Origin of the sequence: Deinococcus malanensis, assembly GCF_014647655.1 — a bacterium.
GTDB lineage: Bacteria > Deinococcota > Deinococci > Deinococcales > Deinococcaceae > Deinococcus > Deinococcus malanensis.
On the sequence record NZ_BMPP01000013.1, the window covers coordinates 1 to 114,165 of the forward strand.

General features: G+C 63.1%; 102 protein-coding genes (1 of these 102 only partly in view). 49 read left to right on the forward strand and 53 right to left on the reverse strand.

Translation table 11 applies throughout. The features are described from left to right. The first annotated feature begins 1,063 nt into the window (after window positions 1–1,063). The 3 genes from IEY49_RS14505 to IEY49_RS14515 all read left to right on the forward strand — a co-directional run bounded on the left by IEY49_RS14505 (window position 1,064) and on the right by IEY49_RS14515 (window position 6,965). Window positions 1,064–3,433 carry an isoamylase gene (locus tag IEY49_RS14505; RefSeq protein ID WP_189010080.1) on the forward strand — a complete coding sequence of 790 codons (2,370 nt, stop codon included), beginning with the start codon at window positions 1,064–1,066 and terminating at the stop codon, window positions 3,431–3,433. 991 nt (window positions 3,434–4,424) lie between these two features. Next, the gene (locus tag IEY49_RS14510; protein WP_189010081.1) at window positions 4,425–5,798 is read left to right on the forward strand and encodes a replication initiator protein A; all 1,374 of its coding nucleotides are present in this window, start codon (window positions 4,425–4,427) and stop codon (window positions 5,796–5,798) included. A 702-nt stretch (window positions 5,799–6,500) separates the two neighbouring features. After that, complete coding sequence (locus tag IEY49_RS14515) at window positions 6,501–6,965, forward strand: MarR family winged helix-turn-helix transcriptional regulator (protein WP_189010083.1); 465 nt, start codon at window positions 6,501–6,503, stop codon at window positions 6,963–6,965. Window positions 6,966–7,197: 232 nt separating this feature from the next. Here the strand turns inward: IEY49_RS14515 and IEY49_RS14520 are convergent, their stop codons facing one another. From IEY49_RS14520 to IEY49_RS14540, 5 genes are all read right to left on the reverse strand, one after another. Further along, window positions 7,198–7,935 carry a PulJ/GspJ family protein gene (locus IEY49_RS14520; RefSeq protein WP_189010085.1) on the reverse strand — a complete coding sequence of 246 codons (738 nt, stop codon included), beginning with the start codon at window positions 7,933–7,935 and terminating at the stop codon, window positions 7,198–7,200. After that, complete coding sequence (locus IEY49_RS14525) at window positions 7,932–8,393, reverse strand: type IV pilus modification PilV family protein (protein ID WP_189010087.1); 462 nt, start codon at window positions 8,391–8,393, stop codon at window positions 7,932–7,934. Before IEY49_RS14525 ends, IEY49_RS14520 begins: the two co-directional genes overlap by 4 nt. Then, window positions 8,390–8,836: a pilus assembly FimT family protein gene (locus IEY49_RS14530; protein WP_189010089.1), complete on the reverse strand. Its 447-nt coding sequence runs from the start codon at window positions 8,834–8,836 to the stop codon at window positions 8,390–8,392. Before IEY49_RS14530 ends, IEY49_RS14525 begins: the two co-directional genes overlap by 4 nt. Then, entirely contained in the window at window positions 8,833–10,677 is a 1,845-nt protein-coding gene (locus IEY49_RS14535; RefSeq protein WP_189010091.1) for a pilus assembly PilX family protein, read from the reverse strand. Before IEY49_RS14535 ends, IEY49_RS14530 begins: the two co-directional genes overlap by 4 nt. Window positions 10,678–11,226: 549 nt before the next feature. Next, window positions 11,227–11,451: a MarR family transcriptional regulator gene (locus IEY49_RS14540; protein WP_189010093.1), complete on the reverse strand. Its 225-nt coding sequence runs from the start codon at window positions 11,449–11,451 to the stop codon at window positions 11,227–11,229. Between the two features lie 194 nt (window positions 11,452–11,645). On the opposite strand from IEY49_RS14540, the gene IEY49_RS14545 reads away from it, so the two are divergent. Beyond that, complete coding sequence (locus IEY49_RS14545) at window positions 11,646–12,059, forward strand: hypothetical protein (RefSeq protein WP_189010095.1); 414 nt, start codon at window positions 11,646–11,648, stop codon at window positions 12,057–12,059. A 683-nt stretch (window positions 12,060–12,742) separates the two neighbouring features. Here the strand turns inward: IEY49_RS14545 and IEY49_RS14550 are convergent. The 4 genes from IEY49_RS14550 to IEY49_RS14565 all read right to left on the reverse strand — a co-directional run bounded on the left by IEY49_RS14550 (window position 12,743) and on the right by IEY49_RS14565 (window position 16,889). Beyond that, window positions 12,743–13,627: a ParB/RepB/Spo0J family partition protein gene (locus IEY49_RS14550; protein WP_189010097.1), complete on the reverse strand. Its 885-nt coding sequence runs from the start codon at window positions 13,625–13,627 to the stop codon at window positions 12,743–12,745. Continuing rightward, a complete protein-coding gene (locus IEY49_RS14555; protein ID WP_189010099.1) occupies window positions 13,624–14,385 on the reverse strand; it encodes a ParA family protein in 762 nt (253 codons plus the stop codon). The genes IEY49_RS14550 and IEY49_RS14555 overlap by 4 nt, the downstream gene beginning before the upstream one ends. Before the next feature lie 202 nt (window positions 14,386–14,587). Continuing rightward, a complete protein-coding gene (locus tag IEY49_RS14560) occupies window positions 14,588–15,736 on the reverse strand; it encodes a diaminopropionate ammonia-lyase (protein WP_189010100.1) in 1,149 nt (382 codons plus the stop codon). Window positions 15,737–15,755: 19 nt separating this feature from the next. Then, the gene (locus IEY49_RS14565) at window positions 15,756–16,889 is read right to left on the reverse strand and encodes a M20/M25/M40 family metallo-hydrolase (protein ID WP_189010101.1); all 1,134 of its coding nucleotides are present in this window, start codon (window positions 16,887–16,889) and stop codon (window positions 15,756–15,758) included. A gap of 853 nt (window positions 16,890–17,742) precedes the next feature. On the opposite strand from IEY49_RS14565, the gene IEY49_RS14570 reads away from it, so the two are divergent. Together IEY49_RS14570 and IEY49_RS14575 are read left to right on the forward strand one after the other, a co-directional pair. Further along, a complete protein-coding gene (locus IEY49_RS14570; protein ID WP_189010102.1) occupies window positions 17,743–19,542 on the forward strand; it encodes a hypothetical protein in 1,800 nt (599 codons plus the stop codon). A gap of 91 nt (window positions 19,543–19,633) precedes the next feature. Next, complete coding sequence (locus IEY49_RS14575; protein ID WP_189010103.1) at window positions 19,634–19,966, forward strand: hypothetical protein; 333 nt, start codon at window positions 19,634–19,636, stop codon at window positions 19,964–19,966. Window positions 19,967–20,018: 52 nt separating this feature from the next. Here the strand turns inward: IEY49_RS14575 and IEY49_RS14580 are convergent, their stop codons facing one another. From IEY49_RS14580 to lexA, 5 genes are all read right to left on the reverse strand, one after another. Next, a complete protein-coding gene (locus IEY49_RS14580) occupies window positions 20,019–20,462 on the reverse strand; it encodes a hypothetical protein (protein ID WP_189010104.1) in 444 nt (147 codons plus the stop codon). Window positions 20,463–20,582: 120 nt separating this feature from the next. After that, complete coding sequence (gene dnaE, locus IEY49_RS14585; protein WP_189010105.1) at window positions 20,583–23,759, reverse strand: DNA polymerase III subunit alpha; 3,177 nt, start codon at window positions 23,757–23,759, stop codon at window positions 20,583–20,585. Next, the gene (locus IEY49_RS14590) at window positions 23,735–23,977 is read right to left on the reverse strand and encodes a DUF6504 family protein (RefSeq protein ID WP_189010106.1); all 243 of its coding nucleotides are present in this window, start codon (window positions 23,975–23,977) and stop codon (window positions 23,735–23,737) included. The genes dnaE and IEY49_RS14590 overlap by 25 nt, the downstream gene beginning before the upstream one ends. After that, window positions 23,974–25,248: a Y-family DNA polymerase gene (locus IEY49_RS14595; protein ID WP_189010108.1), complete on the reverse strand. Its 1,275-nt coding sequence runs from the start codon at window positions 25,246–25,248 to the stop codon at window positions 23,974–23,976. The genes IEY49_RS14590 and IEY49_RS14595 overlap by 4 nt, the downstream gene beginning before the upstream one ends. A gap of 2 nt (window positions 25,249–25,250) precedes the next feature. Next, window positions 25,251–25,886, reverse strand: coding sequence for a transcriptional repressor LexA (gene lexA, locus IEY49_RS14600; protein ID WP_189010110.1), 636 nt, complete (start codon window positions 25,884–25,886; stop codon window positions 25,251–25,253). 205 nt (window positions 25,887–26,091) lie between these two features. Here lexA and IEY49_RS14605 point away from each other — a divergent pair, with 205 nt between their 5' ends. After that, window positions 26,092–26,532: a response regulator gene (locus IEY49_RS14605; RefSeq protein WP_189010112.1), complete on the forward strand. Its 441-nt coding sequence runs from the start codon at window positions 26,092–26,094 to the stop codon at window positions 26,530–26,532. A gap of 137 nt (window positions 26,533–26,669) precedes the next feature. Here the strand turns inward: IEY49_RS14605 and IEY49_RS14610 are convergent, their stop codons facing one another. From IEY49_RS14610 to IEY49_RS14620, 3 genes are all read right to left on the reverse strand, one after another. Next, a complete protein-coding gene (locus tag IEY49_RS14610; protein WP_189010114.1) occupies window positions 26,670–27,716 on the reverse strand; it encodes a chemotaxis protein CheB in 1,047 nt (348 codons plus the stop codon). A gap of 243 nt (window positions 27,717–27,959) precedes the next feature. After that, window positions 27,960–28,373, reverse strand: coding sequence for a response regulator (locus IEY49_RS14615; protein ID WP_189010116.1), 414 nt, complete (start codon window positions 28,371–28,373; stop codon window positions 27,960–27,962). A gap of 508 nt (window positions 28,374–28,881) precedes the next feature. Beyond that, window positions 28,882–30,735 (reverse strand): winged helix-turn-helix domain-containing protein, encoded by a 1,854-nt coding sequence (locus IEY49_RS14620; RefSeq protein WP_189010117.1) that lies wholly within the window; start codon window positions 30,733–30,735, stop codon window positions 28,882–28,884. Between the two features lie 420 nt (window positions 30,736–31,155). On the opposite strand from IEY49_RS14620, the gene IEY49_RS14625 reads away from it, so the two are divergent. Beyond that, window positions 31,156–31,518: an HU family DNA-binding protein gene (locus IEY49_RS14625; RefSeq protein WP_189010119.1), complete on the forward strand. Its 363-nt coding sequence runs from the start codon at window positions 31,156–31,158 to the stop codon at window positions 31,516–31,518. A gap of 227 nt (window positions 31,519–31,745) precedes the next feature. On the opposite strand, the gene IEY49_RS14630 is transcribed toward IEY49_RS14625, so the two are convergent. The 3 genes from IEY49_RS14630 to IEY49_RS14640 form a co-directional block, all read right to left on the reverse strand. Continuing rightward, window positions 31,746–31,955 (reverse strand): hypothetical protein, encoded by a 210-nt coding sequence (locus IEY49_RS14630; RefSeq protein ID WP_189010121.1) that lies wholly within the window; start codon window positions 31,953–31,955, stop codon window positions 31,746–31,748. A gap of 100 nt (window positions 31,956–32,055) precedes the next feature. After that, complete coding sequence (locus IEY49_RS14635) at window positions 32,056–32,949, reverse strand: aldo/keto reductase (RefSeq protein WP_189010123.1); 894 nt, start codon at window positions 32,947–32,949, stop codon at window positions 32,056–32,058. A gap of 214 nt (window positions 32,950–33,163) precedes the next feature. Then, complete coding sequence (locus IEY49_RS14640; RefSeq protein WP_189010132.1) at window positions 33,164–34,189, reverse strand: TerC/Alx family metal homeostasis membrane protein; 1,026 nt, start codon at window positions 34,187–34,189, stop codon at window positions 33,164–33,166. Between the two features lie 368 nt (window positions 34,190–34,557). Here IEY49_RS14640 and chrA point away from each other — a divergent pair, with 368 nt between their 5' ends. Beyond that, window positions 34,558–35,952, forward strand: a complete 1,395-nt coding sequence (gene chrA / locus IEY49_RS14645; protein ID WP_189010134.1) for a chromate efflux transporter — start codon at window positions 34,558–34,560, stop codon at window positions 35,950–35,952. 116 nt (window positions 35,953–36,068) lie between these two features. Here the strand turns inward: chrA and IEY49_RS14650 are convergent, their stop codons facing one another. Beyond that, a complete protein-coding gene (locus tag IEY49_RS14650) occupies window positions 36,069–36,254 on the reverse strand; it encodes a hypothetical protein (RefSeq protein ID WP_189010136.1) in 186 nt (61 codons plus the stop codon). Between the two features lie 371 nt (window positions 36,255–36,625). Here IEY49_RS14650 and IEY49_RS14655 point away from each other — a divergent pair, with 371 nt between their 5' ends. After that, complete coding sequence (locus tag IEY49_RS14655; protein ID WP_189010138.1) at window positions 36,626–37,498, forward strand: DUF2382 domain-containing protein; 873 nt, start codon at window positions 36,626–36,628, stop codon at window positions 37,496–37,498. A 35-nt stretch (window positions 37,499–37,533) separates the two neighbouring features. Further along, the gene (locus IEY49_RS14660) at window positions 37,534–37,803 is read left to right on the forward strand and encodes a WGxxGxxG family protein (protein ID WP_189010140.1); all 270 of its coding nucleotides are present in this window, start codon (window positions 37,534–37,536) and stop codon (window positions 37,801–37,803) included. A 287-nt stretch (window positions 37,804–38,090) separates the two neighbouring features. Here IEY49_RS14660 and IEY49_RS14665 read toward each other — a convergent pair whose 3' ends face one another. Next, a complete protein-coding gene (locus IEY49_RS14665; protein WP_229780824.1) occupies window positions 38,091–39,410 on the reverse strand; it encodes an AI-2E family transporter in 1,320 nt (439 codons plus the stop codon). A 1,330-nt stretch (window positions 39,411–40,740) separates the two neighbouring features. On the opposite strand from IEY49_RS14665, the gene IEY49_RS14670 reads away from it, so the two are divergent. Continuing rightward, window positions 40,741–41,175 (forward strand): hypothetical protein, encoded by a 435-nt coding sequence (locus IEY49_RS14670; protein WP_229780825.1) that lies wholly within the window; start codon window positions 40,741–40,743, stop codon window positions 41,173–41,175. Window positions 41,176–41,469: 294 nt separating this feature from the next. On the opposite strand, the gene IEY49_RS14675 is transcribed toward IEY49_RS14670, so the two are convergent. Then, window positions 41,470–41,679 (reverse strand): hypothetical protein, encoded by a 210-nt coding sequence (locus IEY49_RS14675; RefSeq protein ID WP_189010144.1) that lies wholly within the window; start codon window positions 41,677–41,679, stop codon window positions 41,470–41,472. A 677-nt stretch (window positions 41,680–42,356) separates the two neighbouring features. On the opposite strand from IEY49_RS14675, the gene IEY49_RS14680 reads away from it, so the two are divergent. From IEY49_RS14680 to IEY49_RS14695, 4 genes are all read left to right on the forward strand, one after another. Beyond that, window positions 42,357–43,979: a bifunctional metallophosphatase/5'-nucleotidase gene (locus tag IEY49_RS14680; RefSeq protein ID WP_189010146.1), complete on the forward strand. Its 1,623-nt coding sequence runs from the start codon at window positions 42,357–42,359 to the stop codon at window positions 43,977–43,979. Window positions 43,980–44,074: 95 nt separating this feature from the next. Continuing rightward, window positions 44,075–44,299, forward strand: coding sequence for a hypothetical protein (locus tag IEY49_RS14685; RefSeq protein WP_189010148.1), 225 nt, complete (start codon window positions 44,075–44,077; stop codon window positions 44,297–44,299). Beyond that, on the forward strand, window positions 44,296–45,243 hold the full coding sequence (locus IEY49_RS14690) for an alpha/beta hydrolase family protein (RefSeq protein WP_189010150.1): 948 nt from the start codon (window positions 44,296–44,298) through the stop codon (window positions 45,241–45,243). Before IEY49_RS14685 ends, IEY49_RS14690 begins: the two co-directional genes overlap by 4 nt. Before the next feature lie 26 nt (window positions 45,244–45,269). Next, window positions 45,270–46,367: a M23 family metallopeptidase gene (locus IEY49_RS14695; protein ID WP_189010152.1), complete on the forward strand. Its 1,098-nt coding sequence runs from the start codon at window positions 45,270–45,272 to the stop codon at window positions 46,365–46,367. 59 nt (window positions 46,368–46,426) lie between these two features. Here IEY49_RS14695 and IEY49_RS14700 read toward each other — a convergent pair whose 3' ends face one another. Together IEY49_RS14700 and IEY49_RS14705 are read right to left on the reverse strand one after the other, a co-directional pair. Next, complete coding sequence (locus IEY49_RS14700; RefSeq protein ID WP_189010264.1) at window positions 46,427–46,690, reverse strand: metal-sensitive transcriptional regulator; 264 nt, start codon at window positions 46,688–46,690, stop codon at window positions 46,427–46,429. A gap of 61 nt (window positions 46,691–46,751) precedes the next feature. Next, the gene (locus IEY49_RS14705; protein ID WP_189010154.1) at window positions 46,752–46,955 is read right to left on the reverse strand and encodes a CopZ family metallochaperone; all 204 of its coding nucleotides are present in this window, start codon (window positions 46,953–46,955) and stop codon (window positions 46,752–46,754) included. A 141-nt stretch (window positions 46,956–47,096) separates the two neighbouring features. Between IEY49_RS14705 and IEY49_RS14710 the strand changes: the two genes are divergently transcribed. The 5 genes from IEY49_RS14710 (at window position 47,097) to IEY49_RS14730 (ending at window position 53,718) form a co-directional block, all read left to right on the forward strand. Beyond that, complete coding sequence (locus tag IEY49_RS14710; protein WP_189010155.1) at window positions 47,097–49,604, forward strand: heavy metal translocating P-type ATPase; 2,508 nt, start codon at window positions 47,097–47,099, stop codon at window positions 49,602–49,604. A 53-nt stretch (window positions 49,605–49,657) separates the two neighbouring features. After that, window positions 49,658–50,068, forward strand: coding sequence for a hypothetical protein (locus IEY49_RS14715; protein WP_189010157.1), 411 nt, complete (start codon window positions 49,658–49,660; stop codon window positions 50,066–50,068). A 379-nt stretch (window positions 50,069–50,447) separates the two neighbouring features. Then, a complete protein-coding gene (locus IEY49_RS14720) occupies window positions 50,448–51,323 on the forward strand; it encodes a WD40/YVTN/BNR-like repeat-containing protein (protein WP_189010159.1) in 876 nt (291 codons plus the stop codon). After that, a complete protein-coding gene (locus IEY49_RS14725; RefSeq protein WP_229780826.1) occupies window positions 51,311–52,168 on the forward strand; it encodes an urease accessory protein UreH domain-containing protein in 858 nt (285 codons plus the stop codon). The genes IEY49_RS14720 and IEY49_RS14725 overlap by 13 nt, the downstream gene beginning before the upstream one ends. A gap of 677 nt (window positions 52,169–52,845) precedes the next feature. Continuing rightward, the gene (locus tag IEY49_RS14730; protein WP_229780827.1) at window positions 52,846–53,718 is read left to right on the forward strand and encodes a hypothetical protein; all 873 of its coding nucleotides are present in this window, start codon (window positions 52,846–52,848) and stop codon (window positions 53,716–53,718) included. A gap of 268 nt (window positions 53,719–53,986) precedes the next feature. On the opposite strand, the gene IEY49_RS14735 is transcribed toward IEY49_RS14730, so the two are convergent. Both IEY49_RS14735 and IEY49_RS14740 read right to left on the reverse strand, forming a co-directional pair. Beyond that, window positions 53,987–55,753 (reverse strand): PKD domain-containing protein, encoded by a 1,767-nt coding sequence (locus tag IEY49_RS14735; protein ID WP_189010160.1) that lies wholly within the window; start codon window positions 55,751–55,753, stop codon window positions 53,987–53,989. Window positions 55,754–56,475: 722 nt separating this feature from the next. After that, window positions 56,476–56,745, reverse strand: coding sequence for a hypothetical protein (locus tag IEY49_RS14740; protein ID WP_189010162.1), 270 nt, complete (start codon window positions 56,743–56,745; stop codon window positions 56,476–56,478). 570 nt (window positions 56,746–57,315) lie between these two features. Here IEY49_RS14740 and IEY49_RS14745 point away from each other — a divergent pair. The 3 genes from IEY49_RS14745 (at window position 57,316) to IEY49_RS14755 (ending at window position 60,168) form a co-directional block, all read left to right on the forward strand. Then, window positions 57,316–57,483: a hypothetical protein gene (locus tag IEY49_RS14745; RefSeq protein WP_189010164.1), complete on the forward strand. Its 168-nt coding sequence runs from the start codon at window positions 57,316–57,318 to the stop codon at window positions 57,481–57,483. A 518-nt stretch (window positions 57,484–58,001) separates the two neighbouring features. Next, entirely contained in the window at window positions 58,002–59,531 is a 1,530-nt protein-coding gene (locus tag IEY49_RS14750) for a S10 family peptidase (protein ID WP_189010166.1), read from the forward strand. 205 nt (window positions 59,532–59,736) lie between these two features. Beyond that, window positions 59,737–60,168: a response regulator gene (locus IEY49_RS14755; protein ID WP_189010168.1), complete on the forward strand. Its 432-nt coding sequence runs from the start codon at window positions 59,737–59,739 to the stop codon at window positions 60,166–60,168. 102 nt (window positions 60,169–60,270) lie between these two features. Here the strand turns inward: IEY49_RS14755 and IEY49_RS14760 are convergent, their stop codons facing one another. Both IEY49_RS14760 and IEY49_RS14765 read right to left on the reverse strand, forming a co-directional pair. Further along, window positions 60,271–60,987, reverse strand: a complete 717-nt coding sequence (locus tag IEY49_RS14760; protein ID WP_189010170.1) for an HAD family hydrolase — start codon at window positions 60,985–60,987, stop codon at window positions 60,271–60,273. Between the two features lie 196 nt (window positions 60,988–61,183). Continuing rightward, window positions 61,184–61,345, reverse strand: coding sequence for a hypothetical protein (locus IEY49_RS14765; protein ID WP_189010172.1), 162 nt, complete (start codon window positions 61,343–61,345; stop codon window positions 61,184–61,186). A 93-nt stretch (window positions 61,346–61,438) separates the two neighbouring features. On the opposite strand from IEY49_RS14765, the gene IEY49_RS14770 reads away from it, so the two are divergent. Then, complete coding sequence (locus IEY49_RS14770) at window positions 61,439–61,612, forward strand: hypothetical protein (RefSeq protein WP_189010174.1); 174 nt, start codon at window positions 61,439–61,441, stop codon at window positions 61,610–61,612. A gap of 226 nt (window positions 61,613–61,838) precedes the next feature. On the opposite strand, the gene IEY49_RS14775 is transcribed toward IEY49_RS14770, so the two are convergent. Next, window positions 61,839–62,615, reverse strand: coding sequence for a hypothetical protein (locus tag IEY49_RS14775; protein ID WP_189010176.1), 777 nt, complete (start codon window positions 62,613–62,615; stop codon window positions 61,839–61,841). 80 nt (window positions 62,616–62,695) lie between these two features. Between IEY49_RS14775 and IEY49_RS14780 the strand changes: the two genes are divergently transcribed. Continuing rightward, window positions 62,696–63,028 carry a hypothetical protein gene (locus tag IEY49_RS14780; RefSeq protein WP_189010178.1) on the forward strand — a complete coding sequence of 111 codons (333 nt, stop codon included), beginning with the start codon at window positions 62,696–62,698 and terminating at the stop codon, window positions 63,026–63,028. 315 nt (window positions 63,029–63,343) lie between these two features. Here IEY49_RS14780 and IEY49_RS14785 read toward each other — a convergent pair whose 3' ends face one another. The 4 genes from IEY49_RS14785 to IEY49_RS14800 form a co-directional block, all read right to left on the reverse strand. Further along, window positions 63,344–64,732 carry a family 43 glycosylhydrolase gene (locus IEY49_RS14785; protein WP_189010180.1) on the reverse strand — a complete coding sequence of 463 codons (1,389 nt, stop codon included), beginning with the start codon at window positions 64,730–64,732 and terminating at the stop codon, window positions 63,344–63,346. A gap of 131 nt (window positions 64,733–64,863) precedes the next feature. After that, window positions 64,864–67,908 carry an alpha-mannosidase gene (locus IEY49_RS14790; RefSeq protein ID WP_189010182.1) on the reverse strand — a complete coding sequence of 1,015 codons (3,045 nt, stop codon included), beginning with the start codon at window positions 67,906–67,908 and terminating at the stop codon, window positions 64,864–64,866. A 403-nt stretch (window positions 67,909–68,311) separates the two neighbouring features. Next, window positions 68,312–68,998: an alpha/beta hydrolase gene (locus tag IEY49_RS14795; RefSeq protein WP_189010184.1), complete on the reverse strand. Its 687-nt coding sequence runs from the start codon at window positions 68,996–68,998 to the stop codon at window positions 68,312–68,314. 685 nt (window positions 68,999–69,683) lie between these two features. Further along, window positions 69,684–69,941, reverse strand: coding sequence for a hypothetical protein (locus IEY49_RS14800; RefSeq protein WP_189010186.1), 258 nt, complete (start codon window positions 69,939–69,941; stop codon window positions 69,684–69,686). Between the two features lie 440 nt (window positions 69,942–70,381). Between IEY49_RS14800 and IEY49_RS21685 the strand changes: the two genes are divergently transcribed. The 6 genes from IEY49_RS21685 to IEY49_RS14830 all read left to right on the forward strand — a co-directional run bounded on the left by IEY49_RS21685 (window position 70,382) and on the right by IEY49_RS14830 (window position 74,410). Then, entirely contained in the window at window positions 70,382–70,513 is a 132-nt protein-coding gene (locus IEY49_RS21685) for a hypothetical protein (protein WP_268239058.1), read from the forward strand. A 26-nt stretch (window positions 70,514–70,539) separates the two neighbouring features. Continuing rightward, on the forward strand, window positions 70,540–70,812 hold the full coding sequence (locus tag IEY49_RS14810) for a hypothetical protein (RefSeq protein WP_189010189.1): 273 nt from the start codon (window positions 70,540–70,542) through the stop codon (window positions 70,810–70,812). A gap of 128 nt (window positions 70,813–70,940) precedes the next feature. Next, a complete protein-coding gene (locus IEY49_RS14815; protein ID WP_189010190.1) occupies window positions 70,941–71,408 on the forward strand; it encodes a hypothetical protein in 468 nt (155 codons plus the stop codon). 412 nt (window positions 71,409–71,820) lie between these two features. Next, window positions 71,821–72,297, forward strand: a complete 477-nt coding sequence (locus IEY49_RS14820; protein ID WP_189010191.1) for a DUF6328 family protein — start codon at window positions 71,821–71,823, stop codon at window positions 72,295–72,297. Between the two features lie 170 nt (window positions 72,298–72,467). Next, complete coding sequence (locus IEY49_RS14825) at window positions 72,468–73,289, forward strand: SDR family NAD(P)-dependent oxidoreductase (RefSeq protein ID WP_189010192.1); 822 nt, start codon at window positions 72,468–72,470, stop codon at window positions 73,287–73,289. Then, window positions 73,286–74,410, forward strand: a complete 1,125-nt coding sequence (locus IEY49_RS14830) for an NAD(P)/FAD-dependent oxidoreductase (protein ID WP_229780828.1) — start codon at window positions 73,286–73,288, stop codon at window positions 74,408–74,410. Before IEY49_RS14825 ends, IEY49_RS14830 begins: the two co-directional genes overlap by 4 nt. Before the next feature lie 56 nt (window positions 74,411–74,466). On the opposite strand, the gene IEY49_RS14835 is transcribed toward IEY49_RS14830, so the two are convergent. Further along, window positions 74,467–74,796, reverse strand: coding sequence for a DHCW motif cupin fold protein (locus IEY49_RS14835; protein WP_189010193.1), 330 nt, complete (start codon window positions 74,794–74,796; stop codon window positions 74,467–74,469). A 45-nt stretch (window positions 74,797–74,841) separates the two neighbouring features. Continuing rightward, complete coding sequence (locus IEY49_RS14840) at window positions 74,842–75,591, reverse strand: spheroidene monooxygenase (RefSeq protein ID WP_189010194.1); 750 nt, start codon at window positions 75,589–75,591, stop codon at window positions 74,842–74,844. A 392-nt stretch (window positions 75,592–75,983) separates the two neighbouring features. Between IEY49_RS14840 and IEY49_RS14845 the strand changes: the two genes are divergently transcribed. Together IEY49_RS14845 and IEY49_RS14850 are read left to right on the forward strand one after the other, a co-directional pair. Further along, window positions 75,984–78,302, forward strand: coding sequence for a putative bifunctional diguanylate cyclase/phosphodiesterase (locus IEY49_RS14845; RefSeq protein WP_189010196.1), 2,319 nt, complete (start codon window positions 75,984–75,986; stop codon window positions 78,300–78,302). A gap of 147 nt (window positions 78,303–78,449) precedes the next feature. Beyond that, entirely contained in the window at window positions 78,450–78,659 is a 210-nt protein-coding gene (locus IEY49_RS14850) for a hypothetical protein (RefSeq protein ID WP_189010198.1), read from the forward strand. Between the two features lie 522 nt (window positions 78,660–79,181). Here IEY49_RS14850 and IEY49_RS21890 read toward each other — a convergent pair. From IEY49_RS21890 to IEY49_RS14865, 3 genes are all read right to left on the reverse strand, one after another. Next, complete coding sequence (locus IEY49_RS21890; protein ID WP_189010200.1) at window positions 79,182–79,406, reverse strand: double zinc ribbon domain-containing protein; 225 nt, start codon at window positions 79,404–79,406, stop codon at window positions 79,182–79,184. Window positions 79,407–79,507: 101 nt separating this feature from the next. Continuing rightward, a complete protein-coding gene (locus tag IEY49_RS14860) occupies window positions 79,508–82,648 on the reverse strand; it encodes an ATP-binding protein (RefSeq protein ID WP_189010201.1) in 3,141 nt (1,046 codons plus the stop codon). A 200-nt stretch (window positions 82,649–82,848) separates the two neighbouring features. Further along, a complete protein-coding gene (locus tag IEY49_RS14865; protein WP_189010202.1) occupies window positions 82,849–83,817 on the reverse strand; it encodes a type I phosphomannose isomerase catalytic subunit in 969 nt (322 codons plus the stop codon). A gap of 376 nt (window positions 83,818–84,193) precedes the next feature. Here IEY49_RS14865 and IEY49_RS14870 point away from each other — a divergent pair, with 376 nt between their 5' ends. From IEY49_RS14870 to IEY49_RS14880, 3 genes are all read left to right on the forward strand, one after another. Continuing rightward, window positions 84,194–84,445 (forward strand): dienelactone hydrolase family protein, encoded by a 252-nt coding sequence (locus IEY49_RS14870; protein WP_189010270.1) that lies wholly within the window; start codon window positions 84,194–84,196, stop codon window positions 84,443–84,445. Window positions 84,446–84,601: 156 nt separating this feature from the next. Further along, the gene (locus tag IEY49_RS14875) at window positions 84,602–85,705 is read left to right on the forward strand and encodes an EAL domain-containing protein (protein ID WP_229780829.1); all 1,104 of its coding nucleotides are present in this window, start codon (window positions 84,602–84,604) and stop codon (window positions 85,703–85,705) included. Then, complete coding sequence (locus IEY49_RS14880) at window positions 85,702–86,565, forward strand: GGDEF domain-containing protein (RefSeq protein ID WP_189010206.1); 864 nt, start codon at window positions 85,702–85,704, stop codon at window positions 86,563–86,565. The genes IEY49_RS14875 and IEY49_RS14880 overlap by 4 nt, the downstream gene beginning before the upstream one ends. A gap of 250 nt (window positions 86,566–86,815) precedes the next feature. Here the strand turns inward: IEY49_RS14880 and IEY49_RS14885 are convergent, their stop codons facing one another. Next, window positions 86,816–88,165 carry an RICIN domain-containing protein gene (locus IEY49_RS14885; protein ID WP_229780834.1) on the reverse strand — a complete coding sequence of 450 codons (1,350 nt, stop codon included), beginning with the start codon at window positions 88,163–88,165 and terminating at the stop codon, window positions 86,816–86,818. 642 nt (window positions 88,166–88,807) lie between these two features. Continuing rightward, entirely contained in the window at window positions 88,808–89,926 is a 1,119-nt protein-coding gene (locus IEY49_RS14890; protein WP_189010208.1) for an META domain-containing protein, read from the reverse strand. 452 nt (window positions 89,927–90,378) lie between these two features. Here IEY49_RS14890 and IEY49_RS14895 point away from each other — a divergent pair, with 452 nt between their 5' ends. Together IEY49_RS14895 and IEY49_RS21490 are read left to right on the forward strand one after the other, a co-directional pair. After that, window positions 90,379–91,578 carry a sensor histidine kinase gene (locus IEY49_RS14895; RefSeq protein ID WP_189010211.1) on the forward strand — a complete coding sequence of 400 codons (1,200 nt, stop codon included), beginning with the start codon at window positions 90,379–90,381 and terminating at the stop codon, window positions 91,576–91,578. A 602-nt stretch (window positions 91,579–92,180) separates the two neighbouring features. Further along, window positions 92,181–92,525: a GAF domain-containing protein gene (locus tag IEY49_RS21490; protein WP_229780830.1), complete on the forward strand. Its 345-nt coding sequence runs from the start codon at window positions 92,181–92,183 to the stop codon at window positions 92,523–92,525. Between the two features lie 281 nt (window positions 92,526–92,806). On the opposite strand, the gene IEY49_RS14905 is transcribed toward IEY49_RS21490, so the two are convergent. The 7 genes from IEY49_RS14905 to IEY49_RS14935 form a co-directional block, all read right to left on the reverse strand. Beyond that, complete coding sequence (locus IEY49_RS14905; protein WP_189010213.1) at window positions 92,807–94,009, reverse strand: 3-dehydroquinate synthase; 1,203 nt, start codon at window positions 94,007–94,009, stop codon at window positions 92,807–92,809. A 328-nt stretch (window positions 94,010–94,337) separates the two neighbouring features. Next, a complete protein-coding gene (locus tag IEY49_RS14910) occupies window positions 94,338–95,720 on the reverse strand; it encodes an alkaline phosphatase family protein (RefSeq protein ID WP_189010215.1) in 1,383 nt (460 codons plus the stop codon). A gap of 1 nt (window position 95,721) precedes the next feature. Continuing rightward, entirely contained in the window at window positions 95,722–96,606 is an 885-nt protein-coding gene (locus IEY49_RS14915) for a UbiA family prenyltransferase (RefSeq protein WP_189010216.1), read from the reverse strand. Continuing rightward, a complete protein-coding gene (gene eboE, locus IEY49_RS14920; RefSeq protein WP_189010219.1) occupies window positions 96,596–97,795 on the reverse strand; it encodes a metabolite traffic protein EboE in 1,200 nt (399 codons plus the stop codon). The genes IEY49_RS14915 and eboE overlap by 11 nt, the downstream gene beginning before the upstream one ends. A 2-nt stretch (window positions 97,796–97,797) precedes the next feature. Then, window positions 97,798–98,631 (reverse strand): TatD family hydrolase, encoded by an 834-nt coding sequence (locus tag IEY49_RS14925; RefSeq protein ID WP_189010221.1) that lies wholly within the window; start codon window positions 98,629–98,631, stop codon window positions 97,798–97,800. After that, complete coding sequence (locus tag IEY49_RS14930) at window positions 98,628–98,945, reverse strand: hypothetical protein (protein WP_189010223.1); 318 nt, start codon at window positions 98,943–98,945, stop codon at window positions 98,628–98,630. The genes IEY49_RS14925 and IEY49_RS14930 overlap by 4 nt, the downstream gene beginning before the upstream one ends. 411 nt (window positions 98,946–99,356) lie before the next feature. Further along, entirely contained in the window at window positions 99,357–100,103 is a 747-nt protein-coding gene (locus IEY49_RS14935) for an alpha/beta hydrolase (protein WP_189010225.1), read from the reverse strand. A gap of 219 nt (window positions 100,104–100,322) precedes the next feature. On the opposite strand from IEY49_RS14935, the gene IEY49_RS14940 reads away from it, so the two are divergent. Beyond that, window positions 100,323–100,463, forward strand: a complete 141-nt coding sequence (locus IEY49_RS14940) for a hypothetical protein (RefSeq protein WP_189010227.1) — start codon at window positions 100,323–100,325, stop codon at window positions 100,461–100,463. Between the two features lie 73 nt (window positions 100,464–100,536). Next, entirely contained in the window at window positions 100,537–101,088 is a 552-nt protein-coding gene (locus tag IEY49_RS14945; RefSeq protein ID WP_189010229.1) for a flavin reductase family protein, read from the forward strand. Window positions 101,089–101,155: 67 nt separating this feature from the next. On the opposite strand, the gene IEY49_RS14950 is transcribed toward IEY49_RS14945, so the two are convergent. Further along, on the reverse strand, window positions 101,156–101,758 hold the full coding sequence (locus IEY49_RS14950) for an alcohol dehydrogenase catalytic domain-containing protein (RefSeq protein ID WP_229780831.1): 603 nt from the start codon (window positions 101,756–101,758) through the stop codon (window positions 101,156–101,158). 77 nt (window positions 101,759–101,835) lie between these two features. Further along, window positions 101,836–102,270: a MarR family winged helix-turn-helix transcriptional regulator gene (locus IEY49_RS14955; RefSeq protein ID WP_189010233.1), complete on the reverse strand. Its 435-nt coding sequence runs from the start codon at window positions 102,268–102,270 to the stop codon at window positions 101,836–101,838. Window positions 102,271–102,503: 233 nt separating this feature from the next. Between IEY49_RS14955 and IEY49_RS14960 the strand changes: the two genes are divergently transcribed. From IEY49_RS14960 to IEY49_RS14970, 3 genes are all read left to right on the forward strand, one after another. Next, window positions 102,504–102,935 carry a MarR family winged helix-turn-helix transcriptional regulator gene (locus IEY49_RS14960; RefSeq protein ID WP_189010273.1) on the forward strand — a complete coding sequence of 144 codons (432 nt, stop codon included), beginning with the start codon at window positions 102,504–102,506 and terminating at the stop codon, window positions 102,933–102,935. Window positions 102,936–103,167: 232 nt separating this feature from the next. Next, on the forward strand, window positions 103,168–103,779 hold the full coding sequence (wrbA, locus tag IEY49_RS14965) for an NAD(P)H:quinone oxidoreductase (protein WP_189010235.1): 612 nt from the start codon (window positions 103,168–103,170) through the stop codon (window positions 103,777–103,779). Window positions 103,780–103,974: 195 nt separating this feature from the next. Next, a complete protein-coding gene (locus IEY49_RS14970; protein ID WP_189010238.1) occupies window positions 103,975–105,123 on the forward strand; it encodes an NAD(P)-binding domain-containing protein in 1,149 nt (382 codons plus the stop codon). Between the two features lie 74 nt (window positions 105,124–105,197). Here IEY49_RS14970 and IEY49_RS14975 read toward each other — a convergent pair whose 3' ends face one another. Beyond that, window positions 105,198–105,527 (reverse strand): MarR family winged helix-turn-helix transcriptional regulator, encoded by a 330-nt coding sequence (locus IEY49_RS14975; RefSeq protein WP_229780832.1) that lies wholly within the window; start codon window positions 105,525–105,527, stop codon window positions 105,198–105,200. 221 nt (window positions 105,528–105,748) lie between these two features. Between IEY49_RS14975 and IEY49_RS14980 the strand changes: the two genes are divergently transcribed. The 3 genes from IEY49_RS14980 to IEY49_RS14990 all read left to right on the forward strand — a co-directional run bounded on the left by IEY49_RS14980 (window position 105,749) and on the right by IEY49_RS14990 (window position 108,196). Beyond that, the gene (locus IEY49_RS14980; RefSeq protein ID WP_189010242.1) at window positions 105,749–106,795 is read left to right on the forward strand and encodes an Atu2307/SP_0267 family LLM class monooxygenase; all 1,047 of its coding nucleotides are present in this window, start codon (window positions 105,749–105,751) and stop codon (window positions 106,793–106,795) included. A gap of 353 nt (window positions 106,796–107,148) precedes the next feature. Beyond that, complete coding sequence (locus tag IEY49_RS14985; protein ID WP_189010244.1) at window positions 107,149–107,823, forward strand: YqhA family protein; 675 nt, start codon at window positions 107,149–107,151, stop codon at window positions 107,821–107,823. A 37-nt stretch (window positions 107,824–107,860) separates the two neighbouring features. Beyond that, on the forward strand, window positions 107,861–108,196 hold the full coding sequence (locus IEY49_RS14990) for a response regulator (RefSeq protein WP_189010279.1): 336 nt from the start codon (window positions 107,861–107,863) through the stop codon (window positions 108,194–108,196). Between the two features lie 353 nt (window positions 108,197–108,549). Here the strand turns inward: IEY49_RS14990 and IEY49_RS14995 are convergent, their stop codons facing one another. Then, a complete protein-coding gene (locus tag IEY49_RS14995) occupies window positions 108,550–110,340 on the reverse strand; it encodes a glycoside hydrolase family 15 protein (RefSeq protein ID WP_189010246.1) in 1,791 nt (596 codons plus the stop codon). 575 nt (window positions 110,341–110,915) lie between these two features. On the opposite strand from IEY49_RS14995, the gene IEY49_RS15000 reads away from it, so the two are divergent. Beyond that, window positions 110,916–112,334 carry a hemolysin family protein gene (locus tag IEY49_RS15000; RefSeq protein ID WP_308424669.1) on the forward strand — a complete coding sequence of 473 codons (1,419 nt, stop codon included), beginning with the start codon at window positions 110,916–110,918 and terminating at the stop codon, window positions 112,332–112,334. Then, window positions 112,334–113,662: a hemolysin family protein gene (locus IEY49_RS15005; RefSeq protein ID WP_189010248.1), complete on the forward strand. Its 1,329-nt coding sequence runs from the start codon at window positions 112,334–112,336 to the stop codon at window positions 113,660–113,662. Before IEY49_RS15000 ends, IEY49_RS15005 begins: the two co-directional genes overlap by 1 nt. A 40-nt stretch (window positions 113,663–113,702) precedes the next feature. Here IEY49_RS15005 and IEY49_RS15010 read toward each other — a convergent pair whose 3' ends face one another. Further along, a protein-coding gene (locus IEY49_RS15010; protein WP_189010250.1) for an MgtC/SapB family protein crosses the window boundary here: on the reverse strand, window positions 113,703–114,165 show its 3' portion. 14 nt of this gene lie beyond the right edge of the window; the window shows 463 of its 477 coding nt (coding positions 15–477); its start codon lies beyond the right edge, outside the window; it ends in the stop codon at window positions 113,703–113,705.

Here is a 114,165-nt window from a genome sequence, read left to right on the forward strand (position 1 = left end):
TGCCTCGCTTGCGCTTGGCTGTACCCATTGGGTACCTTCGGCCTCGCGGCCTTCACAAATCTGGAGATCACCGGGGTGGTGATCCGCTTGTACCTCCCTGTCGGGCGGCCCTTTGCTTCTCAAGCATCTTCCGTTGTCATGCTTCGCAGAGCTTGGAGGCTCCGTGCGCCGAAGGGGCGTTCCCCTCAAGCACAAAAAGAAGTTTACACGCTTCGGAATCTCTTGTCAACACCTCGAGCATGTGATCTTAGCCTCGTTCGCGCAGATTAGTGAGCTTGATTACGCTCAAGCTTTACTGCCTCCGCCAGTCGTCCGCACTTAAGCTGGAATCTCCGACCTCGGTACTTCCGCACTTCATCGCCAACTAACTTTGTGCATTTGACCTCTGCGGGACGTACCCGGGGTTCCGGAGCCTTGCGTAACTTCAACAACGTGGTAGGGCAAGAGAACATCCCGTTTCGCCCCGTCAATTTATAGACACTGCCTCGCTCTACAGCTCTGCATCACTGATTCCTGAGACAACGAAGCAGGCGACCCGCAGGCCGCCTTGGTAAATGAATTATAACGTCATATCCGCATAAAATCAACCTGGCAGTCCTAGTCGTTGGCCTGCGTGATTCCCGGCCGATACTTGGCGTCTAAGGGCCCCTTGAAACATCGGCCTTCAAAAGCCTCCGCGGACATCGAACTGTCCGAAAAACGGTGCAGGGGCGTGTCCGCCGCACACCCGACAGTTGGGGCGTGGGATGACAGCACCACAAACTGTTCTCCGTCGGGCGCTGTCCCTTCAACGTCGCAGGAGCCAATGTCAATGAAGGTGCACTGAGGCTCAAGGCGCCATAAAAGAGCAGGGAGCGAAGGCAACGCACACATGCTCTGCGCATGCAAATGTTTCCTATTGAGATCCAGCCTGAAGGTGTGCCATAGCCCCTGTCGGGTGACTTCACAGCTGTCCCGGTGCGTGCTAGACCGGATTGGAACCGCAACAACAGCTGGACGGACGATTGGGTCCGGACTTCATGTCGTGCCTGACCCGGCCTGACCTCAGGCAACAAGGAGATGCATGCGTCCCACCTTCCTGCTTGGCCTCGTGATCTTGACTGCCTGCGGTACCTCGCCACAACGCCCCACCACGGTCCTGGAAGGTGGTCTGGGTACCCTCGCTCTCAGTCCGACATCCCTTGGCGCGCGCTACACCGATTCCACTGGCACAGCAAGTGGCTCGACACATATCACCTTCCGGGTGACTTCCATCCGGGCATCGCGCGTCGAAGTGTACCTGTACGCTCAACGCGCCGGAGCCGATGAGAAGGTCCGCTATGTCCTGACAAAAAATTCCACCACCAGCGTCTGGTCGGTCACTGTGCCGGTAAGCACGCTGAGCACTACATATGGCATTACAGGTCCGGTGTATTACGGGTACCGTGCCTGGGGGCCTAACTGGCCCTACAGTTCCAGCTGGACCAAGGGGTCGACCGCCGGATTTGTCAGTGACGTGGATTCGACAGGCAACCGCTTCAACCCTAATAAACTTCTGATCGATCCATATGCGCTGGAACTCAGCCATGATCCTATCAGCCCGGTCAATGGGAACTACAGCAACGCCGTGTACGCGTCGGGAGGTACCCACCGTGCCAAGGACTCAGGGAAGGTTGCCCCCAAAGGCATCGTGCTGGCATCTGACAGCACCAGCGTGGGTGTCAAACCCACCCGTGCTCTGAAGGACGACGTGATCTATGAGGTTCATCTGCGCGGTCTGACCAAAGGTGACACCAGCGTGAATTGCGCTGGGACCTATGCAGGCGCGGCGGCACGTGCGGACGCCCTGAAGAGTCTGGGTATCACATCTGTTGAGTTTCTGCCGGTGCACGAAACGGACAATGACGCCAACGATGCGTCTGACACAGCCACGGGACGTTCTGCGACCAGCACGGCCGGAGACAACTACTGGGGCTACATGACTGTGAACTACTTTGCCCCGGACCGCCGGTACAGCTGCGACCAGAGCGCCGGTGGACCCACCAAGGAGTTCAAGGCCATGGTCAAGGCGTTTCATGACCGAGGTATCAAGGTCTTTATCGATGTGGTGTATAACCACACCGCCGAAGGTGGCACCTGGTCCGGCACAGACGCCTCGACCTCGACCATCTATTCCTGGCGCGGGCTCGACAATGTCTCGTACTACTCACTAACCTCCGACCGGCAGTTTTTCTGGGACAACACGGGCATTGGTGCCAACTACAACACTTTCAATTCCGTGGCCCAGAACCTGATCATCGATTCGCTGCGCTACTGGCGTACAGAACTGGGTGTCGACGGCTTCAGGTTCGATCTTGCGTCGGTACTGGGCAACACCTGCGAACACGGCTGTTTCAACTACGACAAACTGCATTCAGGGACTGCCCTGAATCGCGTCGTCCGGGACATCAGCCCCCGACCCGAGGGCGGCGGCACCGGCACAGACCTGATCGCCGAACCGTGGGCCATCGGAGGGAACTCATATCAGGTGGGCAATTTCCCGGCTGGCTGGTCGGAATGGAACGGGATCTACCGCGACACCCTGCGCAAGGACCAGAACGGGCTGGGGGTGGACACCGTCACGCCGGGCCAGATCGCCAGCCGACTGGCCGGGTCGAGCGACCTGTACGGTGATGACGGCCGCAGGCCATGGAACTCCGTGAACTTTATGGTCGCGCATGACGGCTTCACGCTCAGGGACCTGTATTCCTGCAACAGCAAAAACAATCTGCAAGCCTGGCCTTACGGGCCTTCGGACGGTGGGGAGGACCAAAACCACAGCTGGGATCAGGCAGGGATCCTGGCCGACCAGCGGAAAGCCGCCCGGAACGGTTTTGCGTTCCTGATGCTGAGCGCAGGCACGCCGATGTTCAACGGCGGTGACGAAACGCTGCGCTCGATACGCTGCAACAATAACGCCTACAACCTGGATTCCAGCGCCAACTGGCTCAGTACATCGTTGACCACTGAACAGACTGTTTTCAAAACCTATGTACAGAACATGATCGCCTTCAGAAGGCAGCATCCGGCACTGCGACCGGCCAATTTCTACTCGGCCTCCGACACCAACGGCAACGTGATGGAGCAGTTGCGGTGGTTCAAACCAGACGGAACCGTACCCGACAGCGCATACTTCAGCAGCGGTGACAACCACGCCCTGGCCTACAGAATCGACGGGACGGAGTTCAGTGATCCGTCAAGTGCGATCTACGTGGCTTACAACGGCTGGTCCGCGAACGTGGATTTTACCTTGCCCTGGCCAGGCGCTGGAAAGAGCTGGTACCGGGTTACCGACACCTGTCCCTGGGCAGAAGGGTCGGGCCAGGTCGACCTGAATGCTGCAGTCAACGTCGGCGGGGAATACGCACGGTACGGGCTCTGCGGACGCGGTGTGCTTGTGCTGGTTGCTCGCTGACCTTCTGATCATTGGGTGGAGGCCAATGAGTACGGGTGCGCCAGGGCCCTCATGTCCGTGATAAGCACATCCAGCTTTTAGGAAGGACAGCCAGTCGGAGGTATTTCCCCTGGATGTCCTTCTGGCTATGCGCGCTGCATGTGCCTAATGGAGAGCAGCTTGGATGCCCTGCCTGCGAGATCCCTGGCAGCGACGAACCTCTTGGTTTCGCTTTTCTGGGCAGTTCTGTCGGGCATGGTGTTGGATGCGAGCCCTGTTCTCTTCGAGGAGACGAGTGATCCTGTGCCGCATCTCTCCACCGTCGCAACCTCTTTTACTCCGTGCGCAGGACCTTTTCTATTTTTGCATCTTCGCGAAACGTCCCCAGAGATACCCGTGAGGATACGACCAGATCCCACTTCTCCCCCGCCAGAGTCCACCAGAATGAACAAATTCAGTTCCATCCTAGTAATGTCTTGCTTTCTTGTTCTGCCTGATGGATGGGGCCAGAAGCCAACCTGTAGAGAACTTCAATCCCACCAGAACGTTCCTTGAGAGTCAAAGCAGTTGCGTTCTGATCAGCCATCGAGAGTCAGCAGCTTTACGCCCGAAGGCTCGGAGAAAAAGTGGTTGCATGGCACCACTCGCCCGGAGAAAAAGCGGTTGCATCCGCCTGATTCTCCGGAGTAACACTGGTTGCATTCATTCCTTCCGTCCGGAGAAAAAGTGGTTGCATGGCACCACTCGCCCGGAGTAAAACCAGTTGCGTTCTCCACGAAAAACCAGTTGCGTTATGGAGTAAAACCAGTTGCATTCTTCCTCAGGTGAGCGTCAAACCAGTTGCATTCCTGGAGTAATACTGGTTGCATCCTCGGAGTAAAACCAGTTGCATTTCCATATTTCTCCTCGACGGAGCGGGTTAATTTCGGCTCTACCTGATGATGTCATCTTTCAGTTCTTTTCTTTTGTTTTTGATCAAAAAGAACTATCATCAGTCAGAACACCCTTCCTTATGACCAAGTCCTCACCGACCCCCCCGTCCGCGATCGATGACCTGAACGTGTCTCGTCTGAACCTGATTGTGGCGTTGGATAATGTCGATATTCAGGAATGGACAGTCATTGGCCCTGTGGAGGACCGTATCGTCCGGATCAGTTGCCAGGCAGGCTTGAGAAACCTGGTACCGCACGGGCTGGACAATGATGTTTCTGCTGCGCTGATCAACCTGTACCTGGAGCAGGGGACGCCGGAAGATGGAGTGGTCACGACGACGCTGACGGGGCTGCTCCGCATGTGTGGCTGGCCGAAAACCGGCTGGTATTACGACACGTTGCGGCAGAGCCTGGAGCGTTTGCACGACGCGAAGTACACCGTGTCTGGGGGGTGGCGCGATCACCCTAACCGCCGATGGACCCACGCAAGCTTCCGATTTATTGACCGCATGGAATACAGCACGCCTTCCGAGACGGGAACGTTCGACGCCCGGTCGGTCATCAGTCTGGTCCTGGCATCTGATATTCGATCCAGTGTCCGGAGCGGCTATGTCAAGCCGCTTGACACGTCCTTTATGGCGCAACTCAAACGGCCGCGCACCCGGGTCCTGTTCCGGATTCTGGATGCCGCGCGTTACGATCCGAACAACCCGGACGTCCGGCTCGACACGATCGAGCGCGGCGTCCTTGAGTGGGGCGATCAGTGCAAGATCAATACCGGCGGTCGCGCCTGGCTGGTGCTTAAGACGCTTGCAGCCTCTCACGAGGAACTGATCAAACGCGGTTACCTGCGGGAAGTTGTGATTACCGGTCGGGGAAAATCCCAGTGCATCCGCTACGAGTTTGTCAAGGACTACGTGCCGATGGACCCCGTGATTATCAACCGCTTCCGGCGATATGGGGTCGCGGACGGGGTCGCCAGGAAGTTATTCAAGGAACACGGTCGGGCGTTCCTGGCTGCTTCCATGGATCGCTTTGAGTGGCTGCTCGGTGCCGGCGTGCTGACGATCAAAAAATCGAAGGCGGCCGCCCTGCTGCACCTGATAGCGCATCCCGACGATTATCCTTACCCGCCGGCCAGTGGGAGCGAGGCGTCCCGGGCTGAAAAGGGGGGCAAGGCCCGAATGGACCTCCTGTTGGACGTTCCGGAAGTCGACCACGCGGCGCAGTTCAATGGTCTGAGTGCAGAGTTGGCCGCAGAGCGGCTGATTTCATACCTCAGTCCGCACTACCGCAAACTCCTGACAGTGACAGATCTTGATGCGTTAAGGGAAGCTGTGGCGAGTGGTCAGCTTGAGGCGAGTCACGTGGCGCGTGAGGGCATTGCTGCGGTCGCTCAGTTGAAGAGGCCAGAGTTCGTTGCAGAACTTCGCGCACAGCTCATCCCTGCGTAAACGAGAAAACAAGTGTATTGTCCACGGGACTGAACCTGTGCAAGTCAGGACTTAATGACATACTCCCGGGAAAGCACGGCAGAGTAAAACCAGTTGCGTTTCGCCGCTGATCGAGATTGCCCGTTCCATGCTGGACCAGCAATTCTGGCACCTTAAACCTCTGCCACGCTCTTGGGCACGCTTCTGCTCAAGGCCTGAACCCGGGTCGAGGAGAAGGGGGCGTGGTCTTCTGACCGTGGAGTAAAACCAGTTGCAAAAATCTGCAAGTGACCTGAATTGGTCTTCGTGCCCTTGAGATAGCCAATATTTTCACAGTGGTCACAAGATGGTGTCTCAGTCTGGATCGACAGAGGCCCCAGGGGCACCGTCCGCACTGTCTTTCCAGTACCTCATGCAGGCTGACGTGGACCAGAGTGCCTCGTCTGGGGCACCAGAGGCGTTCTAGAGCCGCTCGCGAATCTGGGGGATAAAGAGTCCGGTATTCCGCTGCTCCCCGCTGGAGGGCACTCCTGTGCTGTTCCAGGTGCCATCAAGAACCAGCAGATCGAGAGGTGTCTGTGGTATTGGGTGAAGTTGAGCAGGCCAGGTTTGTCACATGACATACAAGTCAGGTTTTTGTGATCATCTGTGAGGCAGTTGTCATGCCACTGACGGATAATTGGGCTGCGGCTGCGGAGCATCATCCTGGCCGGTGAGCCAACCATGACCCAGAACCAGCCTGAACCCACCCTGCCGGAAGTTACCCTCGACCTCGAAGATCAGCTGTGCTTCGACCTCTACGCCGCCGCACGACTGATCACCGGTGCCCACCGGCCGTTCCTGCTGCCTCTGAAGCTGACGTACCCCCAGTATGTGGTCATGCTCGTCCTGTGGGAGCGTGGCCCGCAGACCGTCACAGAACTGGGCGCGCGCCTTCACCTGGATTCCGGGACCTTGTCGCCGCTCCTTAAACGGCTCCAGAGCATTGGGTACATTGTGCGTTCAAAAAGCACGCGGGACGAGCGTGCCACCATCATCACCCTGAGTGCCGCCGGGGACAAGCTGCGGGAGCAGGCAGCGGGAGTACCACCGGCAGTCGCGTGCCAGGTCGGGCTGGGGCTGGAGGAAAAACATAGGCTCCAGGCGCAGCTTCGCGCGCTGATTGCCCGGTTGGGCAGCGAAAGCTAATCACCTCTACCTGTGGGTGTTCATGTCTTTCCACGTTGTTTGGGCGTACCGGGCACCCGGAACGGCCAGCAATCGACACATATCAAGTCGGGTGGGTGTAGGGCACCAAGCGTGCTGAACGCATCCGGAGATTATTGCCAGGGAAGGCGGCCTCTGCTCAGGGACGAGATCGTGGGCTCCCGCCTTTGACGGAGGGCCACTAGAGTTGTGTCCTGTGCTTGTCGCTGGCGGATCAGCGGCTGTTCCGGGTGGCGGCTGTCACGAACACCATGTTCGGGCTGGCATCAGCCGCTGGAATGCGGATGGTGCGTCCATAGACAACGCGTGCGCTGACAAGACTGAGGGTCACCCGGTTCGCCGTGACGCTCATGCCCGCAGAATCGATGTAATCGGCCACGAACCGGCCCTCTCCCCCGCTGAGCTCTGTAGGGGCGGGGCTGAGCTGGTCGATGCAGGTGCTGTAACGCATCAGCACAAAGGCGGTGCTGTCGTTTTTCGGGTCAGGGCCAGGGTTGCGCCAGTCTGTCAGCGGCAGGCTGGTGAGCTTGGCGCGCCGGACAAGGTAATACGCGACAAATTCGTAGGGGGTCGCTGCGGCCGGATGACGCCTCATGGTCCCGCAGGGCAGGTCCGGGTCGTTCTTGTCCACCGGCATGATCTGAGCAAAAAAGGACCCGTTGGGCTTCGTTTCCCAGGTGTTGGTGTTCGTCTCCGGATTGCTGACGGTCGCCGGGTAGGCGCTTTCCAACGTCAGGGTCTGGGCCGCGGGGTAGACATACTGGGCTTTGCGGACATCATCGGCCGCAATAGCGCCGCTGATCTGCAACTCACGAAGTTCCTGGGCGTAGTGGGTGCCGTCCGCGACCGAGCGGTTGCTTGAGGTGAAGATGTCGAACAACACCGTCAGCACAATGCCGCTGATGGCCATCACCACCAGGAGTTCAAGCAGCGTAAATCCCCGAGGGTTCATGGCCGGGCCACCTCCACACTGCCCACATAGGCCCCGCCAGAATCGGACGTGTACCGCAGGGTCACCCGCTTTAGCGGCACATCACCGTTGTAGGTTCCTGGCTCGCTTCCCTGACTGAACGTCACGGTGCCCGAAGTGGTGCCGGTCTGGACGTTGACGGTGGCCACCGACAGGTTCCAGGTGTGCCGGGGCAGCTCAGGAGGCTGCGACAGGTTGCCGTTGCGGTACTGCATGGCGCTCTGCCAGTCGGCATAAACCGTTTCCAGGTATGAGTTGACCGCCTGATTGACCGTAAGCGCCACCCGCGAATCCCGGTTCATCCTCATGGAGGAGGCCAGAATTTCAAACACGACCATCGTTATTCCGATAAAGGCCACCGCCACCAGGACCTCAATCAGGGTAAATCCAGCCACGTGGTTTGCTGGCGCAGTGGGCCGGGAGCCCTTCGGCCCCTTCATCGGACCACCAGCTTTCCCGTCACACCAATGATGTACACCGATCTGGTCTGGGATCCCTCGGTGATCTCGATGGCAGCAGGATTGGTGGGAAAGGTACCGTGAGGAGCTGACACCTTCAGTGGGCCGGCATCGCAGCTGGGACCCGTGCCTTCATCAGTCTTGATACAGGAAACCGCTGGATTGAGGGTCACACTGCTGATCGTGACGCTACCCTGGTGCACAGCCACCGTTTTGCTCCCGGAATCTACCGTGAAGGTCACATCACGCTTGGTCTCGCGGGCGATCATTTTTGCCCGGTTGAGGAGTTCGACGACTTCTGTCGCCGCGTGCCGCACGAGAACTCCGCGGCGGTACTCCAGCAGACTGGGCGCGCTGATGGCCGCCAGCACCCCGATGATCGCCAGCACCATCAGGAGTTCGATCAAGGTAAAGCCGCGTATCATGGCAGTTTCGTCTCCTTCCAGGACGCTGCGATCCGGCTGACATGCAATTGATGGGTATGGCTGTAGTCACTGAGCTGGTTGATGATTCTGGGGTCATACCGGATGTAGGCGTCGTGCTGGTCGCCTCCAGGGCAGGCGGTGCCACGCAGATCGGCGGCCATGGCCGGATTCGTGCTCTCGACCAGGACAGCGCCGTTGATGCACCCGTTGCCCTGTTTGAGCAGCTGATCGGCCATGACGTAGAGCAGGCCATTGAACTCGGTCTGGGTGCCGATATCGAACGAGGCCCCCTCATTGTTCACCACTACCACGGCCGGCTTGCTCGCCGGGCAGTTCAACGACACACTCTGCGAGGTGTTGGCCGGGCTCGTCACCCCTGGTGCATTGCCCACCCACACAACCCGCCCGCAGTAATACGACGGCGAGGCCGCCAGTTCTTCAAAAGACACATGTGTGGCCTGGGCATAGAACGCCTGCTTGGCACAGGACGATCCTGGATCGGGAACCGGACAGTTCCATCCCGGATTACTGAAGGTCCGGGAGAATAACGTGTCGGCCGTGAAGTTCGCGTGAGTCTCCCCGATGTACGGGACGGCGTTGGTGCCCTTGGTGATGGTGGCTTCCGAGCCGTCGGAGGTGACCACGCTTGGAATGATGCGCTGTAGCCGGCTGTACTGGCTCAGTGTGGGGCGCTTGGTGGTACAGAGCTGCGTGATGCTGGCGGCGCACGCCTCGCTGCTCTGCTCGATCTGGAAGGGGCCGCTCTGAACGTTCGCGGTATCCACGCCCCAGGCATAACCCTGCCATTGGCTCTCGGCGACGGCCTGCAGGTTCCAGCTGCTTTCGGAGATGCCCAGGCTGAGCAGGGCAGCCCGGCGCTCCTCCAGGCCGCGCAGGTAGCTGGCAGCCGAAACGCTGCTGCCATGAACCGTGAGTGCCGCGACGGCTGGAGGAGTCGTTTCCACAGCAGCCGCGTTCTGGGGCAGCACCGGGTCGACTCTGGTCAGGGAGCCAGGGGGAAACCGGCCGGCGACGCCCAGAGGTTGCAGCGACATCACCGATCCGGAGTTGGAGGTGATACCGAAAAACGATCCGTTGATCTCAACGTACTCCCCAGCGCTGTACCCCTTGAAATCCCCGGTCAGGCTGTAGCTGCCGTCTACCAGGGCACACTTACCTTTGTTGCTTCCGGTCTTCTCGGTGGTGCATGAAAAGGCGGTCGAGGCTGGAGGAAAGCCTGGCAGAACGTAGCCGCCGATGGGGTTGTTGCCGCGCAGCGTGACGTTACCTGTGGCCGTGAGCGCTCCCGGAACACTTCCGATCGGTGCGTCATATTTAGAAACGGAGACTGCGACCCGTTGCTCGAGGCGGGTAATCGAGCGGTCCCCTGTTCCGCTGCCAACGGAGGTCAGGATGAGCTCCTCATGATCGCAACTCGCGGGCGCGGGAACGGTGGCGCAATCCGGATCGGAGGTCAGCGTCACAGTGTACCGGCCGCTGTCCAGCGTGCTGCTCAGGCCCGGGGAGGCCAGCAGTGACGAAGTGGCAAAACCTGTAGCGACCGTGGCGATCGTCTCGATGGGTTCCTGTGTCCATGCCGTCCCACCCTCGCACTGGACGCTTTTATGGGACGGCGCATAGATGCAGGTGTCCAGGTAGGCTCGGGCACGACCGAGCCCTGCCTGAGCGGCGTGGAACGACTGGACATTGCGGCTTTCGACGGCGGTGGTGCGCCGGGTCGTCAGGGCACTGAGGCTCAGACTGATCACCGACAGCATGACGACAAACATGATGACCACGACGCTGATCAACACGAAGCCCCCCCGCGCTGCGCCGTTCATGGGTGATTCAACCAGACGGCAGAAGGGCGCCGGAGAGACAGGTCTGGCATGCAATGGTGGACCAACCTCGTACACATAGCTTCCTCCTGGGGACCGCCTTACCATTGGCTCCCCTGGTCTGAGGTGACCGGCTATGTCCAGGGGTCCACGCTTCCATCACCAGATTTTTTAGATACCGTTACAGCGCTTTTGTCTCCTCATGTGTTCGAGCCACAGAAGCGAACATGGCGAAGATATTGATAGGTTAATGTGATGCTTATTGTGCCGGTTATCTGGCGTGAATTTCTGAAACTCATTTCGTGGTCATCTGCTGACGCACAGCACATTGAAATAAGCCAGCTGGAGTTGGCAGCAGTACCAGCTTTTACTCATTAATGGGTCTGCGGTTTATCGCACGGTTACGCTGATAACACGAGCGGCTCTCCCATACCTAGAAAAGCCGACAATTTGTCCGGTGGCTGTAACTTTCCAGCCACCGGATCATATGGCTCCTGCTATAGCAGGCTCCCCAATCCAGGTAGGTTTCGCCGATGTGTTTTTGACTGATTTTCAGGAGGTCGAGATTCTCCATAAAGTGTCGCTGCCGCCGTAACCAGTCACGGCCTCGGAGGCGACCAGCCCCGCGCCCTGTAACTCCTCCAGCGCCCTGTCAACTTCCCCCCGATCACGCTGCAGCAGACCTGCGAGTTCGTCGGCACTGTGTGGCTTCTGGCCTTCCTGACGCAGGAACTCGAGGACCTGCTGGGCAACCGCAGACTGAAAAGAAGACGACATGCCACAGTCTGCATGCTGCTCGGGCTCGTTTGAGCATCTGGGCACTTTACCTTCCATCCACACAAAGCCCGGCTGCTGACCTGTGCGTCTCTTGTATTCAACCAGATCAAATCCCGAAATCTTGAGCGTACTCTTTGCCATCCCGGGTGAACTCCCATGGTATGCCCTCAGCCCGGAACGCGTAGGGTGGTGCCATGACCAGCCATGCCCCGGGGACAATTGATCACCAGAATCAGTTCGCGAACGCACTGAAGTCGCTCATGGTGCAGCATGGAATTGGCTCAGTGCGGCCCAGAGGACCGTCTGGCTTCCTCGGCCTGACCCTGGAGGGAAGGTTCGACACCCGAGACCTGGCTTTCAAATTCATGTCTCCCGAGGAGCATCAGGCGGCTGTTCGCGCGCTGGAACCGCAGACCTCGCTGCCGGAAATCGCTCAGGCACCTAAAGGTCCGCAGGATATGGAACAATTTGTCAGGGCGGTTGGCCCGCTTTTTGACGAGTACGGTGTGCTGAACCTAAAATTCACTTCCGGCGCTTTGCTAGGCTTCCGGAAGACCGGCCACACGGTAGATTTTGTGGTCGAAGGCATCACATTGACTCTCCGGTAGGTCCACATTGGTGCGTCGCCCCTACTGAGGGGGAGGTCAGCCAGCTCTCCCCTCCCCTATACAGTATCGGAGCCACCAATCGGTAAAGGCGTGGGGCCGCATCGGGGGTCGTCACACCGCAGGGGTCGTGATCAGCCTGTCCGCCGGCGGAACTGGAGGGGGGCAGTGCAGGCTTGTCCTGTTCTTTATAAGCCTGCGATGCGCGCAGCTGACCGGCTGCACCCGTCTGCCAGTTTCAGTCGTCACAGGATCTGTGCCTCGGGCGTCCAGACTAATGCGTAGCGGTAAGTTACCAGTGCAAAGAAAAATTATTAGGTATCTCTGTTCAGTGCAAGCCGGCCCTGGAGGATGAGTGGTAATTCTTGAATCTGACTCGCCTCAAACGGGAAGCCTGGTGTTTTGAACTCTGGAGGACCGCTCCGATGCAGAGAGGAAGTGTCTCTGATACTTGCCTTGCACTTCTTCTGGGTTACGGGATGGTTGCGAACTAACGTCCGACCAGCGCTTTGAACAGAAGTGCTCCGCAACCAGAAGCTTTTTCGTCCTTCTTTGGCGCCCCAGGCATATCGGCTTTGAGGAGAATCCCCTTCCGATGCAGCAGGTATGGATGAAGATGCCCCCTCAAACGACGAGCCGAGGGAAACACCCCGTTCTAAATCGTGTTCTTTCCGGGAAGAACTGCTCTAGTTCTCCAGCGCAGCGCGCACGTCGGCAGGCATCCTTGCGAGCCAGCGGTCCAGGGCCCGGCGCGTGTCCGGCGTCAGGCTTGCCAGAAACCGGCGGTCCGACAGCTTACGCCCCAGGGCATTTGCCGGGTCTGGCTGACTGACTTTAGGGCTCGTCACGCGGCTCAGCTCTGCCTGAAGCTGCTCACGGGTTGCGCCGTTTAACGCAAGACGCAACAGGGTTTTCTGGTGCACCTCGGGCGCTGAGACAATCACAGATGCCAGTGTGCGCGGCAGGCCCTGGCGCAGAGCGTCAACCACTGGAGCAGGCCAGTTCAGCACCCGCAACTTGTTTTTGGCAAACGCGGTCCAGCTTTCTCCAAGCGACTGAAACAACGTCTCCAAAATCGCGTGATCCTCTCCGGGCTTCTCACGGAGCAACTGCATCAGCCTGGCTCGCGCCGCTTCCCGGTCAGTCCCAAGGGTGACTGCCACGAGGCTGAGCTTTGCATCGACCTCGTCTATCACGTTGAGGTCCTGACGCTGCAAATTCTCCATCAGGCCGGCTGTAAGGGCCTGGCGGTCGTCCAGCTGCCGGATCAGTACCGGAACTTCCAGAAGCCCGGCCAGCTGTGCTGCGCGCCAGCGACGCTCACCTGCAACAATCTCGTGACCACCCGGGACAGGGCGGACCAGCAGAGGCTGAAGAATTCCCTCGGAACGAATGCTCTCGGCCAGTGCCTCAAGAGCCGGCTGATCAAATGTTCGCCGTGGCTGCTGGCTGCCGGGTTTCAGCGCCTGGACCGGAAGGCTTCTGGCAGCGGTGGTGGTCTGCATGGCTTGCGCTGTGGCCCCCAGCATGGCGTCAAGTCCGGCCGGCATGGCCGGGCGCTTGCGAGTCATGCACTCACCTGAAGGCCCAGGCTCTGAGCGACTTCTTCTGTCAGGCGCAGAACATCCCGGTGGGCGGGCGATCCCGGCCGGTATACGCCTACCGGCTCCCCGGCCATGGTGCTGTCGAGCCACACGGCGGCCCGTTCCGGGACGGGCTCGGCCAGCGGGCTCAGGTGCTGGCGAAGAAGGCCCAATACCTCCCGGTCGTGCGTACGACGGGCGTCATACATGGTCGGTACGTACAATCCCATGGCGAGCTCCGGTCTGAGCCGGCGGTATAGGTTGGTGGCTTTCTGGAGGCCCGGCAGCGCATTGAGGCCCTTGGTCCGGGTAGGAACCGGCACGATCAGCCGGTCAGCTGCCGCTGCACCCAGAATCGCAAGCTGTCCCACGCTGGGAGGACTGTCGATGAGGACCAGGTCATAGCGGTCGTGCACCGCGCGCAGCGCCTGCTGCAGAAACAGTTGCGAGCCGGGAACTCCCAGCATACCGGTTTCGGCCAGCGCCAGATCCACCTGTGAGGGAATCAGGTCAAGTCCGTGCGCGGTGACAGGCTGAGGAAGGTCCGCGCCCTCTGTAGCCACCTGATAGACTGTCTGTTCCATGTCAACGTCTCCCACTCCTAGCCAGGCGGTGAGGTTGGCCTGTGGGTCCAGATCCAACACCAGAACACGCTGTCCCTGGCGGGCCAGTTCATAGCCGACGTCACGGACAATGCTGGTCTTGCCGGCGCCACCTGCGTGGTTGAACACGGTCGCTGTGATCATTGCCCGCACGATACCGCGTTCTTCGAAATCATGTTCCCGTTCTTTCCGGAAAGAACAGCCTCTGCTGCCTGGGTGACATCTCGGAGTCAATGGGGCTCTGGTTCATGCCGGCGGGGTCAGGCATCCTGAAAGCGCAATGCGTTCCCTGGTGACGTGGCAGGTATCGGAACGGACCATGCTCTGCTCTTTACCCTTAGGACCTTCAGGAACCGGAAACGATGCGGGCGTATGCTTCCGGGTCTGTCGCCCCCTCGGTAGAGATGGCCAGAACCGTGCTTTGCGCTGTCACTCCCAGCCTCCGCCGGGTCACCGCAGCTTCCGGTCCCGTCAGCAGTTCCAGGAGGCCACCCACGCCGGCCGCGCCGCTCTCACCCGATTCCACGTCGTCCATAGCCAGCAGCCGCATAGCCTGTTCTGCCCGCTCGTCGTGAATCGCCACCGACGCACTCAGACCACCCTGCAACAGTGGCCACGCCAGGGGAGAGGTGTTCCCACAGTTCAACCCGGCCATGATTGACGTGTGAGGCCCAGGCACCTCCGTCAGCTGGCCTGCGGTCAGGGAACGCAGGACGCAGGCAGCGAGGGTGGGCTCTACCCCCACGACCTGTGATTTACCGCCTCGGGCCCGGTAATGACCGACCGCCGCGGCCGCCAGTGAACCAACACCCATCTGGACGGCGACCAGATCGGGCTGTCGTACTCCGTGTTCGACCAGTTGCGTGTCCGTCTCCTGAAAGATGGTGCTGTATCCGGCACTCACCCAGCCGGGTACCCGGGTGTAGCCGTCCCACGCCGTGTCACTGATCACCAGATGTGTGGCATCCGCGAGCCGTGCGGACGCTTCCACGGCGTCGTCGTAGGAGCCCTGCACCACCTGCACCTGCGCTCCTTCCTGCTCAATGGCCTGAACACGGGCGGTCACCATGTCGCCGGGCACCAGAATGTGGGCATCCAACCCCAGCCACCGGGCCATCCGGGCAACGGCGCGCCCATGATTCCCGTCAGTGGCGGCCACCAGGGTCAGGGGCCTGTAGGAGACGAGATGCGCCGCCTGTTCTTCCAGGGAAGAACAGCGAGCAAACGGGCCGAATCGTACATCCAGTTCCCGGTATGTTGCCCATGAGGCCCCCAGCATCTTGTAGGCCGGCAGACCGAGCCGGCTGGACTCATCCTTGACCCAGGCTTCAGCAACGCCCAGTGCTGCGGCCAGACGGGGTGCACGGACCAGGGGAGTAGGCATATACCCGGGCAGCTTGCGGTGAAAATCCAGCACATCGGGCTCGACCTGGACATCGAAGGTCTGTGCGCCTGGATTGAAGTAAAAGCGCGGCCTGTCCGTTTGAGGTGTCATGGCGTCTCCAGCAGGAAGGTCAGGCACAGAATGCCCGTAGGGTGGCGCTCAGGACGGCGCGGCAGTGCTGAACCGACTCCAGGTCCACCCATTCCTCGGTGGCATGCGCGCCGGCGCCGTGAGGCCCGAAGACCACAGTGGGAATTCCTGCGCCGGCAAGAAAGGCGGCGTCCATCCAGAAGGTTTGCCCGATGTGGTCTGGCGCTGTTCCCAGAATTTCTGAAGCCTGCTCGCGTAGCACCTGAACGATCTCGGCCTTATGCGAAATCCCGAAGGGTTCCCGCAAAAGCGTAATGCGATGCTCGGCGTGAAAGTCTGGGTCCAGCGCCAGTTCACCCAGAAGTTCGGCCCACTCCTGCTCGGCTCCTGCGCGCGTCTCCCCCGGCAGGGTCCGGCGTTCGACCTGAAGCGTGCAGCGTTCCGGATAACTGGAGAGTTCCTGTCCTCCCGTGATCAGCGAGGCATGTACAGAAGCGTGGCCCAGCAGGGGATGAGGTTCCCGCGCGTCGAGTTCGCGCTGAAGGCTTTCCAGGCGCCCCAGCACACGGCCCATGTGAGCGATGGCGTCCCTTCCCAGGTCCGGGCGCGAACCATGGGCAGCGCGCCCGTGGGTGGTGACCTCGTGCCAGATGAACCCCTTGTGCGCCACGCACAGCTGCAGACTGGTCGGTTCGGTGACGATGGCCGCGTCGGCCCTGACCGATTTCAACACGGATTGCATGCCCAGGCTGGCGTGCTCCTCATCGGCCACTGCCGCGAGAATGACGTCGCCGCGAAGGTGGGCGTCCCTGGCATCAAGCAGGGCAAACAGGCAGGCGGCGAGCCCGCCCTTCATGTCATAGGTGCCGCGGCCGTACATCCGGCCGTCACGAACGACCGGGTCGAGCGCCAGAGGCATGTGCTCGGTGCCCACCGTGTCGAGGTGCGCGTTGAGGAGCAGGGAACGGCCGCCGCCCGTCCCCCGGACCGTGGCAATCACACTCAGGCGCCCCGGGGCAGCCTCGTCAACTGTGGCTTCAATGCCATGATTGTGCAGCCACGTCGCGATAAACGTGGCCAGCTCAGCCTCGCCCGCTGCACCAGGCACCAGCGACGGGTTGATGGAGTCGATCCGCACCAGGGCGGCCAGCAGGTCCTGCAGAGACGAAGGCATCGGTAGCCCCATTCATATCACCCAGGGTGTAGGTGGGGAGGAGAGCAGCGTGGAGATACGATCACGCAGTCCTGCTCGTCCGGCTGGGTCACGCCTGTAAAAGGTCAGAAAAGCATCAGCCTGCGCCCCTCCTGGCCTCGCCGTGGGGTCAGGAGGGGCACCTTGGGCTGCTTGGATCATGGACCCAAGGGTGCGCGCCCCTGCGCGGCTGCTTACGCTGACATCTCAGCCCAGCTGCAGCCCCTTTTCGGGTCTTCCCGGGGCCCCCGGATTACAAGGTCGGCAGCGATGCTCCCGGCCCGGTTGGCGTGGCGAGCGCTTCACCCATTTCAGGGTGACAGCTGTTCCTTGAAGCGCCGAACCAGAAGAAGTGTCGGGCGCAGGCAGGGGAGAAGCTGACCAACATACACCAGGTCATCCTCCGCAGAGCGCAAGGCCCTGCATTCATCCACCGTCAGCTGTCGGGGCGGTCTGACCTCGTAGGCGTACTCGAGTGCGCGAGCGGCCTGTGACCACCGTTGTTCACGGGCACAGGTGAGGACGTGGAGATACGGCACGAGGTTGGGCATGGTGATTTTTCCTCATGAGGACGTCGGTACGGGATCGGATGCGCAACCTTCTGAGAAGTGGTCCGTCCGGACGGGAAACGCCTGAAACAGTGAACGATGTTTTTCCAGTGTGGGTTTTGAAGTGTTCACGTGGCGAATGTGTATGCGGGCAGACGGGGATCGGTGGCCAGGCGGCAGGGGTGGCCTGGGTTTTCAGCTGGAGTGAATTTTCAAGTCAGCTTCATACCGGAACAGACACTTACGGCACGCCCTCACGTTAATTGGCGATGGGTTACAGTTCGGTTATGGCATTACTGCGGGGGCTGGAGGCCCTGGAAGCCGGCCAGTTTACTCTTGTCTTAACGCAACTTCGGGGGCGCCTTGACCTGTCCGGTGAGGAACTGGCGATTCTTGGGCAGGCTGAACTGGCTCTGGGCCATTATCCGGAAGCGGAGCTCCATCTCCTGCGGCCTCACCTTGCCGGGGTGGCGCGTGCCACCGTCAGTTATGGCGCTGTCCTGCTTCAAACAGGGCGTGTGTCGGCCGCAAAGCTGCACCTTGAGGCGTCTGTGGATCGGCTTGATGCTCATTGGGAAGCAGAGATCCGCCATCTGCTGGCGGAAGTGCACCTGGCTGAGGGGGCCAACCTGACAGCTGCTGAGCAGGCCGAGGCCGCTGCGCGTCTTCTGCTGGCCCGTGATTACGAGCAGCGGGCTGCGACGCCCCTTGTGACCATGGCGATGGCCTGTGCACAGCAGGGTGAACTGTTTCGTGCAGAAGCGGCGCTGATGATCGCCCTGAACATCCTCCCCGACATTCCGGACCCGTCTGCTCGTGCCCTGGCTCTGGCAACGCTGGGCTGGGTTCAGGGAGTGTCGGGCCGCATGGAAATGGCGGCCCAGTCGCTTCAACTGTCCGGGCGCCTCAATGCCCTGGGACAGCAAAGTGAGGTTCAGCGCAAGATTGCCGCGATCCGTGCGGACCTGTGTGGCTGGCAGATGGACTGGGAAGGGGAACACCGCGCCGTGGACGAAATTGCAGTGTCCCTGCCGGCAGGGGGAAGCGGTCATCTGTGGTGGCCCTGGGTGCACCAGCGCCGCGCCCGCATGGCCGTCCGGGAGGGGCGCTGGTCAGATGCGTTCGAGAGCCTAGGGCGATCCGGTTCCAGCCTCGACGCCTCACTCACCCGTGGGCTGCTTTTTCTGGAAATGGGAGAGGTGGTGGAAGCCCGGCAGATTCTCAGTGCGGCCCTGAATGATGGTTCGTTTGCGACAGGTCCTGCAGCGGCCAGCCTTGCGGCGACCATCGCCCGGACCTATGGAAGCCAGGACGAAGCTGCTCCTCTTCTCCGCCGGGCATTGGAAGAGATCATTGCCACGCCGTTTCTGAGTGCAGCACAGGCGCCGCTGGCCATGATCGAATCGGTCCTCTCCGCGCCGGAGGGTCCCGTGTCCCCTGGCCTCAATGCGCGTCTGATGGCGGCGCGGCAGCACCTGCGGCCTCCGCTGCAACAGCCGGTCGTAAAAATCAGGACGCTCGGACGGCCTGAAGTGAGTCTGCGGGGCAAGGCCACCAAAGCCTCAGCGGCCCTCCTGGCGGCGCTGAAACTTGGCGGTGAACTCGACCGGGCCACCCTGCAGTTGCAGCTGTACCCGGACCGCAGCGCCAGCGCAGCCGAAAGTGCGGTCAAGCAGGACATCTTCCGGACACGCAAGGCGCTGGGAGCGGACAGCATCCTGAGCAGCGGTCCACATCACAACAAACACTACGCACTCGCTCCCTCGCTGAACTGGCAACTGGACGCGGAAGACGTACTTGTGGGCGCCATGCAGCTGGACGCTACCCGGGTGTTCAGTGAGCTGAACGGTCTCTTTCTGCCTCACCTCGATTCGGAGTGGCAGCGTGAAGTCCAGGGTCGCATCGATCGGGCGGTGGAGGCGATGGTGCCAGCGATTTTGACGGTTTATCAGAAAGAGGGCCTCAGGCTCAACATGCGTCACGTGGTCGCACAATTTGGGAAATGCTACCCGGATCATCCCCGTCTTCAGGAGTTCAACGAGCACGTCATCGAGGGACATGGGGAAGCGGGAGCGCTTGTGAGGTAGTCCCCGGGTAACCCGGAACGATGCTGGTACTCCGGGCGACCCTTCGTCATGAAGAACTGGCGGGCAAGAGGTAAGGCTGCCACAATGCCGCATGGATCTTGTGGCAGCAAAACAGACGGCGCAGCAGTTGGTCGACACCCTTTCCGTCCCTGCGGGCACCCGCCTGGAAGTGGACGTCGATATCAACCCCGATCGTCTCAACATTATTGCGACCAGGAATCAACGGGCCGGCGTGGTCATCGTGACCAAAGAAGCGTTGGCAGAGCACGGGCATCAGGCCCTGGGGGCTGCCATAGAGCGCCTGCGCATGGCCGTCATTGAAGGAGGCCTCCCGCTTCTGACAGGGGCGCCTGTTCAGCTGGGCATGCTGGATGCGCGCGGCTGGACCGACGGGAGGCCTTCCCCCTACACACCCCGTCCCTAAGATTTCCTTGCTGGCCGCGCGCTGTCACTGTTGTGTTGCCTGCGCAGGAGCCTCACTCCTCAGCGTCCATCAGTTCACCATTTACCTGCGCGACCCGCCGGTAGAGCGTGCCGGAGGTCACGGCCTCGCCAGTCGGACCCCCCTCAGCCAGTCGGGTCACCCTTTCGATGGTGTCCTTGAATCCGATGACCACCACCCAGCGCACCTGCTCCACCACGCACACCCAGGTCGACTTCACGAACTTCCCGGTATCAGTACGGACCTCGGCCGCGACCAGTTCCCAGAGGTCCGCGTCGAAGTGCTGGAGCTCCTCGGTGGGTACCCCCTCCCCGGCCAGACGTCGCCGAAGCTGAGCGGAAAAGAATTTCAGCTTCCTGGGGCCAGCCATGATGTACCGCACCCGGTCAAACAGCGTGGCCGGCCCCGTCTCAAGGTGAAAGGAGGCAGTGCTGACGTGCCTGGTCTGGCTCCTTTCAGGTGGCGGTCGGTCCGACATACCGCAGGCTTGCAGAGCATCTCACCGATCGTGAAAGGGCGACTTCACCCGGAGTTGGGAAATGGCGGGCCCGGGATGCGCTCCAACCTGCAGGAGCAGGAACCTCCGCCGGCTCCCCAGTTAGTCCGCCGCTTCCACCGTGGACTCGGCGTGACGCAGGGGCAACTCGCTCAGGCGCTGAACTTTGATGGTGACTGCCCGTTCCAGGCGCGTGACCTGACCCTGCACGATCAGTGCCCGCGCGTCTCGCAGGAGCACCCGGTGGGCTTCCCACAGGTCCGGGCTGATGATCGCCTGCACGCGAGCGGTACGGTCTTCGAGCACATAGAAGGCAAACCCCCTGGCTGTCGGTGGCCGCTGCTTCGCCACGATGACCCCGGCCGCCCAGGCCGTGTTGCCGTGCTTCAGCCCACCGAGCGCCTGGCACCCCAGATCCCTCAGCCGCGCGCGGTGCGCGTCCAGGGGATGGCGGCCCGTTTCGCTCAGTCCCTTGGTCTGCAGGTCCAGGGCCAGCTCTTCGGCCTCACTCATACCGGACAATTCGGGCGATTCGGTGTCCAGAGTCAGCAGGGCGCGGGTGCCGGCCTTCCGGGCATTCACCAGTGCGGTAAGCCTGAACAGGCCCTTTCTCCGGCTGGGCTCCACACTTTCCAGGGCGCCGGCCAGTACCAGGGTTTCGAAGAGGTCGCGTGACAGGTCCAGCCGGTCATACGCGTCTTCCAGACTGCGGAACTTTCCACCGGTGAGGCGTTCGTGCACGATCTCCCGCGCCTTGGCCTCGCTGACGCCCTCCACTGCCGTCAACGGTACCCGGATGGTCCGCAGGGTCTCGGCCCGGTAGCTCAGGCCACTGCGGTTGATACAGACAGAAGTGAGGGTCACGCCACGCCGCCGGCATTCCTGAGCGATGGTGCCCGGCGGCCACATTCCAGGAGCTTCGGTCAGAAAGGCGGCGAAGTACGCGGCCGGGTAGTGATGGCGCATGTAGGCACTGGCGTAACTGTGCTGCGCGAAGGCGTGCGCGTGCGACTCGGCAAACCCGTACCCGCGGAACATTGCGCACATCTCAAAGACTTCCTCGGCTTCCCACGGAAACGCGCCGCACGTCAGGGCCGCGCCCGCCATGAACTGCGCTTTCAGATCCGCGAGCTCCTGCTCGTCTTCGACCTTGCTCAACCGGGAGCGGAACTGGTCCGCGTCCGCCCAGCCATAGCCCGCGTAGTGCACCGCGATGCGCAGAATCTGCTCCTGAAACATCAGGGTGCCGTGGGTGGGCGCCAGGATGCTCTGCAACGGCTCCGGGCGTTCCGGAACCGGCTCCTCCCCCCGAGCACGCCGGACATAAGGATGCACGGTTCCCGACTGGATCGGACCCGGCCTGACCAGGGCGACCTGATGGGCCAGTTGCGTCATGGTCTTCGGTTGAAGGCGTGCACTCATCTGCACCTGCGCCGGAGACTCGATCTGAAACAGCCCCATGGTGTCCCCAGAAGAAATTTCCGCCCACACGCGAGGATCGTCCGGCAGCTCACCGTACGGCACCCATCCGTTCGTGAGCCGCAGCACCTCCTCCCGGGCGCGCTCCAGCGCCGCGAGCATCCGCAAGCCCAGCAGGTCCAGCTTGATCAGCCCCAGTTTCTCCACGTCGTCCTTGTCGAACGTCAGCATCCGGATGCCGCCGCTCGACCGGGTCAGCGGCGAATAGAAGGTCAGCGGGTCACTGCTCAGCACCACTCCACCGGAGTGCGGCGCAAGGTGGCGCACGAAACGTGGTTCGATGCGCTCCAGCAGACCCAGCAGCGCCTCCTTGACCGGCGCGTCACCGAGGACTTCCGTAAAGACTGTTTCTGCCTCCCTGGCCCGGTGCGGCCGCAGGTGCCCGTAATCCCGCCCCAGCGCCCGGGAAAGCCGGTCTCTGAGTTCCGGCGGAAGCCCGAGTGCCCGTCCCAGGTCCTGGATGGCGCTTTTCATGCGGTACGTGATGCGGTTGGCCACCATGGCTTCTCCCGCACCGGACAACCCCCAGCGTTCCTCCACCCACGAGAGCACCTGATCTCTGCGGGCACTGGCAATGTCGATGTCCACGTCCGGCATGCTGGTGCGGCCGGTATGCAGGAAGCGCTCGAACAGCAGGTTGTGCCGGATGGGGTCCGAGAGGGTGATGCCCAGCAGGTAACACAACACGGAGCCCGCCGCTGAGCCCCGGCCTGCTGCGAGAATGCCGTGCTCCCGGCAATAGTCGGTCACTTCCGCAGCCGTCAGGAAAAAGCCCGCCAGGTCCAGCTGCGCCACGGTGGCCAGTTCGTCCCTCAGGCGGGCCAGAGCAGCCTCCCGCCCGTCGGGTGCGTATTTCGAGGCCACCGCCTCGAAGGCTCGTTCTTCCAGTGCGCCTTGTGCCGTCTGAAAGGCTTTGAGCTTGGGTTCGGGGCTGCGCAGTCGTTTGGGCAGCAACTCGAAGGCGCACGTGTCCGCGAGCCGCTGTGCATTCAGCAGTCCGTCCGGAAATGGCAGCAGTCCGCCCCATTCCTCCGGAGTGCCCACATGCCGGGCGTCGTTGCGGGGCCGGTCCGGATGCGGGGTCTGCACGTCGGTGCCCAGCCGCGCGCAGGTCAGTGCGTCGAGCAGGCAGTACTCCGAGGCGTCTGCCATACAGACCTCCGGAGCGGCCACCACCGGCAGTTCCAGGTCGCGCGCCAGTCCGCGCAGGTAGTCCAGCCGCCGCCGTTCGTTCGGCGCGGCCCCATGGTACAGCTGCACGTACAGCTCGCAAGGAAAGGTGGCCCGCAGTGCCCGGAGGTACGAGGTTGCCCGCACGACCTCCCGCTGCTCGCCGAGAACGGTCGGAAATCCGGCGCGCCCGCCGGTCAGGCAGACGAGATGCTCCCGGGTCCGCCCACCAGCCTCCTGGAGAAGGACCAGAGGGAGCCCGCCAGGATGCTGGCCCCTGACAGCCGTGATCAGTTCGCAGAGGAGGGCGTACCCCTGGCGGTCACGTGCCAGGAGCACCAGCGGGAACGCCTCGAACCGCACGGACGAACGTGGCGGGGCAGGGAAGAGGACCGGCAGGGTCACGCCGACGATCGCCGTCAGCCCGGCCGCCCGGGCGGCCTCACCAAGCTCCACGACTCCAGCCACGCTGCACCAGTCCGCCAGTCCGACCGCCGTGTATCCGGCGTTCGCGGCCCGCTGCACCAGTCGTCCCGGGCTCACAGTGCTTCGTCCTTCACTGAAGTACGACTGGCACGCGAGCAGGACCCGCAGCGTGGGCACGGCTAGTCTTGCACCCTGGCCAGCCACCAGCGGCCCTCCTGTGTATCTTCGCGATGCAGCTCGGCAGTAAGGTTTCCTGCCTGCACGAGATAGCAGTCACGTGGCGCTTCCCCAAGCCACCAGCGGCCCCCCGAGCGCCACCAGTCCAGCACCGCCTGCACCGGGTACGCCTGTCCGTTCCAGCTCAGGCCGGTGGGGTGACCGCCCCGCACCTCCACGTCGACCTGCTGCTGCACCGCCCTCATGAACGTGCACCTTCAAAGAACGCCAGGATGCGGTCCACGGCCTTCTCCCGCGCCTGTGCCTGGCTGAACTGGGCACGGGGGGGCGTCCAGGCACGCTGCGGTGTCATGGGCGTCGGGCGCACTTCTCCGGTCTGCCAGTCCACCCATTCGTACATCGCGTCGGCGGTATACGCCCAGGGGTCCAGCCAGCGCACGCGGACGAGGGCATCCGGAAAGCGCCCCAGCACGTCCCGGGTGACGTCCAGGTCCGCCACCCCTGCCCACAGGCCTACCATCCGCGAGGGCTGCTGCAAACCACTGAGCTGCACGGTGAGCCGGTCGATGCCCAGCGGGAGGGCGCCGGTGTCCTCCAGGGTGAGGGTCGCCACCCGCGTGAGCCCGCCGCGGTCCAGCGGCCACTTCAGCTTGCGGGTGGCCGTCAGTGAGCCGCCCAGCGTCTCGCAGCGGATGGTCAGGTAGGCGGCCGTGCGGCCGCGCATTTCGGTGACCAGGCCCGGCAGAAGGTCCTGGAGGGCGGCGTCCGCCTCGGGGCCGTTCAGGAGAGGCGCGTCGGTGTCCAGGCTGGCTTCGAGGATCTGTCCGGGAACATACCTGGGAAGCTGCTCGGTGCGCTGCCCTTTCAGGAAGCGGTTCAGCTGTTTGGCCATGTCGACGCCCAGGAAGGCTTCACGCTGTGCCGCGCTCCACTTCCACAGGTCCGCGAGCCCGGTGATGCCCAGGAAACGCAGGCGTTCGACCTGGGCGGGGGAGAGGCCGAGAACATGCAGGTGCTCCAGGGGCACCAGATTCAGGAACGCCTTTTCCGCCTGTCCGCCGGGGTGCACCTCCCGCACCTCACCCCTCCTGGCGCGCAGGGCGGCCAGATGCGCGACTTCCAGGCTGCTGGCCAGGCCCACCGGAACCTGCAGGGCCGCCGCGAGGTCACGTGCGGCACCCAGACCGAGTTTCAGGAACACCAGCCCGGGCATGCGGCCGTCCACGCGGTCGCTGTAGCGGGCATAAAGCTGTTCAACCAGCTCATTCCACGCCGCAGTCGTTAGGGGCGTGCCCAGGATTTCGGCGTGCAGTTCAGGGCAGCGGCTGAGGGCCGCAGTCTCCCGCATGCCTGTCTTCACGCCGGCTTCCTGCGCACTGGCGCTGGCGAACAGGACCCGGCGTGCTCCTTCGCTCAGCACGGCCACGGGCACGCCCGGATGTCGCCGCTGAAGAAGTTCCAGCGGCCAGGGGGAGAGCAGGACGCAGGCGATGAGGCTCGGCGTGCGTCCTGCCATGCTCAGACCCTCCGGCTCCTCAGGGACGCCTGCCCGATGTGAGCCACCAGGCAGCCCTGGATGCGGACGTCCCGGGCCGGGAAGGTCATGGGCGGATAGTCCGGGTTGGCGCTGTGCAGGGTGATTTTCGAATTCTGGTGCTCCACCCGTTTCAGGGTGGCCGCGCTCTCACCTGGGAGCAGGACAACAGCGATGTCGCCGTTCGGGACCGTTTCATTGGGGCGCACGATCACGATGTCCTGCGGATAGATCCCGACGCCGATCATGCTGTCGCCGCGCACGCGCAGAAGGTAGTCGCCTTCTTTCATGTCGATCACCTGGTCCAGGCGGGTGATGTACGCTTCGACATTCTGTTCGGCGTAACTGGGTTGCCCGGCGGCGATTTCGCCCACCAGAGGAAAGCCGCCGCCGCCGATCAGGGCGCGGGCTTTGGAGGTCAGCATCAGCGGGGCGTAGCGGCTGGCGGCGGGTTCGAGGTAGTGCGCTTCGCGTAGAGGCACGGTCTGGTAGCTGACGGCCTGCTTGGTGAGGCCGGTCGCCTGGGCGACCGCTCCCAGGGTGGGCGGGGTGTCTTCGGCCTGGAGGCGGAGGATGGCGTCGAGGATGAGGCGGCGGGTGCGGGTGAGTTCGGGGGGCATACAGGCTCCTGCGGGAACACTTGGATACAGGTCAAGTTTGTACTTCCACATTGCAGTTTTTGTTTGATTCGTGTCAAGATGGTGAACAGGAGAACTCTTTATCGAAAAATCTGTACAGAACGTAATAAACCCAGTCCGAGAACCCAACGCCTCCTGCCTGGATCACACCCGCATCAGGCCTTCCATGCCTACTGAGAGGCAGTACATGCGTCCTACACCTCAGTCCTGCCGCACTTCCCCCCCGCATATCCTGTTGATCGACGACAACCCTCTTGACCGCGAACTGACCACGCTGGCGCTGCTGGATGTGGCTCCCGGCTCTCAGCTCACCCTGGCCGGCAGCGGAATCGAGGCCCTGCAGATGCTGTGGGCCGGCCTGCAGCCTGACCTGATTCTTCTGGACGTCAATATGCCCGGTATGCACGGCTTCGAGGTGCTCGAAGCCCTGCGTGCGGACGCCGCCCTGACCCGCATTCCGGTCATCATCCTGACCACTTCAGGTGCCCAGCAGGACCGGGAGCAGGCACGGGCCCTGCAGGTTCACGGGTATATGGTCAAGGCCCCAGGATTCGAGGCCTACGTTCAGCAGATGCTGGATCTGGTGCGCTGGTATCACGCGACGGCTCCTCTTCAGACCCTGGCCTGAAGGTACGGCGGCTGGACGCAGATTCCCTGCCTGACCACTCCAGGTCGGGAAGCGCATGTTCTGGGATCTGCTGCCCTGCGAGCCCTTTCGGCCTGGGCCGGATCCTTCAGGCCGCAGCATTCAGGGCGAGGTCCCTCTCAATCCTCTGAAGCCGGGTACTGGATATTCTCCACGCTAAGGTGCTGATTGTTGAGTGCCAGCCTCCGGACCCCTTCACTGCTGGACTCGATCTCACGGGCTCTGGCCAGGAAAGCCGCAGCAGCCTGAGTGTCCCCCTGAGCGGTGCTCTGATCGCTCAGATGCGTAAGCAGGATGACGGCTTCTTCCAGCGTCCGCAGTACCTGATAGGCCTTGTCCTCGATCGACTCCGACACCTCCGAGAGCAGGGCGTCCGCGGTGTAGGCATGCCCGGTATGGCACCGGTAACGCGCGACCTTGCCCTCCTCAATCTGGATCAGGGCGCCATGACACTCCGGGCAGGTCAGCAGTGACGGTGTCCCAAGGCCACTCACTCCCTGCCTGAAGGCATTTTCTTCACGTGCGATACCCACTTCCACCTTCAGGCGGTGTTGTTCCTGTTCGGTCATACGGGGCCTTCCTACGGGCTGGGTCCTGGTCATGTCCTGGACCAGGGTGGTCAGGAGAGTCGCCAGTTCTGCCAGGGGGACCACATGGTCCACTTCGACGCTGCTGAGGGCACTCCGGGGCATCGAGTCGAACTCCGCCGTGTCAGGGTCCTGCACAATCGTCACTCCGCCGCGGCATTTGACGGCATGCAGGCCGGAGGTGCCGTCGTCCAGCAGGCCAGTCAGCACCACACCGATCACATTGGGACCAGCCGTGAGCGCCGCCGAACGGAAGAGGGTATCAATACTGGGACGCGAGCGATTCTCCTTGGGACCTTTGGTCAGGAGCAGGGTGTTTCCTTCAACCAGCATGTGGTGATCAGGCGGAGCCACGTAGATCATTCCGCGGTGAAAGCTCTGACCGCTTCGCGGATGAAGTGCATGCAGGGGACCGGCGGAGCTCAGGATTCGTGGAAGCATGCTGGGATGCCGGGGGGAGAGGTGCTGAACCACCAGGACCGCAGCTGGAAAGTCACTGGGCAGCCCGGCACAGAGCTTCATCAGGGCGGTGACGCCGCCGGATGATGCCCCGATCACGACTATTGGAAAATCCGTCATCTGCACTCAGTATTTTGCACCTGGGGAATTCTGAAAAAGAGACAGGGTTATGGTTCGGCACTTTGTGCTTCTGGCGACGCCGGGACTGGATGTCATTCCCGGCTCCTGAAAGTCGACTGTGGGCTTTCAAACCTTGCTCTGCCTGGACTGGCTGCCCTGGCTTCGTCGCCTCCCACCGGAGTCGGGGTCAAGGAACCCTTCGCCCCGCCAGGCAGCACACTCCAGGGTCCTGACCCAGTGAGTTCAGGTATGAATGACGCGGCACTTCTGCCAGAAGCCCAGAAACGTGTCGATCTGCTGCAGGAAGTGTTCAAAATTTCCCGCTTTGACCAGATATGAGCTGGCATGCAGGATGTAAGCCTCCCGGATGTCCGCTTTCGCACTTGAGGTGGACAGCATGACAACCGGCAGCCAGGCCAGCTCAGGGTCGGCTTTAAGGGCCTGAAGCACTTCAAAGCCGTTCATGCCGGGCATGTTGATGTCCAGGAGAATGACGTCCGGGTCGATGACCTTTGCCCTGAGCATCTCCAGAGCCGTCTGTCCGTGGGTGACGCAGGTCAGGGTGCACTCCGGACAGAGCTGTTGAAACGCTTCTTCAGCCAACAATTGGTCCGCCACGTTGTCATCGATCAGCAGGAAATGCCGCAGGGAGTCCATACCATTAACGTAAAGACAGGCTAAGGGAAACTATGAAGCCTTCTTCACACTCCGGGCTGGACATTTTAAGGGGTGCAGGACGTGCACCGAACGGCAGCAGACCACAACACAGTGCCCACAGCACCAATGCCGGGCGCCAGAAGTGCCAAAAGCAGTGGCCGGGGGCGTCCCGCTTGGCCTGCAAGGACGCCCAGGCAGAGGGCGGCATGATCCCGGCCAGCATCAGAACAGAGGGCGTCGGAAAAGTGGGCACCCGGTGATGAATTACCTCAACCCAAGGGCCATTTTCAAAGGAGTCCCCAGAGGATCGGGAAAGGAGCAGACAGCTGCACGCGTCCATGGCAGCCATTCCCTGCTGTGCACCCTGCCGCACTTTCGTTGTGCCCACATATGGAAACGGCTTGTGCGGCCTGTCCAGCTGCCCAAAAGGCAGGGCCAAAGAAACATGGATTGAGTTCGCCTAAGCGCCTATCGGTCCTTTTTGGCCTTCACCGTACCTGAGGTTCTGTCAGCGGGGCAGGGACGCTTCATCCTGGGTGACCTGAAAGGAGTACCCCAGCCCACGAACTGTCTGAACGACGGGTCCCAGCCCAAGGACCGCCAGCTTCTGGCGGAGATTGAAGACCTGCACGTTCACGAGGTTGGTGCTTGCCCCAGTAGTCTCTCCCCAGGCCTCCCTGGCAAGGGCTTCGCGGGAGAACACCCGGTGAGGCTGCTTCATCAGCGCGCAGAGCAGTGCCGCCTCCTGTCTGCTCAATCTCACGGTCTGGCGGCCGGAAGTCACCTCACGCCGGCGCTGGTCGAGCGTCACGCCACCATGTGACTGAAGACCTGCAGAAGCCAGGGTATCGTCTGCCGCAGGCTGTCCTTCATCTGGGGTTTCGCGTCTGGGGGCGCTCAGGCCCGCCTCAGCAATATTCAGAAACATTGCCGGGTCCTGCAGGCCTTCAGGAATGGGTGCAGCCCCCAGGCGCATCCTGACCAGGTTTGAAGGTCCTGTCTCGAACAGGGTTGCCGCAGCGTCGAGGCTGCTCAGGACCACGTCTACGTCCTGAGCACTTCCGTCCATGAGCATGGCGAACTTGTGCTCATCGTAGCGGTACAGGCTTCGTTGCCTTCCAGGACTGCCCTGCAGAACGACCTTCCACACCTGCGCCCACCATTTCTCCTCCAGCGCGATGTCCCGGGTAAGACCTTCCAGGCAGAACAGCACCAGGAAAGAGGGGGCGCCCGGCCCGCTGTGACGCACCAGAACCCGCTCCAGCTCCTGTCGGCTGCCAGGCTGCTGGAGGTGATGTCTCTCCCTGGCTGCTTCCAGGCGCGACTGGTGTTCGCGCCGTGAGAGCGTGAGGCTCAGGATGTGCGCCGACGTGGACAGAAGCTGTCTGTCCCATGGATGCCAGGCGGTGGCTTCACCAAAGCGGGCGAACGATGCTACACGCCGCGTTCCCTCTACTGTCGTGAGGGGAAGCCAGGCCGCACTTCGGACCCCGGCGGAAAGCAGGGCCGTGGGACCAGCGTCCTGGTCCTGAACACTCAGAAACAGAGGTTTGCCTCCGGTCACCGCCGGGCGCCTGCGGTCTGGATGACTGTGATCAAGTTTCATCTGCTCGATGAACGCGGGCGACGCACCGGGTCCATGCCAGGCCGGGTCATCCACGGCAATAGGTTGGTCCTCTGCATGCACGCCCATCCACTGCACGTCCGTCGCCTGTGCCAGAAGTTGCCCCATGGTCTTGACCAGCTCGTCCGGGTCCAGATCGTAGGTCGCGAGTTCGGTCACCGCAGCGAGGGTCTGTGCCGTGTCGGTGGCGCGGCGCAGGTCCGTCAGCATCTGGGTTTTGGCCTGGGACTCGGTTTCCAGACTCTGCTTGGCCAGGCGCAAGTCCAGTTCGTCCATGGCGAGCGCAGCCAGATCCCCCAGCGTGGCCCGTTCCTCAGCAGTCAGACTGGCCCGGGGCTTCTGGTCAAGAATGCACAGGGTTCCAATCCGGAAACCATCATGCGTGATCAGCGGCGCGCCTCCGTAGAAGCGGGCATGGGCCGGGCCGTCGACCAGCGGACTGCTGCGGAACCGGGTGTCCTGCGTCGCATCGGGAATCACCAGAGGCTCCTCGGACAAAATGGTGTAGGCACAGAACGAGGTCGGGCGATCCAGCTCACGGGAGGTGGTTCCGAAGCAGGCTTTGGCCCACAGCCGGTGCTGATCGACCAGATTGATCAGGGCGACCGGCACCTTGAACAGCCGCGCGGCCAGCTGGGTCAGTCGGTCAAAACATGGCTCGGGAAGCGTATCGAGTACCGCGTACCGGGCGAGAGCTTCCAGACGCCTGAATTCATCGTGCGGAAGAGGAGCACTCACGCCTTTACTGTATCCAGTGGACTTTCCCGCTGGAATACCACAGGGCACCCCCCCGGCGGATACCCTGGAGGATGAATATCTCCGTCGTCGAATCTGGGTTACAGCCTGTCAATGAGCTGGTCAATATTTACTGATCACGTCAGTGGAGGAAAACCGCCCCAAATCGACTTTCCAGGCGCTGCTGCACTGCCCTGTCGCCTGACCTCCAGCCATCATGACGTTATGCTGCCTACAGGACAGTGTTCCTGCGCGCATCTCCACATCACTTCAGCGGGCCACTGACCGGCTCAGACGCATGACCTGGTTTGCTGAAAGCGGCACAGCCATACGCTGCATCACTGAACTGCACACAGTGCAGGTATGCCCATGACGCCGGTCACCCTCTTGCATTTGAACCGTGCACTCCCTCACACTGCACGTATGACGAAAAAATCCACGAAGGCCCCCGCCAAGAAGCCCGCTGCCGCCGCGAAAGCCGCCCCCAGGAAGGGTGCTGCACCCGCCGAGACCAAGATCGGCAAAACCCAGATGGTCGACATTGTCGCCGATAAGGCTGGCCTGACCAAAAAGCAGAGTGAGGAAGCGGTCAGCGTCATGCTTGAGAGCATTGTTGAAGCGGTGCGCAGTGGCAAAAGTGTCGGTCTGCCCGGCCTGGGCACCCTGAGCGTCCGCGAAACGGCCGCCCGCACCGGCGTGCGTCCTGGCACCAGTGAGCGCATTCAGATTCCTGCTGGCAAGAAGCTTGCGTTTAAGGTCGCCAGCACCCTCAAGGGCACCCTGTAAGCAACTGCAGACCCAGAAGCCCCCTCCGTGAGAGGGGGTTTTTCATGCGGGTCGAACGCGACCTGTTTCCAGGCGGAAGACTGGCGAACTCGGGCGTCATGACAGGTGGATCCTAACCGCAGGCCGCCCACAGAAAGATCAATCTTCCGCGTCAGTTCAGGCTGGTCTGGAACGTCTTGCCCAGGCCGGCCAGCTGATGGTGTCCCGTGAAAGCAATCCCTGTACGGTTATTCTCCGAAGGCAACCGTCACGTTCAGCCGGTCACACGCCTCGATCAGTGCGCTCCAGGGCTTGTGGGGATGCACGGAAGGGTTACCCGGTTCGATAGTCTCGCCATCCGGCAGGGTGACCGAATACCGCCCGTCCGGGTGCTCGGTCACCAGACATCCTCGTTCCTGAAGCGCTTCGACGTAGGGCTGCACCTGATGCTCGTCCATTCCCTACTGTACCCGGCACCCACCCGCTTAGTGCGCAGGCAGGTCGGCCGGTGCAGCGCGTATGCCTGCTGCCTGCGCGCGGCCCCCACCGGCTCCCGGATCAGACCTCACCCGGCCACTCCCGGCCATGCTCGGCCCACGCGGCCTCGATCCAGGTCAGCACGTCCAGGGGCAGTGGGCCATCCTCGACCAGACGAACGTTGCGCTCCAGATTCTCGACGTTGGCGGTGCCCACGATCACGCTGTGCACTCCTGGTGCATAGGCGCTGAAACGCAGTGCCAGGCTGGCCCAGTCAAGACCAGCCTGCTGACGGACCGCGTCCAGGTTCATGGCCTGCAGGCGTTCCCAGTAGATTTCGGCGTAGTCACCTGCCGGCCGCTCTGTGAAGCGCCAGGCCGCGTTGGCGATCGGACGCTTGGCGATCACGCCCAGGCCGCGCTCCGAGGTCAGCGGCAGGACATGATGACGGCTCCACTGGTCAGCGAGGTTGACACTGGTCTCCACCGAGCCGAACCGCCCGGAATTCACGGCCCAGGCCAGCGCCTCGTTCTCGCCGCTGTACGCGGCGACCCGGATATATCCGGCCTCGCGGGCGTCATCCAGGGCACCGAGCAGGTCTTCTCGCTTCAGGACGTCCAGCGGGCACGAGTGCAGGTGAAAAATATCGATCCAGTCTACCCTCATCCGCTGCAGAGCCTGTTCGATGCCGCGCCGGATGACCAGCGGCGTCCAGTCCTCGGTTCCCTCAACGCCGTACCCTCCCTTGCTGCTCAGGATGAAGTCGTTCCGGCGGTGCGCGAGGTGACGGCCGATGCGTTCCTCACTCAGGCCATAGCCCCGTGCCGTGTCCACCAGTGTCATGCCACGGTCGAGCGCGCGGTTAAGCAGGGTCCCTGCCGCCTCCTCGCTGAGGCTTGCGGCACCCACCTGCCCCGCTCCGAGTCCCAGCACGCTGACACTCAGGCCGGTCGTTCCAAATGCCCTTTGTTCCATGTTCCGCATTGTGCAGTGCTGAACAGGTGGACGCAGCGCTGAACAGGCAGGTGAAGCGGACTGGACAGGCTGCTTGCGCCACACAGGGACACCAGACGGACCATGCTCAGCCACGCTTTTGCGATCGGTATTTCCCGGAGTCTGCTGGAACCTTCGCCACGGCGTGAATCGCAGACGTACCCTCTTTTCCGCCTAAGAACCTCCAGGATTCCCGTTACCTGCCAGCCTGCATCTCAGGCCGTGGGCCACGGGTTTTCCATAGACTGACCAGAACGCCACCTGCCAGGATGCCGAGGGTAATGGCCAGACTCAACGCCGGGTCCATCTTGCCGAACAGCTGGGTGTAGAAAATCTTGCCGCCAATAAAGACCAGTACCAGGGCCAGGGCGGGCTTGAGAGCTTCGAAGCGGTGAATCAGTGCGTCCAGGGCGAAGTACAGGGCCCGTAGACCCAGAATCGCGAAGATATTGCTGGTGTACACCAGGAATGGATCCTGCGTAATGGCGAAGATGGCCGGGATCGAGTCCACCGCGAACACCAGGTCGGCGGCTTCAACCAGAACCAGCGCCAGAAGTAGAGGCGTGGCGTGAAGGCGCATCCGACCCGCTGCATCAGGCATCCGGGTGAGGAATTTCTGGCCATCAAGTTTGGGGCTGACGGGAAGAACTCGCTTGAGTGCCCGTACCACAGGATGACGCTCAAGATCAGGGGCGCTGGTATGGCCTCCCTTGGTCAGCAGCAGCTTGATGCCCGTCAGAAGCAGGAAGGCACCGAAGACCCACATGATCCAGTCGAACTGGGTGACCAGCGCGGTGCCCAGGCCGATCATCAGGCCGCGCAACACGATGACACCGAGAATGCCCCAGACCAGCACCCGATGCTGCAGATGCCGCGGAACAGCCAGGGCCCCAAAAATTACACTAATGACAAAGACATTGTCCAGCGCCAGCGCCTTCTCCACGGCGAAACCGGTGAAGTACTCGATTCCGCTCTGGGCGCCGAGTGCACTCCATACCCAAACGCCGAAGAGAAGGGCGACGCCGATGTAAAAGAGGCTGAGTTGCAGGCTGGCCTTGACGCCAATCTCGTGGGGATGCTCGGCGCCTGAGGCCGCAGCCCGGGACTGGCGGCGCTTGCCAAGAACGCCGAGGTCAAAGGCGAGCAGGGCAACCACCAGGATGATGAACATCAGCCACATCCAGGTGGGTTTGCCAAGCCACAGGTCAAAGAAAAATTCCATCAGTTTGCGCTCCTTGAAGGGAAGCGCCGCACAGGTCACTTGACTTCGGGGTCTGGCATAAGGCCAGACCCGGACAGGCACCGTGAGGCGGTTCTGTCCGAGTCTGGCCCTTGCTGTACGGAACGGGGCAGCATTGCCGCCCGAAATGACGTTCTCGCACTCCCTGCCTGGTCAAGGGCAGGGCGGCGTACTCCCCCGGAATTGAGAACAGTACATCAAGAATGCATGCTCAGAATTGTAAACAGCATTACTCTTCGTTGGGCTGACATGACGGCAAGTGGGTCCACTTGCCGTCATGGACGCTACGCGGGGAAGGACCACTCTGAATCTGCTGTCATGTATGGTGCACTGATATCAGGAGGATTATCTTGACGCAATCGCTCGATAGCCCCGTCCCCACCGAGCGGAAGGTGAGCTTTTCCGAGGCGACTGCAGTCTGGGCCCGGATCGCCGCACAATCCTTCGGCGGCCCTGCGGGACAGATCGCCGTGATGCACCGCATTCTGGTCGACGAGAAACGCTGGATCAGCGAGGAGCGCTTCCTCCACGCGCTGAACTACTGCATGCTGCTTCCCGGCCCGGAAGCCCAGCAACTCGCCATTTACATCGGCTGGCTGCTGCACGGCACCAGGGGAGGCATCGTCGCCGGGAGCCTGTTCGTCCTCCCGGGGTTTCTGTCCATCCTGGTGCTCAGCATCATCTATGCGCTGTATCAGGAAACAACCCTGGTACAGGCTGTTTTTTTCGGCTTGAAAGCCGCCGTGCTGGTTATCGTGCTTGACGCGGTGATCCGGATCGGGAAACGGGCCCTCAAGCACCCCCTGCTGGTCATGCTGGCTGGACTGGCTTTCATAGTCATCTTTTTTTTCAATGTTCCCTTTCCCCTAGTGGTCCTGGGCGCCGGGCTGATCGGATTTTTCGGCAGCCGGGTCCGTCCCGGAGTGTTCCAGGGCGGCGGTGGTCACGGCAGCAGCGCACATGGTGACGAGGTCAGGGACGCGGTCATCACCGCAGAAACCGCCATGCGGGTGACTCCAAGCTGGAACCGCTTCTTTCGAATTGCTTTCATTGGACTGGCCTCCTGGTTCGGCCCCCTGTTGCTGGTCGGGGCGCTGTTCGGCTTCAGCAGCGTCTTCTGGCAGATGTCAAAGTTTTTCAGTCAGATGGCGGTGGTGACCTTCGGCGGCGCCTATGCGGTGCTGGCTTACGTGGCCCAGGAGGCGGTGCAGGTGTTCGGGTGGCTCAGGCCCGGCGAGATGCTCAACGGCCTGGGAATGGCCGAGACCACGCCGGGGCCGCTGATTCAGGTCGTGCAATACGTGGGCTTCCTGGGCGCTTTCCGGGACCCGGAGAGCCTCACCCCACTCGCGGCGGGCATCCTGGCGTCCTTTGTCGTGACGTGGGCGACGTACGCGCCGTGCTTCCTGTGGATTTTCCTGGGTGCGCCGTACATCGAGCAGCTGCGTGGAAACAAAGCCCTGTCCGGGGCGCTGACGGCGATTACGGCGGCGGTAGTGGGCGTCATCCTCAACCTCAGCGTGTGGTTTGCCCTGAATACGTTGTTCTCGAAAGTCGGAGAAACGCATCTAGGACCGCTGCGGCTGTACACGCCGGACTGGACCACCCTGAGTGTGCCCTCCCTGGTCCTCTCGGTCATCGCGGGGATCGCCCTGTTCCGTTTCAATCTGGGGACCATTCCGACCCTGGCCCTGACCACCCTGCTCGGCGCAGCCTACGTTCTGCTCATCCCCTCGTCCGGCTGACCGGAGTCACCTTAACCGCAGATGCTCTTGCTTCCTGCTGGGGCCCGCAAGTCAGACGGCCTGCTCGCAGGAGGAGCAGAAAAAGACCTGAGTCCTCCGCGTCTTCTGGGGAAACATCACAGCGGGACATACGGTTCAGATGGGTCGGCGTGCTGCTCGCGGCGCTGCTTGAAACGGAAGCCACAGAGCAGAATGTCATCTGCTGAGGTCGGGATTGCAAATCCTTTATGGACCTTCCGGTGGGTTCCCCAAGCTGGGAGTGCCTCGTGGAAGACCTTGTCTTCCAGCCAGCGCAGAACCATGTTGACCTCTTACTTGCGGGTGCCGGTGGGATGAATCCGCTGGTGTATCGCCCTGGGTGCAGCGGCGCTTGACGGCGTAGTGCCAGCACCTCAGAAACGGAGAGTGGAGGTGAACAAATTTCTGCGTGACTGTCGCGCTTCTGATGCCACGGACTTGGTTTGAAGCGTGTTTCCTCAACTCTGGCCGGGCTTTTATTCCGTCGGCGGTGGACTCTGGCCCGCACGGCCTAAGCCCGTGCCTGCCCGACGCTCTTGGTTGCCTCTGTACGATCCGCTCATCATGAACGTCAATTTCCGACCTTCTCAGGTCGCGGTGTTTTTGCAAGTTCACAATGCGCGGGACAAAATTCAGCGTCACCAAGGAGACCAACATGCCGCACCTGCATCGACTGTCAGAGATCTCCAGCCGCCATAGCCAGGACTTCCAGCAAGCTGGAATTCATAATCCTGTTGGTCAGCCCGCCTACATGAGCGGCGGCCAGACCATCGGCAGGGTCGCCGACGCCCTGGTGGACGATACTCAGGGCCGTATCCGCTACCTGGTGGTTGATCAGGATGGCGGCAACATCAACGGCTCGGCCCTGATCCCCATCGGTCTGGCGCGCATCGAGAACGATGGCGTGTATTTCGATGACCTGTCTCAGGGTCAGTATTCCAGCCTGCACCGGTACAGCGACACCGAGGAATACACCTTCGAGCACCAGAGCAACGATGAACGTGTCCTGCGTGGTCAGGGGAACATGGCGGGGACCGCAGCCATGGCCACCACGACCGATACCACCCAGCGCGCCTACAACTACCGCGACGAGGACACCAGCGACCGGATGTTCAAGACGCCCGAGCGCCTCCAGCTGCTCGAAGAACGCCTTTCGGTCAACAAAGAGCGTTACCTGGCCGGCAGCGTCCAGATCGGCAAGCACGTCGAAACCCGACAGGAAAATGTTTCTGTGCCCCTGGAGCACGAGGAAGTGGTCATCGAACGCCATGCAGTGAGTGACGCCCGCCCGGTCGAGGGCAATGTTCATCTGGGCGACAACACCACGGTGCGGGTCGACGTCGAAGCCGAGCGTGCCAACATCGGCAAGCAGGCCTTCGTGACAGAAGAGGTTTCGGTAGGCAAACGCACCGTGACCGAGACGGAAACGCACACCGCTGAAGTGGGCCGCGAAGTGCTGGACGTCAACAAGTCCGGTGAAGTTCAGACCAACGGCACGCTAGACGACCGCCGCGACCGCAACAGCTGAGCACTGAGGCCTCGCCTCGCCCTACAGGAGATCTCATGACCCACAACCACCTGAAATCCCTTGTCGTAACCCTGGCTCTGGTCGCCGTACCCATGGGTGCATCGGCGCAAACAGGCGACGACACCACCGGGACCACAACTACCGAAACCGCTACCACCGAAACCACACAGACTGAAAACCGGGGTCCGGGCTTTCCCTGGGGGCTTCTGGGACTTCTCGGGCTTGCTGGCCTGATGAACCGCAAGCCTGAAGCCCGCACCGAAGTTCGCCTGGGCGGACCGACCGACGGTCCACGCAAAAGCTGAGTCCCAGAACTGAATCTGAACTCCAGGCGGCCTTCGGGCCGTCATTTTTTTGCAGGGCAACGGTAGCGCAGCGGTCCCCGACAGGCCTTGTTTATAGAACCCCGGGGCCGCCAGGCCCTTCCGCCCATGCTCCCATATACCGGAACGGAACCTTCGTCAGGATTTCGATTGACGACCGGCAGATACAGCTATAGACACACAGACACGGCTGGACTTCACTCTGGAAACTGGAAGGTCCAGGGACTTTTTGAATGTATGTCCCTGAAGCTGCTCTGCTCCTGAAGTCTTCAGCTGGACTCGAGCCCCTGCCTGCTCTGGGGAGAACGGCCGGTGTCCGCCGTCCCATGGCCACCGTCCTGTGCATCCAGCGCGGCGGCCAGATTCAGCTCCCCATCCTCGGCCTGGCGCACCAGTTCCGCGTCGCGCGCTTCCTGCACCGCCCTGACAGCCGCCTCACGCTCTTGATCCTCACGTTCGAGCTGCTCTTCGACTTTACCGCTGATCAGGGCCATGGCGACCGCGTCCGGGATGTCTGGAGCGTCCTGCAGGTAGAACTCCTGGTACATCGCCTTCAGGATGATCAGGAAAGGCACCGTCAGGAATGCACCGACCAGGCCGAACACACTGCCGAACAACAGGACACCCACCGTGACCGACAGCGGGTGCAGTTTCCCGGCGCCGCCCAGCAGGAATGGCGCCAGAATGAAGCCTTCGACCTGCTGGAACACCAGTGAGAACACCGCGACGTACACGGCTTTCTGAGGGTCATCGGCCAGGGTGAACAGGATTGGGGGCAGTGACGCCACGATGGGCCCCAGGTTCGGCACCAGTTCTCCCAGCGCCGCCAGCAGGCCGAACACCAGCCAGTTCTCCACACCAAGCAGCATCAAACCCAGCGCCATGAACCCGCCCGTGACCAGCATGATCAGGACCGTGGCCCGGCCCCAGTCGCCCAGCTGCTTGAGTACCTGGGCAAGAGCACGCGCCGCCTTCAGACGGTGCCGGGGTGGGACGGCGCCCAGCGCCCCATTGACCAGCGGCACGGGGTTGCTCAGCACAAACACCACCATCACCAGCGTCACCACACCGAGAAACAGCCCACCCACAGCAGTGCCTACCAGGTTCGGCAGCGCGCGGGCTGCCCGGGTGGTGAAGGATGTGGCCTGCTGAACGAGGCCGTGAATGGTGTCCTCAGACAGCGCGCCGCTGATGGCCGGGTACCCGGAGACCACCGAGTTGATGCGTTTTTCCAGTTCGGGGACGGTGCTGGGCAGGCTGCCGGAGAGCTGGCCCAGCTGCGTCACCACCGGCGGCACGGCCAGAAAAGCGAGCAGTGCAAGCGCGGCCAGGACCAGCAGCACGGTGGCCATACCCGCGGCAGCGCGCGGCATCCAGCGTTCCAGGAAGCGTGCAACCGGGTTCAGGGCGGTGGCCAGAATCAGGGCCAGGATGATCGCCAGGACGGCCGGTCCGACCTTTCCAAAGAAACTGAGGGTCAGCAGCACCCCGATGACGCCCAGGGCGACGGGCAGAAGATTCACCACCTGAATGCCGGCGCGAGGCATGCCGGATGGTCCTGGGGCTGGCGTATTGCGCTGAAAGGTCATAGATGAGTCTCATGATGACGACTCCCGCCTGATGTGGTCTTAAGCCATGCGGTGCCTCGGCCGGGCCTGTCGGGGGGAGCCGGGCCCAAGGGCGACAGGCCAAAAGCAGCTTGATTTGCAGCTGGGCCACTGAAGCATCATTCGCTGCCAGGTCAAGGCCGGGCGTCAAAGTGCATCTGAATGCTCAGTCCTGCCCATCAGCGCCATGCAAGCCTACCGGACCTCATGACGGCGAGCCCAGGTCCACCGCTGGGATCACCGATGTTGGAAGGACTCCGGACATAAGAGGATTTTTCGGAGAACGGGCGGCTGGCTTTTCTCTTGCATCCTGGATCTGATCCCGCTCCTGACTGCGGGAGAAAGGTAACTATCCGGGTTCTTTGGTACCACGCGCTGGACCTGCTTAGGCACGCCTGTAAACGAACTCTGGGCCAGAAACTTCAACAACTGGGTCCGCAGTGATTGCTCAGAGAGAGGGGTGGTCCCGCCGGATCCGCGCGATGAAGTTGTCCAGTCCTTCGGCGACGGGGTACAGCGGATAGATCAACCGGCCTTACTCGTCCTCCCGGCTGTGAGGCAGGCTTGCAAAATAGATGCGTTCTGTGCCCGACGGTTCCAGCCGGTAACAGAACACGCTGCCGGCCGGATCCGAGCAAAACGGGACGAGGTCACGGCCGATGATCTCTCCGTACCAGTCGTATTCGTCCTCCAGTTCCCCACTGCTCAGGCCAGAACGTGGGCTGGGCAGAGCACACCGGGGCGTCGGGAATCGGAACGTGGCATGCAGGCAGAAGCCCTCTATCCTGGGTAAGCAGCAGGTGCCTGTGGCGATCAGACAGCGTGATGCCGCGGGCGGCTTCGAAGGCGTCGAGGTCGGCTTGAGTCACCCCGTGGGCACCGGCCGCTGGCTGAATGTCGCTCATTTGCATGCAGTGAGGGTAGGACTGCTGCTGGACGAGGCATGTGGTCCCGTCAACGCCGCATTCAGGTTATGGGGGTCCCCACCACTCTGGCCAGGTTCGGTGGGCGGACCCGATCAAATTCCGGACCGCACGCGCAAGTTGGCTGGGCGCCAGAAAGTTTTCTCCGGAAGGCTCAGGCGGGTCCTCCTGGGCGTGATCTTCAGCAACGCCTGAAACCCGGTCTCGCGCGACATGGGCCTCATCTCCGGGGGTGACCACCACCAGACCACAAAGTCTTGCCTTGGTATGTGCGCAGCGTTTGTGTCGCTAAGCTCCAGGCATGAATTTCGTGCTGGGGGTGCGCCGTGCTGGGCCTTCTGGTTATCGGTTTCGAGGAAGCTACAGCTTTCAGGATTTCTGGAACCAATGTGAACTATTTTGTTGCCCGGGACTCGGTCACCACCGACAACCGCAGCATGATCCGAACTTTCGAAGTGAACGACACCACCGGCGAGACCTTTGTGCGCTTTGCCTGCGAGGGAAGGGTGATGCAGGCGTATTTCCACGGCAGGAATCCGCTGCTGACCCCAGCAACCCGGGAGATGGAACTGTACCCCCTGGTGGTGTACCAGGTGGACGCGCAGCAGCTGAAAACCGTCAAGGTGACCGGGATGCTCAGCGAGGGTGGAAAAGAGGTGCTCGAATCGGTGGCGTTCGAGAATGATGGGGTGATGCTCGAAGCGTTCCGCCACGCTGCGGAGCGTGTGACCCTGCGTATTCCCCGGCTGGGGATGTCGGAGCTTACGGAAGTTTTTGCGGTGAAGGGATTCTGCGAGGCGCTGGGCCGCATCAAGCCATGCTGACCCGGATGGGGATTGACTTTACGCAAGTTGGATCAGGCCAGGTCCATTTCACCCCAGGCTGACGCGATGGGGACGCTGGGCTTTCCTGTGAAGGATACGTTTTGGTGAGCAGAAAGCTAGAGCATTTGTCAAAAAGAAGCCGCCTTCCTGACCGGGTGGAACGAGGAGATTTTGCCGGCCGGGAAGGAGGATGGAGCCGTTGAAAACCCGTCTTCCTGGTGGCGCCATTCGGAGTACTGCTCTGAGCTGCCAGGGTGAAGGCGGTCAGGCACCTCTACCCCAGCCGCAGAACTTTTACCTGCCGTTCAGCTCGGCGATGTACATCTCCAACTGCTGGAGCAGGTAATCCTCCAGTTCGCCGTCCCCGGTGTCATGGGCAAACAGGGTACCTGCGCGCCGTGCGTGCCATAGCGCTTCATGGTGGCCCTGCTGATTGACTGCGCCGTCATACGCCTGCCGTGCCACGTGGCGAATTGCCGCCCTGCCCAGCTTCGACGCTTCCATTCCCTACCATATCAAGGGGTGAGGCAGATGGTCACCTGCCCAATCTCCTGACTTCAGTGACTCCTCGGGGGAGTTCCCTTACAACCAGCCCCTTGCAGTCGCAACGCCCGCCGGTGCAGACGTCAGAAACATGGTGCCTAGAAGGCTATTGGCTACCCATAGTGAACTCGGTCATCGTCATCCTGCGTGGACTGGAACTGGAGGGCCACGCCCAAGCAGCCAAGCAGGCACTCAGTTCAGCCTGATCAGACGCCACCTGCTGCCCAGCGATACAACGCATTGTGGGATCTCCAGAGGCGCCTTCGTGGGGTTGCTGTTGCCTGCTGACCTTCGGCGGGTGGGTGCTAGATTCGTGCAGACGTCGCCGCCTTCACTGGTCAGTTCCAGCGCGGGACGTCGGCTCTGGTGAAGCACCAGCTGAGCAAGAGTCGCCACTGAGCGTCAGTTACTCGTCCTGTCCCAGCGTCAGAGCGTGCCTGTTCCTGTCGGAGACTGGCCACTGACTGGCCCGCGTGGGGCACATGCGAAGGATGGTTGGTTCATCCGCGCGCATTCACATTAGGTTGCCACCAGAAGGGTAAACTCAAGGTCGCTCCATCCGCTGTTACATCCTGAAACTGAAGTTGCCTCGTCGCTTCGGCCTGCTTCTGGACCGGCGTGAGGAACCAGGAGGTCGTATGTCCATGCGTTACCTGAAAATTGCCACCCTGAGCCTTATGGTCACCGCCTGTGCCACTGTTTCGGCACCCGACCCGGTGACCATCCAGTTGCTGAACATCTCCGACTGGCATGCGCAGCTTGACCCGCTGACCGTGGGCAGCGGAGCCACACAACGCACCGTCGGTGGTGCAGCCACCCTGAGTGCTTATTTCAAACAGGACCGGGCAGCCAATCCCAATACCCTGACTCTGACCGGTGGAGACGCATACGGCGGTTCGCCGCCTCTGTCGAGCTTCTTCAATGAGATTCCGGCCATTGAGGCGATGAACGTCATGGGCTTTGATGCCGATACGTTCGGGAACCATAATTTTGACCGTGGGATTCAGGGCCTGCAGCCTCTGATTGACCGGGCGAAATTCCAGTACGTGTCGGCCAACCTGCAGAACCTTGAGGCGAACCTGAACAAGGTCAAGCGGTATCAGATCTTCACGGTTGGCGGCGTCAAGGTGGCCGTGATCGGGATCACCAACCCGGAAGCGCCCACGCTGGTTGCTCCGGGAGCGCTCGGAACACTCAAAGTGACGGACCCGGTGGCCGCGGCGACCCAGGCCCGTCAAATGGCCCGGGCAGAGGGTGCACGCGTCTTTGTGGCAATTACCCACCTGGGCGTGACGGGCAAGGACCCGGCCACACAGGCGCAGACCGGCCCGCTGATTGATTTTGCCAAGAGCGTGAACGGCTTTGACGTGATTTTCGGCGACCACACCAACGAGCAGTTCAGCGCCACCATCAACGGCGCCCTGGTCGTGGAGAACCTCAGCAAGGGCGCGACCTACTCCAAGGTGAACGTTACGGTGGACCGCTCCACCGGGCAGGTCACCGAACGCACCAACACCTTCGTGGAACCCGTCACTACAGGCGTGACGCCCGATCCGGCCGTCGAGCAGGTGCTCGCTCCCTACCGGGCACAACTTGCCCAGCAGCTTGACCGCAAGATCGGGGTGGCCACCGACGTGTTCCCGCGCGGCAGCAACATCGAACGCCTCCGGGAGGTCGCGCTTGGAAACCTGATCGCGGACGCATTCCGGGACCGGTACGGCACCCAGCTGGCGGTCCAGAACGGCGGCAGTATTCGCAGCGCCCTGCCGTCGAGCTACACGCCGCAGGACAAGTCCCTGCGCCGCCCCACGCCCGGCTATCAGCCCGGCCCGCCCTACGATGTCGTGGCAGGCGACGTCTACAGCGTCCTGCCATTCGGGAACACGGTCGTGACCCGCACTGTGACCGGCGCACAGCTGTACGCCGTGCTGGAGCACAGCGTCTCCTCCCTGCCGGCTGCCAACGGGCGCTTCCTGCAGGTCTCCGGCTTTTCGTTTACCTATGATGTCAGCAAGCCGGTGGGCTCCCGCATCGTGAGTGTCACCCTCGATAGCGGAGCGCCGATTCAGAAGGACGCCACGGTCTATACCCTGGCCGTGTCTGACTTCATCAACGCCGGTGGCGACGCCTACACCATGCTGGCCGACGGGCAGGGCACCACCCGTGAACCTGACGCGCAGGTTGTCCTGGAGTACATCCAGAAGGTGGGCACCATCACTCCGTCCACCGGCCAGCGCATCCGGGCCGTGGGCGGGAGCTGAGCCTCCTCCGCGAGAGAATCTTTCTGCACAAGAAGCTCACCTGTAATTCCTGAAAGCGCGCCTCTGCCGGCGCGCTTTTTCAGGTGAGTCACGCGGTGCTGGGTTTCGCCCTGATGACATGTTCGGTCACCACTGGCGTGGTGCTGTTTCAGCAGGCGCTGCTGGCCCCTTTCATATGCCTGCACCCCGTGCGCTCTACCTTGAAGCGCCATGAATTTCTGGTGGTCGCGTCGAGCGCGGACGCGACCGATCCCGCGCACGACCGCCGTGCCGAACGCCCGGCAATGACGCAGATGACCTGCGGAAAGGAGCCTCTATGATTCTTCCCCTGAGACTGTTGCTTGTTCTGGCTGGCCTTGCTGGTGGGGCCGGCGCCCAGGCCAGCGAATCGCCTCTCTCGATTGAACGCATGCGGGCCCGCACCTACCCAGGCAGCGCCCTGACCACCCGGCAGGCCCTGGCGCCCGGCCCGAACTATCAGCGGCGTGTCGTCTCATACCAGTCCGACGGACTGCGGATCAACGCGCTTCTGACGGTTCCCACAGGTACGCCACCCAAGGGTGGCTGGCCGGCGCTGGTGTTCAACCACGGGTACATTCCGCCTGAGGTCTACCGCACCACCGAGCGTTACGTCCCCTATGTCGATGCGTTCGCCAGGGCGGGATTCGTGGTGCTGAAGCCGGATTACCGTGGACACGGCACCTCCCAGGGCCAGGCCGTCGGCGCGGCGTACTGGACGCCGGACTACACCACCGACGTGCTGAATGCCGTTTCTTCACTGAAGACCCTTCCGAACGTCAACAGGGCGCGCGTGGGCATGTGGGGCCATTCGATGGGTGGACACATCACACTGCGGGCCATGGTGATCGACCCGCAGATCAAGGCCGGCGTGATCTGGGCGGGAGTTGTAGCGCCATACGACATGCTGATCAACGACCTGCCCAGGTGGGGCGCTGGCTCGCCTGGCGACCCGCGCGAGAAACTGCTTGCCACGCTTGGCCGACCGGAACGCAACCCGAAAGCGTACCAGGCCATCTCCCCGAACGCCTTTCTGAAGGATCTGAAGGGGCGTCCGCTGGAACTTCACCACGCGGCCGCAGACACGCACGTGCCGTACAGCTTCTCGCAGGCGCTGGCCAGGGGCCTCAAGGCCGCGGGGCAACCGCACACGCTCTACACCTACCAGAACGACAACCACGATCTCAGCCGGAACCTGGGCGCCGCCCTGGCACGTTCGGTGGCGTTCTTCCGCAAGAACCTCTGACCACCCACCTTCAGGAGGTCAATCCCATGACCAGCAACTCACCCCAGCACCGATCACCTTTCATCCCCGCTTCCAGGCGTCAGCGTTTGCCCGGCCGCGCCTGTCTACTGGCGGCCCTGCTGTCGGGGGTGGCCGGCGCGTATACCGTCAGGCCGGGCGATACCCTCTTCGGCCTTGCCCGGGCCCACGGCACCACTGTGGCCGAGCTGCTGCGCCTCAATGACCTGACAGGCACGACCCTCGAAGTGGGGCAGACCCTGCGGCTGCCCGGGGAGAGCACCAGTAGTTCACCAGTCCCTGCGGCTGCCGGAGCCACGATTGCGGGCCTGAACGTGACCGCGCCGGCGACCCTGAAGATGGGCGACGCCTTCGTGGTGCGCCTCAGTGGTCCGCGCGCGGGGCAGGCCGTGGTCCGCTTTCCCAGCGAGACCGGCGAGGATGTGCGGCAGCCCGCTGAGGTGCTCACGCCGATCGCAGTGGGAAATGAGTTCATCGTACTGGGGCGGGTGGTCCTCGGAAAAACGACGCCAGTGGAGTATGAGGTCCAGATCGGCCAGGAGATTGTCCGGCGCAGCATTCCAGTCGGTGGGCTTGGCCAGCGGATTCAGCGGCTGAAGTTGCCCCCGAGCGTCACCAACAAGCTCAAGGACCCCGCCCACAAAGCCGAGGACGCCGCCGTGGAGCAGACGTACACAAGGCGCACCGCCCCCGTCTGGTCCAAGCCCTTTCAGGAGGCAGTGAAGATCCGTGCCCAGAGCAGCGCGTTCGGACAGCCCCGCACCTATGTGGTCGGTGGACCGGTGCAGTTTCACTACGGCACGGATTACCCTGCGCCGGCAGGAACGCCGGTGAGTGCAGTCAACGACGGAATGGTGGTCATGGCGGGGATGTACCCGGTCCGTGGAGGACTGGTGGTGATCGACCACGGCGCCGGGCTGTCGAGCATGTATTTTCATCAGCGCCGCGTGGTGGTTCAGGTCGGGCAGAAAGTCGTGCGTGGTCAGAAAATCGGTGAGGTGGGCAGCACCGGCCTGAGCACCGGGGCGCACCTTCATCTGGAGATGCGGCTCCGGGGAGAAGGAACCGATCCGGCGGCCTGGATCAATCGCCTCTGGCCAAGGTAGGGCTGCAAAACAGAGGACACCTCTTCGGAAGTGTCCTCTGCTGCTGTGTTCAGGTGCGCTCAGGTGTACTTGAGGGCTTCCATCAGTTCTTCGACAATCTCGACACTGTCGCCCCGGGTGGAGGCGGTGGCGACGTGCGCTTCAAGGTGGCCACGAAGTACAACCTCGCCAGCCCCACTCAGTGCGCCCTGCACGGCCTTGAGTTGCCGCAGGACGTCCACGCAGTACGCGTCGTCCTTTTCCAGCATGGCCACGATGCTGTCAAGGTGGCCCCGGGCGATCTTCAGGCGGCGTGCGGCACGTTTGCGGGAATCCTCGGGCATACACAGGTGCCCGGCCGCCGGCGGGTGACAGGCGGCGGCTTTGTCCTTCGCGACCGTCACGTTACTGACGGACCTGGGCGCCGTATCCTTCTTCAGTGACGGCCGCGATCAGGGCCTGGGCATCGGCGTTGCCTTCCACGGCCGCGGTGCCACCTTTCAGGTCGACGCGAACGTCCTCGACTCCGGGGACGTCCTTGAGGGCGTTCTTTACGGCGGTTTCGCAGTGTCCGCAGGTCATTCCGCTCACGATCAGTTCAGTCGTCATGTCATTAGGGTAGACCCCCGCAGGGGGGATGTCAAGCTGAAGCTTTGATCGCGGGCCGAATATGCAACCTGCCACGCTTGCTGATCGGATTCAATTGACGTATGCTTTTCCTGTACCCCCCGGAGGGGGATAGGAGAGGCCATGACCAGAACAGTGGAACTCGGCGTGCAGGGTATGACCTGCGCCAGCTGTGTGGGACGCGTCGAACGCGGACTGAGCAAGGTTGAAGGTGTGGACCAGGCGACCGTCAACTTGGCCACCGAACGCGCCACCGTCACCTATGATCCGGAGCAAACGAGCCCCCAGGCCCTGATGGACAAGGTCAAAGCCATCGGCTACGAGCCAGTGACCGGCACGCTAGAGCTCGGCGTGCAGGGCATGACCTGCGCCAACTGTGTTGGACGTGTCGAACGCGCGCTGAAAAAAGTCGACGGTGTGCTTGAGGCGACCGTCAACCTGGCCACCGAACGCGCCAGCATCCGGTACCTGCCCGCCAGTGTCAGTCCCGGGCAACTCAAGGCCGCCGTCAGGGCGTCCGGCTACGAGATCCTCGAAAGCGAGGCTGGAAAGGACCGTACCGATCAGGAACGCGAAGCGCGCGAGCGTGAAGTACGGGAGCTGCGGCGTGCCGTGACGTTCAGTGCCGTCTTTGCCATCCCCCTGCTGCTGCTCGCGATGGTCCCTATGCTGTATATGCCGTTTCACATGTGGCTGACGGGTTACGTGGACATGGGCACCCTCAACTGGGTCATGCTGGCGCTCGCCGCCCCCGTCCAGTTCGGCCCCGGACTGCGCTTCTACCGCCTGGGCTGGAAGAGCCTCACGCACCGCTCGCCGGACATGAACAGCCTGGTCATGATCGGTACCTCCGCGGCCTTCTTCTACAGTCTGGTTGCCACCGTCGCCCCGGGCCTGTTCCCGGAAGGCACCGCCCACGTGTACTACGAAGCCAGCGCTGTGGTCATCACGCTGATCCTGCTCGGCAAGTACTTCGAAGCCATCGCCAAAGGCCGCAGCAGCGAGGCCATGAAGAAGCTGCTCTCCCTGCAGGCCAAAACCGCTCGTGTGGTCCGGCAGGGGCAGGAACTGGAAATCCCCACCGACGAAGTCCTGATCGGTGACCTGCTCGCCGTGCGCCCGGGCGAAAAAATTCCGGTGGACGGTGAGGTGATGGGCGGAAACAGCTTCGTGGACGAGAGCATGATCACCGGCGAACCGGTGCCGGTCAACAAGCAGGCCGGCTCAGGCGTGGTGGGTGGCACCATCAACCAGAACGGGGCGTTCACGTTCAAAGCCACCAGGGTGGGTGCCGACACCGCCCTGGCCCAGATCATCAAACTGGTCGAGACGGCCCAGGGCAGCAAGCCGCCCATCCAGGGCCTGGCCGACAAGGTGGTCAGTGTCTTCGTGCCCGTCGTGCTGGTGATCGCGGCCCTGACCTTCGTCCTGTGGATGGTTTTCGGCGGGCAGACCGCCCTGAGCTTCGCGCTGGTGAACATGGTGGCGGTGCTGATCATCGCCTGCCCCTGCGCGATGGGTCTCGCGACCCCCACCAGCATCATGGTGGGTACCGGCAAGGCCGCCGAACTGGGGGTCCTTTTCCGCAACGGCGCAGCGCTTGAGGGCCTCCAAGGCGTGAAGGTGGTCGCCGTCGATAAAACAGGCACGCTGACCAAGGGGAGGCCTGAACTGACCGACCTGGTGACTACGGCCGGCTTTGACCGCACGCAGGTTCTTAGCCTCGTCGCGGCTGCCGAAGGGCAGAGTGAACACCCCATCGCGCTGGCCATCGTGGACGCCGCGAAGCGCGAAGGCCTGATGATCCCCGTCCCGGAGCACTTTGAAGCCGTCCCTGGCTTCGGACTGGAAGCGCGTGTCGCGGGTCACCTCGTGCAGGTGGGCGCCGACCGGTACATGACCCGTCTGGGCCTGGATACCGCTGCGTTCACCGCTCAGGCCCACGGGCTGGGAGACGAAGGCAAGTCTCCGCTGTATGCCGCGATAGACGGGCAGCTCGCGGCCATCATCGCCGTGGCCGACCCCATCAAGGAGGGCAGCCTGGAAGCGGTGAGCGCGCTGCACCGCCAGGGCCTGAAGGTCGCCATGATTACAGGGGACAACCAGCGAACTGCCCACGCCATTGCCCGGCAGCTGGGCATCGACGAGGTGCTTGCCGAAGTGCTGCCCAGCGGCAAGAGCGACGCGGTGAAGGCATTGCAGGCCCAGGGGCACAAGGTCGCCTTTGTGGGGGACGGTATCAACGACGCGCCCGCCCTGGCTCAGGCGGATGTTGGTCTGGCGATCGGCACCGGCACCGATGTGGCCGTGGAGACCGCCGATGTGATCCTGATGAGCGGTGACCTGCGCGGCGTGCCGAACGCCTATGCACTGTCCCGGGCCACGCTGCGCAACATCCGGCTGAACCTGTTCTGGGCCTTCGCGTACAACATCGTGCTCATTCCGGTCGCCGCCGGCGTGCTGTACCCGGCCTTCGGCTGGCTGCTCAGCCCCGTCCTGGCGGCGGCGGCGATGGGCTTTTCCAGCGTGTTCGTGCTGACCAATGCCCTGCGCCTGCGCGGCTTCCGGCCCCCTGTTCGTCCGGGACCGGTCACCGCACCAGCGCTCCCTTCTTCACCCCTCCACGCCTGAATCACGACCGGGGGTGTCATGCCCCCGGCGTATGTGCAAGAAAGGACACCCTGATGACGAAACTGACTGTAGGCCCCTGGATTGCCGCTCAAAAACTGCCCAGCCGTGATGTGGCCCGCGACCGCCACGCATTCCTCGAGCGGGTCCGGGTCCGCGAGGAAAGCCAGAACGTGGCCGGATTTCCCCTGGTCGGGCTGGGAGGCAGCTGTGGCAAGCCCTGCTTCCAGCTCCCGTATGTTCTGACCTGGACCGACCAGAACACCCACGGCCTCGAACAGGTGGCCGAAAGATTCGGCTGTTATGTGGAATACGGCGTGTATCCGCACCTTAAACTCCACGAGAACGATCAGGAAGTCGCGGCGGTTCAGGACTGGACGACCTTTGCCATGGTTTACCTGAGGCCTGGGTACGAGCGTGCCCAGGAACTCCTCGTGGACCTCGCTGAAACGCTGCGACCAGCGTAAGGAGCAGGGACCGCCGCCGGCCCCGCCTGTTGGTGAGGCGGCCGGCTTCCTGTTGAGGAGAGTATGAAACAGAAGCTGCGGCCAGGGGGCGCTTTCTCCTGCACAGAAGCGTGCTGTGGTGCGCACCGGACCCGGCGGGCGGCAGGCTTTCATGGCCGGAAGGCCTGTTTCTCGTAAGCAAAGGTTAGGGGGACATGAACCAGTGACTCAGGTAGCTGGTCGACTGCCAGGCCGAAGGACAGGCATCGGCACTATCGAAGTTCAACAGACGGTGTCTGGCCTCCAGGCATGAGACTCTTCAGGATATGTCTGACCGCAGAGGTGATCATGGGCACTGCGCCTGTTCCCGGTGGCCCGTCCCTGGATGTCGGGGGGTGATATGACGACAACGGGCCGGGACGGGGCCGGACCACCTTCCGCCAGAGCAGCGCGACAAGTGGCCTCAGCGGGTCTCGCTCTGCTGGTGGCCGGCCTGCTCGGAGGCGGGGTGTGGTGGTACGTTCAGAAAGATCAGGTGGTCCCTGCCGCTCGCCTAGGCGGTGACTTCCATGCCTTACGTCATCTGCCGGACGGACGCCTCCTCTACGGCCAGCATGCAGGCGTGTCCATAAGCACGGATGGTGGACGCACCTGGAGTCCTGCCGACGGTTCCGGTGACGCCATGGCCCTCGCGACATCTGCACAGGGAGTGGTGATGGCCGGCCATGATGTTCTGAAAGTCAGCCGTGACGGCGCGAATAGCTGGCAGGACACCGGCTTCGGAAACCTGCCGGGCTCGGACATCCACGGTTTTGCCGTGGCGCCCGGTCTCCCAGACGTCTGGTATGCGAATGTCGCCGGTCGGGGCCTGTACCGTACCCGGAACACCCGGGACTGGGAATTCGTCTCCCCAGCGACTGCAGGGGCGATGGCGCTCGCCGTAGGGCCCGGTTCATCTCCGCGCCTGTATGCCCTTACCATGGACGCCGGACTGGTCGTCTCGGACGACGGCACGACGTGGCAGGGCGCTGGAGGGGCGCCGCAAGCCTCCGGTGCTGGCCTGGACGTTCATCCGGTCAGTGGGAACGTGTATATCGCCGGCCCGTCCGGTGTGGCGCGCTCGGAGGACAGGGGAGCGACATGGACAACTCTGAACCTGCCGGAGGGCGCCCTGCTCGTCACGGCGGACCCCCGGGAGGAAAGGAACGTATACGCCGTGGGAGAAAGTGGACTGGTGTACCGCTCGGCCGATGGAGGGAAGACTTGGGCCAACTGAGACCATGGGCGTGGATGGCGGCGTCGGCCGCGATCCTGACGGCGCTAGTGTTTGCCTGGCCGTCTCTGGCTCCGGCGCTGAAGGGCGTGGCACTGGACCTGTACCGCTGGAGCGGCTCCCTGAACGCTGCCGTGTCTGGTCCGGTCAATGCCTTACGCGGCCAGACAGGGACGTCTCTTCTTACGCCGTTCCTTCTGGGCCTGCTGGCCATCACCGCTCCGTGTCAGCTGTCTACAGGTGCCGCTACCCTCGCCTATGTCGCGCGGGACGGAACTGCTGCAGGCGCATGGCCACGCAGCGTGGCGTTCGTCCTGGCGCGCCTGCTGGTCTACCTGCTCCTCGGTGCGGTGGCAGTGGCCGCCTTTGGTGGCACCATGCAGGCTCCGGGGACATTTTTTACGGGAGTCCGGCGGGTGCTCGGCCCGCTGATGCTCCTGGTCGGACTGGTCATGGTGGGAGTCCTTCGCCCTCGATTCTCGGTGGGCTCCCGCTTTGCCGGGTGGCTGGAGTCTCATGCCCGCGCGCGACATGGGACGGCAGGTGCGTTCGCGCTCGGCCTGGCATTCAGTTTTGCGTTCTGCCCCACCTTGTTCCTGCTGTATTTCGGCCTGACCCTGCCCATGGCGCTCACCGCACCCCTTGGCCTGCTGTACCCGGTGGCGTTCGTGCTGGGGATGATGCTTCCGCTGCTCGTCGTGGTTGCGTTTCTGTCCACCCGTGGTGCGGGGCAACCACGCGGGTTGCTGGGCGGCCTGAGGCGTTTCCACCGCCTCGCCACGCCGTTGGCCGGCTCAGTATTGGTGCTGGCTGGCGTGTACGACACTTTCCTTTACTGGTTGCTCTGACGCTGGACAGGGACTGGTGGTGACGAAGGGGCAGATGAAGGCGGTGCTCAGTGACCACTCTTTCAACCAGCGACCGGATAGAGCAGGTAAAAGGCGTCTAGGACACAGTTCCTGCCTTTCATTCAGCCATGACCGGGTGCGTCACAATAGCCGGAGATGGAGCAGACGTATCTTTCCGGGTTTCCGATCGGCGGTCATGTTCGGGTGCTGGGCCTGATCTGTAACGTCGTGGATTCCAGCCGCGAGAGGGCAGGGGAGGCGGTGGCGTCCGCGCACGATGGTCAGTGCCTCCACGACCTGAGAAAGCGACCGGCATGACAGGAGTACGTACCGAACGGCAGAAGGCTGTCGACAAAGCGGTCAAAGTGTTCAGACAGGGGGTTTCGACTCCACACTCCGGAGAAAAGCGCAAGTGCCTTCACGTACTGCTGCGCCTGGTCGAGACTCATCAGGTCGTGCTGTCGGAGCTCGACCCGTCCCTGCCGCGGCGCTGGGACATGGAGCTTCTGAAAATCAGAATCGGGCTGGCAGCCCCGCCCGACCCGTCGCCGGAATCGTCCAGCAGGACAGGGCAGCACCATCGGCCGGGACCAGGAGCGTCAGGACCACGTGCGTCACGTGAACACAGGGCGGCCCACAATGAGTCAGGCCACCCGGGTGCAGCCGTCGACTTTGAGGTGCTGCTGTTCCAGCACCTGGAAGGGGCCGTGCGCAAGCGGCTGCTGCACGGCCCCCGGTTCAGTCAGGGGCTTCTGCAGGCGGTCGCCGGAACCAGCGCATACCCACGTCTGCTGGCGGAGGCGCACGCGCTTGATGTCTCGAACATCGGTGTCGGCCTTGGTGACCAGGCCCTGATGCAGTGGCTCGACCGCATTCTGTCCCGTCAGGGTTCCCGTGTGAAATGCAGGCAGGTGACGCAGACGCTGTTCGATGATCTGGTGTCGTACTGCCGCTTCGAGTATGTGACCCATACCCACGAACACCGGCGGGCCGCGCAGCGTGAGAAAGCCCAGGAGGAGCAGCGCCGGATCGAGGAGATCAGGCGTCAGGCTGCCGAAGCGCGCCGTGACCGGGAACGCAAGGCCGCCAGGGAGCGCCGCAAGGAAGAAGAAGCGCGGCGCAAACGCGACGATGAGGCCGACAGGCAGCGGGCGCAGCACTCCTGGTACTCCAGTAGTGAGACAGCGGGACCAGCCGCCGGGGCGCACGATACGCCCGATGAAGCGGTGGCCCACGCCGAAACGTTTCAGCACCTTTCGGAAGCCCGACTTTACCTGACGGTCGCCAGACAGCAGGCAGGCACACGGGGCAGTGTGCGGTCGTTTACCCGCAACGGTCACTTTGTCGTGGAATTGAGCGGCCCCGCTGCCCTGAAGGACGCCGTTGACCTCGCCTACCACAGGGTGTGGTCCGACCTTCAGAGGAATGCGGAGACGATCCGCTCCGAGGCGGCGTGGGTACGGGACGAGGCCATCCGGCGGGCAGAATCCGTCTACGCCGAGCAGTGCGAGCAGGCCTTCTGGGCTGCGGTGGACCGGTACACGTCGTGACGAGGGAGTCCTGTGTACGGCCGCGTGTCGTGAGAGCGAGGTGTCCGGGGCGCTGCATACGGCTGACATCATGATGTGAGAGGCCGGGATGCCTTCTGCCTTTCGAACGGATCACCCCATAAGCCGGCGGGCCAGAATGCGACGACGGTCTGAGACCTGCGACGTGTCTTCCCTAAGGCCGGGATCCCGGTGACAGGTGTAGTGCAAGGCGCTCCACTGGGGGTGCCGGCCACCCCCAGTGCGCGGGCCGTGGTCCGCTGCCGGTGGCTCAGCGTCCGGGTTCGCCGGGCTGAGGGTAAAACACCAGGGAGACCGGCAGGAACGAGCCTCCCGGTGGAACGAAGGAGAGCCGGAAGGACCTCGAAGACGTTTTCCACAGCACCATGGGATGGTCGCCATTGGTCAGGACACCCGAGCCTGGAATCCGGATGATCTGCCGGTCCTGCCCGTCTTCCACGCTCAGGCCACCCCGGTAGGCACCGCCACGAGGGACGAAGGTCGCAACCGTGCTGTTGCCGGGCACGGTGTTCTCGACCGTGATGTCGTACTGAACACCATAATTACCACTCAGGCGCTGCGCTGCGCCGGTGGTCGCATCCACGCCGATCAGCGCCGTGTCGCTCACGCTGTCCCCGAGAGTCAGCCGAGCAGGAGAGGCTCCCAGCCTCACCGTGAGGCTGCGTACCGCCCCGGGAAACGTACCCCGCTGGTGCTGAGCGTCCGGCGGGAGGACCGGCAGGGCCCTGAGCGTCTCCTCGGTCAGCGGCCGTCCTTCCTCCAGCATGATCACGCTGATGTCGGCTTCACCGCCGATCTGCAGGTCCATCAGGGCCGTGGCCCCCTGTCCCGAGCTGAGCGGTGGACTGGTATAGAGCGCCGTGACCCCCGAAGTGCTGAGCTGCTGGCGTGGGCTCCCGGAGCCCGTCAGAAAATCCAGCACGCTCACCTGGCCTAGCACACTCTCCGTCCGGGTGCCGCCGGCACTGCCCGCCCGCAGCACCTCCACGGAGACTGCGTCGCTGCGGGGTCGCGCGAGCACATACAGTCGGGCCGGCCTGGGAAGGCGGTTGATGTGGTAAGCCACGACGCGCACCCGGCCCGACGCGCGGTCCTGATACAGGACGCCACTCTGACTGGGTGTTTCCGGAGAGTCGCTGAACAGCAGAGGAAACGAGGGCAGGGACTGCGTGACCGGCGTCAAGGCCGGATAGGCGGGGTTGCGGGTGTCCTGAAACGTCGAGCCGACAGGTGTATGCCGGAGCGCGTATGAAAGTGGAGTGTTTACGGGCGCACCCTGCACCTTGATCAGCCGGGTGAACGGCGCACTGGCCTGACCCTTGCTGTTGGTCACCGTCAGCGAGACACGGTGTTCACCGGGGGTAAAGAAGGCCTCCTGCAGACCGTCCCATTTCCGGGCCAGATTCAGCCCGTCCGGGTCGAACGAAAAATCGGTGTAGGTGATGCGTTCCCCAGGGGCATACACGGGCTTGTTGGTGGCAAAGCGGGCTTCTGGTAAACCGGCCATTACACGCCCGGGTGCCGAAGCGGCCGGACCCGGCGAACTGAGGGGTGACCTGGCCGGTGCTGGTGGACTGGCCACCGGGGCCTGATCTTTGGGGACAGCGATTACGGCGAGGCCGCCCCCGGGTCTGGCGACCAGCTGACCGTCCAGTGCATAGGCCAGTAGACGCGCCTCCACCAGCGGATCTCCGCTGGGCGTGACCACCAGGGCGCCTGCGTACGGCACCCCATCGATGGTCATACTGCGGTTGCTGGTCTGGACCACCAGACGTCCTGCCTGGATCAGGCTTCCATTGACCTGCACGCTCCGGCCAAGCAGGGCCGCCGTTTCACGCAGCGGAAGCAGCAGGGCGTCCCCGACCACCTGCGGTGGAGTGCGCAACTGTACAGGTCGGCCCGCCAGGGTCACTTCACCAGTGGGGGAGATCAGCAACTCCGGGCTGGTGGTGGCTGAGGCGGAGGCCGCAAGCATAAGCGCAAGACTCAGGGCACGAAAAGAACGGGGAAACGACACGCGGCCCAGTATGGACGAGCGTACAGAGTGGTTTTTCCGCCTGACCCCCTGGTTCTTCAGGAACCCTTAAGTCACGATGGCCTGGGCAAATTCAGGCTATCCAGTAAAGGAGAGCCACCGGCCAGTCGGACCTCCAGATCTATACATGAGGGGGGACAGAGGCAGAGCGGTCCACCAGTGTTCGTCTGGACTCAGGTGATTCGGCGGCTGCCTGATGCCTCGTCCTTCTGCCCGGTATTGCCTGGATGCCTATTTGCTGGCTTCCTGCATGACTGCAAGCAGCAGCATAAAATTGATACCCAAGAGAATATTTGTGACCCGGGCAACTTCCGCGTCTGGCCACCGTGATTTTGTTTTCCGACGTTTTCGTCTTGCCACAGGGCCGCAAGCCTAGCATCACACGTCAGTGACTAACTCGGAGACTGACCGCAGGCGGCGCATCGGGAGTAGAAGCCGCGTTCGCATAACGTCGGAGAGCAGTTTTCATGCTCGTGGCCCGTCAGACATCAGGCTTTTCTGGATAGAACGGTAAAGCCCAGCGCGCGATGATGTCTTTTTCCAACGATGTGCGGTCCGCCGCAGCCCGGCCAGTGACCGATAGACCTGCAGGCGACAGTCACGCCGTGGAGGTGGGCTGGTCTGTCCACCTTCTGCCACGGGCGGCTTGCGTGCACACGCCACTGCGGCATAAGGATAGAGAGCGGAACCGTGTCAGACGGGGTTCAGATGTAGGGTTCTGCAGCCGTCAGACAACCCACATGCTGTCCAGCAGGAGTTCCACTTGCGGTCCAGCTGCCGCTGCCTGCTGAATGGTCCTTGCGGAGGGCCTCACTGATGAAGGTCAGTTCGCTCAGCAACTGGTGGATGTCTTCGGTCGACTCCATGTCTGCCCGGTTCTGGAGCGCTTCGAGACGGTCAAGCAGGGGCTGGTCTTCAAGGTCGAGGGCCAGTATCCGGGCTGTGGCGATAACGCGTTGGAGGAGCCCTGCCATACCTGAAGCTAAACCATCTGCCGTCACAAACATCTTTCTTGCCCAGGATTTCTCTGGTCCTAAAGGCCATGAACAGGGTCGCCCGCTGCGAAGTGCGGCATGTCTCGCAACGGGCCTGGGCGAGCGCAGTGCGCGCAGTAGGCCGCCAAAACTGGTCTGGCAATCCGCCGCTGCCCGCGTCACTGAGACACTCTACGAACTGGGCGAAACCAGCGCACTCCAGTCGGGACGGGTATTGCTGCGGTCATTCGGGGATGCCCGCGCAGCAATGCTTCACATCATTTGCGTGCAGGTATTGATGAGAACGCCGGTCGTGCTCTGCTGAAGGCGAAATCAGCAGGTGTGATGACGTAGATCATCTGGAACATGCAAATCCCCCTACGTTTTGAAGGGGCAGATGGTCGGCACCCAGGTTCTGGCCGTTCACGAGCGTCGCCTGACACGGCAGTGGTAGAGCGTCATTTGCGCGAAAGGTTAAAAGAGGGCAGGTCGATCTCACGATGCTGGTGGCTGAAGGTCTGTTAGGAGGATGACAGGGGGAAGCTCACCTGCTGCTGCTGCAATGCCTTCATGGATACCCAGAACGAACCGGCTCCCCAGACCAGCGAAGACCTTGAAGTGAGGAAGACCCGCCTTCGACAGGTGATTGATGCTGGCGGAAAAGACACGCTGTCTGAGGATGACTACCTCTTCGCGGTGAAGAATGCGCTGATCCTGGACGGGCAAACCGAAGCCTAAGCCCTGCAGACGGCAAGCCCAGGCAGTTTTCTCATGGCCATGAGCGCCGAGCAACCTGTTGACTTCCTGAGCGCGGTGAACTTAGAAGCTGCGCGGGCGATGGCGCCAATAGCTCTGAACTTCTGACCTGTCCTCTGCCCACGAGGGTACCGGCTGAAAGGCCACCAGTTCTTTTTGAGGCTTCTCCTGGCGGTGGAACGAGGCGGATCTATATTCTGGCCTGCATCTCGAACTGCGCCAAGGTGCCGGAGCTGGACAGTGAAAGCCCTCATTAGCTGCCGTCCATCTCATTGGCCCCATTTGCCCGGTTCCACCTACGCGCCCCGCACACCATGGCCGACCGGGGCAGTATTCGCCGTATGATCGCCATGCACAACATCCGCAGATGGCCTTGAGTCGGGCGAGGGCTGTTTCCGTATCGCCATTGGCAAGGGCCTCCCGGGAGTTAATTTCCATGGTCCATCTGCCGTCTCAGAATAAGAAGGCCACCTTGCGGTCAACAGCCAGGAGAACACCATATGAGCAATGATCGGGAAGAAACGCGTGATCAGACCCACGTGGACGTGAAGGTTCGGATGCCGGACGCCGAAGGGAAGGAAGACAGGAAACCGCGTGACGAGGTGCGGGTAACCCACCACCGCATCAGCGTGGGCGGGCGCGAGATGGCCTACACCGTGACGACCGGGACCATGGTGCTGGCCGAGGAACAGCATTCCAAAACGGGAGAGTCTGAGGGCCACAAGCCACGGGCGCAGGTGTTTTTCGTGGCCTATGCGCTTGACGGTGACCACGATCCGCGCAGCCGGCCGGTGACGTTCAGCTTCAACGGTGGCCCAGGCAGCAGCTCGGTCTGGCTTCACCTGGGCCTGCTGGGACCTCGCCGGGTGGCCATGGGAGACGCCGGTGCGCTGACCGGGCCGCCCTATGACCTTACCGACAACGAATTTACGCTGCTGACCCACTCGGACCTGGTCTTTATCGACCCGGTCAGTACCGGGTACTCGCGTGTGACCGAAGGAGAGAAGCCTGGCGACTTTCACGGCTTTCAGAAGGATATCGAGTCCGTCGGCGACTTTATCCGGCTGTGGACCAGCCGGGCAGGCCGCTGGCTCAGCCCCAAGTTCCTGATTGGCGAGAGCTACGGCACCACGCGGGCTGCAGGGCTCAGCGGTTACCTGCAGGAACGTCACGGAATGTTCCTGAACGGCATCATGCTGATCAGCTCCATCCTGGATTTTTCGACGGTGGATTTTACACCCGGCCATGATCTGCCGTATCTCGTTCACCTGCCGACCGCAGCGGCCAGCGCGTGGTACCACGGCAAAACCAGCCGTGAGCGCTCCCTGGCCGAAGTCCTGCGTGAGGCCGAAGCATTTGCGGACGGCGACTACGCCCGCGCGCTGCATGCCGGGGCGCGCCTTGGACAGGAAGAACGGGAGCAGATTGCCAGACGCTACGCCGAGTTGACCGGACTCAGCACGGAGTTTGTGCTGCGCAACGATCTGCGAGTTACGCTTCCCCGGTTCTGCAAGGAACTGCTGCGTGACGAGGGCCGGACTGTGGGCCGGCTCGACAGCCGCTTTACCGGGATCGACCGGGACATGGGGGGCGAGAGCGGCGAGTACGACCCCAGCATGAGCGCTATTCTCGGGCCCTATACCGCTGCGATGAACCACTATGTCCGGATCGAACTGGGATTCGAGTCGGACCTTCCCTACGAGATCCTGACCGGTCGGGTGCGGCCCTGGAGCTACAAGGAATTCGAGAACCGGCACGTGCGTGTCTCGGACACCCTGCGAAAAGCCATGCACCAGAATCCGCATCTGAAGGTCCTGGTGGCCTCCGGCTATTTTGATTTCGCCACGCCCTATCACGCCACGCGCCACACGCTCGATCACCTGCAGCTCGACCCCGGGCTGCGTGGAAACCTGCGAGAAACTTTCTATGAGGCCGGACACATGATGTATGTGGCGCTACCCAGCCTGGAGCGGCAGGCAGCAGACCTGGCGGCGTTTATTCAGTGGGCACGCGGAATGGAGACAGGTTAAGGAAGGAGAAGATTTACCTGCACCCCCACTGACTTCGATTCCAGGTCACCCGGCTGCCCGTTACACCTGAAACGACCGCCCCTCTGTACCAAGTAGGACTGCACACAGCTGGTCAGGCTCAGGGCCCAACACCAAAGATATTCTCTTCCAAGGGTAAAGCTTTTCGTATCTGCTTCACTTGGCCCAGGCTCTATCCTTGGGCGAGATGCCCGCGCCTTACCGTTACCTGCTGGTCGACGACAATCCGACGGATACGCTTCTTGCTCAGGAAGCTTTCGGGGAAGTCTGTCCAGCCTGCAATCTGACCTGTGTGCAGAGTGGACACGAGGCCCTGGAGCTTCTGAAGGCGGGCGCTGTGAAACCCGACGTCATCCTGCTGGACATCAACATGCCTGGCATGAGTGGCTTCGAGATGCTCGAGCGTCTCAAGAAGGATTCAGAGTTGCGGACGATTCCAGTGGTGATGCTCTCGACGTCGAACGCCCAGAGTGATATCAGCCAGGCGTACAGCCTGCACGCCAGTTCGTACCTTGTGAAGTCGGCCGCCTTTGACACTTTTCTGGAGCAGGTCGAAGCGTTCCTGCGCTACTGGCAGGCCAACCGCGTGCTGGCGGACGAGTCGACCGCAGGCAGATAACTTCGGACATGGGGAAGCCACGAGATTGACGAGCACCTCGGGAGTTGCCGCCGCGCCGTAGTGTGCTGGCGACCGCCTGGAGGTCGTTCCCCGGCATGCCTCTCACCGGAGTGTCGCGGCAGCTGGACCCGGCTCGTTCAATACGGTCAACGCCAGTGCACGCTGAAATTCATGGTGGCTATCCAGAGTATGGGCGGCGCCAGCTTCGGCCAGTTCACGGCTACTTCCGCCGTGCATGTGCCCGCCGGCCAGCAGACCCCACACGGTCGCACCGGCAGCCACACCCGCCTGGACGCCCAGCACGCTGTCTTCGATCACCAGGCACCGTTCAGGCTGGACGCCGAGCCGGGCTGCGGCCACCAGATACAGATCAGGAAGCGGCTTCCCGCGCCCCTGCACATGCGCCGGGTCATACACATGATGGCCTGCGAGGTCAGCCAGCCCCGCCGCCTGCAATTTCAGATGCAGGCGGTCACGCTGGCTGTTGCTGACAACGGCAGTCGGTATTCCCGCTGCCTGCAATGAGCGCAGGCTCTGCTCGGCTCCTGGCAGGGCGGTCACGGTCTGGAAGGCCTGGAGCAACCGGGTATCCAGGCTGGTCTCGAAACTTGCTGGCCTGTCCCAGGCGTGCTCGGTACGCAGCCAGTCGAAGACTCCGGTCAGGGTCTGGCCGATGGCGCCTTTCATAAACGCGTGTGGAGTCAGGCTTAGTCCGTGCTCAGCCAGAACCTCGATCCACACCCTGTTGGCCAGCAGTTCGCTGTCTATCAGGACGCCGTCAAGGTCAAACAGGACCGCACCAAAAGCCGGGTGACTCATGCTACGACACTGTACCTGGAGCGTGAACCATAGGTTTGCTGCGTGAGGCCTGGCCGGGAGAACAGTGGGCCATGGAAGGCCGTATCGTGCCCCCGCGCATCAGCCTCGGCATGCTCGAATTGCGCTCCCGCGTCTCGCATACCCCACGGGCACGCTGCGGAGCTGACTTGACCAGAATCTGGACGGCGCCAGCCTGTCAGGGCAAATCCAGCCATTTCAGGTTGAAGAATGACTGCGGTAACAGCCGATCCTCTATTTCGCGTTGTGCGGCCTGCCGATCCTCGGAGGTGTTCCACGGGCCGGTCAGGAGGAACACCGGGTCGCTCATGGTCTGTGGCGCTTCCAGCACGACAACCATTGCCCGGTGCTGCTCGAAAAGATACGTCGTCAGGACACACAGACCTTCGGGAACCGCCTCCCAATCTTAAGGAACCAGAATCACAGCTGATGGATGCAGAACCGGGCTACACGCCTGGAGAAGGATCTGGGCATCGTCATGCACCTGTCTGAGTTCACTGGCCGGGAACTCCCTTCTGGCTTCCAGGTAGCGGGTGCGCAGGGCCTGGATCTGCGGTGTGAGGATGTCGTGACCTGTATTGGTCACCACAAGCTGGATCTCGGTTAGTGCCCTCAGGGCTGAACGACGAATTGTTTCCAGATTCTCCACTGCTCCGGTAGCGGAGCAAGCTCCGTCACTATTCCTGGTATGCGATTTCCATCGTGAAGGGTTTTCCGGCGGCAGAATTCCGAAAGGACCGGCCCACGGCAGCATGACTCCCGTGCACCGTCACAGGAAGGACCCGCCAGGCCGTGGCGCATCACCTCATCCTCAGAGCCGCACCTGAGCGCAGTTACTTGGGGGAGGCGGGCAGAACCGTAGGGGCCTGCTCCTGCAGTTCGCTGCGGGTGAGGCTGAGGTGGAGTTGCTGGTAGGCCGTGGGATGCCACTCAAAATCACCCGGCGGTAGAAACGAGGGGGCAGGGACCTCGCCTTCAAGGATGGCTTCGAGCGCCTCCGGATGAACCGACCAGGCACTGACCAGCAGCAGCGCTGGGAGGGAATCCGGAGCAATGCCCTGGGCCTTCAGGTCATCATCACTCTGTGCCATCAGTCTGACCGTGTCCCGCGTTTCGTGGTGCCGGAGAGCCGCGAGCCGCACGCCGTTGTGTTGCACATAGTGTTCGAGGGGCAGGCCGAAAGACTGCCTGTACACCTCGGAGAACCACAGGACCCGCCCTTCGGCATTGTGGGCCGTGAGGGGGGTCAGGGTCTCCTGTTCGTGCTGGAACGGCTGACCCTGGCCAAGCAGGTATCCAGCCTCGTTCAGCTCGGCGTGCAGGCCCAGGTGTTCGTCCTGGCTTGGGTTGCTGGGCTGCACCGTATGCGCCAGGAGGTACCGGTCGGCCGGGGTGTTCAAGTCGAAATTGCCCCCACGACCGTAGGCGCGTGGCCCGTTGATAACAAACGTTTCCCTTCCGGCTGGGCCAGTGAGGGTAAAGACATCCACCGGCTGCTGAAGTTCAGTTGGCCTGTGCAGGTTAAGGTCGCCAGCGGGCGTGCTCAGGCGGTAGGTGCCGGGGAACGCGCAGAGATCGGAAATCAGGTGTCGCAGGGGCTGTCGGGCCATGAAAATCAGTGTCTCCCCGGGGTCTCAGTGTGTGGAGGCACATAGTAGCAGCGCAAGCCCGCCGCTACCCTGGGCCCGGTATGACCGCCGCGCGGGAAGTGTTCGGGTATAAACGCCTGGCTCTGAGTGAAAGGCTTGAGCCTCGCCACGGCGCGCCGGTGGCCAGTCAGGCTGAAAGATCCATCGGCGGCTTCGTGCATGGAAGCGAACTGAGCCTGGCCGATGCCTCGCGCCTGACCGGAATGCCGGAATATCTCGAGAGCTGGACCATTGTTCCCCTGACCCGTGGACGGCTGGTGGTGGCCTGGGTGGAAAGTCTGGGCCTGCACGATCTGGAGGTCAGCATGCACTGGCACGAGATCGAGATTATGGCAGCAGAGCTGGAAGGTATCCGGACCGTTCTGCTGGCCTGAGCTTGCCCGGGGGGCAGGGAACGACCAGTCGCCTCGGGGCATGTGGTGATGTTGTCACCTGGAGTAGGGTTTGTCTCGCGAGGTTGTGGTGTGCAGAACTGTTTCCCCAGCAGCCAGACCTGTCCTCTTCATCTTTCGGGGGAGGACACCGGCAGAGCTTACCCTCGACACCCTCTTTACATCGCTCTGAGGTGGTGGAGAACAACCTGCTGGCGATCCCTGGAGAACGCCACCTGAGCCGGAAACTCTGTCCTGAGAAACGGCGCTTCCACGGAATAGGCGTAAACTCTGTGGCAACAGCCGCCAGGGCCGCAGTCAGCGGGGTGCGTCGTTTGCTGGCGTCAATGTGACCGCGTCGATCTGAACACTTCCGGCCTCCTGAATCAACCGCAGATCATTCTCGCCGGACCGGAGCCGAACCGGCGTCGGGCGGGTGCCGAAGCTTTCCCAGGCCCCAGCCGGATAGGTCAGCTTTCTGGTACTGCCGTTCACCGCGAGGCTCTGTGTGGCCGGGCGGCCCGAGCCGTTGGAGTAACGGACGTGCAGAGTGTATGTTCCTGCCCTCGGCACCCGCGCCCGAAGTACGACGCGGTCTCCCCGGCTGTCCAGGCGCGCGGCCCGGCCCCCTGACGCGAGCGAGACCTCCCGGACCTGGACCCCGGTCAGCTGCGCCTGCTCGGCTTCGAATTCGCCGGACGGCAGGGGCCGGGCCTGTCCGAATCCCACGGGGCGTCCGAACCGTGGCGTGCCGTCCGGAGCCCAGGTGAATTTCTGAGCGCGGATGCTGCGGCCACCCCACCCCGAGCCCGCGAGCTCGTTGGCGTGGTACAGATGCCAGTCCTCCGTGCCATCCGGAGACTTGACAAAGCCGTTGTGGCCGGGGGCGTACACACTGGCCTCGTCGTTGCGCGAAAACACACAGCCGTTGGACTTTTTCCAGGCTGCCGGATCCAGAACCTCACCCTGGAGACTCAGGAGGCCCAGGCAGTAGTCGTTGGTCCAGCTGCCGCTGGCGGAATACACCACGAAGACCCGCCCACCACGCACCAGCACCTCGGGTCCCTCGTTGATGTACGGGCTGCCGTTGCGCTCCCAGGGCTGGTCAGGACTGGAAATGAGGACCCGTTCGCCCTGCAGGGTCCATGGATTGCGCATGCGGCTGATGTACAGGTTCTGCTGCACATTGACCCTTCCTTCCCAGCCGGACCACAGGTAGTACCGGTGGCCGTCCGGTGCGCGGAAGACGGCGCCGTCGATGGCCCAACGGTCGGTGGGATCGGTGATCTTCCCTTTGAAGGTGTAGGGGCCACCTGCACGTCTGCTTTCCAGGACGTACATACGGTGGTTCTCATTGCGGCCGTCGTCGGCAGCGTAGTAGATGTACCAGCGGTCGTCCCAGCGCACCAGTTCAGGCGCCCAGAGCTCACAGCACGGTGAATCCGCCTGACCACCCTGCCACACGACGGTCTTCTTGGCGTTGCCCAGCCCGGTCAGGGTCAGGGAGGTGCGGACGCTGATGCCGTCCTGGTCCGACTGGACGAGGTGATAGAAGCGTCCGTCGAAGACGACCGACGGGTCCTGACCCTCGCTCAGAATCGGGTTGCGGAAGGTCTGGGCCGGTGGGCGCGGTCCGACCTGGCTTGCGGTGGTCAGGGTCCCGAGCCCGATGACCACAAGCGCCGCCGAAAGAAGCCGTGAGGGCATAGCCTGATGGTGCTTGACGCTCTTACGCCGGTCAATTCGGCCGTCTTCACGCAGCGGTCACGTCTGCGGGCTGGCGGTGGCGAGCCGAAGCGCTCGTGACCTCAGCCGTATGGCACCTGAACAGATGTGCTTCACACCTCACGCAGGGTGACCACGCGATACGGCGTGTACGTCCACCGTTCCTGGGTGACACCACGCGCCTCCTCAAGAAAATTTGCCGCCTGCCAGCCGCGCACCTCTGGCATAACAGCCCTCAGCTCGCCCCTCGACCCATGCGCGTCGTACACGCGGAGCAGCAGCTTGTCGGCATCCTCGGCCAGCTTGAGGACCCCAAGCTGCACGCCGGCCCCCGCTTCGACGGTCAGCAGTGAACCGCTCTCGGGCCATTCGCCTGCCGGGCCTGCCGGCGCGCTGACGACCGTCAGGGGCGCGTTGAGATCGGTGGCCTGCCCGACCGTGCCGGCCATGCCCTGGCCCCGCCAGTCCCCGGCGTGTGGGAACAGGCTGTAGGTAAAACGATGTTCTCCCTCATCGGCGCCCGGGTCCGGATAGACCGGCCCGCGCAGCAGGGACAGCCCCAGGACGTCGCCGTGCACGCTGTGACCATACTTGCTGTCGTTGAGCAGGCTGAGGCCAAAGCCTCCCTCGCTGACATCTGCCCAGCGGTGGCCCGGCGACTCGAACTGTGCGGCGTCCCAGCTGGTGTTCATGTGGGTAGTGCGCTCAACAGCCCCATAGGCCGACTCGAAGGTGGCGTGCATGGTGCGGACGTTCGCGCGCGTCAAGGCCCGCAGGAACGTGCGGCGCCCGGTCCATTGGGCCCCGGTCACGATGTCGACCCGGCGCATTCCAGGCCGCAGCACGTACGTCTGCGTGACCCGGCTGTTGCCGAGGGTCCGGTCCACCCTGATCTGATGCTCGTCAAGCCGGCGTGGGCGGTCGCTGGCCAGCACTTCCTCCCCTTCCCGGGCGTAGCTGGCATCGACATCCCACGCTTCCCAAGCGCGCGGAACATCCACATAGGCCCACAGCTGATTGCCCCGGATGCTGCCATCCTCCTCCGGACCCAGCGCCTCACGGCCTTCAGATTTGTGCCAGACGCTCCCCAGGGTGCCGTCCTCATTGACCACCACCCGCAGGTGTTCGTTGTCCAGGGTCAGTCCGTCGGCTACCCCGGCCTGTTCCCCGGCCGGCACCCGGGCGTAGCCCAGCGGCGGGACCCAGACTCCCCGGCACTCTCGTTCGGTCAGTGAAAGGTTCCAGGCAACGTCGCCCTCGCCTTGAACCCGCCGGCTGAGGGCCAGAAGGGCCGCGTCCCGGAGCGCTTCCCCGCGCGCCAGAGTCTCGTCCAGCTCCTGGTGCGCGACGTCATAGACGGCCCGGACACTGCTGCCGGGCAGGATGTCATGAAACTGGTTGCGAAGCAGCACCTTCCATAGCCCGTACAGTTCCTCGCGGGGGTACCGGGCGCCTGTCAACCGGGTGGCCAGCGCGCAGGCGGCCTCCGCCTCAGGCAGCACATGCTCGAGCCTGCGGTTCAGCGCTTTCACGCGGCCCTGGGTGGTATAGGTTCCGCGGTGCAATTCGAGGTACTGTTCCCCGACCCAGACGGGCAGCCGGGACCCGTCCACCCGCGCGTAGAAGTCCTCGATGCGGGTCATGTGCAGCCCGGGCAGCCCCGGGAAGCGCTTGAGGCGCTCATACCGGTCGAGCATGTGGCGGGTCGGGCCTCCACCGCCGTCGCCATAGCCGAACGACAGCAGCGACTCGTCGTGCCAGCGCTTGCCCCGGAATGCCTTCCATGTTTCCGCCAGATCAAGGGCCTTGATGTCGCCGTTGTACCCTTCAGCCGGGTTGTAGAACTGGTGGGCAAGCACACGGGTGCCGTCGATCGCCTCCCAGTGATACAGGTCATACGGGAACGGGTTGGTCTCCGACCAGTACAGCTTGGTAGTGAAGAAGTACCGGATTTCACCCTGCTGCAGGAACTGCGGGAGATTGGCCGAGTAGCCGAAGGTATCGGGAAGCCAGCAGACAGACGCGCGCTTTCCGAAGTGCTGCTCGAAAAACCGCTGACCGTGCAGCAACTGGCGCGCCCAGCTCTCGCCGCTGATCAGGTTGCCGTCCGGCTCGACCCACATGCCGCCCACCAGATCCCAGCGGCCTTCCTGGACACGCTTCTGGACTGTGCTGAACAGGTCCGGCGCTTCTTCGAGCAGGAACTCGTACAGCTGGCCCATGCTCTGGTTGAAGGTAAAGTCCGGATATTCGTCCATGAGGGACAGGACGGTCGAGAAGGTCCGCTTGACCTTGTGGCGGGTCTCCGACAGCGGCCACAGCCAGGCCAGGTCAATGTGGGCGTGTCCCGAGAGGGCCAGCTGACCTTCCGCCGGATAGCTGAGCAGCAGTTGTTCGCGTCCCTCGCGCAGCACATCGCGCGCTGCTGACAGCTGAGCGCGCCAGCCGTCGGGATACGGCGCCGGGGCCGGCTGCTCAAAGTTGTATTCGTCCCACAGGCCACCAAGCCGGGTGCGCTCGGCGGTCCCCCAGCTGAGGCGCGCCAGATACGTGCCGGAATCATGACGCTCCAGGGGGATGAGGGCAAACGCTTCATCCAGGAGGTCAAGCACCCTGGCGGCAATGGGATCACGGTTCATGGCGATCAGCTGAGCCGCTCCGTCCAGGGACGCCAGCAGGTCTTCATACACGGCCCCGACATCGTGATCTGGCACGTACAGCCTCAGGGCACGCAGGGCCGGGGTGCGCTCAGGTGTACCGAACAGGCCTTTCGGGCTGGCCAGGATGCGCAGCTGCAAGGTTTCCCCACCAGCCGCCCGGGTCAGCAGCAGGTGGTCACGGTGAAAGGGATTGAGTCCGCCGATGGCACGCCCGTCGAGCTCGACCAGCGCCTCGCCCCCTGGATCGGCGTGCAGCATCACGCACTGCCCGGCCCACTCCGGCGGAATGGAGATGCTGAAGGTCAGGCTGACCGGAAACGCACGCGACGGCCACCCCTGACCGACGGCCAGGGTGCTGGTCTTTCCTGTGACGTCAGAAAACTTGACCTCCTGGATGGGGAGCTGAGCATGGTCCCGCCAGCCGGCCAGCTCATGAAGGCGGTTGGTCAGCCGGTCGAGCTGTTGCTTCAGGGTCAGGGCAGAGTTTCTGGGCGTCATAGTCGTCCTCCGGCTGGGTGCAAAGGGTGCTTGTCATGCCCGAACATCTGACTGCTTAAGGAGATCCGGGACCGCAGCTGAACCTGTCGAATGTCTTCAACACTACCAACCCGGCGCGGATAATTCCTGGAAGCGCACCGGGAGCATGGGCACTGGTGGTCGCTACGGAGCTGTCATACCGTAAAAATGCAGCCACCGCTGAAGCGGCCTTTAGGCTGTCCGGTCGAGTTCCCGAAAACCGTCGACTTCGTCCAAATGACCCCTGAGCCTGATCCGAACCGTAGATCAAGACGGCAGTCCTGAAGAATGCCGTCCGGGAAGAGCGAGATTTCTACCTGATCCGGTAGGTGGTGCACGTGCAGGTTTCTTTGAGCCTTTGCTCGTGTCTTCAAGTGAATGACCTTCACAGTGATTGAGCAGGGGAGAGGGCCAGGGTACGGCGCAACCAGTCGATCAGCGTGACGTCTACCTCCTGCCGGCAGGCGTCCAGGCCATGCCTGCATCCCGGGAACAGGTGAAGTTCTTTCGGGTCCCCAGCCTGCTCGTACAGCAGGCGTGAGCACGCATCGGGCAGCACCTCGTCCGCGCTGCCGTGAAGCAGCAGCAGCGACCTCGGGCTCAGATCCCTGACCGCCTCGGCCCCATAGGTCTGGCTGCTCAGGGCGGCTACCCCCACCACGGCGTCACTGTTGGCGCCCGCATTGATCACCACCGCTCCACCGAACGAGTGCCCTACCAGCACGAGCCGCGCACTTCCCAGCGTTCGCAGGAACGCTACCCCGACCAGCACGTCCAGGGTGCACTCCATCAGGTGGTTAGGCTGCCTGTAGTCGAGGCGCAGGGACGTGACGCCCGCCGGGGCGAGCTGCCCTGCGAGCCGGGTGTACAGGCCACCAGCCGGGCCGCCCAGGCCTCCTCCGGCGCCGAAAACCCACACGATCCCTGCTGTTCCTGGTCCATCCGGAGGCTCGTGGAGCCGCGCATCTATCGCTCCACGGCTGGTATGCAGGGTAATTATTCTGGCGTTGTCTTCCCGGCCATGGTCTTCCTTCCGGTGCATCTCGATGGTGTAGGTGTGTTCCTCTGGCATGGTGATCCTCTCAGGAATTCGGGTGGAGTGAGATCTTGCCGGCGCCGGGACAGGTTGATAGCCATGGAAACCAGCCACTCTGATCGGACCGACCCTGAATGGCGGATCAGGGCGCACGGGGATGAGTGTTGCAGGGGCGATGGCCCATGGCACAGGGTGAAGGCGGGGCCGCGCTTTCAAGGCGCCGGCTATGGCTGTGCGGAAGGCTATTGCGGTGGGGCCTGCCTCCCATCCAAGGCGAGGATCTGTCCTTCTCTGCTGTCACAGTTGGATGCGGTTTGAGTTCACCCACCTTGAGTACGGCGTTTTGCCGTAAGGGGCGCCAACCGAGCTGAGTCTAGCCCTCGCCGGTGATCCCTGCTACGGCGCCAGAGCGTTCGACGCCGGAGTCGACAACTCCTTTACGGAAGGCAGTCGGCTGGAGGACCACCTGAAGCTAAGCTTCGATGGGACTTTGCGCGACATCCTGCTTTCACACAGGGCCGAGAACGAGGTCACCGATCTGTTACATGAGCTGGGGCTCAAGGGGCCTGGTGCAGCGACCGTCCGGCGGCCTCAAAGATCGGGTGGGCAGGTCCGGCGCGCAACTTTTGTGGGGCTGGAAATGCGGATCTGAGGATTCAGCCCTCATCCCTGGACCACGAGTGCGTTGAGCAGGCTGGGGCTGGCGAGACTCTGTTTGAGGTCAGGCCCGGAATCCCGGCTCCTGGACCCGGTAGACATAGATCCCGTCGTGGCGACCCTCCCCGGTGCCGCATTCCGCCCGGTAGGTGAGGCCATTCACCTCATCGACCAGTTCGTAATGGCAGGGCTGGCCTCCTGAGGCTTCGAATTTCACGATCCGGAGGGTGCTCCCTTCGTCGATGGCCAGGCACTCAGATTGCAGCACCCGGCCGCGCCCCGGATCGCGGTCGTGCTGAACTTTGACCAGTACATAGTCCATAAATCACATTGCACCCTCTGGACGGTAAAATTCAGTTACCTCTTCACTCTTGTGGTCGGAAAACCGGCTGTGAGCGCGCTGTCAGGCTGCATTGGGAATGCGTGTAGTGTTTATCTTCTGCCCCTGCCCGATGTACGGACGAGGGACACGCGCCAGCGGTGAGAAGCCAGCCGTACCGGCGTCTGCGGACTCTCGGCTGGCTTCTGTGTGGAGGCCGCTGGTGATCACACAGGCAAACCCGTTGACCACTGCGGCGTTAAACTGCCGGCCACATTGTGCGGTGAGTTCTGACACCTCCTGGGCCTGGGTCCACGCAGGCCTGCAGGGACGCTCGCCTGTCAGTGCGTCACACACTTCGCAAACGGCAAAGATCCGCGCCGGGAGCGGGCTGGAGCTGCTTCCGGCAGACGATCGGGGGAGCCTGTCTCATCCCAGCGTTCATGATGGTGCCCGAGCACCTGCAAGGCACCCTGAAACGTCGTGGGGATGCGGGCGGCAATTTCGTGACCAGCGGCGAAATGCGTCTGCTTCAGGTTCCAATAGGGATTGGTACCGTCGGACACCATTCCTGAACATACTAATCGGGCAGGATTACGTCATGACCGAATTGTCTCTGCAGCCTCTGCTTCTGCTTCATGTGCCTCCCTGCCATGAGGTCGACCCGCAGGCCCTGGCTGATCTTCTGGAGCTGGTCAGCGAGGGGTACGGGGCCAGCGTGCTGGTCAACCCCCGCACAAGCAGTGAGGTCATGCCTCCACCACTGCTCCTCGGACGCTGGGGCGACCGGGATCCTGGAGATATCCTTCTGGAACTTCAGCCCACCATCAACAGGGTGTTTTTCAACCTCGACTGGCTTGCCGGTGTGAGTTGATCCTCATGTGGAAGGCAGGTGCCCGAACAGGACACTTTGCTCTGCATCCTCATTGCATTCAGCTTCAGGCACTGCACGCAGCAAGGCGGCACTGATCTTCCCGTGCTGTTTTCCCGGTAACCTCAGTCATGACCCATCCCGCGACTATTCAGAGCCCACTCCATGAAGGAGCGCAGGTCGTCACGCACTGCGGACAGTGTCTGTTGGTCCATCACTTCAACACAGATGACCTGGTGGACGAGCCTCTGGCTGCGCGTGCACTGCATCTGGTCAATCTCGGACCAGGTCTGGTGTTCCTCAATGCCGTGACGATCAGGCGGGCAGAACACGGGGAGTTGCAGGATTACGGGTTCAGGGTAGGGGCGGTGGTCGAGCCGGGCACACCTTTCGAGTTGATGACTTCGGCACGGATGCTGGACTTTCTCAGAAGCATCGGCGCCCCGCCTCCTTCCGAAGGTCCCGCTGAGCTCACGGTCTACGATCTGACGGTTCAGTTCTTTACCGCGCAGGGACCTCAGGAACTGCGGGTGGGCCTGCGGGCAGGAACAGTCGGCCATCAGGTGGGTACCTACTTTGTCACGGTGGTCTATGACTGATAGGCTCAGTGTTTAACCCCGGAAGGCATCGGGTGTGGCTGGCAGCTTACGGGCGGTTCTTAGCCGTTCGTGCTCAGCCCCCACAGGTCCGTCCGTTCATCGCTCAACGTCCGTGACCGCCTTGCCTTCGTCCCTGCTGCGGAGTTCTGGGGGCCCTTCGACCCGACTTGAAACCCGAAACTTACACATTCAACTGGAATCCTTGGGCTTGCCTCTCCGTGAAGCGTGCCAAGATCGACTGCTGACCCGAGTGTGTTGGGGGTGGTGCAGCCGGAGCCGTGTAGCTGCGGAGTCCTGATACCAGGGCCGTGTGTTGGCCTGGGGTTCCGGCCTTTGGAGCACTCCCGCCCGACTGGCCGTGTCACAGGGATCTGAGGACTTCGCCTCCTGTGCGTGCTTTTATGGTGGCTGAATGTCCGAACCAGGCGAGTCACTTACCACAGAAGCCTTTGACGACCTCCTCCAGGAAATCCGGGTGCTGCTTTCCGGTTCGCAGGTGCTGACGGCGTTTCTTGTCACGCTTCCATTCAGCAGTGGTTTCGCGCGCCTGGATGCGGCGGAACGCAATGTCTATGCCGCGACCTTCCTGACGGCCCTGCTGAGTCTCATCGTGTTCGCGACGCCAGCCGCGTACCACCGTCTGGTCTGGCCGGTTCCAGACCGGCTGCGCTTCAAGCAGCTTGGAACCCGGCTGGTTGTGGTCGGCCTGATTCCGCTGTCAGCCTCGTTGATTCTGGCCACCCACCTGGTATTGAGCGAGGTGCTGGGTGAACGGAGAACCAACACCTTTACAGCGGCTGTCGCGTTGGCGATCGGTGTGCTGTGGTGGGCGTGGCCGCTGGTCAGGCGCCTGCGCACACGTGCTCGTGCTGGCGCACAGGAAAGATAATCGCAAGTGCGTGTTCCCGCAGAGCCCAGGGCAATGGTCTGGTGAACCCCGTACCCTGTTGGTACAGGGTGCCCTGCTTGCACCACTTTGTCAGGAGCACGTCCAGGTGTGATGCTGTCCACGTCTGACCCTGCTGGTTCACACCGGGTCTGTCCTGAAAGGAGATCCCCATGACGAACAACCTTCCCAGCCGATTTGCCGACCGCGTGGTGCTTGTGACAGGGGCAGCCGGTGGTATCGGCCGCTCCGTCGCCGAGCGCTTCGCCAGTGAGGGCGCGCAGGTGGCCGTGAACGACGTGCATGAAGACGCGGTGCGGGCGGTCGTACAGGGCATCATGGACGCCGGTGGGAGCGCTCTCGCCGTGCCCGCCGACGTGTCGGACGCCTCGCAGGTCGACACCATGTTCGCGCAGATCGAGGCGACCCTCGGGTACGTGGACGTGCTGTATAACAACGCCGCTCTGATCGACACCGCGCGGCACTTTCTGGAGGCCGACGAGGCGTGGTGGGACCGCATTATTCAGGTGAACCTGAAAAGCGTCTTCCTGTGCTCCCACCGGGCCGCCCGAATCATGGTCCGGCGTCGGCGGGGCGTGATCATCAGCACCTCGTCGGGTGGTGCGACCCGGGCTCACAGGGGAAACGTCGCCTATGACGCGACCAAGGGAGGCATCGAGGCGATGACCCGTGCCATGGCGCTGGATCTGGCGCCCTACGGCGTGCGGGTCAACGGGGTCGTGCCGGGATTTATCAACACCTACGGGCTCACCGACGAGCAGTTACGCGTCAGAGAGAAAACGGTCCCGCTCGGACGCTATGGGGTGGCTCAGGACATGACCGGGGCGGCGCTGTTCCTGGCGTCTGATGACGCGGCCTACATCACCGGGCAGTTCATTGCGGTGGACGGCGGGGTGCTGGTCCAGCAGCGTTCGGCCAACGTGGATACCTTTCCGGTCGAGGGCTTTCCGGTGGTGGAGGCCGACCTTCCTTGACGGGCCGCCTGCAGGCGGACATCGCCGTGATCGGGGCGGGCATCATCGGTGCGGCCAGCGCGTGGCGGCTTGCGCAGCGCGGTCTGAATGTCCTGGTCCTGGAGCAGGGAAGCCCCGCCTCAGGATCGACCGGCAAGAGTGCTGCCGGTGTCCGGGCCCAGTTCGCCACCGAAACCAACATCCGTCTGTCGCAGGCCAGCATCGAGGAATACGCCAGCATGCCGGAGTCGGGGTACAGCCGGGGCGGTTACCTACTGATGGTGCCTGAGGCCCAGTGGACGACGCATCTGGACAGTGTCACCCTGCAACACCGCCTGGGTGTTTGCACTGAAGTGCTGACGCCCGCCGAAGCGCAGGACCATGTGGTGTTCGAGCCTGCAGGAGTGGGCGGATGCACCTACTGCCCCACGGACGGTTCGGTCGATGCCCATGGACTCACCATGTCGTACGTCACGCAGGCCCGGGAGGAAGGCGCGCGCTTTGTGCTGGATACGGCGGTTCAGCGTATCCGGCGGGAAGGAGAGGTGTGGCAGCTGACCACATCGCAAGGAAACGTGGAAGCGCCGCTGCTGCTCAATGCGAGTGGAGCCTGGGCAGGAGAGGTCGGCGCCATGGCCGGCTTGCACATTCCGGTTCACCCCGCACGCCGGATGGTGTTCACGACCGGCCCACTGAAGCTGCCGCGCCGGCTGCCCATGGTGTTTGATCTGGGCAGTGGGGTGTGGCTGCGTTCGGAAGGCGAGCGGCTGATTCTGGGGCGTGCTGACGTGTCAGACACAGGGTGGCGTGAGGGGATGAACTGGAGCTGGCTGGAACCTACCCTGGACATGGCCATGAGGCGCTTTCCCTGGCTGGAAAGCGCCTCGCTGGACCGGCGTGCAAGCTGGTGGGGATATTACGAGGTTACACCGGACGGTCAGGCCATCATTGGCCGCATGCCGGGTGTGGACGGCTGGCTCAACGCGTGTGGTTTCTCAGGGCATGGGGTCATGCACGCCGCCGCAGTGGCCCGGGTGGTGGCGCAGGAGGCAGTAGGAGAGACGCCCTTTATCGATATCGCCCCACTGAGGTACGAGCGCTTTGCTCAGACCAGGGGCAGAATGACGGATATTCAGGTGTAGTGCCGAAATTGAGCCGTGGCGCCTTCCGGGTCAGCCGACCTTCAGACGGTTACGCCTCAGTCCACGATAAACAGGGTGGCGCCGCCGCGGGAAGACGAGCGGTGGGCCTCCGCGCCGTCCGCAACCTGGTAGCTCATGCCGGGAGTCAGGGTGAAGAAGCGGCCATCCTGGAGTTCTGTTTCCAGTTGCCCCTCCAGGACCAGCAGGATGTGCCCTTTACTGCACCAGTGGTCCGCCACGTACCCTGGGGTGTACTCGACCTTCCGGACCCGGATCCCGCCAAAAGTCCGGGTCCGCCAGCGTGCCAGGCCCCGTTCGCCGGGATGAGTGGTCTCCTCGACCCGGGCCCAGTCGGTCGTTCCGAAGGGGATGTCCTGCATGTGCATGCACCCAGCGTACTGTTCTGAGGCTGACCTGTGGCCCGGCGCCAGTCAGCGCGTTCCAGGACCTTCCCGTAAGGCTGCAAGCAGGTCGCGGCCGTCCCACTGGCCCCGGACATCCAGCACACCAAAGCGGGCAAACAGCTCCTCGCGGTACCAGCCCTCAGTGTGGGTCCGCGTCATGACCTCGCGGTGTTCCGCGCTTCCATAGGCGAACGCGTGCATGTCCTGTGCGCGGCGCCAGATGCTGAACGTCGCCTGATGGAACAGGGGGACCTCACCTGCACCGACCGATGCCAGCAGCCCGGGCTGCGAACCCAGGTGCTGCTGCGACGCAGGGACGGCGCGCCAGAAGCTCACCATTCGTGCCGGACGAATCGCCGCGCGGGTCAGGACAGCCACTGGACTTTCGGAGCCCCCGCCTGCTCCCGCCGCTGGAGGCCCCAGGGGCTCGACGCCACCCCACCGTCCACGCCAGCGGTCCGGACGAAGCACGACCGTGCAGCTTCCGGTCAACCACCCACGCTCCTGCTGCCGCCAGGCGCTGGCCTCAAATCTGTCGAGCGCGTCGAGCGAGGACCATACAGCAAAGCGTGCCCATCGTCGCAGGTCGGCATTGAGTGTCAGGTCCGCTCCACGCCCGGTTCCCAGCAGACGGTAGAACGTCAGCCCAGGGACGCTGTGCAGGTGCAGATGATCGGTCCCCATGCGGATCAGGCCCCGCCATGCCTGCCGCGGCTGATACGTGTTGAGGGTCAGGCTGGCGACCTGGCTGCCCGGAGCAGAAGGGACACGCGTCATCTGCGGAGCCTACCGTGGCGCGCTCCGGCTCCACGCGCATTGCGACAAAACAGAACTGACAGCGGTATTCGGTTCTGTGGACGGGAGTGAGCTCGCTCCCGTCCACACCACTTCAGTCGCCGCCCTCCATGGTCGCCCACTCCGCTCGCCCCACAGCAGTTGAGAGTTTCCGCCGGCAAATGCTGTGATTACCGCTATGAAGGCGTTTGATCTCCCGGGAGATAACGCGGTTGCGCTGGTGTGCGGCTTGGATGAAGGTGACGGCACCTGAATCTGGACCAGGCCGGGCCAGGGCCATGCCAATAATCCTTCATCTTGCACGCAGGCCCGGTCAGAGTTTCGTGAGCTCCCAGGGCACATGATGGCCTCAGGAACAAAGAGTCGGAGATCCAGTGAAGCAAAGTGCCTTCCCTACAACGTTATTTATCCTGCTTGTCACATCCCTGCTCGTCCATTTCCTGTGGGTGGCGACCGGCGCTTCCGAGGGTCATCTGCGGCACCTCCTGGGGAACCTGAGTTTTTTCCCGACCTGCCTGCTGAGTGCAGCACTGGCGTGGTCGCTGGCCCGCCGGTTGTCTGGTCAGAGCCGCCGCGCCTGGACATTCTTTACGGCCGGCATCCTCTGCTGGGGCGCCGGCCAGGCCATCTACACGGCGCTTGATCTCTCCGGGAGCGCCACGTTTCCGTCGCTGGCCGATATCGGGTACCTGCTGCTGGCGCCACTGTTCCTGTGCGGAGTCACGCAGCTCTGGCAACCGGCGCAGTCCCGTCTTCAGGCGCTCAGTTTCCTGCTGGATGTCGCCATTATCGTCGTCGCCGTCGGCGACACTATCTGGCACACGTCCATCCGACATGTCGCTGCTCAGTACGCGGGGCAGCCTTTTGCCCTGACGGTTGCTGTGGCGTACCCGGTATCCACCCTGCTGGTGGTGGCCCTGCTGCTGGTGATGGCCAGCTGGCGGTCGCGTGGAATCCACCGGGCACAGCTCGCCATGCTGGGTGCGGGCCTGGCGTTGAATCTGGTGGCGCACACGCTGTATGCGGATCAGGCGTCACGCGGGACCTACCAGCTCGGTCAGGCCCTTGATCTGATGTGGGCGCTGGGGTTCACGGCGTTTGGTGCCGCGGCATACCTGCGGCTCAGGACAGCAGACCCGGCCGGGGAGCTTACGCAGCCGCTGTCGGTCCGTGGTCAGCACCGGCTGAACCTGGTGCTGCCTTTTGCGGCCCTCGCTCTGTCCTATGCGGTGCTATTCGGAATTCATGACACCCAGGCCCTCAGACTGGGGGACCCAGGGGTGGTTCTGCTCTTTGTGCTGCTGTTCGCCCGCCAGGGCCTGGCGGTGATAGATACCCGGCGCCTGACGCGCAGCCTTGAATTTCAGGGCAGATACGACAGTCTGACCGGGCTGCTCAACCGGCGTTCGCTGTCCAGGGACCTGGACCATAAGATCCAGGCCGCCCAGGGGCACAAAGCACTGGTGGGCGTGATGTTTCTCGACCTGGACCGCATGAAGCACATCAACGACGCCTACGGCCACGCGGCAGGGGATGAGGTCCTGCGCCACCTGGCGCAGCGCCTGAGGTCCAGCACGCGGAGTTCGGACGCGATTGCACGCTTCGGGGGCGATGAATTCGTGCTGACCATGACCGTAGCTGACCGGGGTCAGCTGACGCAGGTGGTGCAGCGTCTGCTCACGGCGGTCGCTCAGCCGATCCTGTTCGGCGACACGGAATTTCATGTCACGGCGAGTATCGGCATCGCGGTGTGCCCGGACGACAGTGCAGATGCTGTGACCGCGCTGCACCACGCTGACCTGGCCATGTACCGCGCCAAGGCCCTGGGGAAGAATACCTATTCTTTCTACGAGCCTCACAACCACGCCGTGCATGTGCAGCACGTCCGACTTGAAGAACAACTGCGCGACGCCCTGCGGCACGGCACCCTGGAACTCCATTACCAGCCTATCGTCGCCCTGACGGACACGCGCATGTCCGGTGTCGAGGCCCTGCTTCGATGGACCTGCCCGGGTCTTGGGCCGGTGTCGCCTCTGAAGATCGTCCAGGTGGCCGAGGAATCCGGCCTGATGCCGGAACTGGGTGCCTGGGTGCTGACCACGGCAGTGAGGCAGCTTGCCGAGTGGCGCACAGTTCGGCCCATGGGCCTGACCGTCGCCGTCAACGTGTCGGCATCGCAGTTTGCCCTTGCGGACTTTGTTCCTCTGGTCAAGAGGGTTCTGGCCGAGAGCAACCTTCCAGGGGACGCTCTGGTGCTCGAATTGACCGAAAGTACCCTGATTCAGGACGTTGAAGCCTCTGCGGCCAAGATGCGCGAGCTGAAAGCGCTTGGCATCCGCATGGCGCTCGATGACTTTGGCACCGGGTATTCCAGCCTGAGTTACCTCAGGCAGCTGCCCGTGGACATCCTGAAGATCGACCGGTCGTTTATCGCGACCGTTCCGGCGGAAGGGGACGGATTTGTCAAAGCAATCCTGGCACTGGCCCACGACCAGGGAGCCACGGTCGTGGCGGAGGGGATCGAACACGCCTGGCAACATCAGCTGCTGAAGGGTCTGGGGTGTGACATGGGACAGGGCTATTACTTCGCCAGGCCACTTCCTTCTTCTCAGGTGATCCCGGACCACCCTGACTTTCCGCTGCGGGAAGTCCAGTTGACTCCCGCCGAGCTCATCACAGGTGGGCGGCTCTAAGGTCCTTCAGGCTCCCGTGAATGTTCAGAATGCAGGGAGGTGCTCCGACTGGTTAACCGTTGCTCAACGGCGTCCCCCGGCTTATGAAGGGGGTCTTGGGCAGACTCTCTTCTCCCGGCACGGCAGGCCGCCTACGCTGACGGCACGATGACCCTCCTCTCGTCCCCCACCGAGCCCTGCGTGCCCATGACCATCTACCGCGCCGATGATGGCCGGTTCTGCGTGTGCCCGACGACCGGGGGGCTGTATGTCACCATTCAGCCGTACGGTGCACCCGCGCACAGCATGACCATCGACCGCGAGCAGGTGCTGGAGTTGATCGCCCTGCTGCAGCGCGAGTTCCTTGCCCAGCCGTGAGTCCCCGGGAGGCGCGGCTGTAGACGCCTATGAGCACGCCGAGCCGGCCCTGGTGCCCCAGTTTTTGAGGGTGATCTGGACGAGGCGGGTGTGCTCGCCGAGGTCAAGAAGTCTGGTGAGGAGGGCGTTCGCATCGGCCTGAAGGCTGCCCTGAGCGTCCGCTTTAAACGTCGACCCGCGTTGAATACTACCGGCAACTCCGCCGCCCAGGGAGTGTGCAGGTGGGTGAGCACCTCCGAGCCCCGCACGCGCGGGGTATCGCCGTCCAGCAGCACGAGATGCGGAGTGGCGCCATGCGGGTACGGTTCATGCCGGTTCAGGAACACGAGGGCGCCGGGACCGTCCGGAACCACGTGCAGGTGCAGAGTGCCGTTGTCAGGCCTCCGCGCCGGCCGACGTGCCCGGGTCCTGCTGCAGTAGGAGGCAGGCCCGGCCAGACTGGCGCCGGGCCATTCCCCTCCTGAGGGAGGACCGTTTCGCGAAGGCATCCGGAAAAGTTCGGACCGGCCCGACCCGCGAAAGCTACCCGCGCCGGCCCCAGCCCCCCGTGCTGTGTAGCGAACCGGCGTAGGGGCGGGCACACCGCGTGCAGAACTGTGAATATGGCGACAGGATGGGCGCGGAGCAGCCTGGACAGGTCTTCAGGAGTGCTGTTCCGTCATTGGGACAGAACTGCTCGCCTGCCTGGGCGGGTACCGCACGAGCGCATTGTGGACAGACGTGGTAAGACACGGCGTTTTCCGGCACGGTTCCTCCTGGCTTGGGTGCAGCTTAAGGAGGAGAGGGTAACGCCCTGCTAACGAGAACCACCATCTTTGAACGGACCCACGAGGTGGACGTCTGACCGCTTACCCAGGAGTGTCAGGCCCGGTGCGGGAGTCCGGCCAGGGTCCTTCCAGCAGGGCGCTGAGGGGCGGCAGGTGCTCGCCCACCTCGCCCATGCGTGCCACGCTCTGCGTATACACCTTCTGCCTGGCGCGGCGGTTGCCGCAGGTGTGCAGGGCACGGAGCGTCAGGGACAGCAGGCGGCGGTCGTACGGTTCATGTTCCAGCAGGATTTGCCCCACCCTGGCCACTTCCTGTGGGTCGCTCGCCAGCAGCGCGTGAGCCCGCCGCTCCAACGCGTGATACAGCGCTTCTTCCGCAGACACGTCGCGTCCAGCCCCCAGGTCTTCCAGGTAAGGGCCGCGCCATAGCCGCAAGTTGCCTGTTCTGAGAAACTCCTCGGCATCGGACTCGGCTCCTCCCAGGCGGTAACCGCTGTCTGTGCGCTGAACCACCTCGGCGCCAAGGAACTGACGCAGGCGGTACACCAGTTGTTGCAGGGCCGAGACAGCCGCCGCGTCCGGCAGCTCCGGGTAGAGGGCCTCCTGCAGGGCCAGCTGTCTGACCTCCTGGTGTCCGGCCAGGCGGGCTTCCAGCAGCAGAGCCAGCAGTTCCTTGCCTTTCTGCCCCTTGTACCGCACGGCTTCGTCACCGCGCAGGATCTGGACCGGGCCAAGGACACCCAGACGCACGGACGCCTCCGCCTGGGGCCCTGGCAGGCCCGGCGGCGCAAGGTCCGGAAAGTAGCGGTCCGTGACATTGACCCAGTTGCGCAGGTCATGCTCCCGGAAAAACCTCAGTTTGTCGGCCGCGCTGGCAACGTCACCGGCGAGCCGGTCCGCTTCCAGGCCCAGCCGGTGGGCCCACAGGGTCAGCCCCCGGTCCGCCAGATCGCCCGCTGCTTCCTGGAAAGACGCCAGCGCCTCAGCCGGCCGGCCGCACGCCTCCAGCGCGAATCCCCTGGCCCAGATGGCCCAGGCGGCGTCGTGGGAGCTGCCCACCTGCCGCGTGAGGTCCAGGGATTCGTCGGCCAGTTCCAGCGCCTGAAGTGCGGAGCCGTGGACCGCCTCTGCGCGTGCCGCCATGCTTGCGGTCTGGGCAATAATCAGCGGACTTCCAGTCTGGCGCGCGTGCTGAAGTCCGGCGTGGGCGTACTTGAGGGCGAGTGTGCCACCAAACGGTGGGTTCTGCTCTAGATACAGGTACGCGAGGTTGTACTCGCACAGCGCCAGGAAATGCGAGACGCCAGCCCGCTTCATAACCTGGTGCCCTTCATGCAGCAGCGTCTCCGCCTGCTCGTACTCGCCGTACTCCAGCAGCAGGCAGGCCAGGCGGCTCTGCTGCTGGGCATGGTCGCGTGCGACGCCCAGGCTGGCAAACAGCTTCAGTGAGGCCTGGGCGTCCGCAAGGGCCTCGGGATAGCGCCCCAGGGTGTCACGGATGGTCGCCCGGGTAGAGAGCGCACGGGCCAGCTCATGCACCCGCTGGCCTGCCTCAGCCAGCTTCACGACTTCGCCTGCGTCCGCCTCGGCCGCCTCCAGGTCTCCGGCGCTGTACAGGGCCCGGCACCGGGCAAAAAGCAGGACGGTGCGCTCCGCGTCGGGGAGCGCAGGCTTCCCGAGGGCCTGGGCCGCCAGTGCGCATGCCTCTGTGGACCGTCCCATAAAGTCCAGCGCGCGGATGACCTGAGCCTGCACCGACGGCGGGGCCAGGGAATGAAGCTGCGGATGCTCCTGCCACTGGGTCATTACCCCGGCGTAGTCATTTCTGTCGGCGTGGAGCGACACCAGCTCGAACAGCCATGACGCTTCGAGCCCGCTGCTTCCCTGAAGGTTCCGGATGAGGCGATTGGCACGCTCCTCGTCTCCTTGAAGGACCAGGGCTCCGGCCAGAAGAAAGGCTGCTTCGAGGTTCTCGGGCTCTGTCTCAAGAACCTGCTGTGCGAGCGCAATCACCTGGCGCGGCTCAAACGCGCGCCATAGCCGCGCTGCGGCCAGGGCCAGCGGCGCACGGTCCGGTTCATCGGCATGGCGGACCGCCCAGGACAGGTACTCTGCGGCCTGCCGGTGGCGGCCACCGTCCTGTGCGGACTCGGCGGCGCGGCGCAGCAGGGGCAGCGCCTCGGCGGCCGGAAGTTCGGCGTGCATCGCGAAGCCCGCTGCCGCTTCCACGTCCGACTTGAGCAGGACGCTCACGGCACGGCGCGCGATGACCTGGCGTCTGGCCCGGGTCAGGTGGTGCACTTCCACGTCCTGATACAGGGGATGAACAAACTGACCTGCCCGCAGAATGCCCCTGCGGCCGAGCTCCTCACATGCGCCCTGCAGCTCACTGGCACCCAGACCGGCCACCTGCGCCCAGATGGCCGGGGACATGTCAGATGCCAGCATGGCCCGTGCCTGCAGCGCTGCCTCCGCGGCCTGTGACAGCGGCGGAGTGTGACAGAGGTGCGAGACAAGCGCCTCCACGCCGGCGGGAATGCGATTTTCACGCGGCTCGCGCCAGTGCCACCGCTGACCGTCGTTCCAGAGGCAGCCCTGCCGGATCAGGAACCGGAGGTATTCGATGCTGAACAGCGGGTTTCCCGAGGCATGCTGTCCGATCCACGAAACGGCGTCATCGGGCAGGCTGGCGCCCAGGGTCTGCTTCAGGAGGGAGGTGGTGTCCTCCAGGGTGAGTCGCTCGATCGCCTGCGCCTCGAACGGTTCGGGCGGCGCCAGCCGGCTGGTGGCCATCAGGCCGACTCCGCGACTGCGCGTGGCCCCACGGGCGAGCGCCTGCCAGAACTTGAGCTGCTCCGCCGACGCGTCGTGCAGGTCCCGGACATGCAGGACAAAGGGGGCGAGCTCGCTGAGAAGTGAACTCAGGGCGTCTCCCGCCACCTCCTGTCCCAGAGCATCACCGTGTTCCAGACGGCCCAGGGCCTCCTGCGTCCAGGTAGGAAGCCGGGCCGGGCGCGGCAGCGTGCCGATCAGCGTTGCCACTGAAACGCTGGCGTGAACCTCGGCAGAACGCAGGGGCAGCGCGCGGAGGATTTCTGCAGCCACCCACGACTTCCCAATGCCCGCTTCACCCCACAGCGCCAGCGCCAGCCCGCCGCGCCGCGCACTCAGGGCCCCCAGCCGTCTGGTGACTTGATGTACGAGCTCCTCTCGCCGGGTCACTGCACCAGAGTCTAACGGGTGGCGTCGCAGGACGGGGAGTACCCGTCCTCAGCGCAGGTGCTGGCCCGGGCCCAGTCAATGATCGCCTGGTTGGCTGCGCCCGCCTTCTGGAAGTTGGCCGCGTGCGCCGCGCCCAGAATGATAACCAGCTTGCTGCCTTGCTGGTGTCATACAACCGAGCCGGCAGGGAGACCCGCGTGTTATGGCTTTCCTGCACCCGGGAGCGCCCGCAACACCACAGCATTTCCCGCGAGAGTATAAGTGCCCAGGGACGCCGGGATGACCACAGTGTCGTAAGGCTGCAACACCATTTCATCTGCCAGGGTAGTGAGCGTCGCCTCCCCCTCAATGGCTGTCAACAGATGCATATACTCGCCCCGGGTATCGGCCTGCACAGACGGCCCGGCAGTCCGAAGCTGTTCGAGCGTGAAGTACTCACACTGAGTCAGCAGGTGGACGCCAGCCTCCTGAGGTACTGCCTGCCCTCGCTCCGCCAGGCCCGGGGCAGCCACCTGGGCACTTTCGTGAAGGTGCAGTTCCCGCCCGGCGCTCGCGGGCCGGTCCCAGTCGAACACCCTGTAGGTGGTGTCACTGGTCTGCTGCACCTCATAGATCAGCAGCCCCGGACCCAGGGCATGTACCGTACCGGCGCACACAAGAAAGGTATCCCCGCTCACCACTGGCTCGTGGTGCAGCAGTGATGACACGTCCTGACTGAGGATTGCCTCGCGCAGCGTGGATGGGGACACGCCCGGGTCCACCCCTCCGATCAGCTGGGCACCCGGAGCTGCCTCGAGCACGTACCAGGCTTCCGTCTTGCCGTTCTCGCCGGGTCCAACGAGGTTCCGGGCATGGGCGTCGTCCGGATGAACCTGGACGCTCAACCACTCCTGGCAGTCAAGCAGCTTGATTAACAGGGGAAATCGGCCGGCCGGCACCCTGGTCCCCATCAGGCGTTGGGGGTTCCGGGCAGCCAGAGCGGCCAAGCTCAGGCCGGCGGCAGGCCCCCCCTGCACCTTCAGGTCTTCGTGGACCAGCCAGGCTTCTCCAATCGGTGGGCCCTGAGGGTCCTGGCGAAGTCGGAGGCCGCCCCAGACACGTTCCTTGAATACCGGTTCAAGGCGAAGTGGGGCGGTCAGGTCAGGGATGGCATCAGCACCGCTGGACATGCCTTTCAGCCTAACCCTCGGAGGGTACGCTCCCGCCATTCCTTTCAACTCGATAAACGGCGCTTGACCGGCCAGTATGGCTGACGGCCGCTACCTGCTTAACGGGGCGTAAATTCCATGATGGATGAGGACTTACCACCGGTGTTTTGAAGTGCCAAGCTGATGTCCATAAAATGAGGTTGCCGGAGATCGCGCCGAGTTCTCAAAGCACTTACTTGTTGAACTAAGAGTAATTAGTGCCAAAACAGGAAGGAGAAACCAGGGCAGGTTCTGACTCGAGCTGGCCGTCCCCCCGTCGTTTAACGACGGTTTCAGGAAGATGCTATGTTTTCAGCGTCCAGAACGTCTTTTTCCCCGGTCTTCCATTTAGGTGATTATGTTGGGCAGAAATTTGACACGGCACAGGGCCTGGCCAAAATTTCCTGTCACCGCCAAGCCATCCTCCCGGTTCTGTCCAGGACGCGGCTTGACGGAAGCTGCGCTTACCGCTGCTGGCATCGAGCATAAGTTCCTGATCTACCCAGGCGTCAATCCCGCGTTCCACATTGACACCGGAAATAACTTCAGGCGTAAGGCAGCGGAAAACGCCTGGGCGACAACGCTGGTCTGGCTCCACGGCCACCTTTGATTCACCTGACCACAAGGCGCCCCTGGGACAGAGATGTAAGGCTAACCGTGCTCTTCGTTCAGCACGGCTTCCACCTGCCCTGGGTCCTTTTCATCGTCAGATCATCATGAGAGGGATTCAGAGCCGTGTCAGACTGGCCCAGCTATACCATTTACCATGTCCCTGTCCGGTCCTTCCAACTTCACCCAGGCGGAGCTCCAGCCATCACTATGTGATTGTCAGCTGGTCGAGCCGATGGATCTGACGCAGGTCACGGCCCTTTCAATCCGTGCGACCTCAACGCATCTTCAGCGCAAGCTGTCGGTGCTTCTGGCGGCTCATCACATTGTATCGGTCACGGAGTCGGGGGCCGCCCTGCTCAACCGCGAGGTCCTTGACCGCCTGGGCACGCTCCTGTCGGCGTTTTCCCGCACTGAACGCTCCGACCTTCTGGCCGCCCCCTGGATTGACGGGCAACTGGATCCCTGGCAGGTTGCCCCTCTGGAACAGTGGGCCCACCGTCTGGACAGTCAGTGGTTTGGGGCCGCTACAGACCAGCTGAGGTTTCACCTTCAGCCTATCGTGCATCTGGGTAGCGGGCGGGTGGCAGGATACGAAGCTCTGGTGCGGGCCCAGTGGAACGAGCAGTTGATTGGCGCCGGTCCTTTGCTGCAGGCAGCTGCCGCCCACGGTCAGGCCAGGTCGTTTGATGCGCATGCCAGGCGATCTGCCATCCGCCAGGCGTACCCGCAACTAAAGACGGACCAGCAGCTTTTTATCAACTTCGCCCCCGGTGTGGTCTACAACCCGGACATCTGCCTTCAGACGACTTTTGCCACCTGCCGTGAGGTCGGCGCAGACTTCTCCCGGCTGGTCTTCGAGGTCACTGAGAGCGAGGCTTTTCCCGATCTCAAGCTGCTGCGCTCCATCCTGGAGAGGTACCGGCAGGAAGGTGCCCAGGTGGCCCTGGACGATCTGGGTGCCGGACACACCAGCCTCAGCTACCTGATGGAGCTCAAGCCGGATATCGTCAAACTTGACCGGGCGCTGATCAGCGGCCTGAATGCAGCTGACCGCCGGATCCCCCTGGTCGACGCGTTGATCGGGTACGCCCATGACCTGGGCATCCAGGTTATTGCTGAAGGCATTGAAACGTCAGACGAGCTGACACAGGTGATTGGCCTGGGTGCCGACTACGCGCAGGGCTACTTTCTTGGCCGCCCGGCCCCAGAGGCAGCCGACATTCTTCCTGAGGCTGCCAGATACTGGGTGCCCCAGTGATCCTTGCCCAGGAATCAAACGAATCCGCAGAACTGGCGACTTCACTCGTCTGGCAGGTCCTGGACACCGCGGACGTGGGCTTGCTGGTGACCGACGCCCACAGGCGCATCGTGTACGTGAATGAGGCGTTCAGCCGGGTCACTGGCTACACCCTGGAGGAGGTGAAGGGACGCACCTGCGCTTTCCTGCAGGGGCCAGGCACCGATCCTGTGGACATTTCTGCCATGCGCGCCGCGCTGGACCAGGGTGAGCCGTTCGACCGGGTGGTGTTGAATTACCGCAAGGACGGAACCCCGTTGTGGTACAGGCTGCGCGTCAGGCCCATGCACGTCGGGGGCGCCCTGCAGTACTTCGTCGGGGTTCAGGAAGATTATTCGGACGCCCGTGCCGCGCAGCAGGAGCTGGAACGGCTGGCCTACCGAGATGGCCTGACTGGGCTTCGCAACCGACGCACCTTTGATCTTCAGCTCAAGCAGTGGGTGGAGGATGGCCAGCCCGTGGTACTGATTCTCCTTGACCTCAACGACTTTAAACAGGTCAACGACCAGCAGGGTCACCCGGCGGGAGACGCCCTGCTGCAGCGGGTGGCTGCCTGCCTGGAACAGGCGACGCAACATGGAGGCACAGCCTTCCGGATCGGAGGAGACGAGTTTGCGGTCCTGTGCCCTGATCAGAGCGCAGGTGTGCAGGAAGCCGGAACCCGGGTGCTGGAACAGCTGACCACGGTGGACGGGAGCCGCATTCGTGCAGCGGTCGGCGTGGCGTCTTTTCCTGACGAGGCCAGAAATGTGGAGGGCCTCCTGAGGCTGGCCGACCGGCGTCTGTATGCCCACAAAGCGTCCAAACACGGGTCCCGCTAAGCAGGGTGTCGGCAACGCGGTTTGTTCCGGCCTGTGCAATTGCAGTGACAAAGACCCGGACAGCAAGGCAGGGAAACTGAAATTGCACCTCAGGAGGACACCATCTGAACAGGCCTGTTCCAGTTTCCAGCGAAGGACAGGACTGGGCCGGCCGGCGGCGTCCTCCTTTCCGCCGATACCCCAAGCGAGCACTCAAACTGAGGACGGGCCAAGGAAGCGGTGGTCATGAACGCCTTGCGCCCGGTCGAGATCAGCGGCGTTCGAGCCGCCAGTTTTGCGGAGCGTATCCGTTCATGGACCAGGTACGGATTTCCGTGCCGCTGGACGTGCTGCCGTTCACGTTGTCCAGGGCGAGCCTGGTCTGCTGGCCAATCAGACGGTGATAGCCGCGGCCCATATCTTCCAGATGCCAGTTCTGGGCAAAGGCGCTGTTACAGCTCCACAGGCGGATGTCGGCCCCTGGCGTGCTGCTCCCGTCTGCAATATCCAGGCACATGTCCTGGGCGCCAAGCATACTGCGCAGGCGGTAAAAGCCGTCCGCGGTCTGCTCCAGCCTGAAGTTCTGCGCGGTAAGGCCATTGCATCCCCACTGCTGAATCTGCGCCGTGGAACTGGCGACACCATTCTGCACATCCACGCACATTCCGCTGGTCTGGTTGACCAGCCGGTACACGCCGCCGTTGACCAGGTTGTACCCGTTGGTGGCCTCGCTAGTGTACGGCCAGTTGCCGTTCCACTCAAGCAGCTTGACATCCATCTTGGGACTGCCGCTGCTGTTACGGTCGTAGAAGTGGTGCGTGAAGTAATAGTTGCCGCTCTCCTGGTACACGTCGCCGCCGCCCTGTCCGACCTTGTTGGCGCGGTCGTTGAGCATGATGGTGCCGCCGCCCTGATCCAGCCGGTTGCCGTTCTTGTCATAGTACGGGCCGGTGATGCTGGTCGCGCGGCCCATCACCGTCTTGTAGGTGCTGTCCAGGCCCTTGCAACAGTAATCCCACGACACGAACAGGTAATAATAGTTGCCACGCTTGAAGATGGACGGCGCCTCCACCGGGTTGTTGGCCACGCCAGGCCGGGTGGCGAGGGTGTAGATGGGCCCGTCGAAGGTCGTCATGCTGCTCATGTGCTGAATTTTGATACCGCTGGAGAACGATCCCCACGACATCCACCAGCCGCTGCTGCTGTCCCAGTGGACGTTGGCGTCAATGGCGTTGTAATCGGTCGTGGTACTGCTGGACCGCAGGATCGCCCCGTGGTCGGTCCAGGTGCCTGTAGAACAGGGACTGGTGCTGCTGGCCACACCAATAGCGGAATTCCTGGTGCCGAACTGGGAAGCCGCGTAATACATGTAGTAGCGGCCATCATTGCCGTTGTAGACGACTTCCGGCGCCCAGATGTTTTTGACTCCGTATTCTCTGATGGCCCAGGCCGGTGTAGGCACGGCGCCCAGGGTGCTCCAGTTGCCGCCAATACCGCCACTGGACCGGTGAACAAGCACGCCCCCGGGATTGGCCGAGTCTTCGATCCCGGTGGACATGGAGCAGTAGGTGCTCCCGGCCTTGAACAGACCGGGATCGTGACTTCCCAGATCACCAGACATACTCACCAGGGACTGTGCCTCCAGCCCGGGAGACGAAGGTCGGGTAGCCGTCGGGGACTCGACACCGCAGGCCGCAAGCAGAAGAGTGAGCGGTAACAATGAGCCAAGACGATTTCGCATGGTAACTCCTTTGTCTCAGAGGAGCCTGCTGATCTACCTGGAAGTGATAAGCCACTTCCTGGATCTGCTGGAGGTTAGGCGCCTTCAAGCCTACTCAGTTTTCTTTGTGAACGTTAACAACCATAGCTTACAAATGTAATCCTGTCAAGTTTTGGTCGCTCACGGGCGCTGATGCTCTTTAAAGCAGGTGTTTCAGCCTATAGCCGGTTTCTGGTTGTAACGCCGCGCAGGGTTCGCCATGGGGACGGCAGAAAGACTGCTCAAGTTGGATCACACAATCAGGGGCGACCGGACCAACCTGGGAAGTTATTGAAGTCTGCGCAGTTGGCCTGCCGGCAGGGGCGGACCATATGACCCGGCGACAGGAGACAGGAACGAAAACATCCTGGGGATGCTGCTTCCCGGCGTATCAAAGGCATCTCTTCCATGTTGTGCTCTGCTGGCGGGCTGCCACTTCCTCTCCTGCGTGGGAGCATTCACGGTCGTCTGGCCGGGTTCTTGTGCCGGGCCGCTCAGCTGGTGTCACTTCAGGGTGAACGTAAGTATCGTGCCGTCAGCGGCCAGGGTAAGCCTCGCGGCGGTAGCCGTGACCGTGGGCCGAGCGGCCAGCAGTTCCGTGAGACCCACCGAGCCGGATTCCTCGGGACAGGCGCGGAGCGTGGTCGAGATTGCTTCTGTCAGTACCAGGCGATTTCCTTCAAGACGGTACGCCCCCCCGTACCCGTTGCAGCCGTCAGATCCCCCGACACGGCCGTTTTCAAATGACAGCGTGACCGGCAGCGCCGTTTGCGGCGCGGGCCCGCCATTCACTGCGGAAAGCACAAAGGTGCGCCCCTGTGGCAGGACGGTTCCAGTAGGCTCTCTGCCACTGTCCTGGCTGGCTGCACTGCGGCGAAAGACCATGGTCGAGCCGGTCGTATTCTTCAAAATGAGGTTGCTGGCCTGCATGTCAACCTGAAGTGGCCCGCTGGCGAGGAACTGCAGAAAGGCAGCTTCCTGCAGGTTGACCGCGGGCGCGCAGGCCATCCGGGTGGAAGCAACCGGACCGAACGTCGCCGTGCGCCCCCGCAGCTGGACGGTGCCAGTCAGACGGTTGCAGCCGCCAGTGCCACTCAGGCGCCCTGCCTGGAATGTGAGGCTGGGTGAGCTGCCCGGCACGGGGCGCACGGCTGTCCCCCCGGACAACAGCCAGGTGCCGTCGATGGATATCCCCGCAGCTGGCAGATTTGCTGCGCTGCCTGCCTGAAAGACCAGCCGGTCACGGTTGCCTGCGAAGAGAGTCAGAGTGCTCCCACTGAGCTGGTAGCGGGTGACGTGCTGCAGCAGGTTCAGATACCGTGATTCCTGCGCGCCGCCCGGGCCCGGGCAGTCCCGCCGGGTGGTCGCCAGCGACCCGAGAGTCAGCATGCCACCGCGCTCGATGTACGGTCCGCGGTACGTGTTGCATCCGGTGCCGCCAGCGACAAAGCGGCCGTCAAGCCGCAGAGTCGGCCGCCCGATTCCGGCCGGGAGCGCGACGGGCTGTGTGCTCACTGTCATCTGAGACAGGGTCCAGGTGGTGTTCGTCAGGGTCACCTGGGCGCCAGCTGCCCCGACCAGGGTCAGGGCGGCAAGAGACAGCAGCACGGAAAGGGAATGCATACACCAGTTGTAACCGGTTGTTCTGATGGCAGGCTGAGCACCATACCTGGGCGGAATGACTGCGAACTGGGGGTGTGCATCGAGGCCCCTTCTGGGGCTGTGCGTGGCCGGGCACTTACGCCTGCTGTGTCAGGCCCGATTGAACTGTGCTGCAGGCGCGGTGGCTGGAGAGAATCCCCAGTTTCCCGGACAGCCCGGGCCATGCCGGGTCCACCGGGATCACGAAGTTTTTTGCACGATCGGCTACAGGACAGGCGACTTTCTGGAGGCTAATCAAGACCCGGCATACCCGGGCTGGCCCCTGACGTGGCGGTATGCGCTTCTCTCCGGGACCTTATTGGGAAGCACACACGTCACCAGGACGAGGTGCAAAGTACGATGAGTGCGCCGATGGTCGCGGGCCTATAAAGCTCCTCAACCCCCTCTCATTCGAAAAGGTGACATCACGCCCTATGGCCGAGCAAGAGATTCCAGCAGAAACCCGTGTGGCCGCCCTTCAGAAGCGGATAGAAGATCTGGAAGCAGAAGCACAGACCAGCCCGCAGCGTGGCAGAACCCTGTTCACGGAAGCGCCTGCCCCTTACCTCCTGCTCAATTCTCAGGGCCGGATCCAGGACGTCAACCTCGCGGGAACCAGGCTTCTGGGACGCAACCGTGAGGTTCTGCTTGGAAGGCGACTGAGCCAGTTTCTGGCTTCAGCTTCACAGGGCTCATTCGATCTGCTGTGCGCTCAGGCACTGCAGCATGGTCTGAGCCTGCGCGGAGAAGCGCAGCTGCTGCATGCCGACGGCGCGCCGCTTGACGTCGTACTGGATCTTGACGCAGAAAAAGTGAACGGTGAGTTCCGGTGCTTCCGGCTTGTGGTCACCGATATCACCTCATACAAACAGGCCCATAGCAGCCTGCTCGACGAGGGCGACGCCTATCAGCGGCAGCTGCAGGCCCACACGACGAGAATCCGTGAACTGAATCAGGAGCTCGAACAAATCGTGACGGTCTTTATTCAGCAGTTGCATCTGCCTGTGGCGCGTGCCATGAATTTTCTGGGCCTGACCCAACGCGCGCTGGGAAATCAGCCGGATGAGGTCAGTCAGCCTCTGCTGAACACCGAGCGGGCGATCCAGCAGGTGATTGCCCTGATGGCGTCAATGGAGCGGTTCATGCAGATGCGCTCCATGCGTGTCAGGCTCCGGCCCGTGGACCTGAACACCGTGCTCCGCGAGGTGCGCAAGAATGTCCGGCCCGTTATTGCCGACCGGAACGTCCAGATTTCCAGCGACCTGTTGCCCACCGTCCAGGGCGATCCACGTGCGTTGTATGTGATTCTCGACGAGTATGTCGCGAACGCACTGAAGTTCACCAAGGAGAGGGACGTCGCCCACATTCACGTGCGTGTGCAGGAAACGGACTCGGAATATCAGATCGGCGTGGAAGACAACGGGACCGGCTTCAACATGAGGCAGAGAGACAGGCTGTTCCAGCTGTTCGGGCGCCTGCACTCATCCAGGGTCTACGAAGGCACAGGCATAGGGCTCGTGACGGTGCGCCGGTCCTGCATGCGGTTTGGGGGCCGGGTGTGGGCTGAAGGAAAAGTCGGTCAGGGAGCGACCTTCTGGTTTGCCTGGCCCAAGGAGCCCAGTGTCCAGGATTGAGCGGAGAATCCCGACAGCTTGTTGCAATCATGAGGGACCACTGTTCTCAGGTGGCTGCCTCATATCCAGCCCAGACAGCCCAGCCAGGAACGCAGCCCGGGGCCCAGCTTCAAATCGACCCCAGTCACCCATGGCCAGGCGGGCCATATTGTGGCCAAAATCTCTTGAAACAGCGCGTTTACGCCGGAATCCTGCTCCTGTTATTCTCGGAACGTTTGTTCGCGAAGCTTGATGTCTGGCCAGAAGGGCCCGGAACAACAGCTGCTCACACGTGAGGCCCGGCAAACCCCCGCTGAAAATCATTAGCCTTGATACGCTTTCCCACACCTACCATCCGCTCCATCCCAGCACGGACCTCGCTGGACGTCACCTGTAGGCAGGAGATTCCCGGATGACATCTGCCAAGTGGAATGCCGTCGTACATCAGGAGCAGCGCATTGCCCTGCTTGACAGCTTCAGGATTATGGATACGCCCAGAGAACGGTCCTTTGACCTGATCGCCGAAGGACTCGCCCGGCTGTATGGGGTTCCGTACGCTCTGATCAGCTTCATAGACGCAACCCGGCAGTTTTTTAAAGCCGGAGTCGGGACCGACCTCACAGATGCCGGTCGGAGAAACGTTCTGCCAGTACACGCTGGAGTCCGACAGCATCCTGGTGATTCCCGATACCACTCAGGACGCCCGGTCCGCGCTGCATCGGTTCGTCACCGGAGAGCCGGGGCTGCGGTTCTACGCTGGAGCACCCATCATCACTGGTGGCTTCCGGATCGGAACGGTCTGTGTTCTGGATACCAGACCGCACGACGCAGATGAATTCGACCTGGGGGTCCTGACCCACATGGCGTTGATGGTGGCCGCCACCCTTGAGGCCCGCAAACTCAATCCCAGGGCCAAAGTGGTCTATCCGAGATACCGGGCGCAGACGAAGAGGTCCGAACCAAACTGAGCCAGTCATCCGCCGTGCTCACGCGTCCCGGCGTTGGATTGCATGCGACACGCAGTGTTCATCGAGGCGCCGCGTCGTATTTCTGGCGGTCATCTCTTCTCGTCATCCGGTTCCGCCGACTCTTCGTTACTGGCAGGTGAAGAGCGGGGCCTTCATGACCTGTCGGTGCGGTTGCCGGCTGACTTTTCTGGGCCCACTGCTTGCCTGAAGATGGCCGGATTTCCGCGCATCCCTTTGCGCTGACCACCTAAATTTGTCTCCAGAACGGGCTTGGTTTACCGTCACCGACCTGTATGCAGGTTTTTCAGCATGCCAACACTTTCCCGGAGCACGTCCAGGTCCATCTCGTGCACTTCGACCGGGCGCCCGATGCCTTCCAGGAGGGTCACCGTCAGGCGTCCCCCCAGATGTTCGCGGAACTCCTGCAGGCCGGCCAGCACTCCGGAAGTCCGGACGCTGCCCTCGGTCTCAAGTTCCGGAACGAAAACAGGCAGTCCAAGTCCTTCCAGCACCCCCAGAATTCTCTTCCAATCACTTTCCGGCAGCATCCCCACCAGGTAAGCGTAGGTGCTGTCCAGCGCGATCCCCACCGCGACCGCTTCCCCATGACGCAGGGCGTGATGGGTCAAGGCTTCGAGCTTGTGCGCCGCCCAGTGCCCGAAGTCCAGCGGCCGGGAGGAACCGGCTTCGAAGGGGTCGCCACTGTTGCCGATGTGCTGCACGTGCAACTCCGCGCAACGAAATACCGCGTGGGCCATGGCGTCCAGATCCCGCGCTCGCAACTGCTGGGCATGCTCCTCAAGAAACACGAAAAATTCCGGATCCTTCAGCAGGGCCACCTTGACCGCTTCCGACAGCCCCCCGGACCAGTCGCGCTCTTCCAGCGTGGTCAGGAAATCCAGGTCGTTGAGGACAGCGTGCGGAGGCGCGAACGTGCCCAGGAAGTTCTTCTTTCCGAACGCGTTCACGCTGTTCTTGACGCCCACGGCCGAATCGTTCTGCGACAGGACTGTGGTCGGAACGCGCAGAAGCCGCACGCCACGGTGTGCGGTCGCGGCCGCGTAGCCCACCATATCGATGATCGCGCCGCCCCCGATTACCATCACGTACGAGTGCCGATCGATGCCGTGCGCGTTTATTTCGGCCTGGACAGCCTGCACATACTTCGGGTCGAGTTTGATCTGCTCGCCCCCAGGCAGCACCACCGGGAGCCCGGCCAGTTCCAGAGCATCATCGTGTGCGGCGAAGTACTGCCCGACGGACTCAATCAGAAGTGGGTGGTGCTGCGTCACGCCCTCATCGACGATCACCAGAACCCTGTGTCTTCCCGGGCCAGCTATGGCCTGGCGCAGAACCGTGTTCTCCACATTGAAGAGTGAACGGGTGAAGATCACCGGGTAACGGTAATGAACCTGAAAATCCTGTTGAATGGAACGGCGACTGAAGGCGTCCTGGGTGGACGGAGCCCCGCGTGGAGTGGTCATGAGCTGTTCTCCTTTGCCCCGGATGCACGGCGGCGTGGCCCTGAAGGACCGGGCGCTGTCCTCACAGTCCCTCCGGGGGTCAGGGCCAAGAGGCCCGACCGGTGGGGTGATCTGGGCGCAGCGGAGCCCGGCACAGGACCGGCACCACCAGACCCCGAGCGACGATGGGACGACGGCCAGACGTCTGCCCTACCCTTCGTTGCCGCGCCGAGCGGTGTGCGACACCAAGGCCACGCCGGCACGGCCCACGGCCTGGCCTTGGAGGACTCCTGGCAGGCCTGCCGCACCGGCAGGCCTGGGCGCGGAGCGGGAACATCGTGGCAGCGGCTCATGTGACTGGACCATCCAGGTGAGCTAGGAGCACGTCGTGTACTTCCGTTGCCTGCAGGTGTGACGAATCGATCAGATCCCGGCGGCGCGTGATCAGCAGCGGCCCTGCCTCGGGAGCGTGCGTGACCCTCCCGTGTGTGCCCCTCACCACTTCGGCATCCACGCCGATCACGTCCATCAGCGACCGGAATCCCAGCTTCTTCTGAACCAGACGCCGGGCCGCCCGGAGCTTCGGGAAGCGCAGCCGCGGGTTCATGAACAGCTCGGCCGGGTCATAGCCGGGTTTACGGTGGATGTCGACAGTAAAGGCGTAATCGGGTGCCCGGGCGTCCTCGAGCCAGTAGTAGTAGGTAAACCACGCGCCTGCCTTCGCCACCAGGACGAAATCACCGGCACGCTCGTGATTCAGGTGCTGCTGCTGCTTCCCGGACTCGTCCAGGACCTCCTGCACCCCCGGGACAACTTCCAGCAAGGCCCGGACCCGGTGCAGCTGCGACCGGTCGTTCACGTAGACATGCGCCACCTGATGGTCCGCGACGGCAAAAGCCTGGCTTCCCATCGGGTCGATCACGTCGCGGCCAAGCTCGTTGCGGACACGCAGCAGTCCTGCCCCGCGCAGTACCCGGTTGATATGAATGGGCTGCCGGGCAGCCTCGATGCCGTATTCCGACAGCACCACGACCTGCACCCCGCGCGCCTCGTAAAAGCGGATCAGGTTCCCCGCGAGGTCGTCCACGGCGCGAAGGTCTCCAGCAACGGCGTCCAGATCCGGGCCATGCTGCTGCAACGGATAGTCCAGATGCGGAAGGTACACCAGCGACAGGGTCGGTGCGTGGTGCGTCTCGACCCGCATCGCGGCGCGCGCAATCCAGGCGGTGGACGTGATGTTCGCGTTCGGACCCCAGAAACTGAACAGCGGGAACTGCCCGAGGTCCGACTGCAACTCGTCACGCAACTCAGAGGGTTGGGTGTAGACGTCGGGAATTTTGCGGCCGTCGGCCGGGTACATCGGGCGTGGCGTCACCGCGTAATCGACGCTGGAGTTCATATTGAACCACCAGAACAGGTTCGCGCAGGTGAAGGCCGGGAACCGTTCGCGCGCCGTCTCCCAGATCTTCGGCGACTGGACGAGGAGGTTGCTCTGCCGCCAGAGTTTCACTTCCCCTTCCTCGCGGAAGTACCAGCCGTTGCCGACCACCCCGTGATCCGCCGGCCAGCGGCCGGTGAGGTAGGTGGCCTGCACGCTGCATGTCACTGCGGGCAGCACCTGACCGACCGTCGCAAGCGTTCCGGCACGCGCCAGGGCGCTGAGGTTCGGGGTGTGGTCCCCCAGCAGGTTCGGCGTGAGGCCGACAATGTTCAGTACGGCGGTTCGGTTCAAATCAGGTTCCTTTGATGTACCGCTGGAGAAACAGCGTCAGGGCGAAGGCGATCAGGGCGACCGGCACCAGGTTGTAGGCGCCGGCCACCGCGAGCACCAGGGCGTCGAGAAGAGACACACCGGCAATCAGCTGCGCGACGGCCCGCCCGGGCTGGCGCGCTTTGCCGTACACGAACGTCAGACAGAAGGCGGCCCAACCGACAAAAGCCAGCGCGAGCCCCCAGCCGCTGAGCTCCAGACCGCTCGCCACAGCCAGAACGGCAGGCAGGAACAGCAGCGCTGCCGGCCACACGCTGCCGAAGGTGGCGCGCAGTTCGGTCTTCGCAATGTAGGTCAGTCCGACAATGTACAGGCCCAGCGCCGCCGCCCAGAGCAGCAGCGTAGCGGTGATGGCAGGCTGCACGGCCACGAACGCGATGACATACACCATGGCGCGGTTCAGGGCCATGATGACCGGGCTGAGCGGATTGGTCTTGTGCCACGCGTCATACAGCACGATCAGGACGATCAGCAGCATTCCACCCATGAGCGGGAGGAAACCAAGCGGCCACAGCAGCAGCGTGCCCAGGCCGAAAAGGCCCAGGGTGACGGCAAGTGCCGCGCTTCTGGGCACGAGGCCCGATGGCAGGGGGCGCTCTGGACGTTCACGGCAGTCAATCTGAAAGTCGAGGTAGTCGTTGAGATACATGCCTGCGGTGTAATAGGCAACCATGGCGGCCATAAGAGCCAGCAGGGTGCCCGGCTCGGCCGTGGTGCCTGCCGTCATGGCGCCGAGTGCGGCTCCCGCCAGGACGTTGCTGACGATGGTCGGACTGTTCGAAATGCGTGCCAGCGCGAGGTATCCGCGGAGGCGCCGGGGCCACCCGGGCAGCACCTCAGAGGACACGTTGCACCCAGCGCAGTTCCCGCTCGATCGAGTCCGAGAGGGAAACCTTCAGGTCCGGCGGCAGGACATCCCAGGTGTAGGTCTCGACTTCCAGGTGCTGGGTAAACGGACGTTCCCGCAACACCCCGAAGGTCTCCAGGATGGCTTCACGGGTCGACCTCAGCGGCCCCGGGCCGTCCCAGAACAGCGGCACGTGAAAGTGCACCCGCCACTCACAGGCGCCTGCATCCGGAGCGGTGGCCAGCGCGTCGTTCAGGTCGCGGAACGACACAAGGCGGCCATCATGGCTCCGCTGCACCACCTGATGCAGGTAGGTGGATTCGTCGTATACATGCAGCGCATCTATCGCCTTCTGCCGGTCCGGTCCGGTCAGGTCAACACGCAGCGCGGAGCTGACCTGCACCTTCCCGATGCGCATCCCGGCGGCCTCGTACTTGCGCAGGGCCTCGGCAGGGCTCTCGTACATCACGGCGGCGTGGCAGGTGTCGAAACACACCTGCACGTGAGTGGCCATCCGCGCTCTTGCGGCTTCGACACTCTCTCCGAGCCGCTGCGCGAGTTCTCTTGCGCCCCCCTGCAGCAGTCGTTCCTGAAAAAAACCAACCAGATCACCCGTGCACTCCAGCAGTCCGTCGGGCTCCGGTTCCACATCCAGGTGGATGAGGACGCCCTGTTGCTCGTGCATCCGCGCGAGTGCCTCGACCACCCGGACGATATTGGAAGTCATGACCTCCCAGGCACCCTCGTCGTCCGGCGCGACCCAGCCCCGGTAGGAGAGCGGGCTGGTGGAGATCCCTCCATTCACGCCGCTGGGCAGCAGTCCGGCCAGAATCCTCGCCAGGTGCAGGGTGTACTGCACGCGCTCCTCGCTGCGCCAGTCGGGCGCGTGCACCTGGGCCTTGACGGGCTGGCCATGAAAGGCGCCGTAGGGAAAGCCGTTCATGGTGAACACGTACAAACCGCGCTGATCCAGGAAGATCCGGAAGGCTTCGAGCGCCCCGGGGACCATCAGTTCCTGGGCTTCTGCGGCCGACAGCCGCAGACCCACCCCGAACGGCGCCTCGGGAGACAGGCGGGCCTTCACCGGCACCGTGTATCGCTCCAGATTGTCCCTGACCGCCGCCAGTCCGCTGGAAGGATGGATGTTGGTGCAGTACGAGAGATGAAGCCTGTTGTGCCCGGCGATCATAGTCAGTCGGCCGCGGCTGTGCGCGGCCCATGGTCCGGCAACCGGAACCTGCCGGACTGCGCCAGGAACTGCGCCGGATTTTCATACACCACCTGCCGGATCAGACCCTCACCATGTCCGCGGCGCCGCATCTCCAGCACGAACTCCGGCACCGCCACCGGATCGCTGGGACCCCAGTCGCATGCGGACGCGACACAGACACGCTCCGCACCGTGCATTTCCAGCATGTCGATGGCCCGCCCGGGTGACGCCTTGGTTTTCGGATAAAGCGTGAAACCGGTCCAGAAGCCGTTGTCCAGGATCATCTCCACGGTGTGTTCCTCGGCGTGGTCCACCATGACCCGTTCAGGCTGTATGCGCGGGTCGGCCAAGAGGGTCTCGATGATGACCTTCGTGCCCTTGTACTTGTCCTCCAGGTGCGGCGTGTGAATGTGAATCATCTGGTCGTGCTCCAGCGCCAGTTCCACGTGATCCCTGAAGGTCGCGAGCTCGTTGCGTGTCACGCGGTTCAGGCCGATCTCGCCGATGCCCAGGACCGTGGGCCGGTCAAGAAAGTCCGGGATGAGCTTCAGGACCTCGCGCGCCAGTTCGCGGTCCTCGCCTTCCTTGGGGTTCAGGCACAGCCAGGTGTAATGCTGGATGCCATACTGTGCGGCGCGGGCGGGCTCGAAGGTCGTGAGGTGATCGAAATAGTCCGCGAAGACCACCGCGCCCAGACGGTCGCGTCCAGACCAGAAGGCCGGCTCGGTCACCGCGACACAGCCGGTCAGGGCCATCTTGTGATAGTCGTCGGTGCTTCGCGAGATCATGTGCGCATGCAGATCGATGTATCTCACCGCTGCTCCTCCTGACGCTGGTGTGCGGGCGCGCCCCAGGCACTCTGTTGATCGCGCTCCTCGAGCAGGCGGCTGTCCTGGTCGCTCAGGAGCATCTGGGCACGCTTGACCCGCTGGGGTCCGTCGGCGGTCAGTACGGTCAGGGCTTCTCGCAGGGCGCGCAGCCGGAAGTCATCCTCGGCGTTCTGGTCGGCGGCCCGGTCAAAGCGGTCAAGGTACGCCGCGAGGTCCAGAATTTTTGTGCGGTGCTCCATGAAGAACTCATCGAGAAGTTGCCGCTGGCTCAGTGGGCAGGTGCTGCTGTAAGAATTCATGGTCTGACCTCCTGTGCGTGCCGCTGTGCTCAATCTCACTGGGTCCTGCATCATACCGGGCCTTCCCTGAAAAGTAGCCACGTACATTCGGGGGGCCGGATAGCCCGGGACTTGTCTCACACGCCGGCCCGCAAGAGAAGGCTGGGCTGATGTAGATGGGTGGGGTGGAAGCTGATCTGGCGCGCCAAACGTGGATCCGCGCCCGGACATGAGTAACTGATGTTCCCGTTGAGGTGCCGCGTCCGTCCGAAAAGATCGATACGTGCCCTGGGGAGCGTCTGCGTGGGGTGTCTGCCCGACAATCCGTTCTGGCGGCAAAGAATTCTGGGCGTTGCCCTAGCCCTGGAGTGACAGAAATGCACCTGATAAAAGCACGGCCGCCGGTTCCCTCCAGGGCTCTGGTATCAAGGCCTAGCAGCCGGCCTTCCCTTTCTCCTGGGTTTTGAGAAAACCCAGTACCGCGGCCCAGTATCCCTCGGTGACGCTCCTTTCGGTCGTCTTGGCAGGATCGAGGTTCACCACGCCGCGCAGTCCGAAGCCGGGCGGCACATACTGCCGCCTGCACGCGGAATTCACCGCACGCAGCAGCTCCCGGGCGGCCTGCACCTCGAACGGATCGTCGCTGCTGGTCACGAAGACCGGAACCCGCGTCTGGCGGGCGGCACCCAGGGCATCTACTTCAAACAGGTCATTGCGGTACGGGCTGAAGGCCAGCAGACCGGAGAGCTCAGGACGGCGGGCTGCGAACGCAAACAGCAGGGTTCCACTGGCGCCGCTTCCCATCACGAACACCGGAACTCCCGGGTAGGTGCGTTTCAGCCACCGCCATGACACATCCATGTCACGCAGCGCGTCCGCCTCCGTCAGAATCCGGGTGCCCAGCCCCTGCACAGTGAGGTTGTCGTGACCGTCGTAGCGACCGCCTGAGCGCTGGTCCAGTGCAACTGAAGCGTAGCCTTCACGTGCCAGACGCCGGACGATTCCACTGAATTCGTGCCTGTTCTGCCCGGCAGCGTGAAGCAGCAGGAAAGTTCCCCGTGGACGGGTTACCGCCGTATGCTCGGCGTGAAGCGTGAGACCATCGGGCGCCTTGAACTGAACGGGCGCGGAATGTGCCACCGAGACGATCAGCAAAAGCAGAAGGGTGAACACTCGCATGCTGCCTCCAGGCATTCAGAAAGGACGTGGACAGGACCGTGTGCATATCTTGCGCCTTTCGCCTGCGAAGAATGGGTGGGCGGATTCTGTCTGAATGCCGGGGTGCCATCGCCTGCCCCCATCTTTCCCCGGCATTTCAGGCAGGTGGCTGGGAACAGGCACCCCTGCACTGGAAACCAGCAGTCCCTTCGCCCCGGGCCCCCTCGCGCAGGAGAATTCATGAATTTTTCCACCGGGACCACCGTGCGCAACGCCCTGCTCACCCATACCTTCCTCGAAGGCTTCACCCAACAGCGGGGGAAGCTGACCGGTCTCCAGCAGCTTCCTTGCGGGCCCAGGCGTTTGTCTGAGCTTTCCTGATGCCGAACATCTGGTTGGTGCCGGCGGGACAGGCAGGCTGCCAGCCGGCACACCGTCCCCTATTCTCAGATTCATGCTGAGTGCCACGACTGCCCGCTTCTTCGGCTACTACCCTGGTACCGTCGCCCTGGTCACCGCCGAGCATTCCGGAACGCGCAATGTCCTCAGTGTGGGCTGGCACACCGCCCTGAGTGCCGACCCTCCCCTCTACGGTGTGGCGGTGGGTCGGGAACGCGGGAGCCACCCCCTGATCGTGCAAAGTGGGCAATTCGGAGTGAACTTTCTGCCTCTTGCGGCTGCGCGGGCGGTGCAGGGAGCGGGGGTCCTGAGCCTGCACGACCGACATGACGCCGATAAGTACGCGCGGCTGGGACTGACGACGCTGCCACACAGCCCCCTGGCCGTCACCCAGGCCTATCTGCACTACCGCTGCGATGTGGTGAATGTGGTGCCGACCGGTGACCATGACCTGTTCGTCGGGCAGGTGACCGAGGTGCACTTCGACTCAGCTCACTACGACGAGGGAGGCCTCTTCGTGGGCCAGGCTGCGGTATATCTCGGCCGCAGTGCCTACGTCACAACCACCCAGGAGCGGCAGGTCTACCCGCCGGACGACTTCGTGTAAGGCAGCGAAGCCACATGGCCAGGGGTATGAGGACGTTCTGATTCCGCTCAGGTCGTGCGGCCACTGGCTACCGGTTTTGTCCCGCTCGGAATCCAGCAGCAGCTCCAGCTGTGGGGTCATAAGTCGGCGCGAGGCAGAGTGCTGCTGTCCGGCCTTTTGATGACAGTCCACAGGGAGGCTCCTTTGAGGCACACTGCACCCTGGAGGGAGAAACCATGGGCGCCTTCGTCATCAAGGGTGGGATGATGGTTGACGGCACAGGAACACCGGCATTCCCCGCTGACCCGCGCATCGATGAATGCCGGATCACCCGAATAGGCCCTCCAGGCTCGGGTGCGCCTGACCCGCTTACGCGAATTGGGTGTGCCGCGCTGGCGCCGAGGGTAGCCCAGTTCAGATCACTGCGGAACGGGATGACCTGCCCGGCCGGAACGCAGGTGTATTCGGCGTACCCGCCGTCGAGCTGCCGGCCTATGCCGCCCATCATGGTGGCCACCTGGTGGCCGACCTGGAACTCTCCGCCTGGGCAGTCCGTCACCACGCCGACGGCTTTGATGCCGGGAATGATGGGGATGGCGGCGTTCTCGGCAACCCCCAGGCGCAGGTGAAGTTCGGACTGGTTCAGTCCGAAGGCCCGCACGCGGATCAGGACCCAGCCGGGGGTCGGCACGGGCACAGGACAGGTCTGGAGGGTGAGCGCTTCGGGAGGGCCGGGTGCGTTCAGGATGACCGCTTGCATCAGGCGCGTCAGGTGGGGGTGTCTGCGGGGTCGAGAGCGCGTTCGATGTGGTTCAGGGCGTCATGCAGGGCGGGAAGGGAGACTGAGGCGAAGGCCTGGTTGAGGAGGGGTTCGAGGATGGCTTCGGCCTGGGTCAGGGTGGCGTGGCCAGTGTCGGTGACGGTGAGCAGGGAGGAGCGCCGGTCCTGGGGGTTGGGCTGCCGTTGGCAGAGGCCGGACGCTTCGAGGCGATCGACGAGTTTGCTGGCGGCACCCACCGTGATGAGCAGGCGGGTGGAGATCTCGTTCACGCGGCATGGGTCGACGGACGCGATAACGCGCAGGACTTCGAGGCGGCCGAGGGTCAGGCCGGTCTGGTGTTGCAGTTCCTCGTCGCAGCGACCCCACAAGAGGGTTTCCACGTGGACGAGGCGGTCGAAGAGCTGCCGGGCTGACAGCGTCATGGTCTGTCTCCAGCTTCGATGTATTCCAAGGAATTAGCTTCAATGGAATACACTTTGACAGGTTCTGTTCCTTTCGGAAAGTGCTGCCGCACATTTGGGACCTGAGGGGCTGACACAGGGCACGCCTCTGAACCTCTTAACCTCCAACCGGGCCACGCCACTGGCCTGGGGACTGGCTGTGGTGAACTCGTTCCGATACCGGACGGCGCCCGTATAGTGATCGCGTGACTGAGATGCCTGCCCCACTGGACGTGGACGAGGCGCTGCGGCAGCCATCTATCCGCCTGTGGCGCCGCCTGATGCGGCTCACTCAGGGCAAGATTCGGGAAGTCGAGGGTGCGCTGTCTCCTCTCGGCCTGACGCCCACCGAGTTCGACCTGCTGGCCGTGGTGCGGGCTCATCCTGGGGCCACGCAACAGGAGCTCGCGCAGCACATGCTGTTCACAGAGGGGAACATGACGTATCACGCGCAGCGCCTGCTGAGTCGTGGACTGATCCGGCGGGAGGTGGCAGGCCGCACCAAACGGCTGTCCCTGACCCCTGAGGGCAGCGCGCTGATGGACCAGGCCCTTCCAGTCGTGGTGGACATCCACGAGGCGCAGTTCGCTGAGCTGACCACCGACCAGCTCCAGCAGCTCGAAGGGCTGTTGCGTCTCCTGCGGTAGGTTTTTTGGGTTACTGACACGGCGTTTTGCGTGAACCAGTCAGAGACGGCGTGGAAACGGCGAAGGATACTCTCTTGACACTTTAATATTAAAGTGATTTAGTGCGTACGCAAGCAAGGCCATATCCCCGTTTCAACCTCTTTTCAAAGGCAGGCCCATGACGTTCCTCGACCGCCTCCTCAAAGCCCTTTACCCCCGCACGCAGGCGCAGGATGCGCCTCAGGAGTCCCCCATGACCACCCCCAGCCCCGTGAAGCTGACCATCGTGTACTACTCGACCTACGGCACCAACCACCAGATGGCCGAAGTGGCCGCCGAAGCTGCCCGCGAGGCCGGCGCAGAGGTGCGCCTGGTCAAGGCGCGCGAAACCGCCCCCCAGGAAGTCGTGAACGGCCAGGATCCCTGGCGGGCGCAGCAGGAACGCACCGCGCACGTGCCCGAAGCCACGCCGGCTGACCTGGAGAACGTCGACGCCATTCTGTTCAGCACCCCCACCCGCTTTGGTGGAGCTACCAGCCAGATCCGCGCGTACATCGACACGTTGGGTGGCCTGTGGGGCACCGGCGCCCTGGCCAACAAGACCTTCAGCGCCATGACCAGCGCACAAAATCCTCACGGCGGGCAGGAGACCACGCTCCAGACGCTGTACGTCATGGCCATGCACTGGGGCGCCATCCTGACGCCTCCCGGCTACACCGATCCGGTCATCTTCGCTTCCGGAGGCAACCCGTACGGCGCCAGCATCACCGCCAACGGCGAGCCCCTGAGCGAAGCGGACAAGGCCTCCATCCGCCATCAGGTCCGCCGGCAGATCGAGATCACCCGGAAGCTCAAAGCGCAGTAAAGCCTTCCCTGTACTTCGACCTGACGACTGCCAGTCTGAACGGCGTAGCCACCATCGTCGCTAACTCCGGTGCCAAGTCCACCTGCGTCGGCACATAAGACAATCCCATCATGAAGAGGGGAGGCGCACGACCGGCGTGCGCCTCCCCTCTTCAGCATCCAGAACCTTACCCTGAGGCCCGGGTCCGCTGCACCCATGGCTCCAGCGTCCACTGACGATGACCCCGATACGACCCCTGAACCGTCTGACCGCCTGACTCCCCCTGGTGTGGCACTCAAAACCGACATCGTTGTGATCGGGGGCGGTCAGGCCGGCCTTTCTGCGGCCTACCACCTCAAGCAGGCCGGCCTCGAACCCCGTAAGGAATTCGTCATCTTGGACGCAGCGTCGGCTCCTGGAGGGGCCTGGCAGTTCCGCTGGCCGAGCCTGACCCTGAGCACCGTCAACCGCATCCATGATCTGCCGGGCCAGCCCTTCTCGGACATGGCGTCGGGCGAGACCCACGTGCAGGCCAGGGTCGCGGTGCCGCGATATTTCGCGGCGTATGAACACACCTTCGACCTTCGTGTGCTCCGGCCAGTGAGGGTCACCCTCGTGAGCCGCCGCGGCGACCGCTTCAGGGTAGAAATCGACCGGGGAGACTTCTTCGCCCGCGGCCTGATCAACGCCACCGGCACCTGGGACGCCCCGTACATCCCGGTGTACCCCGGTGCGGAGCGCTTCCAGGGCCAGCACCTGCACACCCGGGACTACCGGACCGCTCAGGCGTTCGCCGGTCAACACGTCGTGATCGTGGGCGCGGGAATTTCAGCCCTTCAACTGCTGGGCGAAATCTCCATGGTCACCACGACCACCTGGGTGACGCGTCAGCCCCCAGTATTCCGTGAGGGGCCGTTCGATGATCAGGCAGGCCGCGCCGCTGTGGCCCTGGTAGAGGACCGGGTCCGGGCCGGCCTGCCTCCACAATCTGTCGTGTCCGTCACTGGACTTCCGGTGACCCCCGCGGTCGGTGAGATGCGGGCACGGGGGGTGCTGCGCCGGCACCCCATGTTCACTGAGATCACTGGGGATGGCGTGCGCTGGGCGGATGGTTCTGAAGTGCGCGCGGATGTGATTTTGTGGTGCACCGGCTTTCGCAGTTCCCTTGATCATCTCGCTCCGCTGATGCTGCGCGGGCCAGACGCAGAGGGTGGAATCGTGATGACCGGACGCCTCGCCACGCAGGTGGCGAGTGATCCTCAGATTCACCTGGTGGGATACGGGCCCTCCGCGTCCACCATCGGTGCCAACAGGGCCGGTCGCGCGGCCGCCAGTGAGCTCCTGGCTTCCCTGGCACTGCGCTGACCGCTTCTGGCCTGTGGCCTCCCTTGTGAGGGGGAAGCGGGAACGCTTCTGGACGACATTGGAGCAGCGAAATATTAACGATGTGTGCGTTCCAGGCGGCGGAGCCACACGGCCAGTTCCGCCTGCTCCTGCGTGTTCAGGGCCGCGAACTGCTCGACCAGCCAGTCCTCATGTGCGGGCACCAGGTCATCGAACAGTGCCTGACCGGAGGGCGTGAGCGACAGCAGCTTCTCCTTGCCGGCGGCGCGCCGCTCAATCAGCCCGCGCCGCTCGAGGTGCAGGAGCAGCTGACTGGAGTTGCCCTGGGTGACCAGCAATTTCTGGCTGAGCTCCTGCTGGGAGAGGCCAGGCTGGCCGCCGACAGTCGCGATGATGTTGAACTGCGCTGGGCTGAGGCCATGCATTCTGAGGATCCCGGACCAGATTTTGCCGACATGTTGGGTGAAGCGCACCATTCTCAGCCAGGCGAGCACGGCAGGGCGGCCTGTGCTGGCGCGTCGATGGGAGGAGGGCGGCTCCTGCGGCATCTCGTCACTTTAGTACTAAAGTGAATCAGATCAAGGCCAGTGCGTATCGGCGCTGCCCTTCACCCACACTGCGAAGGCCACCTTCAGGGAGACCCATCATGGAAATCGGCATCGACTCGTTCGCCGCCATCGTCACCGATCCGGACACCAACATCACCCTGTCCGGCGCGGACCGCCTCAACCACCTCGTCGAAGAAATCGAGCGTGCCGACGCGGTCGGTCTGGACTCATTCGGCGTCGGGGAACACCACCGCCGTGAATACCTCGATGCCGCGCCCGCGATCATCCTCGCCGCCGCTGCCACACGCACCCATCGCATCCGGCTGAACAGCGCCGTCACGGTGCTCAGCGCCGACGATCCTGTCCGGGTCTTTCAGCAGTTCTCCACCCTGGACCTGCTCTCCCGTGGCCGCGCGGAGATCGTCGTGGGGCGTGGATCATTCGTGGAAGCCTACCCGTTGTTCGGGCTCGACCTGCACGATTACGACGCGCTGTTCGCCGAGAAACTCGAGTTGCTGCTCAAACTCCGTGATGACCCCCGGGTGCACTGGGAAGGGCGTTTCCGCGCCCCGCTCACCGGGCAGGGCGTCTACCCGCGTCCGCAGCAGGATTCACTTCCCATCTGGCTTGGCGTGGGCGGCACCCCCGCCTCGTTCGTGCGTGCAGGCACGCTCGGGCTGCCCTTGATGGTGGCGATCATCGGCGGGGACTTCCGGCGCTTCCGGCCACTGGTGGATCTGTACCGCCGGGCTGGCCTGGCGGCCGGGCATCCAGCGGAAGCGCTGCGGGTGGGCGTTCACGCCTTCGGCTTCGTGGCTCCCACGTCGCAGGAGGCGCGTGACGCGTTCTACCCGGGGTACGCGCGGATGATCGAAACCATCGGCCGTGAGCGGGGCTGGCCAGCGCCGTCACGCGCAGGGTTCGATGCAGAGTGTGGGCCGGCTGGGGCATACCTGATCGGGAGCGTTCAGGACGTCGTGGATAAGGCGTTGTACGTGCATGAGGTGCTGGGGGGCGTCTCGCGCCTGACATTTCAGATGACGAACGTGGTAATGACGCATGAGCGGATGTTGCGCGCAATCGAGCTGCTCGGCCAGGAAGTGGCGCCCCTCGTTCGGGAGCGCCTGGCGGAACACGCACGCTGAGCCAGCTTGAACTGGGTGGTAAACAATAACAATTGGTCCACGCTTGGGCCCGTGCGCGGCAGGGCTGGATCCCGGTGCCTCCGGTCTGCCCGAGCGCGTCCGTCACGCCAATACTCCGTCTGGTCTGTCCGCCTTCAGACTTCATCCACAAAGGGAGTTGGTTGTGCGTCAGTGGCGGTGGATAAGCTTCCAGGCCGCCAGCCGGCGGACAGTTGCCGCTTGGGAAGACGTACAGACTCCGTCTCGTTGGCATCGTGCGAGTGAGCGCCCGTCGATCTCGCGGTACTCTCCACTGATGATCCGCCACTTGCGCCCGGCCGTGTCCCAACTTCCCAAAGGAACATAATGGTCTGGTGAGCCACAACAACCCAGAGCATCACTCCAAACGGGATCTCTTCAGTGATTTGATCGGCCGCACCCGTTTTGTTGTCCTGATTGCAGTCATCGCGGTATTGCTGGTTTCCTTCAGCCTGTTCCTGCAAGGCACCATTCTGGCCCTGCACACCATCTATGAGACCTGGCACGACATGTTTACCAAGGGGATTGCCAGTCAGTCGCGCACCCTGGCTGTGGAGTTTTTAGAAGTGGTCGGCACCATGCTGAAGGCCGTGGTGTTCTACCTGATCGGTGTGGGACTCTACTCCCTGTTCATCAAGCCTCTGAACCTCACGTCTGCGCTGGGCGTCGAAAGCCTGAGTGATCTCGAGCAGAAAGTGGTCTCGGTGATTATCGTGATCCTCGGCGTGACGTTTCTGGAGCATTTCATCCGCTGGCAGGACCCCCTGGAGACGCTTTACTTCGCGGGTTCCCTGGCGCTGGCAGGTGGAGCACTCGTATTCTTCCAAAGGGTGCATCAGGGGCAGGGCAGTGACCTCCAGCAACCGGTGGCAAAGCTTCGTGCACGGCGTGAACTGTTTGAACATGACACGGAGCAGCTGGTGATCAAGGAAAAGGACGTTCAGCGAGCTGAGCACGCCACAGAAGCCAAGATAGAAGGCAAGATTGAGCCGGAGGCGGGTTCTGGCTAGAATCTCGGATTACTTCTTAAGTCATTCGAGGGGGCCTATGAATCTGGGTCTGGCCGGACGCCACGATCGGGACAACAATCGTGAACCGCAGTACTTCGCGCGGATTTTTGAGATCTTCCAGAGGCTGCACGGCCGGGACACGTACGAGGGCACAGGCATCGGACTGGCCGTGTGTAAGAAGATCGTCGAGCGTCACGCGCATGCGGGCGAACACGCACGTGCCGATCATCGTGCTCACTGCCCGGGTCACCGTGGAGGAGAAGGTTCGGCTGCTGGCCTGGGTGCGGAGGATTATGTGGTCAAGCCGCTTGTGGTGGTGGAGCTGATCGTGCGTATCGGGGTGCAGTTGAGGGAGGGACCTCACCGGCGGTGAGGGAGGGCGAGCTGGAGGTGCCGCTCTCACCCACGGAGTTCGAGGTGATGTGGGCGCTGGCGCGGGAACCAGGGAGGGTGTTCCCGCGAAGAGCTGGGAAGAGCCGTTGCCGAAGGGAAGTAACCTGATTGACGTTCACATGTCTAACATCCGCGCGAGGTTACGGGATCTGGAGGCGTTCGGGCTGCTGCGGTCGGTACGGGATTCGGGTATGCACTGCGGGACCCTCTCTAAAAGCTCAAGGACGGCCCATTCGTGGTCTGTCAAATCAGAGGCATATCCAGTCCCTGGCATGCCCCACAGTAAGATGAAAAATGCGTCCGGCAGGGCTTAAAGAGGTTAAAACGCGCACTTTAGGCGTCGAGGGCCCGGTCGAGGTTGACAGCTGCAGAGATCAAGGCCAGGTGTGAGAGGGCCTGCGGGAAGTTACCCAGCGCCTGCCCGTCCGGCCCGATTTCCTCCGAGAGCAGGCCCAGCGGGGTGGTGAAGGTCAGGGTCTGCTCGAAGAGGGTTCTGGCTTCCTCTAGCTGTCCGGCCCGCGCCAGACACTCGGCCAGCCAGAATGAGCACGGCAGGAACGCGCCCTCCTCGCCGCCGACGCCGTCACTCGCCGCGTGTTCTGGTCGGTAGCGGTAGACCAGCGGTCCAGACGTGAGCTGCGTCCGGGTGAGCTCCAGCGTCGTGAGCATGCGCGGTTCACGCGGACCCACGAACTTCACCAGTGGCAACAGCAGATTGGCACCATCCGGTTCGGAAGCGCCGTACACCTGGGTAAAGGCCCCGACCTCCTCGTTGTAGCCCTCACGCATGACCTCCTCGTACACCGCGTCGCGTTCAGCGCGCCAGCGGTCTACCGGGGCAGGAAGGCCGCGCTGGGCAGCCATGCGCAGCCCCCGGTCAAAAGCCACCCAGCACATGACCTTCGACAGCACGAATGGCCGCTGGCCACCCCGCACCTCCCAGATGCCGTCGTCATGGTCACGCCAGTGACTGCACAACCAGTCGAGCATGCGCGTCACGGTGATCCAGACGTCGTGCGAGATCGGCTCGCCATGCTTGTTGTACAGGTAGATGGCGTCGATCAATTCGCCGTAGACGTCAAGCTGAAACTGCCCGTAGGCAGCGTTCCCAACCCGTACGGGTCGCGAGCCGCGGTAACCCGCGAGATGCTCGAGTTTCTCTTCGCGAATGTCCGTGCCGCCGTTAATCCGGTACATCACCCGGAGGCTGCCGTCCGGGCTTGACTCGCGCGAGCGCGCCTCAATGAAATCCACGAAAGCTCCGGCCTCTGTGTGAAATCCCAGCCGCATCAGGGCGTAGACCGTAAAGGCCGCGTCTCGCAGCCAGGTGTAACGGTAATCCCAGTTGCGCGTGCCTCCAGTCCACTCAGGAAGTGAGGTGGTGGGTGCCGCGACAATCGCACCGGTCGGCCCGAAGGTCAGCAGTTTGAGGGTCAGGGCCGACCGGCGCACAGTCTCCTGCCAGCGACCCTGGTAGGTGCACTGGGCGAGCCACGTGCGCCAGAAGTGCAGTGTTCCACGCTCCAGTCCAGTCAGGTCGGGCGGTGTGGGGACCCTGGCATCCTGGAAGAGGAAGTGCGCCTCCTCGCCTGCCCTCAGGCTGAAGGTGCCGCCTGCAGCTGCGCCTTGCAGTTCCAGAGGAACGCTCGTGGTCAGGCGGAGCGACAGGGCCGGAGTACGGAACACGGCCGCGCCTTCTTCCAGGAGGACCTCGTGCGGCGCTCGGGCGTAATCGAACGCGGGGTGACAGGTCCAGCGCCAGGCGACGTGACCGCTCAGGACCCGGACGCGCCTGATGACCGATGGCGCATGCACTCCTGGTCCGGACGTGACCGGACCGGGAGGCACCGGCATGAAGTCGGTGACCTCTGCGAGGCCCCCGCCGCCCTGAAAGCGCGTCACGAGCACGTTGCTGTCTGGCAGGTATAGCTGGCGGGATGTCATCTCAGCGACCGGGGCAATCTGAAAGCGCCCTCCCACCTCACTGTCGAGCATTGCTGCAAAAACGCTAGGGGAATCGAAGTGCGGGTAGCACAGCCAGTCCAGCGAGCCATTTGCGCCGACCAGCGCGGCCGTGTGCATGTCGCCGATCACGCCGTAGTGCTCGAGGGGCAGGTGCGTCATGTCCGGATGATGGCACGCAGGTTGTGAGGCAGCTCCAAGCCATTTCGCTCTCCGTGTCCAACCATGCGACGTTAACCTCACGGTTGTCTTGAGCGATCACCGGGTCGTTACGTTCTCCCCCACTCCTCCTCCCCCCTTCCCGCGCGATTAAAGGCGAGCTGTTGTGCGGGAAGGTACTCAGTCTCAGGTGTTTCCGACTTGAGAATTGCGCCTTGCTGGTCAACGAGAGACGATCCAGGTTCACAGGGAGGCATCGAAAACGAAATTGGCAGGTCTCGAGAGAGTCACCTCCCCGATGCATCGCCAGCCTCAACAGAGAACCAGTTTGAACAAGCCCGTAGGCAACGTTGAAGTCGTGTCCACTGGCTAGTACCGCGCGAGAATGCCTTCATCGCCAAACTGGTCGCACTGAGCGGGTTCCTGGACCTCACCGCGGAGTTGCTTCGATGCTGGGTAGTCATCGCGGCGCTTCCTTCACATGTCAGTGTCTGACCCTGGTGAACCCGTGGCCACCAGGCCTTGGCAGATCCGTATGCTGTCAGGCCACTTCCCTGTAAGGCAGTGGAGGGTACGCTATGCTGGCGGTCTATGCCGTTGCCCGCCAGCGACAACGCCGAACCTCCCAGTTCGACCCACAACCCAGCGCCCGTGGAGCCCACCACCAAGTCCGGTGGTGCGCCCTGACGGCCCTCCTCCCCCTTGGGGTCATCCTGCTGATGGTGGCCCTCAATGCCTTGTACGTCGCCGCCGAGTTTGCCACCGTCGGCTCCAGACGATCCCGCGTTCAGGAAGCTGCCGAGGCGGGAAACCGCACCGCCGCCGACCTGCTGGAGATCCTGAAAGACCCACGGCGCCTGGACACGTACGTCGCGGCCTGCCAGATCGGGATCACCCTCAGCAGCCTGGCCGCCGGCGCTTACGGTCAGGCTCAGCTCATTCCGCTGCTCGCTCCTGTGGTCGGCCCCGTCGGGGGCGTGGTCCTGGCAACCGTCCTGGTGCTGGTGCTGATCACGGCCCTGCAGGTCGTCCTGGGTGAACTGCTGCCCAAAACGGTCGCCCTGCGCTACCCCGAACGGCTCGCGGTGGCGACCCTGCGGCCCATGCAGTTCAGCCTTTTTGTCTTCCACCCGTTGATCCGCCTCTTTAACGGCACGGCTTTTTCCCTGATGCGGGCCCTGAAGCTCCAGGTGGATTCCAGTCACGCGCACGTTCACTCCCCTGAGGAGCTCGAGGACCTGTACCGCGAGAGTGCCCGTGGAGGGCTGATCGACGCCAGTGAACGTGACATGGTTGCGGGTGTCCTGAATGTCGAGGACCGGGTTGTCCGGGAAATCATGACCCCGCGGACCAGGCTGGTCACCATCCCTGGTCACCTTACCGTGCACGAGGCCCTCGGTCGGCTGGCCAACACGCCGTACACCCGCTTCCCGGTCACAGGCGAGACCCCTGACGACGTGACCGGTATCATTCACCTGCGGCAACTCTTCCTGGCGGGTGAAAGTCAGCCCGACCGGCTGGTCGGTGACGTTGCCCGGCCACCGCTGATCGTGGCCGAAAGCATGCCGGTCCCGGACCTGTGGAGGCGCCTGCGTGAAGCGTCACGGCATGCGGCCATCGCCGTGGACGAGTACGGTGGTGTCGCCGGGATGGCCACCCTGGAAGACGCCCTGGAAGAGATCTTCGGGGAAATGCAGGACGAGTTCGATCACGAGGATGAGCCCCTCACGGTCGATGGTGACCGCGTGCTGGCCCGGGGGGACGTGCTGATCGACGTGCTCAACGACCGCTTCGGGCTGGAGCTGCCCACAGACGAGGTGGACACCGTCAGCGGCCTGGTGTGGCATGAGCTGAGCCGGCTGCCGATGGTGGGTGATGAAGTGGGCGTGGGGGCATTGATCCTGCGGGTCGAAGCGATGGAGCGCCGCGCCGTGCAGCGGGTGAGCTTCACCCTGCCCAGAGGCACGACGGACCACGACACCGGGAGGACCGTCTGATGGTGGACGTCGTTCTTCCGATCGTGGTGATTCTGGTGCTGGTGGTGCTCAATGGCCTGTTCGTCGCGGCGGAGTTCGCGCTGGTCGCGTCCCGCCGCACCCGCCTGACGGCGCTCGCCGACACCGGAAACCCGGCAGCCCGCTGGCTGACCACCGTCTTCGACGAGGAGACGGGCAAAGACCGCTACATCGCCATCGCGCAGCTGGGCATCACGCTCGCCTCCATCGGGCTGGGCATGTACGGGGAACCCGCGATCGCCGGCTGGCTGTACGGGCCGTTCGAGGACGCTGGCCTGTCCTACGCGGCGGCGCACACGGCCGGGTTCATCATCGCGCTGAGCCTGATCACGTTCATGCATGTGGTCTTCGGAGAAATGATCCCGAAAGCCCTGGCCTTACAGGCGCCGGAAGCGGTCAGCCTGCAAGTGAACCCGCTCATGCGGGTATTCGGCTTCCTCTTCCGGCCGCTGATCCTTGTGCTGAACTTCCTGGCCCTGGGGTTGATGCGGCTGCTGCGTATCCGGGAACCGGGCAAGAACGCCTTTTTGTACACCAGCAAGGAGCTCAGCATCATCACGGATGAAAGTGCCGAGAGTGGTCAGCTGGGGGAAGTGCAGCGGGACCTGATCCAGAACATCTTTGCTCTCGAGGACCGCACCGCCGAGGAGCTGATGACGCCCCGCCGCAGCCTGGAGGCCCTGTCGGTCAGCGCGGCCCCTGAGGAAGTTACCCGGCGGATCGCCGGGTCGCCGCGCAGCCGGTACCCGGTCTTCGAGGACAATCTCGATGAGATTATCGGGGTGCTGCACGTCAAGGACTTCATTCGTGCGCGCGTGGCAGGCAGGTCCCTCCATCTGGGCCGGCTGATTCGTCCCCTGCCCAGCGTGGCGGCGTCCTCCACGGCCGAGCATCTGCTGGCCCTGTTTAAGCGGGAACGCCTGCACGCGGCTCTGGTGGTCGATGAGTTCGGCGGCACCCTCGGCTTTGTCACGATGGATGATCTGATCGAGGACGTCATGGACGAAGAGGATGCGGGATCGTCGGACTGGGTGCAGCGCAATGAGGATGGCTCGCTGAGCCTGAATGGCGAGGTGACGCTCAGCGAGTTACGTGAGGATCATGGCCTGAACCTGCACAGTGAGGATGCGACGACGATTGCTGGGCTGCTGCTGGGGGAGCACGGGACGGTGCCTTCGGCGGGGACCACGGTGTTCGTGCAGGGTCATGACCTCACGGCTGAAGAGGTACAGGGCCTCAAGATCACGCGCGTCCGGGTACGGCCAGTTCCGTCTTCCGCCGGCGGTTCTTCACTGGCTCCGGGGGGATGAGGCACGGAGGACGCGTACGGGCAGCGGCTGGCCACCAAGATCAGGCGTCGCGTTTCTCTTCTTCAGCGTGCTGCACCTGACCCACGAGGCGGCTCAGCGGCGCGAGCGTGAACAGGAACAGCAACGTAGCGCCGGTGGCGAGCACATACAGATGCAGCCCGCACGCCACCCCAACGCTGGCGGTGGCCAGCAGGCCGGCCGCGGTGGTGAGTCCCTGGGTCCCTCCCCCGCGCCGGTCGGAAAAAATTGCTCCAGCGCCCAGAAAGCTCACGCCACTGACGACTGCGCCGAGCACGCCCACCAGGTCAAAGCGGACCAGGTCGGACGAGGTGGCAAACTGGGTGATGAGCGTATCGGCCAGCACGACAAACAGGGAAGCGCTGACGCCAACAAGGATGTGAGTGCGCAGGCCGGCACTTCGTCGCCTCCGCTCACGCTCCCAGCCGATCAGCCCGCTCAGCACGGCGGCTATCACCAGACCTTCCATCAATCGCAGTTCAGCC

Excerpts from the sequence above, each read along its gene's own strand:
- IEY49_RS14505 (WP_189010080.1), top strand. The coding sequence starts at position 1,064 with ATGCGTCCCACCTTCCTGCTTGGCCTCGTGATCTTGACTGCCTGCGGT.
- IEY49_RS14510 (WP_189010081.1), top strand. The coding sequence starts at position 4,425 with ATGACCAAGTCCTCACCGACCCCCCCGTCCGCGATCGATGACCTGAAC.
- IEY49_RS14515 (WP_189010083.1), top strand. The coding sequence starts at position 6,501 with ATGACCCAGAACCAGCCTGAACCCACCCTGCCGGAAGTTACCCTCGAC.
- IEY49_RS14520 (WP_189010085.1), bottom strand. The coding sequence starts at position 7,935 with ATGAACCCTCGGGGATTTACGCTGCTTGAACTCCTGGTGGTGATGGCC.
- IEY49_RS14525 (WP_189010087.1), bottom strand. The coding sequence starts at position 8,393 with ATGAAGGGGCCGAAGGGCTCCCGGCCCACTGCGCCAGCAAACCACGTG.
- IEY49_RS14530 (WP_189010089.1), bottom strand. The coding sequence starts at position 8,836 with ATGATACGCGGCTTTACCTTGATCGAACTCCTGATGGTGCTGGCGATC.
- IEY49_RS14535 (WP_189010091.1), bottom strand. The coding sequence starts at position 10,677 with ATGAACGGCGCAGCGCGGGGGGGCTTCGTGTTGATCAGCGTCGTGGTC.
- IEY49_RS14540 (WP_189010093.1), bottom strand. The coding sequence starts at position 11,451 with ATGTCGTCTTCTTTTCAGTCTGCGGTTGCCCAGCAGGTCCTCGAGTTC.
- IEY49_RS14545 (WP_189010095.1), top strand. The coding sequence starts at position 11,646 with ATGACCAGCCATGCCCCGGGGACAATTGATCACCAGAATCAGTTCGCG.
- IEY49_RS14550 (WP_189010097.1), bottom strand. The coding sequence starts at position 13,627 with ATGACTCGCAAGCGCCCGGCCATGCCGGCCGGACTTGACGCCATGCTG.
- IEY49_RS14555 (WP_189010099.1), bottom strand. The coding sequence starts at position 14,385 with ATGATCACAGCGACCGTGTTCAACCACGCAGGTGGCGCCGGCAAGACC.
- IEY49_RS14560 (WP_189010100.1), bottom strand. The coding sequence starts at position 15,736 with ATGACACCTCAAACGGACAGGCCGCGCTTTTACTTCAATCCAGGCGCA.
- IEY49_RS14565 (WP_189010101.1), bottom strand. The coding sequence starts at position 16,889 with ATGCCTTCGTCTCTGCAGGACCTGCTGGCCGCCCTGGTGCGGATCGAC.
- IEY49_RS14570 (WP_189010102.1), top strand. The coding sequence starts at position 17,743 with ATGGCATTACTGCGGGGGCTGGAGGCCCTGGAAGCCGGCCAGTTTACT.
- IEY49_RS14575 (WP_189010103.1), top strand. The coding sequence starts at position 19,634 with ATGGATCTTGTGGCAGCAAAACAGACGGCGCAGCAGTTGGTCGACACC.
- IEY49_RS14580 (WP_189010104.1), bottom strand. The coding sequence starts at position 20,462 with ATGTCGGACCGACCGCCACCTGAAAGGAGCCAGACCAGGCACGTCAGC.
- IEY49_RS14590 (WP_189010106.1), bottom strand. The coding sequence starts at position 23,977 with ATGAGGGCGGTGCAGCAGCAGGTCGACGTGGAGGTGCGGGGCGGTCAC.
- IEY49_RS14595 (WP_189010108.1), bottom strand. The coding sequence starts at position 25,248 with ATGGCAGGACGCACGCCGAGCCTCATCGCCTGCGTCCTGCTCTCCCCC.
- lexA (WP_189010110.1), bottom strand. The coding sequence starts at position 25,886 with ATGCCCCCCGAACTCACCCGCACCCGCCGCCTCATCCTCGACGCCATC.
- IEY49_RS14605 (WP_189010112.1), top strand. The coding sequence starts at position 26,092 with ATGCGTCCTACACCTCAGTCCTGCCGCACTTCCCCCCCGCATATCCTG.
- IEY49_RS14610 (WP_189010114.1), bottom strand. The coding sequence starts at position 27,716 with ATGACGGATTTTCCAATAGTCGTGATCGGGGCATCATCCGGCGGCGTC.
- IEY49_RS14615 (WP_189010116.1), bottom strand. The coding sequence starts at position 28,373 with ATGGACTCCCTGCGGCATTTCCTGCTGATCGATGACAACGTGGCGGAC.
- IEY49_RS14625 (WP_189010119.1), top strand. The coding sequence starts at position 31,156 with ATGACGAAAAAATCCACGAAGGCCCCCGCCAAGAAGCCCGCTGCCGCC.
- IEY49_RS14630 (WP_189010121.1), bottom strand. The coding sequence starts at position 31,955 with ATGGACGAGCATCAGGTGCAGCCCTACGTCGAAGCGCTTCAGGAACGA.
- IEY49_RS14635 (WP_189010123.1), bottom strand. The coding sequence starts at position 32,949 with ATGGAACAAAGGGCATTTGGAACGACCGGCCTGAGTGTCAGCGTGCTG.
- IEY49_RS14640 (WP_189010132.1), bottom strand. The coding sequence starts at position 34,189 with ATGGAATTTTTCTTTGACCTGTGGCTTGGCAAACCCACCTGGATGTGG.
- IEY49_RS14650 (WP_189010136.1), bottom strand. The coding sequence starts at position 36,254 with ATGGTTCTGCGCTGGCTGGAAGACAAGGTCTTCCACGAGGCACTCCCA.
- IEY49_RS14655 (WP_189010138.1), top strand. The coding sequence starts at position 36,626 with ATGCCGCACCTGCATCGACTGTCAGAGATCTCCAGCCGCCATAGCCAG.
- IEY49_RS14660 (WP_189010140.1), top strand. The coding sequence starts at position 37,534 with ATGACCCACAACCACCTGAAATCCCTTGTCGTAACCCTGGCTCTGGTC.
- IEY49_RS14665 (WP_229780824.1), bottom strand. The coding sequence starts at position 39,410 with ATGACCTTTCAGCGCAATACGCCAGCCCCAGGACCATCCGGCATGCCT.
- IEY49_RS14675 (WP_189010144.1), bottom strand. The coding sequence starts at position 41,679 with ATGGAAGCGTCGAAGCTGGGCAGGGCGGCAATTCGCCACGTGGCACGG.
- IEY49_RS14680 (WP_189010146.1), top strand. The coding sequence starts at position 42,357 with ATGTCCATGCGTTACCTGAAAATTGCCACCCTGAGCCTTATGGTCACC.
- IEY49_RS14690 (WP_189010150.1), top strand. The coding sequence starts at position 44,296 with ATGATTCTTCCCCTGAGACTGTTGCTTGTTCTGGCTGGCCTTGCTGGT.
- IEY49_RS14695 (WP_189010152.1), top strand. The coding sequence starts at position 45,270 with ATGACCAGCAACTCACCCCAGCACCGATCACCTTTCATCCCCGCTTCC.
- IEY49_RS14700 (WP_189010264.1), bottom strand. The coding sequence starts at position 46,690 with ATGCCCGAGGATTCCCGCAAACGTGCCGCACGCCGCCTGAAGATCGCC.
- IEY49_RS14705 (WP_189010154.1), bottom strand. The coding sequence starts at position 46,955 with ATGACGACTGAACTGATCGTGAGCGGAATGACCTGCGGACACTGCGAA.
- IEY49_RS14710 (WP_189010155.1), top strand. The coding sequence starts at position 47,097 with ATGACCAGAACAGTGGAACTCGGCGTGCAGGGTATGACCTGCGCCAGC.
- IEY49_RS14715 (WP_189010157.1), top strand. The coding sequence starts at position 49,658 with ATGACGAAACTGACTGTAGGCCCCTGGATTGCCGCTCAAAAACTGCCC.
- IEY49_RS14720 (WP_189010159.1), top strand. The coding sequence starts at position 50,448 with ATGACGACAACGGGCCGGGACGGGGCCGGACCACCTTCCGCCAGAGCA.
- IEY49_RS14740 (WP_189010162.1), bottom strand. The coding sequence starts at position 56,745 with ATGGCAGGGCTCCTCCAACGCGTTATCGCCACAGCCCGGATACTGGCC.
- IEY49_RS14745 (WP_189010164.1), top strand. The coding sequence starts at position 57,316 with ATGGATACCCAGAACGAACCGGCTCCCCAGACCAGCGAAGACCTTGAA.
- IEY49_RS14750 (WP_189010166.1), top strand. The coding sequence starts at position 58,002 with ATGAGCAATGATCGGGAAGAAACGCGTGATCAGACCCACGTGGACGTG.
- IEY49_RS14755 (WP_189010168.1), top strand. The coding sequence starts at position 59,737 with ATGCCCGCGCCTTACCGTTACCTGCTGGTCGACGACAATCCGACGGAT.
- IEY49_RS14760 (WP_189010170.1), bottom strand. The coding sequence starts at position 60,987 with ATGAGTCACCCGGCTTTTGGTGCGGTCCTGTTTGACCTTGACGGCGTC.
- IEY49_RS14765 (WP_189010172.1), bottom strand. The coding sequence starts at position 61,345 with ATGGTTGTCGTGCTGGAAGCGCCACAGACCATGAGCGACCCGGTGTTC.
- IEY49_RS14770 (WP_189010174.1), top strand. The coding sequence starts at position 61,439 with ATGCAGAACCGGGCTACACGCCTGGAGAAGGATCTGGGCATCGTCATG.
- IEY49_RS14775 (WP_189010176.1), bottom strand. The coding sequence starts at position 62,615 with ATGGCCCGACAGCCCCTGCGACACCTGATTTCCGATCTCTGCGCGTTC.
- IEY49_RS14780 (WP_189010178.1), top strand. The coding sequence starts at position 62,696 with ATGACCGCCGCGCGGGAAGTGTTCGGGTATAAACGCCTGGCTCTGAGT.
- IEY49_RS14785 (WP_189010180.1), bottom strand. The coding sequence starts at position 64,732 with ATGCCCTCACGGCTTCTTTCGGCGGCGCTTGTGGTCATCGGGCTCGGG.
- IEY49_RS14790 (WP_189010182.1), bottom strand. The coding sequence starts at position 67,908 with ATGACGCCCAGAAACTCTGCCCTGACCCTGAAGCAACAGCTCGACCGG.
- IEY49_RS14795 (WP_189010184.1), bottom strand. The coding sequence starts at position 68,998 with ATGCCAGAGGAACACACCTACACCATCGAGATGCACCGGAAGGAAGAC.
- IEY49_RS14800 (WP_189010186.1), bottom strand. The coding sequence starts at position 69,941 with ATGGACTATGTACTGGTCAAAGTTCAGCACGACCGCGATCCGGGGCGC.
- IEY49_RS21685 (WP_268239058.1), top strand. The coding sequence starts at position 70,382 with ATGATGGTGCCCGAGCACCTGCAAGGCACCCTGAAACGTCGTGGGGAT.
- IEY49_RS14810 (WP_189010189.1), top strand. The coding sequence starts at position 70,540 with ATGACCGAATTGTCTCTGCAGCCTCTGCTTCTGCTTCATGTGCCTCCC.
- IEY49_RS14815 (WP_189010190.1), top strand. The coding sequence starts at position 70,941 with ATGACCCATCCCGCGACTATTCAGAGCCCACTCCATGAAGGAGCGCAG.
- IEY49_RS14820 (WP_189010191.1), top strand. The coding sequence starts at position 71,821 with ATGTCCGAACCAGGCGAGTCACTTACCACAGAAGCCTTTGACGACCTC.
- IEY49_RS14825 (WP_189010192.1), top strand. The coding sequence starts at position 72,468 with ATGACGAACAACCTTCCCAGCCGATTTGCCGACCGCGTGGTGCTTGTG.
- IEY49_RS14835 (WP_189010193.1), bottom strand. The coding sequence starts at position 74,796 with ATGCACATGCAGGACATCCCCTTCGGAACGACCGACTGGGCCCGGGTC.
- IEY49_RS14840 (WP_189010194.1), bottom strand. The coding sequence starts at position 75,591 with ATGACGCGTGTCCCTTCTGCTCCGGGCAGCCAGGTCGCCAGCCTGACC.
- IEY49_RS14850 (WP_189010198.1), top strand. The coding sequence starts at position 78,450 with ATGACCCTCCTCTCGTCCCCCACCGAGCCCTGCGTGCCCATGACCATC.
- IEY49_RS14865 (WP_189010202.1), bottom strand. The coding sequence starts at position 83,817 with ATGTCCAGCGGTGCTGATGCCATCCCTGACCTGACCGCCCCACTTCGC.
- IEY49_RS14870 (WP_189010270.1), top strand. The coding sequence starts at position 84,194 with ATGTTGGGCAGAAATTTGACACGGCACAGGGCCTGGCCAAAATTTCCT.
- IEY49_RS14875 (WP_229780829.1), top strand. The coding sequence starts at position 84,602 with ATGTCCCTGTCCGGTCCTTCCAACTTCACCCAGGCGGAGCTCCAGCCA.
- IEY49_RS14885 (WP_229780834.1), bottom strand. The coding sequence starts at position 88,165 with ATGTCTGGTGATCTGGGAAGTCACGATCCCGGTCTGTTCAAGGCCGGG.
- IEY49_RS14890 (WP_189010208.1), bottom strand. The coding sequence starts at position 89,926 with ATGCATTCCCTTTCCGTGCTGCTGTCTCTTGCCGCCCTGACCCTGGTC.
- IEY49_RS14895 (WP_189010211.1), top strand. The coding sequence starts at position 90,379 with ATGGCCGAGCAAGAGATTCCAGCAGAAACCCGTGTGGCCGCCCTTCAG.
- IEY49_RS21490 (WP_229780830.1), top strand. The coding sequence starts at position 92,181 with ATGCCGGTCGGAGAAACGTTCTGCCAGTACACGCTGGAGTCCGACAGC.
- IEY49_RS14905 (WP_189010213.1), bottom strand. The coding sequence starts at position 94,009 with ATGACCACTCCACGCGGGGCTCCGTCCACCCAGGACGCCTTCAGTCGC.
- eboE (WP_189010219.1), bottom strand. The coding sequence starts at position 97,795 with ATGATCGCCGGGCACAACAGGCTTCATCTCTCGTACTGCACCAACATC.
- IEY49_RS14930 (WP_189010223.1), bottom strand. The coding sequence starts at position 98,945 with ATGAATTCTTACAGCAGCACCTGCCCACTGAGCCAGCGGCAACTTCTC.
- IEY49_RS14935 (WP_189010225.1), bottom strand. The coding sequence starts at position 100,103 with ATGCGAGTGTTCACCCTTCTGCTTTTGCTGATCGTCTCGGTGGCACAT.
- IEY49_RS14940 (WP_189010227.1), top strand. The coding sequence starts at position 100,323 with ATGAATTTTTCCACCGGGACCACCGTGCGCAACGCCCTGCTCACCCAT.
- IEY49_RS14945 (WP_189010229.1), top strand. The coding sequence starts at position 100,537 with ATGCTGAGTGCCACGACTGCCCGCTTCTTCGGCTACTACCCTGGTACC.
- IEY49_RS14955 (WP_189010233.1), bottom strand. The coding sequence starts at position 102,270 with ATGACGCTGTCAGCCCGGCAGCTCTTCGACCGCCTCGTCCACGTGGAA.
- IEY49_RS14960 (WP_189010273.1), top strand. The coding sequence starts at position 102,504 with ATGCCTGCCCCACTGGACGTGGACGAGGCGCTGCGGCAGCCATCTATC.
- wrbA (WP_189010235.1), top strand. The coding sequence starts at position 103,168 with ATGACCACCCCCAGCCCCGTGAAGCTGACCATCGTGTACTACTCGACC.
- IEY49_RS14970 (WP_189010238.1), top strand. The coding sequence starts at position 103,975 with ATGGCTCCAGCGTCCACTGACGATGACCCCGATACGACCCCTGAACCG.
- IEY49_RS14975 (WP_229780832.1), bottom strand. The coding sequence starts at position 105,527 with ATGCATGGCCTCAGCCCAGCGCAGTTCAACATCATCGCGACTGTCGGC.
- IEY49_RS14980 (WP_189010242.1), top strand. The coding sequence starts at position 105,749 with ATGGAAATCGGCATCGACTCGTTCGCCGCCATCGTCACCGATCCGGAC.
- IEY49_RS14990 (WP_189010279.1), top strand. The coding sequence starts at position 107,861 with ATGAATCTGGGTCTGGCCGGACGCCACGATCGGGACAACAATCGTGAA.
- IEY49_RS14995 (WP_189010246.1), bottom strand. The coding sequence starts at position 110,340 with ATGACGCACCTGCCCCTCGAGCACTACGGCGTGATCGGCGACATGCAC.
- IEY49_RS15000 (WP_308424669.1), top strand. The coding sequence starts at position 110,916 with ATGCTGGCGGTCTATGCCGTTGCCCGCCAGCGACAACGCCGAACCTCC.
- IEY49_RS15005 (WP_189010248.1), top strand. The coding sequence starts at position 112,334 with ATGGTGGACGTCGTTCTTCCGATCGTGGTGATTCTGGTGCTGGTGGTG.